General features: G+C 31.1%; 127 protein-coding genes, 1 tRNA gene and 1 pseudogene (1 of these 129 running past the window's edge). 14 read left to right on the forward strand and 115 right to left on the reverse strand.

The annotated features are described in order from the left end of the window. Window positions 1-89: 89 nt before the first annotated feature. From DYE58_RS00005 to cysK, 3 genes are all read right to left on the reverse strand, one after another. Window positions 90-689 (reverse strand): radical SAM protein, encoded by a 600-nt coding sequence (locus tag DYE58_RS00005; protein WP_115311886.1) that lies wholly within the window; start codon window positions 687-689, stop codon window positions 90-92. Window positions 690-1,558: 869 nt separating this feature from the next. Then, window positions 1,559-2,080 (reverse strand): serine O-acetyltransferase EpsC, encoded by a 522-nt coding sequence (gene epsC / locus DYE58_RS00010; RefSeq protein ID WP_004822294.1) that lies wholly within the window; start codon window positions 2,078-2,080, stop codon window positions 1,559-1,561. Then, window positions 2,073-2,963 (reverse strand): cysteine synthase A, encoded by an 891-nt coding sequence (gene cysK / locus DYE58_RS00015; protein WP_004822296.1) that lies wholly within the window; start codon window positions 2,961-2,963, stop codon window positions 2,073-2,075. The genes epsC and cysK overlap by 8 nt, the downstream gene beginning before the upstream one ends. 267 nt (window positions 2,964-3,230) lie before the next feature. On the opposite strand from cysK, the pseudogene DYE58_RS00020 reads away from it, so the two are divergent. Continuing rightward, a pseudogene (locus DYE58_RS00020) lies at window positions 3,231-4,391 on the forward strand (ISL3 family transposase). Window positions 4,392-4,671: 280 nt separating this feature from the next. Here DYE58_RS00020 and DYE58_RS00030 read toward each other — a convergent pair. The 13 genes from DYE58_RS00030 to DYE58_RS00090 all read right to left on the reverse strand — a co-directional run bounded on the left by DYE58_RS00030 (window position 4,672) and on the right by DYE58_RS00090 (window position 21,792). Beyond that, window positions 4,672-5,526: a copper amine oxidase N-terminal domain-containing protein gene (locus tag DYE58_RS00030; protein ID WP_004822301.1), complete on the reverse strand. Its 855-nt coding sequence runs from the start codon at window positions 5,524-5,526 to the stop codon at window positions 4,672-4,674. Between the two features lie 96 nt (window positions 5,527-5,622). Then, window positions 5,623-10,509: an S-layer homology domain-containing protein gene (locus DYE58_RS00035; RefSeq protein WP_245946020.1), complete on the reverse strand. Its 4,887-nt coding sequence runs from the start codon at window positions 10,507-10,509 to the stop codon at window positions 5,623-5,625. A gap of 44 nt (window positions 10,510-10,553) precedes the next feature. Next, window positions 10,554-11,192: a hypothetical protein gene (locus tag DYE58_RS00040; protein ID WP_115311888.1), complete on the reverse strand. Its 639-nt coding sequence runs from the start codon at window positions 11,190-11,192 to the stop codon at window positions 10,554-10,556. 299 nt (window positions 11,193-11,491) lie between these two features. Beyond that, window positions 11,492-12,010: a flavodoxin family protein gene (locus tag DYE58_RS00045; RefSeq protein WP_115311889.1), complete on the reverse strand. Its 519-nt coding sequence runs from the start codon at window positions 12,008-12,010 to the stop codon at window positions 11,492-11,494. Further along, the gene (locus DYE58_RS00050) at window positions 12,011-12,775 is read right to left on the reverse strand and encodes an ABC transporter ATP-binding protein (RefSeq protein WP_040552856.1); all 765 of its coding nucleotides are present in this window, start codon (window positions 12,773-12,775) and stop codon (window positions 12,011-12,013) included. Then, a complete protein-coding gene (locus tag DYE58_RS00055; RefSeq protein WP_040552857.1) occupies window positions 12,765-13,754 on the reverse strand; it encodes a FecCD family ABC transporter permease in 990 nt (329 codons plus the stop codon). Before DYE58_RS00055 ends, DYE58_RS00050 begins: the two co-directional genes overlap by 11 nt. Further along, the gene (isdE, locus tag DYE58_RS00060; protein WP_004822315.1) at window positions 13,741-14,613 is read right to left on the reverse strand and encodes a heme ABC transporter substrate-binding protein IsdE; all 873 of its coding nucleotides are present in this window, start codon (window positions 14,611-14,613) and stop codon (window positions 13,741-13,743) included. Before isdE ends, DYE58_RS00055 begins: the two co-directional genes overlap by 14 nt. Continuing rightward, window positions 14,603-15,553: a heme-binding Shp domain-containing protein gene (locus tag DYE58_RS00065; protein ID WP_004822316.1), complete on the reverse strand. Its 951-nt coding sequence runs from the start codon at window positions 15,551-15,553 to the stop codon at window positions 14,603-14,605. Before DYE58_RS00065 ends, isdE begins: the two co-directional genes overlap by 11 nt. Next, window positions 15,543-16,988, reverse strand: coding sequence for an NEAT domain-containing protein (locus tag DYE58_RS00070; RefSeq protein ID WP_115311890.1), 1,446 nt, complete (start codon window positions 16,986-16,988; stop codon window positions 15,543-15,545). Before DYE58_RS00070 ends, DYE58_RS00065 begins: the two co-directional genes overlap by 11 nt. Before the next feature lie 233 nt (window positions 16,989-17,221). Then, on the reverse strand, window positions 17,222-18,055 hold the full coding sequence (locus tag DYE58_RS00075; protein ID WP_115311891.1) for a hypothetical protein: 834 nt from the start codon (window positions 18,053-18,055) through the stop codon (window positions 17,222-17,224). Window positions 18,056-18,064: 9 nt separating this feature from the next. Next, window positions 18,065-19,723: an ABC transporter ATP-binding protein gene (locus DYE58_RS00080; protein ID WP_115311892.1), complete on the reverse strand. Its 1,659-nt coding sequence runs from the start codon at window positions 19,721-19,723 to the stop codon at window positions 18,065-18,067. Continuing rightward, window positions 19,716-21,425, reverse strand: coding sequence for an ABC transporter ATP-binding protein/permease (locus DYE58_RS00085; RefSeq protein WP_115311893.1), 1,710 nt, complete (start codon window positions 21,423-21,425; stop codon window positions 19,716-19,718). Before DYE58_RS00085 ends, DYE58_RS00080 begins: the two co-directional genes overlap by 8 nt. After that, the gene (locus tag DYE58_RS00090; protein ID WP_115311894.1) at window positions 21,418-21,792 is read right to left on the reverse strand and encodes a YbaN family protein; all 375 of its coding nucleotides are present in this window, start codon (window positions 21,790-21,792) and stop codon (window positions 21,418-21,420) included. Before DYE58_RS00090 ends, DYE58_RS00085 begins: the two co-directional genes overlap by 8 nt. Window positions 21,793-22,273: 481 nt before the next feature. Here DYE58_RS00090 and DYE58_RS00095 point away from each other — a divergent pair, with 481 nt between their 5' ends. Beyond that, a complete protein-coding gene (locus DYE58_RS00095; protein WP_281269839.1) occupies window positions 22,274-22,957 on the forward strand; it encodes an ISL3 family transposase in 684 nt (227 codons plus the stop codon). Between the two features lie 203 nt (window positions 22,958-23,160). Here the strand turns inward: DYE58_RS00095 and DYE58_RS00100 are convergent, their stop codons facing one another. From DYE58_RS00100 to DYE58_RS00150, 11 genes are all read right to left on the reverse strand, one after another. Further along, entirely contained in the window at window positions 23,161-24,135 is a 975-nt protein-coding gene (locus tag DYE58_RS00100) for an ABC transporter ATP-binding protein (protein ID WP_004822322.1), read from the reverse strand. Continuing rightward, complete coding sequence (locus DYE58_RS00105) at window positions 24,128-25,126, reverse strand: ABC transporter ATP-binding protein (protein ID WP_004822324.1); 999 nt, start codon at window positions 25,124-25,126, stop codon at window positions 24,128-24,130. Before DYE58_RS00105 ends, DYE58_RS00100 begins: the two co-directional genes overlap by 8 nt. Window positions 25,127-25,134: 8 nt before the next feature. Further along, window positions 25,135-26,073 carry an ABC transporter permease gene (locus DYE58_RS00110; RefSeq protein ID WP_004822326.1) on the reverse strand — a complete coding sequence of 313 codons (939 nt, stop codon included), beginning with the start codon at window positions 26,071-26,073 and terminating at the stop codon, window positions 25,135-25,137. Further along, window positions 26,073-27,002, reverse strand: a complete 930-nt coding sequence (locus DYE58_RS00115) for an ABC transporter permease (RefSeq protein ID WP_004822329.1) — start codon at window positions 27,000-27,002, stop codon at window positions 26,073-26,075. Before DYE58_RS00115 ends, DYE58_RS00110 begins: the two co-directional genes overlap by 1 nt. Before the next feature lie 52 nt (window positions 27,003-27,054). Then, complete coding sequence (locus DYE58_RS00120; RefSeq protein WP_004822330.1) at window positions 27,055-28,851, reverse strand: peptide ABC transporter substrate-binding protein; 1,797 nt, start codon at window positions 28,849-28,851, stop codon at window positions 27,055-27,057. A 107-nt stretch (window positions 28,852-28,958) separates the two neighbouring features. Next, entirely contained in the window at window positions 28,959-30,668 is a 1,710-nt protein-coding gene (locus tag DYE58_RS00125) for an aryl-sulfate sulfotransferase (protein ID WP_004822332.1), read from the reverse strand. After that, complete coding sequence (locus DYE58_RS00130) at window positions 30,665-31,585, reverse strand: NAD(P)/FAD-dependent oxidoreductase (RefSeq protein WP_004822333.1); 921 nt, start codon at window positions 31,583-31,585, stop codon at window positions 30,665-30,667. Before DYE58_RS00130 ends, DYE58_RS00125 begins: the two co-directional genes overlap by 4 nt. Before the next feature lie 2 nt (window positions 31,586-31,587). Next, window positions 31,588-32,349, reverse strand: a complete 762-nt coding sequence (locus tag DYE58_RS00135; RefSeq protein WP_004822335.1) for a P-loop NTPase — start codon at window positions 32,347-32,349, stop codon at window positions 31,588-31,590. Window positions 32,350-32,411: 62 nt separating this feature from the next. After that, complete coding sequence (locus tag DYE58_RS00140) at window positions 32,412-33,017, reverse strand: histidine phosphatase family protein (protein ID WP_004822336.1); 606 nt, start codon at window positions 33,015-33,017, stop codon at window positions 32,412-32,414. Beyond that, entirely contained in the window at window positions 33,014-34,669 is a 1,656-nt protein-coding gene (locus tag DYE58_RS00145; protein WP_115311897.1) for a MutS-related protein, read from the reverse strand. The genes DYE58_RS00140 and DYE58_RS00145 overlap by 4 nt, the downstream gene beginning before the upstream one ends. Window positions 34,670-34,839: 170 nt before the next feature. Beyond that, a complete protein-coding gene (locus tag DYE58_RS00150; RefSeq protein ID WP_004822345.1) occupies window positions 34,840-35,781 on the reverse strand; it encodes a D-2-hydroxyacid dehydrogenase in 942 nt (313 codons plus the stop codon). Window positions 35,782-36,076: 295 nt separating this feature from the next. Between DYE58_RS00150 and DYE58_RS00155 the strand changes: the two genes are divergently transcribed. Beyond that, complete coding sequence (locus DYE58_RS00155) at window positions 36,077-37,393, forward strand: TraB/GumN family protein (RefSeq protein WP_004822347.1); 1,317 nt, start codon at window positions 36,077-36,079, stop codon at window positions 37,391-37,393. A gap of 72 nt (window positions 37,394-37,465) precedes the next feature. Here the strand turns inward: DYE58_RS00155 and DYE58_RS00160 are convergent, their stop codons facing one another. The 5 genes from DYE58_RS00160 to DYE58_RS00180 form a co-directional block, all read right to left on the reverse strand. Next, a complete protein-coding gene (locus tag DYE58_RS00160; protein WP_004822348.1) occupies window positions 37,466-38,659 on the reverse strand; it encodes an MFS transporter in 1,194 nt (397 codons plus the stop codon). A gap of 399 nt (window positions 38,660-39,058) precedes the next feature. Further along, window positions 39,059-39,364: a hypothetical protein gene (locus DYE58_RS00165; protein WP_040552865.1), complete on the reverse strand. Its 306-nt coding sequence runs from the start codon at window positions 39,362-39,364 to the stop codon at window positions 39,059-39,061. Next, a complete protein-coding gene (locus DYE58_RS00170) occupies window positions 39,361-40,053 on the reverse strand; it encodes a hypothetical protein (protein ID WP_004822352.1) in 693 nt (230 codons plus the stop codon). Before DYE58_RS00170 ends, DYE58_RS00165 begins: the two co-directional genes overlap by 4 nt. A gap of 244 nt (window positions 40,054-40,297) precedes the next feature. After that, window positions 40,298-41,653 carry a PFL family protein gene (locus DYE58_RS00175; RefSeq protein WP_004822355.1) on the reverse strand — a complete coding sequence of 452 codons (1,356 nt, stop codon included), beginning with the start codon at window positions 41,651-41,653 and terminating at the stop codon, window positions 40,298-40,300. Window positions 41,654-41,660: 7 nt separating this feature from the next. Beyond that, complete coding sequence (locus DYE58_RS00180; protein WP_004822357.1) at window positions 41,661-41,930, reverse strand: ACT domain-containing protein; 270 nt, start codon at window positions 41,928-41,930, stop codon at window positions 41,661-41,663. Window positions 41,931-42,045: 115 nt separating this feature from the next. On the opposite strand from DYE58_RS00180, the gene DYE58_RS00185 reads away from it, so the two are divergent. Beyond that, window positions 42,046-42,369: a hypothetical protein gene (locus DYE58_RS00185; protein WP_004822358.1), complete on the forward strand. Its 324-nt coding sequence runs from the start codon at window positions 42,046-42,048 to the stop codon at window positions 42,367-42,369. Between the two features lie 48 nt (window positions 42,370-42,417). Here DYE58_RS00185 and nadC read toward each other — a convergent pair whose 3' ends face one another. From nadC to DYE58_RS00235, 10 genes are all read right to left on the reverse strand, one after another. Continuing rightward, window positions 42,418-43,269, reverse strand: coding sequence for a carboxylating nicotinate-nucleotide diphosphorylase (nadC, locus tag DYE58_RS00190; RefSeq protein ID WP_004822359.1), 852 nt, complete (start codon window positions 43,267-43,269; stop codon window positions 42,418-42,420). Between the two features lie 29 nt (window positions 43,270-43,298). Next, window positions 43,299-44,798 (reverse strand): Na+/H+ antiporter NhaC family protein, encoded by a 1,500-nt coding sequence (locus tag DYE58_RS00195; RefSeq protein WP_004822361.1) that lies wholly within the window; start codon window positions 44,796-44,798, stop codon window positions 43,299-43,301. A gap of 68 nt (window positions 44,799-44,866) precedes the next feature. Then, window positions 44,867-46,717 carry an ATP-binding protein gene (locus DYE58_RS00200; RefSeq protein ID WP_004822363.1) on the reverse strand — a complete coding sequence of 617 codons (1,851 nt, stop codon included), beginning with the start codon at window positions 46,715-46,717 and terminating at the stop codon, window positions 44,867-44,869. Beyond that, window positions 46,714-47,646 (reverse strand): DNA double-strand break repair nuclease NurA, encoded by a 933-nt coding sequence (locus DYE58_RS00205; protein ID WP_040552869.1) that lies wholly within the window; start codon window positions 47,644-47,646, stop codon window positions 46,714-46,716. The genes DYE58_RS00200 and DYE58_RS00205 overlap by 4 nt, the downstream gene beginning before the upstream one ends. Next, a complete protein-coding gene (gene rsmI, locus DYE58_RS00210) occupies window positions 47,639-48,448 on the reverse strand; it encodes a 16S rRNA (cytidine(1402)-2'-O)-methyltransferase (protein ID WP_004822367.1) in 810 nt (269 codons plus the stop codon). Before rsmI ends, DYE58_RS00205 begins: the two co-directional genes overlap by 8 nt. After that, the gene (locus DYE58_RS00215) at window positions 48,445-49,140 is read right to left on the reverse strand and encodes a tRNA1(Val) (adenine(37)-N6)-methyltransferase (protein ID WP_115311898.1); all 696 of its coding nucleotides are present in this window, start codon (window positions 49,138-49,140) and stop codon (window positions 48,445-48,447) included. Before DYE58_RS00215 ends, rsmI begins: the two co-directional genes overlap by 4 nt. A 52-nt stretch (window positions 49,141-49,192) precedes the next feature. Continuing rightward, complete coding sequence (locus DYE58_RS00220) at window positions 49,193-49,702, reverse strand: acyl-CoA thioesterase (RefSeq protein ID WP_004822369.1); 510 nt, start codon at window positions 49,700-49,702, stop codon at window positions 49,193-49,195. Continuing rightward, entirely contained in the window at window positions 49,677-50,606 is a 930-nt protein-coding gene (locus DYE58_RS00225) for a pseudouridine-5'-phosphate glycosidase (RefSeq protein WP_004822371.1), read from the reverse strand. The genes DYE58_RS00220 and DYE58_RS00225 overlap by 26 nt, the downstream gene beginning before the upstream one ends. Further along, window positions 50,596-51,681 carry a carbohydrate kinase gene (locus DYE58_RS00230; protein WP_040552873.1) on the reverse strand — a complete coding sequence of 362 codons (1,086 nt, stop codon included), beginning with the start codon at window positions 51,679-51,681 and terminating at the stop codon, window positions 50,596-50,598. The genes DYE58_RS00225 and DYE58_RS00230 overlap by 11 nt, the downstream gene beginning before the upstream one ends. A gap of 28 nt (window positions 51,682-51,709) precedes the next feature. Further along, window positions 51,710-52,297 (reverse strand): thymidine kinase, encoded by a 588-nt coding sequence (locus DYE58_RS00235; RefSeq protein ID WP_004822374.1) that lies wholly within the window; start codon window positions 52,295-52,297, stop codon window positions 51,710-51,712. Between the two features lie 355 nt (window positions 52,298-52,652). Between DYE58_RS00235 and folE the strand changes: the two genes are divergently transcribed. Genes folE through folK form a run of 3 tightly spaced genes read left to right on the forward strand, consistent with a single transcriptional unit; the run spans window position 52,653 to window position 54,513 of the window. Further along, window positions 52,653-53,207, forward strand: a complete 555-nt coding sequence (folE, locus tag DYE58_RS00240) for a GTP cyclohydrolase I FolE (protein ID WP_115312317.1) — start codon at window positions 52,653-52,655, stop codon at window positions 53,205-53,207. After that, complete coding sequence (locus tag DYE58_RS00245) at window positions 53,207-53,680, forward strand: HD domain-containing protein (protein ID WP_004823225.1); 474 nt, start codon at window positions 53,207-53,209, stop codon at window positions 53,678-53,680. The genes folE and DYE58_RS00245 overlap by 1 nt, the downstream gene beginning before the upstream one ends. Window positions 53,681-53,688: 8 nt before the next feature. Beyond that, entirely contained in the window at window positions 53,689-54,513 is an 825-nt protein-coding gene (gene folK, locus DYE58_RS00250) for a 2-amino-4-hydroxy-6-hydroxymethyldihydropteridine diphosphokinase (protein ID WP_004823228.1), read from the forward strand. Between the two features lie 118 nt (window positions 54,514-54,631). On the opposite strand, the gene DYE58_RS00255 is transcribed toward folK, so the two are convergent. Both DYE58_RS00255 and DYE58_RS10975 read right to left on the reverse strand, forming a co-directional pair. Next, window positions 54,632-54,820, reverse strand: coding sequence for a hypothetical protein (locus DYE58_RS00255; RefSeq protein WP_115311899.1), 189 nt, complete (start codon window positions 54,818-54,820; stop codon window positions 54,632-54,634). Beyond that, window positions 54,820-54,996, reverse strand: coding sequence for a hypothetical protein (locus DYE58_RS10975; RefSeq protein ID WP_172463304.1), 177 nt, complete (start codon window positions 54,994-54,996; stop codon window positions 54,820-54,822). Before DYE58_RS10975 ends, DYE58_RS00255 begins: the two co-directional genes overlap by 1 nt. Before the next feature lie 94 nt (window positions 54,997-55,090). Between DYE58_RS10975 and DYE58_RS00260 the strand changes: the two genes are divergently transcribed. Beyond that, window positions 55,091-55,318 (forward strand): hypothetical protein, encoded by a 228-nt coding sequence (locus DYE58_RS00260; protein ID WP_115311900.1) that lies wholly within the window; start codon window positions 55,091-55,093, stop codon window positions 55,316-55,318. Window positions 55,319-55,456: 138 nt separating this feature from the next. Here the strand turns inward: DYE58_RS00260 and DYE58_RS00265 are convergent, their stop codons facing one another. The 16 genes from DYE58_RS00265 to DYE58_RS00345 all read right to left on the reverse strand — a co-directional run bounded on the left by DYE58_RS00265 (window position 55,457) and on the right by DYE58_RS00345 (window position 70,641). Further along, window positions 55,457-55,639 (reverse strand): IS3 family transposase, encoded by a 183-nt coding sequence (locus DYE58_RS00265; RefSeq protein WP_004822376.1) that lies wholly within the window; start codon window positions 55,637-55,639, stop codon window positions 55,457-55,459. A gap of 277 nt (window positions 55,640-55,916) precedes the next feature. Then, on the reverse strand, window positions 55,917-57,266 hold the full coding sequence (gene radA, locus DYE58_RS00275) for a DNA repair protein RadA (protein ID WP_004822379.1): 1,350 nt from the start codon (window positions 57,264-57,266) through the stop codon (window positions 55,917-55,919). Next, window positions 57,238-59,685 (reverse strand): ATP-dependent Clp protease ATP-binding subunit, encoded by a 2,448-nt coding sequence (locus tag DYE58_RS00280; RefSeq protein WP_004822382.1) that lies wholly within the window; start codon window positions 59,683-59,685, stop codon window positions 57,238-57,240. Before DYE58_RS00280 ends, radA begins: the two co-directional genes overlap by 29 nt. A 3-nt stretch (window positions 59,686-59,688) precedes the next feature. Beyond that, on the reverse strand, window positions 59,689-60,660 hold the full coding sequence (locus DYE58_RS00285; RefSeq protein WP_004822383.1) for an ATP--guanido phosphotransferase: 972 nt from the start codon (window positions 60,658-60,660) through the stop codon (window positions 59,689-59,691). Continuing rightward, on the reverse strand, window positions 60,657-61,157 hold the full coding sequence (locus tag DYE58_RS00290; protein WP_004822385.1) for a UvrB/UvrC motif-containing protein: 501 nt from the start codon (window positions 61,155-61,157) through the stop codon (window positions 60,657-60,659). The genes DYE58_RS00285 and DYE58_RS00290 overlap by 4 nt, the downstream gene beginning before the upstream one ends. Window positions 61,158-61,166: 9 nt before the next feature. Further along, window positions 61,167-61,622, reverse strand: coding sequence for a CtsR family transcriptional regulator (locus tag DYE58_RS00295; RefSeq protein ID WP_004822388.1), 456 nt, complete (start codon window positions 61,620-61,622; stop codon window positions 61,167-61,169). Between the two features lie 166 nt (window positions 61,623-61,788). Then, a complete protein-coding gene (locus DYE58_RS00300; protein ID WP_004822390.1) occupies window positions 61,789-62,832 on the reverse strand; it encodes an ABC transporter substrate-binding protein in 1,044 nt (347 codons plus the stop codon). Window positions 62,833-62,842: 10 nt separating this feature from the next. Next, complete coding sequence (locus tag DYE58_RS00305; RefSeq protein ID WP_004822391.1) at window positions 62,843-63,622, reverse strand: ABC transporter permease; 780 nt, start codon at window positions 63,620-63,622, stop codon at window positions 62,843-62,845. Then, window positions 63,619-64,446, reverse strand: a complete 828-nt coding sequence (locus tag DYE58_RS00310; protein ID WP_004822393.1) for an ABC transporter permease — start codon at window positions 64,444-64,446, stop codon at window positions 63,619-63,621. Before DYE58_RS00310 ends, DYE58_RS00305 begins: the two co-directional genes overlap by 4 nt. After that, complete coding sequence (locus DYE58_RS00315) at window positions 64,443-65,474, reverse strand: ABC transporter ATP-binding protein (protein ID WP_004822394.1); 1,032 nt, start codon at window positions 65,472-65,474, stop codon at window positions 64,443-64,445. The genes DYE58_RS00310 and DYE58_RS00315 overlap by 4 nt, the downstream gene beginning before the upstream one ends. Window positions 65,475-65,483: 9 nt before the next feature. Then, a complete protein-coding gene (locus tag DYE58_RS00320) occupies window positions 65,484-66,014 on the reverse strand; it encodes a helix-turn-helix domain-containing protein (RefSeq protein WP_004822395.1) in 531 nt (176 codons plus the stop codon). Window positions 66,015-66,204: 190 nt separating this feature from the next. Continuing rightward, window positions 66,205-66,882 carry a DNA alkylation repair protein gene (locus DYE58_RS00325; RefSeq protein ID WP_040552875.1) on the reverse strand — a complete coding sequence of 226 codons (678 nt, stop codon included), beginning with the start codon at window positions 66,880-66,882 and terminating at the stop codon, window positions 66,205-66,207. A gap of 72 nt (window positions 66,883-66,954) precedes the next feature. Then, window positions 66,955-67,755, reverse strand: coding sequence for a TPM domain-containing protein (locus DYE58_RS00330; RefSeq protein ID WP_004822399.1), 801 nt, complete (start codon window positions 67,753-67,755; stop codon window positions 66,955-66,957). 11 nt (window positions 67,756-67,766) lie between these two features. Then, window positions 67,767-68,321, reverse strand: a complete 555-nt coding sequence (locus DYE58_RS00335; RefSeq protein ID WP_004822400.1) for a LemA family protein — start codon at window positions 68,319-68,321, stop codon at window positions 67,767-67,769. A 4-nt stretch (window positions 68,322-68,325) separates the two neighbouring features. Continuing rightward, on the reverse strand, window positions 68,326-69,495 hold the full coding sequence (thiI, locus tag DYE58_RS00340) for a tRNA uracil 4-sulfurtransferase ThiI (protein WP_115311901.1): 1,170 nt from the start codon (window positions 69,493-69,495) through the stop codon (window positions 68,326-68,328). Further along, complete coding sequence (locus DYE58_RS00345; RefSeq protein ID WP_115311902.1) at window positions 69,496-70,641, reverse strand: cysteine desulfurase family protein; 1,146 nt, start codon at window positions 70,639-70,641, stop codon at window positions 69,496-69,498. Between the two features lie 72 nt (window positions 70,642-70,713). Here DYE58_RS00345 and DYE58_RS00350 point away from each other — a divergent pair, with 72 nt between their 5' ends. Then, the gene (locus tag DYE58_RS00350) at window positions 70,714-71,625 is read left to right on the forward strand and encodes a ribonuclease H-like domain-containing protein (RefSeq protein ID WP_172463305.1); all 912 of its coding nucleotides are present in this window, start codon (window positions 70,714-70,716) and stop codon (window positions 71,623-71,625) included. Here the strand turns inward: DYE58_RS00350 and DYE58_RS00355 are convergent. Beyond that, window positions 71,618-72,847, reverse strand: a complete 1,230-nt coding sequence (locus DYE58_RS00355; RefSeq protein WP_004822408.1) for an aminopeptidase — start codon at window positions 72,845-72,847, stop codon at window positions 71,618-71,620. The two genes, DYE58_RS00350 and DYE58_RS00355, sit on opposite strands and share 8 nt — an antisense overlap. A gap of 77 nt (window positions 72,848-72,924) precedes the next feature. Here DYE58_RS00355 and deoD point away from each other — a divergent pair, with 77 nt between their 5' ends. Together deoD and DYE58_RS00365 are read left to right on the forward strand one after the other, a co-directional pair. Then, window positions 72,925-73,620, forward strand: coding sequence for a purine-nucleoside phosphorylase (deoD, locus tag DYE58_RS00360; protein ID WP_004822409.1), 696 nt, complete (start codon window positions 72,925-72,927; stop codon window positions 73,618-73,620). 8 nt (window positions 73,621-73,628) lie between these two features. Then, window positions 73,629-74,216 carry a helix-hairpin-helix domain-containing protein gene (locus DYE58_RS00365; protein ID WP_004822410.1) on the forward strand — a complete coding sequence of 196 codons (588 nt, stop codon included), beginning with the start codon at window positions 73,629-73,631 and terminating at the stop codon, window positions 74,214-74,216. A 161-nt stretch (window positions 74,217-74,377) separates the two neighbouring features. Here the strand turns inward: DYE58_RS00365 and DYE58_RS00370 are convergent. From DYE58_RS00370 to DYE58_RS00380, 3 genes are all read right to left on the reverse strand, one after another. Next, window positions 74,378-74,454: transfer RNA gene (locus DYE58_RS00370), tRNA-His, on the reverse strand. A 153-nt stretch (window positions 74,455-74,607) separates the two neighbouring features. Further along, window positions 74,608-75,123, reverse strand: coding sequence for a GNAT family N-acetyltransferase (locus DYE58_RS00375; RefSeq protein ID WP_004822411.1), 516 nt, complete (start codon window positions 75,121-75,123; stop codon window positions 74,608-74,610). A 124-nt stretch (window positions 75,124-75,247) separates the two neighbouring features. Beyond that, window positions 75,248-76,123 (reverse strand): LysR family transcriptional regulator, encoded by an 876-nt coding sequence (locus tag DYE58_RS00380; protein ID WP_004822413.1) that lies wholly within the window; start codon window positions 76,121-76,123, stop codon window positions 75,248-75,250. Between the two features lie 121 nt (window positions 76,124-76,244). Between DYE58_RS00380 and DYE58_RS00385 the strand changes: the two genes are divergently transcribed. Further along, the gene (locus DYE58_RS00385; protein WP_115311904.1) at window positions 76,245-77,249 is read left to right on the forward strand and encodes a YeiH family protein; all 1,005 of its coding nucleotides are present in this window, start codon (window positions 76,245-76,247) and stop codon (window positions 77,247-77,249) included. A gap of 73 nt (window positions 77,250-77,322) precedes the next feature. Further along, window positions 77,323-78,123, forward strand: a complete 801-nt coding sequence (locus tag DYE58_RS00390; protein ID WP_115311905.1) for a bifunctional 5,10-methylenetetrahydrofolate dehydrogenase/5,10-methenyltetrahydrofolate cyclohydrolase — start codon at window positions 77,323-77,325, stop codon at window positions 78,121-78,123. 26 nt (window positions 78,124-78,149) lie between these two features. Here the strand turns inward: DYE58_RS00390 and DYE58_RS00395 are convergent, their stop codons facing one another. From DYE58_RS00395 to DYE58_RS00430, 8 genes are all read right to left on the reverse strand, one after another. After that, complete coding sequence (locus DYE58_RS00395; protein ID WP_040552879.1) at window positions 78,150-79,754, reverse strand: potassium/proton antiporter; 1,605 nt, start codon at window positions 79,752-79,754, stop codon at window positions 78,150-78,152. Continuing rightward, a complete protein-coding gene (locus tag DYE58_RS00400) occupies window positions 79,750-80,493 on the reverse strand; it encodes a metallophosphoesterase (protein WP_115311906.1) in 744 nt (247 codons plus the stop codon). Before DYE58_RS00400 ends, DYE58_RS00395 begins: the two co-directional genes overlap by 5 nt. 40 nt (window positions 80,494-80,533) lie before the next feature. Beyond that, window positions 80,534-81,271 (reverse strand): prolipoprotein diacylglyceryl transferase, encoded by a 738-nt coding sequence (gene lgt / locus DYE58_RS00405; protein ID WP_115311907.1) that lies wholly within the window; start codon window positions 81,269-81,271, stop codon window positions 80,534-80,536. Beyond that, entirely contained in the window at window positions 81,261-81,920 is a 660-nt protein-coding gene (deoC, locus tag DYE58_RS00410; protein ID WP_040552881.1) for a deoxyribose-phosphate aldolase, read from the reverse strand. The genes lgt and deoC overlap by 11 nt, the downstream gene beginning before the upstream one ends. A 145-nt stretch (window positions 81,921-82,065) precedes the next feature. Beyond that, window positions 82,066-82,800 (reverse strand): YebC/PmpR family DNA-binding transcriptional regulator, encoded by a 735-nt coding sequence (locus DYE58_RS00415; RefSeq protein WP_115311908.1) that lies wholly within the window; start codon window positions 82,798-82,800, stop codon window positions 82,066-82,068. A gap of 139 nt (window positions 82,801-82,939) precedes the next feature. Beyond that, entirely contained in the window at window positions 82,940-83,119 is a 180-nt protein-coding gene (gene rpmF / locus DYE58_RS00420) for a 50S ribosomal protein L32 (protein WP_004822430.1), read from the reverse strand. Between the two features lie 2 nt (window positions 83,120-83,121). Continuing rightward, complete coding sequence (locus DYE58_RS00425; protein ID WP_004822431.1) at window positions 83,122-83,637, reverse strand: YceD family protein; 516 nt, start codon at window positions 83,635-83,637, stop codon at window positions 83,122-83,124. A 135-nt stretch (window positions 83,638-83,772) separates the two neighbouring features. Further along, entirely contained in the window at window positions 83,773-84,975 is a 1,203-nt protein-coding gene (locus DYE58_RS00430) for an acetate/propionate family kinase (RefSeq protein WP_004822433.1), read from the reverse strand. 99 nt (window positions 84,976-85,074) lie between these two features. Between DYE58_RS00430 and DYE58_RS00435 the strand changes: the two genes are divergently transcribed. Continuing rightward, complete coding sequence (locus tag DYE58_RS00435) at window positions 85,075-86,232, forward strand: tRNA(Met) cytidine acetate ligase (RefSeq protein ID WP_115311909.1); 1,158 nt, start codon at window positions 85,075-85,077, stop codon at window positions 86,230-86,232. A gap of 48 nt (window positions 86,233-86,280) precedes the next feature. Here DYE58_RS00435 and gloA read toward each other — a convergent pair whose 3' ends face one another. From gloA to DYE58_RS00640, 43 genes are all read right to left on the reverse strand, one after another. Then, the gene (gloA, locus tag DYE58_RS00440; RefSeq protein ID WP_004822436.1) at window positions 86,281-86,652 is read right to left on the reverse strand and encodes a lactoylglutathione lyase; all 372 of its coding nucleotides are present in this window, start codon (window positions 86,650-86,652) and stop codon (window positions 86,281-86,283) included. Window positions 86,653-86,666: 14 nt separating this feature from the next. Next, window positions 86,667-87,302: a 7-carboxy-7-deazaguanine synthase QueE gene (locus tag DYE58_RS00445; RefSeq protein WP_172463306.1), complete on the reverse strand. Its 636-nt coding sequence runs from the start codon at window positions 87,300-87,302 to the stop codon at window positions 86,667-86,669. Beyond that, complete coding sequence (gene queD / locus DYE58_RS00450) at window positions 87,292-87,687, reverse strand: 6-carboxytetrahydropterin synthase QueD (protein ID WP_004822439.1); 396 nt, start codon at window positions 87,685-87,687, stop codon at window positions 87,292-87,294. Before queD ends, DYE58_RS00445 begins: the two co-directional genes overlap by 11 nt. Before the next feature lie 308 nt (window positions 87,688-87,995). Beyond that, a complete protein-coding gene (locus DYE58_RS00455; RefSeq protein WP_004822440.1) occupies window positions 87,996-88,430 on the reverse strand; it encodes a protein-export chaperone SecB in 435 nt (144 codons plus the stop codon). Next, window positions 88,431-88,763 (reverse strand): hypothetical protein, encoded by a 333-nt coding sequence (locus tag DYE58_RS00460; RefSeq protein ID WP_004822442.1) that lies wholly within the window; start codon window positions 88,761-88,763, stop codon window positions 88,431-88,433. Continuing rightward, window positions 88,764-89,315: a hypothetical protein gene (locus tag DYE58_RS00465; protein WP_004822444.1), complete on the reverse strand. Its 552-nt coding sequence runs from the start codon at window positions 89,313-89,315 to the stop codon at window positions 88,764-88,766. It lies immediately after the preceding gene. Window positions 89,316-89,503: 188 nt separating this feature from the next. After that, a complete protein-coding gene (locus tag DYE58_RS00470; RefSeq protein WP_245946022.1) occupies window positions 89,504-89,857 on the reverse strand; it encodes a phage holin, LLH family in 354 nt (117 codons plus the stop codon). A gap of 118 nt (window positions 89,858-89,975) precedes the next feature. Further along, complete coding sequence (locus DYE58_RS00475; RefSeq protein WP_218563697.1) at window positions 89,976-90,275, reverse strand: hypothetical protein; 300 nt, start codon at window positions 90,273-90,275, stop codon at window positions 89,976-89,978. Beyond that, window positions 90,242-91,048 carry an NlpC/P60 family protein gene (locus DYE58_RS00480; RefSeq protein WP_004822449.1) on the reverse strand — a complete coding sequence of 269 codons (807 nt, stop codon included), beginning with the start codon at window positions 91,046-91,048 and terminating at the stop codon, window positions 90,242-90,244. The genes DYE58_RS00475 and DYE58_RS00480 overlap by 34 nt, the downstream gene beginning before the upstream one ends. Window positions 91,049-91,057: 9 nt before the next feature. Then, the gene (locus tag DYE58_RS00485; RefSeq protein WP_004822450.1) at window positions 91,058-91,312 is read right to left on the reverse strand and encodes a hemolysin XhlA family protein; all 255 of its coding nucleotides are present in this window, start codon (window positions 91,310-91,312) and stop codon (window positions 91,058-91,060) included. Between the two features lie 55 nt (window positions 91,313-91,367). Next, entirely contained in the window at window positions 91,368-91,643 is a 276-nt protein-coding gene (locus tag DYE58_RS00490) for a type II toxin-antitoxin system YafQ family toxin (RefSeq protein ID WP_004822452.1), read from the reverse strand. After that, on the reverse strand, window positions 91,640-91,861 hold the full coding sequence (locus tag DYE58_RS00495; RefSeq protein WP_004822454.1) for a type II toxin-antitoxin system RelB/DinJ family antitoxin: 222 nt from the start codon (window positions 91,859-91,861) through the stop codon (window positions 91,640-91,642). The genes DYE58_RS00490 and DYE58_RS00495 overlap by 4 nt, the downstream gene beginning before the upstream one ends. Window positions 91,862-91,989: 128 nt before the next feature. Then, the gene (locus tag DYE58_RS00500; RefSeq protein WP_004822457.1) at window positions 91,990-93,648 is read right to left on the reverse strand and encodes a hyaluronate lyase N-terminal domain-containing protein; all 1,659 of its coding nucleotides are present in this window, start codon (window positions 93,646-93,648) and stop codon (window positions 91,990-91,992) included. Then, entirely contained in the window at window positions 93,649-93,792 is a 144-nt protein-coding gene (locus tag DYE58_RS10980; protein WP_169311344.1) for a hypothetical protein, read from the reverse strand. It lies immediately after the preceding gene. Continuing rightward, window positions 93,785-93,949 (reverse strand): hypothetical protein, encoded by a 165-nt coding sequence (locus tag DYE58_RS10985; RefSeq protein ID WP_004822458.1) that lies wholly within the window; start codon window positions 93,947-93,949, stop codon window positions 93,785-93,787. The genes DYE58_RS10980 and DYE58_RS10985 overlap by 8 nt, the downstream gene beginning before the upstream one ends. Then, the gene (locus DYE58_RS00505; RefSeq protein ID WP_040552883.1) at window positions 93,942-94,178 is read right to left on the reverse strand and encodes a hypothetical protein; all 237 of its coding nucleotides are present in this window, start codon (window positions 94,176-94,178) and stop codon (window positions 93,942-93,944) included. The genes DYE58_RS10985 and DYE58_RS00505 overlap by 8 nt, the downstream gene beginning before the upstream one ends. After that, window positions 94,175-95,845, reverse strand: coding sequence for a phage tail protein (locus tag DYE58_RS00510; RefSeq protein WP_004822460.1), 1,671 nt, complete (start codon window positions 95,843-95,845; stop codon window positions 94,175-94,177). The genes DYE58_RS00505 and DYE58_RS00510 overlap by 4 nt, the downstream gene beginning before the upstream one ends. Next, window positions 95,845-96,951, reverse strand: coding sequence for a radical SAM/SPASM domain-containing protein (locus DYE58_RS00515; RefSeq protein WP_004822462.1), 1,107 nt, complete (start codon window positions 96,949-96,951; stop codon window positions 95,845-95,847). Before DYE58_RS00515 ends, DYE58_RS00510 begins: the two co-directional genes overlap by 1 nt. Further along, on the reverse strand, window positions 96,951-97,424 hold the full coding sequence (locus DYE58_RS00520; protein WP_004822465.1) for a hypothetical protein: 474 nt from the start codon (window positions 97,422-97,424) through the stop codon (window positions 96,951-96,953). Before DYE58_RS00520 ends, DYE58_RS00515 begins: the two co-directional genes overlap by 1 nt. Then, on the reverse strand, window positions 97,417-97,761 hold the full coding sequence (locus tag DYE58_RS00525; RefSeq protein WP_004822466.1) for a hypothetical protein: 345 nt from the start codon (window positions 97,759-97,761) through the stop codon (window positions 97,417-97,419). Before DYE58_RS00525 ends, DYE58_RS00520 begins: the two co-directional genes overlap by 8 nt. Continuing rightward, entirely contained in the window at window positions 97,751-98,578 is an 828-nt protein-coding gene (locus DYE58_RS00530) for a putative phage tail protein (RefSeq protein ID WP_004822469.1), read from the reverse strand. Before DYE58_RS00530 ends, DYE58_RS00525 begins: the two co-directional genes overlap by 11 nt. Then, window positions 98,571-99,668, reverse strand: a complete 1,098-nt coding sequence (locus DYE58_RS00535; RefSeq protein ID WP_040552886.1) for a baseplate J/gp47 family protein — start codon at window positions 99,666-99,668, stop codon at window positions 98,571-98,573. Before DYE58_RS00535 ends, DYE58_RS00530 begins: the two co-directional genes overlap by 8 nt. 15 nt (window positions 99,669-99,683) lie before the next feature. Beyond that, window positions 99,684-100,115, reverse strand: a complete 432-nt coding sequence (locus DYE58_RS00540) for a DUF2634 domain-containing protein (RefSeq protein ID WP_040552887.1) — start codon at window positions 100,113-100,115, stop codon at window positions 99,684-99,686. Continuing rightward, window positions 100,112-100,567: a hypothetical protein gene (locus DYE58_RS00545; protein ID WP_040552889.1), complete on the reverse strand. Its 456-nt coding sequence runs from the start codon at window positions 100,565-100,567 to the stop codon at window positions 100,112-100,114. Before DYE58_RS00545 ends, DYE58_RS00540 begins: the two co-directional genes overlap by 4 nt. Before the next feature lies 1 nt (window position 100,568). Next, window positions 100,569-101,987: a C40 family peptidase gene (locus tag DYE58_RS00550; RefSeq protein ID WP_004822475.1), complete on the reverse strand. Its 1,419-nt coding sequence runs from the start codon at window positions 101,985-101,987 to the stop codon at window positions 100,569-100,571. After that, a complete protein-coding gene (locus tag DYE58_RS00555) occupies window positions 101,984-102,571 on the reverse strand; it encodes a hypothetical protein (RefSeq protein WP_115311912.1) in 588 nt (195 codons plus the stop codon). The genes DYE58_RS00550 and DYE58_RS00555 overlap by 4 nt, the downstream gene beginning before the upstream one ends. Next, entirely contained in the window at window positions 102,564-104,642 is a 2,079-nt protein-coding gene (locus DYE58_RS00560) for a tape measure protein (protein WP_040552891.1), read from the reverse strand. The genes DYE58_RS00555 and DYE58_RS00560 overlap by 8 nt, the downstream gene beginning before the upstream one ends. A gap of 160 nt (window positions 104,643-104,802) precedes the next feature. Continuing rightward, a complete protein-coding gene (locus tag DYE58_RS00565; RefSeq protein WP_004822484.1) occupies window positions 104,803-105,210 on the reverse strand; it encodes a phage tail assembly chaperone in 408 nt (135 codons plus the stop codon). A gap of 1 nt (window position 105,211) precedes the next feature. Then, the gene (locus DYE58_RS00570) at window positions 105,212-105,694 is read right to left on the reverse strand and encodes a phage tail tube protein (protein ID WP_004822486.1); all 483 of its coding nucleotides are present in this window, start codon (window positions 105,692-105,694) and stop codon (window positions 105,212-105,214) included. A 13-nt stretch (window positions 105,695-105,707) separates the two neighbouring features. Further along, window positions 105,708-107,048 carry a phage tail sheath subtilisin-like domain-containing protein gene (locus tag DYE58_RS00575; RefSeq protein WP_004822488.1) on the reverse strand — a complete coding sequence of 447 codons (1,341 nt, stop codon included), beginning with the start codon at window positions 107,046-107,048 and terminating at the stop codon, window positions 105,708-105,710. Then, entirely contained in the window at window positions 107,048-107,239 is a 192-nt protein-coding gene (locus DYE58_RS00580; RefSeq protein ID WP_004822489.1) for a hypothetical protein, read from the reverse strand. The genes DYE58_RS00575 and DYE58_RS00580 overlap by 1 nt, the downstream gene beginning before the upstream one ends. Next, window positions 107,226-107,810, reverse strand: a complete 585-nt coding sequence (locus tag DYE58_RS00585) for a phage tail terminator family protein (protein ID WP_004822491.1) — start codon at window positions 107,808-107,810, stop codon at window positions 107,226-107,228. The genes DYE58_RS00580 and DYE58_RS00585 overlap by 14 nt, the downstream gene beginning before the upstream one ends. Next, complete coding sequence (locus DYE58_RS00590; RefSeq protein WP_004822492.1) at window positions 107,807-108,280, reverse strand: HK97 gp10 family phage protein; 474 nt, start codon at window positions 108,278-108,280, stop codon at window positions 107,807-107,809. Before DYE58_RS00590 ends, DYE58_RS00585 begins: the two co-directional genes overlap by 4 nt. A 1-nt stretch (window position 108,281) precedes the next feature. Beyond that, the gene (locus DYE58_RS00595) at window positions 108,282-108,653 is read right to left on the reverse strand and encodes a hypothetical protein (protein WP_004822495.1); all 372 of its coding nucleotides are present in this window, start codon (window positions 108,651-108,653) and stop codon (window positions 108,282-108,284) included. Further along, on the reverse strand, window positions 108,632-109,066 hold the full coding sequence (locus DYE58_RS00600) for a hypothetical protein (protein ID WP_004822497.1): 435 nt from the start codon (window positions 109,064-109,066) through the stop codon (window positions 108,632-108,634). Before DYE58_RS00600 ends, DYE58_RS00595 begins: the two co-directional genes overlap by 22 nt. Further along, on the reverse strand, window positions 109,067-109,318 hold the full coding sequence (locus DYE58_RS00605; protein WP_040552892.1) for a hypothetical protein: 252 nt from the start codon (window positions 109,316-109,318) through the stop codon (window positions 109,067-109,069). It lies immediately after the preceding gene. Window positions 109,319-109,332: 14 nt separating this feature from the next. Beyond that, complete coding sequence (locus tag DYE58_RS00610) at window positions 109,333-110,250, reverse strand: hypothetical protein (protein WP_004822499.1); 918 nt, start codon at window positions 110,248-110,250, stop codon at window positions 109,333-109,335. 16 nt (window positions 110,251-110,266) lie between these two features. Beyond that, complete coding sequence (locus DYE58_RS00615) at window positions 110,267-110,809, reverse strand: phage scaffolding protein (protein WP_004822501.1); 543 nt, start codon at window positions 110,807-110,809, stop codon at window positions 110,267-110,269. Window positions 110,810-110,962: 153 nt separating this feature from the next. Further along, window positions 110,963-111,313, reverse strand: a complete 351-nt coding sequence (locus DYE58_RS00620) for a type II toxin-antitoxin system PemK/MazF family toxin (protein ID WP_115311914.1) — start codon at window positions 111,311-111,313, stop codon at window positions 110,963-110,965. 187 nt (window positions 111,314-111,500) lie between these two features. Beyond that, window positions 111,501-111,941, reverse strand: a complete 441-nt coding sequence (locus tag DYE58_RS00625; RefSeq protein ID WP_115311915.1) for a hypothetical protein — start codon at window positions 111,939-111,941, stop codon at window positions 111,501-111,503. Further along, window positions 111,934-113,574 carry a minor capsid protein gene (locus tag DYE58_RS00630; RefSeq protein ID WP_004822503.1) on the reverse strand — a complete coding sequence of 547 codons (1,641 nt, stop codon included), beginning with the start codon at window positions 113,572-113,574 and terminating at the stop codon, window positions 111,934-111,936. The genes DYE58_RS00625 and DYE58_RS00630 overlap by 8 nt, the downstream gene beginning before the upstream one ends. Next, on the reverse strand, window positions 113,543-114,946 hold the full coding sequence (locus tag DYE58_RS00635) for a phage portal protein (RefSeq protein ID WP_004822505.1): 1,404 nt from the start codon (window positions 114,944-114,946) through the stop codon (window positions 113,543-113,545). The genes DYE58_RS00630 and DYE58_RS00635 overlap by 32 nt, the downstream gene beginning before the upstream one ends. An 11-nt stretch (window positions 114,947-114,957) precedes the next feature. Further along, window positions 114,958-115,343: the final stretch of a PBSX family phage terminase large subunit gene (locus DYE58_RS00640; protein WP_004822506.1), read on the reverse strand. 868 nt of this gene lie beyond the right edge of the window; 386 of the gene's 1,254 nt are visible here — the last part of the coding sequence; the start codon falls outside the window, past its right edge; the stop codon is at window positions 114,958-114,960.

Genomic DNA, 115,343 nt, shown 5'->3' on the forward strand with positions numbered 1-115,343 from the left:
AAAGTCATTATCCGATTCAAATCCCTCTACAGAAGAGAAAATGTAATCATTACCAACTCTCTGTAATTCAGAACAAAGCTTCTCATCAATCAATGAACCATTAGAGAGAAAATATTAAAATAACATTCAGAATGTTCTTCTGCAAGTCTAATTATATCGTCTTTCCTAATGAGAGGCTCCCCTCCTGTCATCATATAGAAATATATTCCAAGTTCTTTTCCTTGAGTTACTATCTTATTCATTATGTCATAAGTTAAATTTAATTTATGTCCGTATTTAGCAGCCCAACATCCTATACATTTTTTATTACAATCTGAAGTTGGATCAAACAGTATTGTCCATGGAATTTGAGTACCAAATTCCAACTTCTTATTTGGTAAATCTTTATTTTCAATAATCATAGATTGAAAGCCTAAATTCATAATTATCTGCTTTCTGACATTTGGATGTGTATTTTTTAGTGTACTAATTATGAGTTTTGTCCATTTATTTTCCGGATTCTTTAACATCTCTCTTGCTGAATCAAAAGCTTTTTCCGAACCCTCAAACTTATCTCCTATATTCCTTTGAGTAAAATCTATTATCTTTAAAATAGTCGATGTGTCAAGTTCATCTCTATCTACTTGACTAAGAAACTTATCAATCAATAGACCAAATGCTTGCCTTTCTACAGTTGTTTTAATTTTCATAATATCCCCTTAGTTAAAATCGACTAAACAATATATAAATTGCTACGAAAATTGAAATTAATAAGCCTATAAATGAAAGTGTTTTTGAAAGTATAGCCCATATCTAAAACCAACTATATTTCCAACAGTTGCAATTAAAATTGAGATTAAAAGAAATATATAAAATACTTTATTCGTAATAAACACATCCAAAAAAGCCATGGATAATCCCAAAATAAAGCAATTGAAATTGTTATTATACCTGTTATCACCAAAGATTTTATAGGTAGCTTATCTATTCTGCTTCATACCTATTTTTTAGCTTAAAATGCTATATAGAATATATAATCCTACAACAATGAATAAACGCTTGAAACTATATGTAATAAATTTGTCAAAGAAACCTCTCCAGTGAAAAAAGTTCTCGACAAAATATATTACCGAAGTGCAGAGAATTTGTCTGCCCAATTGCAAATATAAAACCTACAACAACTAACTTCCATAAATCTTTTTCTACAACTGAGATGCAGCTGCCATTGTTGATATTATAAGATCAATTGAGAGTATAACACTAACTATTACTATATATAAAAACTATTCATTATATCACTTCCTCTTATATTTTATATTTATTATAGTTTAAATTTTCTTAGGTCAAATATTCAAATTTCATAATTTATTGCCTTATATACTACAAAAAGTTAAATATGTAGTTTTATAAAAACAAATACAAAAACTTGTATTATAAAACAAACAATAACAGACTAATGAGCCTCCTCAATATTTGACATAGAGCCACAAACGCAAAAATCCCTTCAATAATTATATTTCATATTATCAAAAGGATTTTTTAATTAATTTTTTATTAACTATATACTTTTTAAATTTGTTTAATCTAAAACTTTGGCTGGTAACCCAACTGCTGTCTTTCCAGCTGGAACATCTATCAGAACTATTGCTCCTGCTCCTATCTTAGCACCATCCCCAATTGTAACCGGACCTAAAACTGTGGCGCCGGTTCCTATAGTTACGTTGTTCCCCACTGTAGGATGTCTCTTTTCTTCTTTTTCATTCCCAGTTCCACCTAAAGTGATGTTGTGGTAAAAGTGGCAATTATCTCCTACAACCGCTGTCTCTCCTATTACTACTGCCATTGCATGGTCTATAAATAAATTTTTGCCTATCTTAGCTCCAGGATGTATCTCTATTCCAGTTTTCTTTCTACTCCTTTGAGAAATCCATCTTGCTATTAAAGTATTTCCATTATTATAAAAGCGATGTGCAATTCTATGGTATACCATAGCTTTTACTATTGGATACATAAATATCGCTTCAAATCTACTTTTACAAGCAGGGTCTTCTTTTAATATGAAGTCCCCATGTTCTATTAATGTTTTAAAAAATTTACTCATATTCAAATAACTCTGTAGATATATATCTTTCTCCAGTATCAGGTAGTACTGTGACAATAGGCCCCTCTAATTTTTCTAACATTTTCAAAGCACCTACAACATTTGCACCTGATGAAATGCCTACTAAAAGTCCCTCTTCTTTTGCCAATTTCCTTGCCATTTCCATTGCTTCAGAGCCTTTTACAGTAACTACGTCATCTAAGATTTCTCTATCCAAAACTTTTGGCACAAAGTTTGCCCCAATTCCTTGAATCTTATGAATTCCTGCAACATTTTTAGTCAACAATGGAGATTCTTCCGGTTCAAGTCCCCAAATTTTGATATTTTCATCTTTAGATTTTAAATATCTTCCTACTCCTGTTACAGTCCCTCCAGTCCCTATACCTGCAATAAAACCTTTGACTTCTGGTATTTCAGAATATATCTCAGGACCTGTTGTCTTTTCGTGAGCAACTGCATTGTATTTATTTTCAAATTGATTAGGCATAAAATACTCTCCTGTAGTTTCAAGCTCTTTCGCTCTATCTACAGCAGCTTGCATTCCACCTTCACCAGTTAAAATTAGTTCCGCTCCATATGATGCCATGAGCTTTCTTCTTTCGATTGACATAGAAGCCGGCATTACTATTGTAACGTCATACCCTAAGTTCTTACCTATCATTGCGATTGCTATTCCAGTATTTCCACTTGTAGGTTCTACAATTTTCATACCTTGTTTTAAATTTCCATCTGCAATTGCTCCCTTTATCATTTCATAAGCTGGCCTATCTTTAATTGAGCCTGCAGGATTTTGTTTTTCAACTTTTACATATATATTTCCGTTACCTATATTATTTAGCCTTATTAAATTCGTGTTTCCTATTGTATCTAAAATATTTTTCATCTCAATACCTCCACAAGTTACTATAGTCTTAGAACTATGTTATCTTCATATACCCGAATTTTTTTATAAATAACTATTCATCTTTTTTATATATTTGATGATTTTGTTTTTTTGATGTATTAAAAAGGCTCTATAATATCCGTTGGGGAGTAAATCTCTAACAGATATTTTTGTATAAAAAATTTGCACTTATACGCATTTAGTCCTAAACTTAAAATAAGTAAAACCAAATTTAGGAGGTGCATATAAGTGCAAAATAATAATATCATGAATTTGTTTGGTTTTAAAGATGTAGTTTTTGATAGTTTTAATGAGGATAATGAATTTGTCCATGTTCATGCTCATGTTTCTAAGATGTCTATCTGTCCTCATTGTGGTTCTAAAAGGATTTGGGTTCATGATCATAGAGTTCAAATGATTAGGGATACTCATATTTGTGGTAAGAAGTCTTTGATTCATTTAAAGAAAACTAGATATGATTGTAAGTCTTGTGGTTGTCGTTTTGAAAGGAAGCTTGATTTTATCGCTAAAGGTCATACTATGACTAAGAGGCTTGTTTGTTCTATTATTTCTGAATTTGATGAAGTTTATTCTATTTCTTCTATTGCTAATAGGTATAATGTTTCTTCTAATACTGTTCTTCGCATTTTAAATTGTTTAAGTGTTTCTAGGGATAATTTGTCTGAGGTTTTATGTATTGATGAATTTAAGGGTGATAGTGGTAATAACAAGTATCAGACTTCTCTTCTTAATGGGGATACTCATAATATTATTGATGTTTTGCCTTCTAGGAGTAAAGTTTCTTTGTTTGAGTATTTTAAAAAGATTCCTTCTAAAGAGATGATGAATGTTAGATTTTTTGTAAGTGATATGTCTAATATTTTTAAATCTGTTAAGGAAAGATTCTTTAAGTTGTCTGTACATATTATTGATAGATATCATTTTATACGACAGGTTTTATGGGCTTTGGAGAATGTTAGAAAGAGAATTCAAAAGGATGTTTCTTCTAAGTTTAGAAGGTATTTTAAGAGGAGTAGAAGTCTAATTACAAAGCCTTCTTCTAGGCTTACTTCTGATGAGGCTAATGAGGTTTGTCTAATGCTTGAGTTAAGTAGGGATTTAAAATTGGCGTATGGGTTAAAAGAGTTGTTCTATCAATATGTTCTTATTCAGCCTACTAAAAAGAGGGCTGAAAAGTGTTTAAATGAATGGATAAGAAGGGCTGAATAATCCGGTTTAAAGGAATTTAGTTCTTGTATTACTGCTTTTAATAATTGGTTTGATGAGATATGTAATTCTTTTGATTATCCTTGGTCTAATGGTCCTCTTGAAGGGACACATACTAAGATAAAGACTTTAAAGAGAAATTGTTTTGGTATGAAAAATTTTAATTTTTTTAGAAAGCGAATTATGCTTTCTTGTAAATAATTGGTAAAAAAATATGAAAATTTTTGAAAACTCCTAGGAGTTTTGTTTGCTATGCTTATTTTTAGTGGTTTTTGGTTTATTTTGGTTTAGGATTTATTTTAGCTGCTATGTGTTGATTTTCACATAATAAGAGAGACTCGAATTAATGAGCCTCCACAATATTTGACATAGAGCCTTAAATTTTAGTATGAAAAAAATATTGTTGCATCGCTAAAGATTTTTTATAAATCCAAAAAGAGGCACAAATCAATGAGCCTCTAATATTTGACATAGTACCAAATTATTTGTTTATTTCTACAGTTCTAGTACTTGCTTTCCAATCTACTTTTGCCCCTAGTATTTCAGATATTGCTCTTAAAGGTACAAAAGTTCTAGAATCTTTAATTACTGCTGGAGAATCTATTTGTATAGTCTTATCTTTCGATTTAATTTCCTTAGAATCAATTATAAGATTAGCCTTATCATCTCCAATGATAACAGTTCTAGTATCTGCTTTCCATTCAACCTTTTCTCCTAGTGCTTCAGATATAAATCTTAAAGGCACCATTGTTCTTCCGCTTTCAATATAAGCGGGAGTTTCAGGTTTTATTTCTTTACCATTTACAACAATTTTAATTTCATTTGATTGTTTTTCTGTCTTTGGTTCTGAGTTTTCAGCACTAGATTCTAAAGGCTTTACATTTGCCCAGTCAAACATTAAGTATGCCTTTTGTTCTCCGGAACCCTTTCCACCACCTGATATTGCGTCCATGGCATCTACCCAAACTGCCACAAGAATTTTATCTTCCTTTGGAGTAGTCCTCTCAAACTCATGAGTTTTATTATATTCCCCTTCAATGGCTGTTTGTTTTGTTTCTACTCTATTTGAATCTTTGTCAGCTTCGTAAATAAATAGATTTGTAAGTTCGCCTTCCATATTCATAAATTCCATTTTCTTTAAATATAATTTATAAATATATTTCCCATCTTTTTCTTCTACTTCTGCCATTTGTTTAAGTGATGGATTACCCATCGATTCTTTGCCTGGTTCTCCAAATTTTTCTAATTTTACTGGTACTTCATACTTATTCGCTGCAAATATTGTATTTGGAATTATGACCAATACCAATAATAGTGATAGAATTAATTTTTTCATTTCAACAACTCCTCATTTTTATATTATACAGACAACCCTACTTATGCAGGGCAGCCTGAAAACCATGGACAGTCCACGAGGGGACTGTCCCCATTATTAATTATGATCAATATTGTAAAGAACTTGTGCAACCTGTCCTCTAGTAAATGAAGTTTTTGGTGCAAAGTTTCCATCATCCATACCCTTTACAACACCAAGCCTTGCCATTTCCTTTACAGAATCTTTGGCCCAGGATGCAATAGAATCCTGATCCTTAAATCCACTTGTACCTCCTTTGGCATTTAGATTTTTACCTGATACTTTTAAGAATCTTGTCATCATTACTGCCATTTCTTCTCTTGTAAGTGCCTTGTCTGGAGCAAAGTTATTATTACCAACTCCATTGACTACTCCCATCTTGTTTGCCCAAGAAATATATGGACTGTAATATTCATCAGACTTAACATCATTAAATTTTTGTGTCTTATAATCATTTGTATTTACATTTAACATTCTTCCAAGCACAGTTACAAACTGTCCTCTTGTAATTGATTCATTAGGTCCAAATTGCGTTTCTGAAAGGCCCTTGAAATAACCCTTATTTACTACATAGTCAATTGCAGTTTTTGCCCAGTGCCCATTAGCGTCAGTGAATTTAGATGAACTTGTAGTAGACTGGCTGTTGCTTGTGTTTTGCTGATTTTGCTGATTTTGTTTATTTTGTTGATTTTGCTGGTTTTGTTGGTTTTGATTATTATTTCCGCCGACTCTTCCAACTTCTTTCGCTCTAGACCAATCAAAGGATATTATAGCATTTTGCTCTCCACCGCCAGGTCCTTTGCCCATTATTTGATCCATAGCATCAACCCATACGGCTATATTTACCTTGTCATACTTTCCATTCATTACCCATGACCATACATTCCCAGAAGATTGTGATGCTTGATATTTATTTCCATCATAAATAAATAAATTAGTTAAGTTTCCTGTTAAAGTCTTACCGCCAAAGTCCCTTTGCATAGGCACAAATTGAACACTATATCTAAACTGACCATTTCTCTCCTCTACTCTAGCAGTATGATTAATAGCATTATTTGCCATAGAATATCCGGATTGATGTGCGTGCAATATTTCTACTGGCACTTCATATTGAATAGTAACTGGTCCATTATTTTGGTTATTGTTTTGATTTCCCCAGGAAGAATTATTCCCCCATGAGGAGTTGTTGTTATTACCCCAGTTATTATTCCAACCAGAGTTATTATTACCCCAGTTATTGTTATTTCCCCAGTTATTACCAATTCCACTATTATTAGAACCTTTAACAAGGCCAGATGCCGCAGTTTTTAAATTATCTATAGCCGATTTAATCTCATTTTCAGTAACATTACTTCTAGATAATAATGCCATAGCAGAATTATAGGCATTTACATATTCCATATTACTTTTATAAGTGTAATGAGGTCCGCCTAAATTAGAGTAACTTCTTAAAGCATCTATTAACTTAGTCTTACTACCTAAATCAGGTGTAGGACTTGGAGTTGGAGTTGGTGGTGTTGGGGTATCTCCGCCGGGAGTAATATCTGTAGCACCTGATTTATCTAAAACAAGTCTAGCCTTTTGTTCTCCGCCACCAGGGCCTTTACCAGCTATTCCATCCATAGCATCTACCCATACTTTTACATAAAGGGTATTATTTTCTAGTGCATCATACTCAGCCTTAGTTAAAGTAATTCTAAATACTCTAGGGAATTCTTTGCCCCCTGATTTTTCGTCGATTACCTTTTCTATAACTTCTGCTTCTATTGCACGTCCACGATCATTGTTATTTTCATAGCTAAATAAATTAGTTAAATGTCCATAAAGAACTTGCTCACCTAATGGTACTTCAATACCTTTAAATGTTAAATCTATTTCTACAGTATCGCCTTTTATACTTACCTTAGCCGGTCCATCTATAGCCTTTGCTCCCATTGATTCCTTATTAGGATATGCAAATTGCATTAAACTTACTGGAACATTGTAGACTTTATCTTTATTCTCTGGCTCTGTAGCTTTATCTGCACTTTCATTAAATACCTTTACTGCATTATTTAAATTAGTTAAAGCCGTATCCAATTGACTTTGTTCATTAGCAGAATTAAGAATACTTTTCGCCGATTCAATAGCTGCCTTTAAAGTTTCAAAAGCAACATCGGTTTTCTTACCCTGTTCTACTTTTTCAGCTTCTGCTATAGCTTTAGTTAAGGCTTCTTTTTTTAGCTCTGGTTTAGGTTCAATCTTATCAGCACTAGTTTTAAAAGTTTCAATAGCTTTATCTAAATCTTCTACAGCTTTATCTAGTGCATCTTGTTCAGTAGCATTAGCTAAAACTTTTTCCGCCTCTATAATTGCTGTTCTTAGGGCATTAAGTGCTTCATCTGTCTTTTTGCCTTGTTCTACTGACTTTGCTTCTAATATTTTATCTTCTAATGGTTTTTTATTTAGTTCTTGTGGTTTTTCTAATTTAGTTAGATTAGTTTTATCTATAACTATCTTAGCTTTTTGTTCTCCGCCACCAGGGCCTTTACCAGCTATTCCATCCATAGCATCTACCCAAACTTTACACCATAGGAAGTCTGAATTTTCAAACAGATCTCTATCTATAGTAAAGCTAAATAATTGTGGGAATTCATGTTGCTTTCCATCTAATCCCATGTCCATAGTTTTCTTTTCTACTTTAGTTTCTATTGCTTTTCCGCCTTCTTTTGGCAGTTTATTGTTTTCAAAGTAGAATAGGTTAGTTAAGTGTCCTTTCGTTCCCATAAGGTGTAGACCTTTAAACTCTAATTCTACTTTTACCTTATCACCACTATAAATTAGCTTTGCAGGAGATACTATAGCTCCATTTGCCATAGAAGTTTCTCCTTTATTGTATGCGTGCATTATTTTTACTGGTGCAGTGTATTCTCCATCTTCTACTGGAGCTTTTATATCAAGACTTTTATTAAATACTTTAACTGCATTATCTAATGTTGTTACTGCTTCATCTAATTTAGATTGTTCTGTAGCGCTAGCTAAAACTTGTTCAGCTGCTGCTATTGCGTCTTGAAGGGCTACAAAGGCTTCTTTAGATTTATTGCCTTGTTTAATTTTTTTAGCTTCTTTGATTTTTTCTTCTAACGGTTTTTTATTTAATTCATCCTCATATTTTTCAACTAAAACTTTTTTCCTTAAATCGACATTCCATATTTTAAACATATTTTTAGTAATATCTTCATTTTCAGATGGACTCATGGATATAGTTGTATTATTACTTTTTTTAATACAATGGATTAATCTTGCATTTTCAAGATTTATATATTGATCTATATCTCCTTCTTCTGCTAAAGGTATATTTTTTAATTTAATTTTTGTAATTCTATTACCAAATTTTTCTTTTGCTTCGTTTATAGTAAAATATTTTTCTTCTAAAACTTCTACTTCATGGAATTTTTTATCTGCTCCCTTATATTTTATTGGCTTATCTTTTTCTATTCTTACAAGACCAAATTCTTTTAAATTTTCTTTATCATAAACTTGCTCTACAAAAGAAACTGTAAGGTCTCCTTTTCCATCTTTAAATTCAAATGTATAATAAGGATTGACACCAGTTTTCGTATTCAATTTTGTGTTAGCTTTTTCATTTTTATCATGTAACCTATTTAGATAAGCATTTTCATCTTCTATAAAATTATTATCTTTCCATAATTTATCAAAAACTTTTTTATCACTATTAAACCTTTCTTGAGTACTATTAAATAGCTGTAAAGCTCTATATTTTCCAGGAGTAGAGTTTATTTTTTCACGCTCCATCTCCTGCCATCTCATAAGCATATTAAAATCTGGATTGCTTCCCATGGCGTCTACTCGGACATTAAACATTTTTACTGCTTCATAATTAGGCTGTCCATTCGAATATTCCAGTGGAATTTCATAGGTTTCCGGATAATTAAAATTATCTCTTGTATATGTTGATTTTAAATACTTTGGATCATTTAAGTAGACTTTATAGTCTGAATAATAAGTTTCATTGCTATAATATTTGCTATATTCATCTAAAGAATTGAAGACCCATAAATCTGTTAAGTGTCCCTCGATTACCTTATCATTTTCTTTCGTATATTTGGGGTCAGCTAAACTCATAGGTTTAAAAGTGAATCTTAACTTCATTTTTCCGTCTTCTGTTACAATTAATTTTCCATTATCTTCAACAGCACCAGATGCCATAGAATACATTCCAGGTCTACTTGCATACCTTATTGATAGGGGAATCTTATATTCTCCTGGCAATAAATTTTTAGGGATAGGGTCAGCCCACCCTTGAAATACATATACTCTAAATTTATCTTTTGTTGTATATGTATGATTTTTAAATTTAGAACCAAATCCTGCATTAGCTATATATGATCTTCCATCTTTATTTTTGTTAAAATCACGTATTAAAAAAAATGAATCTGTTTCAAATCGGTTCCCTTTATATCCGTCTGCTTCCTCAAGGCGCATAAATCTTTTACAATGTTTTGGTTCTGCAAATTTATTTGTTTCTTCATCAAATCTCGAAACATACATTTGAAATTGTTCGGGCCAAATCCAGTAAGTATCTTCATCTTTAATATGCTTACTTTCAATATTTATATTTCCATATTGTGCACAATCGGTTTCGTTTTTAGCTTCAATTTCATAACAAAACCATTGTGCTTCATGACTTCTAAAGGATTCCGCTTCTTTTTCATGTTTTTTTATAAATGCCGCAAAATCTTGGTCATCCTTCTTTATTTCTCTAAGTTTTACCGAGAATTTTTTTGGATCAAAATTTCCTTTTTCCCACCTCATGTAAGGTTCAGGGTTAATTTGGAAACTAACAAAATTATTGCCTTTAATATAAACTTTATCATCCATTCTTATATTTTCTGCAAAAACATATGATGGAATTAATAAAAAAATAGCTATTAATAGAAATAATTTATTTATTTTTTTTAACAATTTTATCCTCCTAATAAAAAATAAGTAGAGGAATACTTATTTTTTTATTTCACATATAATCTTGCGTTACGATTCATCATCTTATCGCCAATTACTCCTAACGCTCCTGAATCTTCTAAATTAGTTTCGAATTTGATTCTGTAAAAGTGTGGAAAACCATAATCTTCATCTTCTTCTACTTCTAAATAATCTTTAGAAATAGTAATTTCAAAACCATATGGTACTAATTTATCGCTATTAATAGCCTTTTTCTTTGTTTTTCCATCTACTTCTAATTCTTTTACTGTGTATTCAGCTTCTTTTTCTCCAGTTGGAGTCATAAATTTAATTTCGGTACAATCCGCTTCATAATATTTGAATGGATACCATTTTTTAACAGGTTGTAAATAAAATATAAAAGTATAGGAATCCCCATTATCTATTACTTTAGATTTGCTCTTATCAAAAGCGTCATCAGCCATTGAAAGCTTTGGATCTTTTCTGTGATATACAGCAAAATCTTCTGGACTTCCTGCTGATCTCAAACTATATTCTGTACCATATAGTTCCCTATCTGAAAAGTCTATTGTTGCTTTTATTTCATCTTCAATAGCTTTCATATCATATTCTTTTGCCATTGCAAAGGATGGTAGTAATATCAATAATACAAGTAATAATAAACTTAATTTTTTTATTGTTTTCATAATTATCTCCTTTTTTATTTTATTCAAATTTACAAATTATAATCCTACAATATTTTATATTCCTCTACTTATAAACATAGTCTTATAAAACAAATACTTGTTTTATGATTACATTCTTACTTTTTAGAAATAATAAGCGTTTCTCTTTAAATTAAATATTTTCTTCTTATCTCTTGTCCATCTCTCCTCCTTAAACTTACTAAATACTATTTTTAATTATTTAAGTATTTAGTATTTATATAATTATTAAATAGTTATAATTTACTATCCTAATCCCACCCACACACCCACTAATATTTTTATATTTTGTTTAATTTTTCATAGAAGTAGTCTGCTGCTTCTTGTAATTCTTCTTCTGTTGCATGTCTTGATTCGATGCTTGTTTGTATCATTTTTTCTTTTATTTTTTTCGGCACAATCGCTCCTGTAAATCCACGCATTTTTTCTATTAATTTTTTATCTACCAAGCCGGGGCATTTGTAATATCCGAGTGAATTTCTATTTTTAAGTAAGTCTTCTAAATTTTTGGATACATCCATGCCATGTGGTGAGTCTGGCATTGCTCCCATGGTTACAAATATGCCGAGGTTTTGTTGTTTTGTATTTTCTATTATATTTTTTGCTTCTTTATTAGGTTTTCCTTTATCAATCCATGCACCTACTAGTGCAAAGTCATATTCTTCTAGTTTTGGATCTTTCTTTATTTCTTTTATGTCTTTTATCTCGACATCACATATTTTTTTTAGTTCGAGATAGATATGTTCTGCCATCTTCTTTGTGTTTCCTGTCTTTGATGAATATGCAATTATTCCCCTCATTTAATTCTCCCTTGCTAATACTATTGTTTCTCCTTCAAGTTGTGCTAATTTTAATTTTGTATCAAATATTTTTGATATATTTTCTTCTGTAAGTGTTTCTTTAGGCTTTCCGTTAAATACTATTTTGCCTTTATACATCCCTACGATTTCATCTGCATACTTTATGGACTGATTTATATCGTGAAGAACCATTATTATTGTCTTGTTAAGATTTTTGTTTAGTCTTTTTACTAAGTTCAATATTTCTATCTGATATTTTATGTCGAGATAGGTTGTTGGTTCATCCAAAAAAAGTATGTCGCTATCTTGTGCTATTGCCATTGCTATCCAAACTCTTTGTGTCTGCCCACCTGATAATAGATTTACTTTTTTATCTCTTATTTCTTCGAGTCCGCATAGTTTTATTGCTTCATCTATTTTTTGATAATCTTTTTCTGTCAATCTTGCCATAAATGGAAGGTAGGGATTTCTGCCATAACTTACTAATTCTTCTACTTTTATGTCTGAATCTAATCTATTTTTTTGTTTTACTATTGCGACTTTTTTTGCGAAGTCTTTTCTATTTATGTCGCTTATGTTTTTCCCATCAAGTCTTATCGTCCCCATCTTTGGTTTTAGATTTCTCGTACATAATTTGAAAAGTGTCGATTTTCCACAACCATTTGAGCCGAGTAGTATTGTTATCTTTCCTTGTTTAAAGTTAAGCGATAAGTCTTTTATTATGTTTTCTTTTGTGTATGCGAAGAACAAGTGCTTAATTTCCATATTCTCGTCCTCCTGTTTTTAAAAGTATTATGAAGAATATTCCTCCGAACACAGACATTAATACTTGTGTTTTTATTTCGTAAGGATATGCTATTATTCTTCCTAATGTGTCTGATAGTAAAAGAACTATGCTTCCTAAAATCATAGAGAATGGCAAGAGGTGTTTGTGATTTGCACCTACTATCATTCTTCCTATATGTGGTACTATTAGTCCTAAAAAGCTTATTGCTCCTATTTGTACTGTTGCAACGCTTGAGAGCATTATTGCTACTAGTGCTACTAGAAATCTATCTCTATTTACATTTACGCCGATTGATTTTGCGGTTTCGTCTTCTAATGATAAGAGGTTACAAGATCTTATAGTTATGAGTGAAAGTACAAGTCCTATTATTCCGTAAATTGTCATTATTCTTACGTCTGCCCAAGTTTTTTGTGCTACATTTCCTTCTATTATTGACTGAACATTTGTAAGGTTGCCGCCTGTCATCGCTTTTATGGCTTCTGATATTCCTATAAAGACCATATTTAGGGCAATCCCCACTAATATGAGTTTAATTGGGTTTGAACCGCCCTTCCATGCTATGGAATATATTAATAGGTAGGCAATTATTCCACCAAGTATTGATAGTGCTGGTACGAGATAGAAAATTCCCGGTGCAAGTAATAGGACGATTGTTCCTGTAAGTGATGCGGCTGATGATATGCCTATGATGCCCGGATCTACGAGTGGGTTTTGCATTACTGCTTGAAGCATCACTCCGCTTGTTCCTATTGCCGCTCCTGCTATTATTGCTATTATTATTCTCGGAAATCTCAAGTCATATATTGTAGCTACTTCGCTGTCAAATTCTACAAAAAGACCTCTTATAAGTTTTGAGAAAGTCATTTCTATTGAGCCTGTTTTTGCTGAAAATAGGGTTAATATTAGAAGGATTATCACAGATATTGAAAATACTAAAATCATTTTAGTTTTTTTCATATAAAATTTCCTCCAAATCATTTAATGCTTCTTTATAGTTAAATTTTGCACTCATGCCGAATTTTTTGTAGTCCAGATCATAGACTTTTTCTTCTTTTACGGCTCTAAAGTGTTTCCAAATGTCATTTGTTGCAAAGTCTTTTTTAAACATTTCCATTACTTCATCAGGAAGTGCATGTGCTGTTCTTAATATTATGTCGGGATCTTTTTTAAGCATATCTTCTGTGTTTATTGTTATAAATTGTTGGTCTGTTCCTGCATAGACATTTTCTGCTCCGGCTAATTGTACAAGGCTACCGACATATGAGTTCTCTGTCGCCACTACATATGAACCGGGAAGTCCCATTAGTATTAATACTTTTGGTGTTTTTTTGTCTTTGTGTTTTTCTTTGTATTCGTTTATAAATTTATGGTAGTCGTCTACGAGTTTTTTTGCTTCTTTTTTTCTATCTAAGAGTTCTCCCAAATCTTCTATTGATTTATACATTCCCTCTATATTGCTAAGGTTTAAAAATCCATAGTCTATTTCTGCCGCCTTATATTTTGGCAATAAGTCTGATATAAGTGAAACTGGCGAAAATACATAATCTGGTGAAATCATCTTTAATTTTTCTATATCAGGGGTCATTGCCATACCAACTTTGGGGACATCTTTATACCTTTTGGGCATAGGGTCTATTTTTGAGTCCGGTACTGCGACTAAATCTACGTCTAGCTTTTCCATTATATAGACTGTAGCCATTGATGTTGCTGCTATTTTTAGCTGTCCACCTGTTTGTTTTTTGTTTTGTTTTTGATTTACGCAAGATGTACATAATAGTAGGGACAATGCTATTGTTAGGAGTTTTTTAATCTTCATATGTTTCACTCCTTAATTTGTTTAATTTTTCTTCCACATTATTTTTATAGAAATAAGATAGTAGTGCCAATATTATTGCTAATGATGTAATTATTACTACTAACCCTATAAGTGAATAGATAAATGCCATAGTTACTTTCCCTAGTCTTGTCTTTTCTTTTACTTCATCTTCTTCATTTTCGTCTGAGTAATATATTTTTTTTATTACTTCTGAGTCTTTGGTGAGTAACCCATGGGAATATCCTAAATCGCCAGCTGAAAATTTAGAGTTTACTATTTTTTGTTCTACTTTTCCTCCCTGTGCTTGTGGAGCTAGTATTTGCCCTACTTGCACATTGTTTTCTACTGGTTTTAAACCTTCTGTATTTTGTAGTGAATTTTGTTGTGGAAGTGTTTGTTGTATTTCTTGTGTATTTTCAGTTTGTTCTTGTTGCAGACTTTGATTTTGTTCTAAAGATGCAAAATCTGTATTTCCTGGTACGAGATCCGATATTGTGTAGTAGAATATTACATCTCTTCCCATTGGTCCTACGAAAAATGTCGCTCTTACTATTACATTTTTACTTGGTATTTCAATTCTATAATCCCTTGTTTCTTCTCCTTGTCCAGTTACTTCTGCTGCTACTGAATAAAATCCTTCTTCGCCGTAATTTTGAACTGCAAAGGTTTCATTTTTTATATAGTTTGCAAGACTGTATCTTACGGATAAGAATATTCTTCCGTCATCTGTTGTTTCTACAAGTGCTTGAGGGTTTAATACATTTTCGGTCATCCCCTGCCCTATACCCGGGTTATTGCCAGGGTCTTCTATAACTCCTGTTACAGGGTGTTGATAGTAAGGTGTTGCCTTTGCTATTTCTTGTGTATAGGCATTTACATTTGTTTTTAGTGTAAATATTATTAGTAGTAGGACTATGCTTAGTATTTTTTTATTCTTCATCTTTTTTTAGCCCTCCTATAAATAGTATTTCTTCTTTCATATTTTTAATTTCGCCTAGGTTCTTTTTGATAATTATTATCGCTGCTGTATTAAAAAAAATAAAAGTTAATAATATTAGCGTTATTATTCCTTTAGACTCTTTTTCTTTTATATTTTCTTCTATGCTTTCTTTTGCGTATTCTATATTTTCGTTTTTGCCTTTCTCACCATTTACTACATCTAATTGCTTTTGTAACGAACTTTGTACTGGTTGTTTTGACATTTGTGTTTGATTTATCTGTGGTGTTGTAGACCCGTTAACAGCTGATTTATTCACTGGTTTTACTACAGGTTTTTTTACACTTTTTGTAAAGGCCTTTTCTCTTTGTTCTTTGGTAGTTTTATTAGGAGTTTTATTTTCTTGTTTTCCTTCAGAAGTTGCAACAGGGTTTGAGCCTGATTTTACTAGTAGATAAACTCCTGGATTTTTCACTTTTGCCTTTATATGTTCGTCAGTATAGGTAAAGTCTATTTTTTGTTTTTCTCCTTCTGTGCAGTCGTATAATGCTAAATTATCTTCTTTTGTAAATTTAAGAAGTGGCAAACTTAATTCAAATTCTTTTTCTGGCTTTAGCTTCTTTCTTGTTGCTTGTATGCTATCTTCTTTGCCAGTTATTTTTTCTAATGGTCCTAAAAATTCGATTTTAAATACATTTACTTGATCAAGTGGATCGAAATCTTTTGAATATTCTTCAGCATCCTTGCCGGATAATTTATTCCCATAAAAGGAAAACGCTTCTGTAAATGTATCTGGTCCATAGGATACAAAAAGATTTTTATTTTCTACTTCCCCTGAATCTTCTTTAGAATATTCTGCTTTTTTTGCACCATTTTTAAATTTATTTATAAGTACTGATTCATCTTCGGATATTTTTTCTACTTTTGTAAAGTCAAGCTTTACTCTTGCCCTTATGGGTTCATCGCCCATCGGTTCGACCTTTGGATCTACATAAACTTTTGGCATATTGTCCATATTTACTAGTTTAGTTCTAAAAACTATAGGTCGCTTTTCCTTTTCTTTTGGTATTTCCATTTCAAATGCGCCAGGCTCTGCTGGATAATAATTTCCATCTTCTTTTTGGAAATAGATGTTTATAAGAGATGCGGTTATACTCATATACTTCATTTTATCTGAGCCTATGTACAAGAAGCCTTCCTTATCTTTTACTTCTAGCTCTCCTATTTGATTCATCGCCTGGTTCCCCATAGATTCCTTATCTTCTATTGCGTGCCATAGGGCTATGGGAATTTTATAATATCCATCTTCTAAATTTATTTCTACTTTCTCTGGGACTTCATCTTTTTGATTTTCTGCTCCATATATATTTACAGAAAATATTATAGTTAAAATTAAAATTAACAAGGTTGTTATTTTAATTTTCAAGATATTTTTCACGATTATATCACTCCCCCTTTGTAATTGATAATCGTTATCATACAGCTTTATTTTAATATGTTTTTAACATTATTGCTAGTAGTTTATTTATGACGACTAGTTGCCTATGGTTTACTTTTTCTATGAATTTTATTTGTTTCTTGTGTTTTATGAATGTTTTTTTTAATAAATCGGTTTGAAATACAAGTTTATAATGGATTTTTCTTATATGCTATGACAATTTGTTTTTATTTTTAAATTAAACCTAAGTTTACAGAAAATAAGAAATTTGCTTCTTTTATATGAAGATTCATTCCAATTTGTGATTTTATAATTAGCATAAGACCTGCTTGTAGTATTACCTCTCCTGTGTTATTCCAGTAGTCAATGATGTCTAGTGGGATCTTAAACTCTCTTTCGTTTGAATTAATTTCATATTTTTTGTTATCTTTGTAGTAGAAAACTTTAGTAGCTATTCCTTTTTTCTTATAGCCTTCTTTCGGTTTTTCTATTATTTTAGATTTTAGGCTTATATAAGGATTGTCGTCAATAATTAAATGTGCATCTTCTTCAAATCCCATAGATGCCATGGATTTTTCTATAAATGAATCTGCTTTATCTTCGTGATTTTTATAGATACAAAAATTTATTTTATGCTTTCCTCTTCCTAAGAGTTCTATTAATTTTTCTTTTTCTACTTTAGCTGAGAGTTTTTCTATTTGTTCTATTTTTTCTGCTCTTTCATCTATGCTACTATAGAATTCTTCCATCCCCCTTCCCATAATTTCAAATGATAATTCCTCTGCTATATTTTTTTCTATTTTGAATATTTTTTGTAAAACCAGAATAATGTTTTTACGTTTTTTATCATAACAATTTGCAAGTTTATCTCCGATTTTTGTTGGATTATATTCATGACCATCTTTATAAAGTACTCCAAGTGTTACCATTCTATCTAAAATTTTCTTTGAATTCGTTTTTGAGCAGTTGAAGCAAATTGATGTGGATGTTATTGTCTTGTTGTTTTTTTTGCTTTTTATATATAAAAGATATTGTATTTGAATTTTGGTCAAGTCTAGTTTAATCATTTTTATCACCTACGACTCTATTTCTCTATTCATTTTTACTATATTATTACATATTCTAAGACTAGATTTTCTATGAGAAGATATTATTATTGTCTTATCTTCTTTTTCCTTGTATAGGGATTTTAGTATTATACCTTCATTTAGTGCGTCTATATTTGCTGTTGGCTCGTCTAATATATATAGTTTTGATTTTCTTAGGAACATTCTAGCTAGGGCAAGTCTTTGTATTTGTCCTGTGGAAAGAAGTTTATTTTCTTTTACTATTTCTGTATCAAAGCCTTTTTCTAAACTTGCTATAAATTCATAAATATTGGCTTTTTTTGTGGCTATTATTAATTCTTCTTCTGTTGCATCTTCTTTTGCTATTTTTAGATTATCTCTTATTGTTCCTTTAAACAGATGAGTTTCTTGAGATGTATATGAGATGTTCTCTCTTAAATTAGAAGTTTTTATTGTTTTTAAATTTTCGTTATTTAAATATATTTTTCCTTTATTAGTATCATAAAATCTCATTATAAGTTTTATTACAGTTGACTTGCCGCAACCACTTTTACCAGATAGACCTATTACTTGATTTAGATTTGCTTTTAAATTAAAGTTTTCTATAAGGCTAGTATTATCGTAAGAAAAGTCCACTTTATTAAGCTCCAAATTGTTATAAATAATCTCCTTTCCCATAATATTTTCTTCTACTTCTGCTTCTTCGTCTAATAGTCCTAGTACCCTCTTAGCACATGCAAAGGTCAGTATTAGATTATTAGCAAGGTTAGATAATGCTGAAGTCGGGCCAAAAGATGAAATAAATATAGTCAGTGGAAATATTAACCCTAGTATATCTACTTTATTTTTAATATATAGATTTGCCCCCACTATTACAAATATTAGGTTTGCAATAATAATTATTGCAGACGATAGGGCAAAGTTTTCTCCAGATTTTTTAGACAGTATTTTAGTGGATTTATTTAGCTTTCTAGTTAGATTATTTATTTCCTTTAACAGTGTTTTTTCGTAATTAAAGTTAATAATTTCTTTTAGCCCTTTAAATGCCTCTAAAATTTTAGAGTTTAGTGCTGATAAATCTTCCCTTTGTACTGCACCTATATCTCTTGCTGATTTTTCCGTTACTATAGGTACAATGATTGCTAAGATTAAATGAGATATTAGTAGAACTAAGGCATATAATGGACTAAAGCTATATAATATTATTAAAAATACTAATGTATGAATTATAGCTATGCATATAGGAGAAATAGTATGGGCATAAAATACTTCTAAAAGCTCTATATCTGCCGTTATTATGGAAATTAATTTACCCTTGTTTTTCTCTTCCATTTTAGCAGGCCCTAACTCTCTTAATTTTTTAAATACTTTATCTCTAATTATGGCTAGAGTTTTAAATGCAACATAGTGGTTAAATAGCTGCTCTATATATTTAAATACTGCTCTTAAAATTGCTAGAATAAATATAATTCCTACTATAGTTTTTAAATTTATATCTTTATCAAGTATTAATTTTGCTAAACTATATCCTCCTAGCCCAGGTATTAGTGTGGCAAATATATGTCCCATTGCTCCAAAGAAAACTGCACAAATCATCTGAATTTTTAAGTCTTTTACTATTCGCAAAAGTTTTTTTATTAGATTTATATATTGTTTTATTTTATTCATTTAAACCCCACTTTTCTAAAGATATTTGATAATTATAGATAGTAGAGAATAGTTTTTCTTTTAATATTTCTTTAAACTTTCCTTCTTCTTTAATTTTTCCATCTTCCATATAGTAAATATAATCTGCATTTTCTGCATTTCTTAGTCTATGAGTTATTAGTATTATGTTCATAGATTTTTTCATTTCTTGTAGAAGTGTAAGTATTAACTGTTCTGATTCTATATCTATATTTGAAATAGATTCATCTAGTATTAAAAGTTTTGGAGATTTTAATACTGCCCTAGCTAGAGATAATCTTTGTTTTTGTCCTCCAGATAAATTACCTCCATCTGAATTTAACAAAGTATCTAAGCCTTCTTTGTTTAAAAAGTAATTTTTAAGTCCTACTTTTTCTAAAACTTGTATAAGTTCTTCATCTTTTGCATCTTCATTTGCCATCTTGAGATTGTACCTTAGGCTTCCGTTGAATATATATGGATTATTATCTATTAAGGCAATATTTTCTACTAGTGAATCGGAATTTATATCACTCACTCCGTTAAAATATATTTTACCTTTGTAGGATTTTAAACTACCTGATAAAACTTTTGCCAAAGTTGATTTTCCACAGCCACTTTTACCTACTATTGCAGTTATGCTATTGTTTTCAAATTCTATGTTTAGGTTATTTAGTACTAATTTATCTGTATATGAAAAATTTAAGTTTTCAATTTTTATATTTAGTCCTCTATCTTCTATAGTGTTTTTATAATCCTCCTCAGTTTCTATTTCTAATACATCAAAAAGACTTTTGGCAGCAGAAATTCCATTCATAGCTACATGAAATAAAGAACCGAGTCTTCTTAGAGGATTAAAAAATTCTTGAGATAAAAGTATAAAGTAAAATGCCCCAAATATGGAAATTTTTCCAACTTTATAAGCATTTAAACTTAACATTATTCCAAGTGCAGCTCCACAGTATGAAACTAAATCCATAACTGTAATATTGTTCAACTGCACCATTAGAAGTTTCATAGTTTTTGCTCTAAAATCCTCTGCCAGATCATTTAACCTTACATTTTGTCTTTCGTCTACATTAAATACTTTTAACGTTGTAAGCCCGTATAAAAAATCTATAAATATATCGGCTAAATTAGTGTAGGAATGCCAATAACTCTTTACAACTTTATTTGCAAGTTTTTGTACCATTACTATAGCTAGTGGTATAACTGGTACTAGAACGAGCATAATTAGTGCGATTTTTAAATTTATAAAACATAATATTATAAATAAAATTAAAGGTCCTATTAGGGAAAAAAGTAGTTGAGGTAACATCTCCGAATAGAAGATATTAAGTTGTTCAATTCCTTCTACTCCAAGGTTTATAATTTCTGAAATTTTAATTTTTTCTCCAAATTCCATTTTAAAAGAGTAAACTTTCTTTATAAGTCTTTCTCTAAGAGTTTTCTTTACTTCTATTGAAACTCTATATCCAATATTTGAATAGAGTTTTGTCGTTGCTATTCTAATAATGGCTATTATCAATATTGTCATTATTAGTTTTATATAATTTTCCTCTCCTTTAATCAGAGTATCTATAAATTTGCCTATAGTAAAAATCACAGATATATTTAAAATCATCTCTATGGTTTTTATTAATACTAAAATAACAATGTACTTTCTCTCATCTTTTAATTCTATATACAGCCTTTTGTCAAACATTGTTCTCCTCCTTAATAGTCTTTATCTTTAAGAAAAAGTACAAGTAGTGAAATATTAACACTAAAATAAGGCATATTCTTGCATGAAGATTATCTATAAGGAAAAACGAAATTCCTATAAAAACAGTTATAGTAAGTAAAATTTTAATTTTTCTATTTATGGTCATGCCTTTTTTTGACTTTATTGGCTCTATATTATTTTTATACAATTTTGTAGAAATAAAGTATCTATTGAATTTTTCCGAACCTTTTGCAAAGAAATAACTTGCTAAAATTAGAAATGGAGTTGCAGGAAGAAGTGGTAAATAAATACCAATAACGCCTATTCCTAAAAAAATTAAACCTAAAATTAAATAAATTATCTTCAAAATTTGCTCCTTTCTTTAATGTAGTTCTGTTAAATGAATTTATGCTAGGGATTATTTCCTTTTTATTTTCATGATCTTTGATTTAGTTAATGTTATCAAAAATAAGTTATTTGTCCAAGAAATTTTGATAAATTTTATCAGTTGTTTTTTTATTTTTATTTTTTAAAATTCTATGAAATAAAGCTTTTATCAGTATTACAAGGAAGTTATCCCCGGTTTATAAAATAGATTTACAGCATCATTTAATTTTGTACTTTAAAAGTTTTTTTAATCAACTATATTATCATAGGATTTTACTTTTTATCTTTAGAGCGACAAGATATGCCCCTATCTACACGCAAACAGTAATTACATAGCTCATTAAGTCGCATAAAAACATATTGCTTATTGAGTTGTCTTTGTTATGATTTATCATAAATTTGTTCTGCTTTTTTGAATTGTCTGTACTTGAAAAGTTATCTTTATCAAAAAAAAAGAATTAATAAAAAATGGAGATACTCATAATATTATTGATGTTTTGCCTTATAGGAGTAAGGTTTCTTTGTTTGAGTATTTTAAAAAGATTCCTTCTAAAGAGATGATGAATGTTAGATTTTTTGTAAGTGATATGTCTAATATTTTTAAATCTGTTAAGGAAAGATTCTTTAAGTTGTCTGTACATATTATTGATAGATATCATTTTATACGACAGGTTTTATGGGCTTTGGAGAATGTTAGAAAGAGAATTCAAAAGGATGTTTCTTCTAAGTTTAGAAGGTATTTTAAGAGGAGTAGAAGTCTAATTACAAAGCCTTCTTCTAGGCTTACTTCTGATGAGGCTAATGAGGTTTGTCTAATGCTTGAGTTAAGTAGGGATTTAAAATTGGCGTATGGGTTAAAAGAGTTGTTCTATCAATATGTTCTTATTCAACCTACTAAAAAGAGGGCTGAAAAGTGTTTAAATGAATGGATAAGAAGGGCTGAAGAATCCGGTTTAAAGGAATTTAGTTCTTGGATTACTGCTTTTAATAATTGGTTTGATGAGATATGTAATTCTTTTGATTATCCTTGGTCTAATGGTCCTCTTGAAGGGACACATACTAAGATAAAGACTTTAAAGAGAAATTGTTTTGGTATGAAAAATTTTAATTTGTTTAGAAAGCGAATTATGCTTTCTTGTAAATAATTGGTAAAAAAATATGAAAATTTTTGAAAACTCCTAGGAGTTTTGTTTGCTATGCTTATTTTTAGTGGTTTTTGGTTTATTTTGGTTTAGGATTTATTTTAGCTGCTATGTGTTGATTTTTACATAATAAGAGAGGCTCGAATTAATGAGCCTCCCCAATATTTGACATAGAGCCCAAAAAAAGTGAGTCTTAAAACTCACTTTTATACTAAATGACATGCTACAAAATGTCCCGGATTTCTCTCTGTCAGCTCCGGCTTAGACTTTCTACAAACCTCCTGTGCCTTCGGACATCTATCCACAAATGGGCAGCAATTTGGTGGGTCTATAGGACTTGGAACTTCTCCTTCAAGCATAATTCTCTGTCTTGTTCTTTGAATATTTGGGTCTGCCAAAGGTATTGCAGACATAAGAGCTATTGTATAAGGGTGTATAGGATTTGAATACAACTCATCTGAAGTTGCAACTTCCATCATATTTCCAAGATACATTACTCCAACTCTATCTGAAATATACCTTACCATTGAAAGGTCATGTGCTATGAATAAATAAGTTAAATTCATTTTCTTTTGTAAGTCAATAAGTATATTTATTACTTGAGCTTGTATAGAAACGTCAAGAGCTGAAATAGGTTCATCACAAACTATAAACTTAGGCCTTACTGCAAGTGCTCTTGCAATACCAACACGTTGTCTCTGTCCACCTGAGAACTCATGCGGGAAACGTGAAGCATGTTCTTCTGATAATCCTACAAGATTTAGTAATTCGATAACTTTATCATGTCTTTCTTTTTCATTTTTATAAAGTCCGTTTATCAACATTGGTTCTTCTACCAATGATTCAACTGTCATTCTTGGATTTAGCGAAGCATACGGGTCTTGAAAGATAAATTGGAAATCACGTCTTTTCTTTCTCAACTTTGACTCTGATAATTTAAATAAGTCTTCTCCATCAAAGAACATTCCCCCCCCAGTTGGGTTTAAAAGTCTTGTTATAGTTCTACCTGTTGTAGATTTACCGCATCCACTTTCCCCAACAAGACCAAATGTCTCTCCGGGATATATATCAAAACTTACATTGTCAACAGCTTTCAATATTCCTTTTTTTACTTTGAAATATTTCTTTACTCCCCTTGCACTTATTAGAGGACTTACATCTTTATTTTTATTTTCAGTCATTATTTTCCCCCTTTAAGTACTCTTCACTATATAACCAACAACTACATCTGTGTCCTTCTCCATGTTCTGTTGTAGGAGGCATATTATCTTCGCATATTACCATTGCCTCGTCACATCTATCAAAAAATGGACATCCCTTAGGTGGTATATATAAATCCGGTGGCGAACCATGTATTGCATGAAGCTTTTCTTCCTTACTCATATCAAGTCTTGGAACTGATAATAAAAGTTTTTTAGTGTATGGGTGTTTTGTGTTATAGAAAATATCATCTGTTGAGCCCTCTTCCATAATTTGGCCTGCATACATTACTTCAACTCTATTACTCATATCTGCTACAACACCTAAGTCATGAGTAATCAATATTATACTCATTTCAAATTCTTCTTGAAGCTCTTTCATAAGTTCTAATATTTGTGCTTGAACTGTTACATCAAGTGCTGTTGTAGGCTCATCTGCAATCATAAGTTTTGGATTCATTACAAGCGCTATAGCAAGCATAACACGTTGTCTCATACCACCTGAAAACTCATGAGGATATTGATTAATTCTTGTTTCAGGTTCAGGAACACTTACCATATCAAGAATTCTTATAGCTTTTTTAAGAGCATCTGCCTTTGATATTTTTTCGTGTTTCATCAAACCTTCTATTATTTGGTCTCCAACCTTCATAGTTGGGTTTAGAGATGTCATAGGGTCTTGGAATACCATAGAAATTTTATTTCCTCTAATTTCTTGCATTTCTTTTTCAGACTTTACTATTATCTCTTCACCATCAAATAGTATTGAACCACCTTTATAAAAAGCTGGTGGATTTGGTAAAAGCTTCATAATAGAATTAGCCGTTACACTCTTTCCACATCCACTCTCACCTACAATTGCAACTGTTTCTTTTTTATTTACATCAAAAGATATCCCTCTAACCGCTTCAACTTCACCAAAGAAAGTTTTGAATGATATCTTTAAATCTTTTACTTCTAGTAATTTATCCATTCCATCTCCTACTTTCTAAGTCTTGGGTCTAAAGCGTCTCTTAATCCATCTCCCAATACGTTAAATCCAAACATAATAAGCGAAATCATAAGTGCGGGAACTACCATTTGATAAGTAAGTCCTATAGCAAGAACTTCAAGTCCTCCGTTCGCCAAGTTACCAAGTGATGGAAGTGGGTCTTGTAAACCTAATGAAACGAAAGATAATGTCGCTTCAGAAAAAATTGCTCTTGGAATTATAAGTGTTAAGTTTACAAGTATAGGACCAAGTGTGTTTGGAATTATATGTTTAAATAAAACCCAAGCATCATTTGCACCCATTGAACGAGCTGCCATAACATATTCTGACTGTTTTAAAGATAGAACTTGACCTCTAACTAAAATAGCTGTAGGTATCCAACCAGATAATGTCATCGCAAATACCATAACCGCAAAAGAAGTTCCTGACCCTTTTTCAGCAAATACAACTGACAATAGTATTACTATTAGTAAGTATGGTATTGAATAAATTATTTCCGCTATACGCATTAATAAGGCATCAACTTTACCAGAACTCATACCTGCTATACCACCGTATAGTACACCAACAGTTATGTTTATAAATGCAGCTAAAAATCCAATTAAAAGTGAGAATCTTGCACCATAAGTCGCACGTGTAAATAAATCACGTCCTAATGAGTCAGTACCAAACCAAAAATCAGCAGAAGGTCTATGATTAGTATTTAGCATATCAATTTGATAATAAGTATATCCACTAATCATAGGCCCAATAATTGCAAATATAACCATAAATATTATTATTATTAAACCGAACATTGCAAGTTTATTATTTTTCAGTCTTCTCCAAACATCAGCCCAATATTTTATAGTAGGTCTTTTGATTCTCTCTGCATGCTCTGCATTTCTATCAACTTTTTTAAATAATTCAGGAGAAAATTTTCTTTCCATTATGCTTTTCCCCCTCCTTCAAACTTAATTCTTGGATCTATAATAACGTAAGCTATATCCACAAGTAAAATCATAAGTACTAATACTATTCCATAAAATACTGTAGTTCCCATAATAAGAGTGTAGTCACGGTCAGTTATGGCTTTTATAAAGAATCTACCTAGCCCTGGAATGCCGAATATTTTTTCTACCACAAATGATCCCATTAATAAATCAGCTGTAAGAGTACCTAAAATTGATACTATCGGTAATATTGAGTTTCTAACAGCATGTTTTAAAATGACTGCCGAGCCTGAAATGCCTTTACTCTTCGCAGTTTTGATATAATCTTGCCCTAGTACTTCGAGCATAGAAGATCTCATTAGTCTTGCTATTTGTGCTGTAGGCATCATACAAAGTGCAATAGAAGGCATAATTGTGTGCGCGAAAGAACCCCATCCACTAAGTGGAAGTCCAAGATTCCTCCCAACCACTTGTATTAAAAGAGTTCCCATTATAAATGAAGGTACTGAAATCCCTATAATTGCTATTAACATTGCAATATAATCAGGAAATCTATTTTGATATAATGCAGCTAATGAACCTAAAACAGGCCCAAATATTAATGACCAAATAAGAGCTTGTAGTCCAAGTCTCAAAGATACAGGAAAACCTCTCTTTATCATTTGGTTTACTGTTTCAGTATTAGACTTCATACTTTCACCAAAGTCTAATTTTACTATATTTTTTAAGTATCTTCTATACTGCTCAGACACAGGCTTATCAAGGCCATATTTTATCTCTAAATTTCTATAAACCGTAGCCGGTATCTTTCCTTCTTGTTGTAGAGGATTTCCAGGCACAGCATGCATTAGAAAAAATGTAAGAGTTATTATGAAGAATATTGTCAAAAACGACATAACAAATCTTTTTCCTATAAATTTTAACATCTTTATTCCTTTCTAAAAAGCAGAGCCCCACAAATGGGGCCCATTTTATTTTTTATTGAAATTCTGCATAAGTTAAAATTGGATATTGAAGAAGTGGCTTATAAACACCCTTTATATTTTCTTGTACTAGATAAGGTTGAGTATAGAAGTATACAGGTACTATCGGCATATCTTCCATCAATATCTTTTCCGCTTTTCTCATGTTTTCCATTCTAACTGTTTGGTCTGCGCTATTTTTTGCTTCTTTTATAAGAGCATCAAACTCAGGATTTGAGTAATTAGAATAGTTTTGCTCTCCACCTGTCACAAATAAATCTAACATAGTCATAGGGTCATAATAATCTCCAACCCAACCCCCACGACTTAGATCAAAGTCATGAGCATTTTCACGAGCTAGTTTAACGTTGAAGTCAGCATTTTCAAGACCTACTGTTACTCCAAGATTTTGATTCCACATTTGTTGAACAGCTTGAGCTATTTTCTTGTGTGATTCACTTGTATTGTAAAGAAGAACTTGTTTATTGATATCTTCGATAGTAATTCCAGATTCTTGCATTCCTTCTTCTAATAATTTCTTAGCTTCTGCTGCATCTTCTTTAATTAAATTACCGTTGATGTCTCTCCACTCTTTGTTATTTTCGTCAATTAAACCAAATGGTACCATACCTTCAGCGGCAATTTGACCACCCTTAGTTATATTTTCTACTATTGACTTACGATCAAGAGCCATTGAGAAGGCTTTTCTAATTTTAGCATTTTCAAATGGATTCTTTCCATCTTCACTCTTAGTCATATTTAAACTGTAATAATAAGTTCCTATTTGTTTTCCAATAGTTACTACCGGCGATTTATCAGCAATTTTTTGTGCCAAAACTTCCGTTGGGACATCAGTTAATATACCATATTTACCAGCATCGAAGTTTTGATATGCAGTGTTGCTATCTTCAAGAATTTCCCAAGTTATTCCACCAAGTTTAACTTCAGATGCATCAAACCAGTTTTCATCCTTAGTTGTTTCAACTTTTGAGTTGTGTTCCCAATTAATTAACTTGAATGCACCATTTGATACAAATGTAGAAGCGTCTTTTGCCCAATCAGGATTTTCTTCAACAACTTTTTGATTTACTGGGTACAATGTGTAGAATGCTGTTAAGTCTGTGAAATATGGTGTCGGTTTTTCTAAAGTAACTTCTAAAGTTGTATCATCAATTGCTTTTACTCCAACTTCAGCTCTTTTAGCTTCTAACCATTTTTCATAAACTGCATCGGCAATTTCATCTTCGTTCTTGCCATTAAGATCAAGCCCTGCTTTATCAGCATCACTTATAACAACTTCATGGTCAACTTCGTTAGTATCATTTCCATCAGCATCTTTTACATAGTATACGCCAGGTCTTTCAACTGTGTTATAAGCTTCTCCTCCTTTTAAATAGTAAAGTTGGAATGCATAAAGTGAAGCTGTGTTAGGGTCTAGAGCTCTTAGCCATGCAAATTCAAAGTCTTTTGCGGTAACAGGATCTCCATTTGACCACTTGACATCATCTTTAAGTTTAAATGTATAAGTCAAACCATCTTCTGATACTGTTGGCATTTCTTTTGCCATACCAGGAGCTAAATTTCCATCTTTATCATATCTTAAAAGTCCTGTAAATAAGTGATTTAACAAATATGATTCATGAGTACCTTGCGCAAGTGCAGGATCTAAAGACCCCGGTTCACTAGTATTGTTTACGATAAGAATTTGTCCTTCCGCTCCATCTGTGCTTGCAGTTTTATTTCCACCACATGCTGTCAAAAATACTGCTGTCAAGATTAACAAGGCCACTAAACCTTTAAATCTTTTGTTCATTAAAATTACCTCCTCAATATTAATTTAATTAATTAATTTTACCATATTTTACAGTACTTAACAATCGTTTTGAAGTTATATTATCCCAAAGTGTTATAAGCTATAGTCTATAATAGATATTCCTCTATCTTCAGTGCCATATCATCATAGGTAACTTCTCCTACAAATCTATGAACTTCTACACTATTTTTATACATAACTGTTAATGGTACATTATCTATCTTTTTAGTTCTTCTAACAGACTTATTTTCATCTATGTCCAAGTAAAATGCAGCTATCTCGCCAAACTCTTCTTCAATCAATTCAATAACTATTTCTCTAACACTCTTACAGTGTACACAACTCTTACCACCAAATATTACAATTGATGTTGGATTTTCAGCTATTCTCTTATCAAAATTTTCAGTTGATATGAACTTAACTTTTGAAGACTCCATACTTATTATCTCTCTTTGAAGAGCTATTTCATCTTCATTTTCCATAGCCATGGTCATGAAATCTATATCGTTTTGTATTACAACACCTTCCACAAAAGTTTCTTTAACTCTTGTTCCCGTATTTTCCTCTCTAATTTCATTTTGATCTACCGAAATTTCTATAGGTTTTTCTCTATTTAAATAGTTGTATGGATATCTAAATCCTTGATATATATAGTTTTTAATTGCAAAATTCTGTTCTGCATTAACTCTGTATGGACAAACCCATCTCCAAACTACTTCATGGTCTTCTGTTATCTCATACATAATTCCTGCCGAACCCATAGAAACTAAAGTGTTTCCATTTTCAAGTCTTTGTAAACTTCCCCCATATGGGGAATAAAACTTATATCCATTTAAATATGTTGAATATCCTAAATCTCTAGGTGTTATCTTCCATTTTATATCATACGTTATCGGGTTAAATTCCAAAACTCTTGAATATGCTCTTCTATAATTGTTTATTCCAGTACTTGAGTTTAAATTTGGAACTCCATATCCTGACTCTGCTCCACTTTCAAAAAGTAAAATATTCCCTGCTCCATTCAACCCCTTTTTAATCATCTGTATATGAGTAGGACCTATTATCCCATGAAGTTTCCTAAATAAACTATCTTCTTTAGGACCTATTTGCCAAACAATTTTTCTCTTTTGTTTATCAATTATCCCAATAAAGTTTGATTGTCTTGAAGCAAATATTATATTGTCAGGAGCAAATCTCCTATCTCCTTGGTCATACCACTTGTTTTCTCCCAAGACTCCAAAAGAAGTTATGTGTAGATAGTCTCCTATCTCCAAGTTTGAAATTAAGTTAGGATTTCTATAAATTACATTTTTTTGCACTTCGGTATAACCAATTTCATTAAAATGATTTGAAAAAGAGAACTTCCAAACTACATTGCCATTTAAATCTACTTCATATATGACTTCGTCTAAAAGTTTTTTGTCAGATACTTCTGTGTTTACAATAGTATCATGACCTAAAATTAAGGTGTTTCCATTTTCAAGTCTATGGTAATCTCCATGAGCTCTGGCACTCCATATAGATTCTTTTTCAAGAAATCTAAATTTATTATATGACCAAACCACATTACCATCTTGTTCTATTTCTATTAAGCTTTCTCCATCTTGTGAAGAAAAATCAGATTTTCTAAATTTTGTAGTACCAATTATATTCCCATTCTCTAACATCTTTGCAGGCATAGCATTCATCTTAAAATGTTTTATTTCATTTCCATTCATATCGAACAATAAAACACCTGAACTAGGAGTTGCAACTAAATTATAACCACTGCAACACTTTTCTTTTTTATAAACTGTCGTGCCTGTTGGTAATATCATCGGTATTCCTCCCTCAAGTATCTATCTGCATAGACAGCTGCTATCGCTCCATCTGAAGCTGCTACAACAGCTTGTCTTAAGACTGTATCTGTGCAATCTCCAACAGCAAATAGACCTGGAATATTAGTCATCTTTTTTTCATTTACTTTAATAAACTTATTTTCATTTAGTATACCTAAATTGGAAACAATTTCTGTCTGAGGTTCCATCCCAACAAACATAAATATTCCATCTGTTTCTAAACTAGTTTCTTTACCTAATTTAGACAAAGTTATTGAATTTACATATTCTTCACCTTGGATTTTTATCAAATATGAATTGTATATTATTTCTATTTTAGGATTTCTTAAAACCTGTTTAAAAATATCTTTATCAGCATCAACTATGCCATCTGGATGTATTGAAATTATACTGACTTTATTTGCAAACTTAGAAATATATTCAGCCTCTTCAAGGGCAACGTTACCACTTCCAAGTATGTGGACATCTTTGTCTTTTACAAATTCTGCATCACAAGTTGCACAATAGCTTACTCCCTTTCCTGCAAACTCTGTTTCGCCTTCTATTCCTAAAACTTTTTCTCTTGTACCAAGTGCAAGAATTACTGCTTTTGCTTCAAAAGTTCCTCTTCTTTTAGTATGTACTTTAAATATATTTCCATCTTTTTCGACACCCGTTACAGTGCTTTTTATTCTCTCTACATTTTCTATGCCAAGAGCATGGTTCCTAAACATATCAGAAAGTTCTATTCCACTGGTTTGTATAATTCCAGGGTAGTTTTTCACCATTTCAGTGTCTTTTATTCTTCCACCAAAACTCTTTTTTTCTATTATGAGAGTATTTAATAATCCTCTCCCTGCGTATACACAAGCGGAGAGCCCAGCAGGGCCTCCACCTATTATTATCAAATCATACATAATTAAATACCTAATGATTTTGCAAAATCATCCATTCCTTCAATTTTTAAGCTCTCTACCAGACCTTCATCAACCATTCTTGAAAAATTAGGGTCTATAGGTAATGTTAATGTGCTCTTTATATCATGCTTTTTAGCTTCAGATTCAATCTTACTTTCACCATATATATAAGTTATTTCATTACAATGAGAGCATTTAAAGTAAGACATATTTTCTACCAAGCCAAGTATCTTTACATTCATCATCTGCGCCATCTTAACTGCTTTTTCTACTATCATTTGAACTAAATCTTGAGGTGTAGAAACTATTACAACGCCATCAAGTGGTATTGATTGATACACAGTAAGCTGGACATCACTTGTTCCAGGAGGCATATCCACTAAAAGATAATCCAATTCTCCCCAATTTACATTTTGATAGAATTGAGAAATTGCAGAGCCTACAACCGGTGCACGCCACAATACTGGGTCTGTGCTATTAGGTAGTATTAAATTAACACTGACTAATTTTATCCCCGTACTTGTTATTGCCGGATTTATATTCTTTCCGTCACTTAATACTTTTTCAGAAATTCCAAATGCACTTGGAACAGAAGGCCCTGTTATATCAGCATCAAGTATTCCAACTTTGTACCCTTGTCTACTTAGCTCAGTGGCCAAACTTTGACAAACAAAGCTCTTTCCTACTCCACCTTTACCGCTCACCACACCTATTGTGTGTTTTACATTTGAATTTTCATTTAAACTAAATTTTTGAATTGCCATTTATTTCTCCTATACTTATTATAATATTTTATATATGATTAATCAATCATTCATTCTCTGTTTTAAATTGTAGCTACTGGATTTTTCGGAGCTTTTTTTAATACTTTGAATTCTCCGTCAGAATACTCAATTATGTTAAAAGTAGCATTTCTAAGAACTCTATTTTCCCAAAAATCAGATATATCTATTTTTTCTACATAATTTAATATCGCAACAATAGTTACTCCATGACTAACTATCAAGACATTCTTATCTTTTGAATTTAAGATATAACCTTCAAAAAACTTCTTTACTCTATCCATCACTTCGTAGAGAGATTCTCCATCTTCTCTTTTATATTTGTGTGGTTCATTAAAATAAGTGGTATATAACTCTCTGTCTTCTTCTTTAAGTGTATTAAAATATCTTCCACTCCAATTCCCAACATCTATTTCTCTAAGATATGGTGTAGATATAATTTCATTGTCGGGTGCAACTATTTTTGCAGTATCTTCTGCCCTTTTTAAATCTGATGAGTAAACTTTATCAAATTTAATATTTTTAGATGACTCTCTTAATAACTCCGCCATTTCTATTCCTTCTTGAGTTAATGGAGAGTCCATTATACCTTGAACTCTATCCGCTCTATTCCACTCCGTCTGTCCGTGTCTTGTCAAATATATTTTCAAATACTCTTCTTATCCTCCAAATCTTTAGCCAATTTATATGAGCCTTCAATTATCTCATTTGGATAACCCATTAAATTTAAAATAGCTATTGCATTTCTTGATTCAGCTCTACCTAATTTTAATTTGTAGTCAAATTTTATGTCATCTTCTTCTATTTGTTCTTCAAAATGATAATTTGTATATTCACTCAAAAGTTCTGTCAATTCAATATCATGTGTAGCTGCCACTACAGTTGCGTCTTTTGCAATATATTTTAGAGTATTATACGCTGCAGCAATCCTATCTATTGTATTTGTACCCTTAAATATTTCATCCAATATCAATAGTTTTTTTACATCAATATCACCTATCATTCTCTTAATAGCTTTAGTTTCTGCCATAAAATAGCTCATTTTTTCTTCTAATGAATCTGAAATATCTATAGCTGACTCAACTTTAAAAAATGAAGTTTTCAAGCTATTTGAATGTGTAAGGCCAAAAGCATTGGCAAATATTACATTGATTCCAAGATTTCTTAAGAATGTAGACTTTCCTGAAGCATTAGAACCTGTTATTAAAACATCTATATTTGAAAATTCAAAATCTTGAGAAGTCTGTTCAACTCCTAGCAAAGGATGTTTAAGCCCCTTTGCTTCCAATATAAAATCGTCATCTACAAATTCTACAAATTTTAAATTTTCAGCTATTTTGTAAGAAACTATAGCTGTTATCGCATTTATATCACCGAGTGCAATGTATAATTTTAAAATATCTTCCTTACACTTATTTATCTCATCTGCAATAGAATAAAACCTGTTAGCTTCAATTAAAAATAATAAATCAAATATTTTTCTTATTCCCTCTGACTCATCAAAGTTTTTAAAATATCTTATTCCCTTTGCCTTATTGCGAATCTTCTTGAGTTTATTATTAAACTCTTTTATTTCTAATAATTCATTATATATTGAATCTATTTCATAATTTTCGATTTTTAAACCAAGTCCAAATATGGAAGATAAATTCCCTATATCTAATATAATTCCAGCTGTTGCCTTATTTAATTCCCTATAAATATAAAAATTAGCGAGCAGTAAAAAAAATAAAATACAAAAAGCAAGAAATTTATCAATAATTGCAACTAATATAAAAAAAATAAATCCAAATCTCAGAATTCGAGTAGGAATTTTTAAATTTTTAAACTTTTCATAATCTACACCATACTTTAATAAATCTACAATTGATTTTTTAAAATATCCAACTTTAGCAAATTCAAATTTAATCTCTTTGGTTAAATCAGATTTTTCTTCAAATTCTATTATCTTTCTCTTAAAATCTTCTTGATATGTTTTAGAATAGTTTTGTTTTCTAAGCATATTGTATAAGGATTGAGCCCCCATAATTGAATCGGTATGATTTATTTTTTTGTAAAGTTTATATAATTCTAAATCTTTAAAAGTTATATCATCTACATTTAATGGATTTTCTTGATACGTTTGAGATAAAATCTCTTCTGAAATTTTAACGTCTATTTCTTCTTTGCCAAATCTATTGTATGTAACTTCTTTAAGTCCTTTTAAATAATTATTCTTCATAATTTGTCCGTATATAAATACAAACCCATATATCGCAATTATGATTATAAAAATATAGAGTCCACTTCCGTATTCTTCCATAAATTCACCTCTATATAAATTTTACCATAGAAACCAATTTTTTATTCAATAAAAGCTTCTTACGCAAAAAATAGTTCAAATATAGAAATTAATTCTTTCTTACACTATTTATAGTAATAAAAAGAGCCGGCTAAGCCAGCTCAAATTTTTAATTATTACTTGAATTTTAATTATAAATTGAAGTGAGTTTTTAAGTTGTTTATTACAACAGCTCCAATATCATCTTGTGCGTCAATTGTAGAACCACCGATATGTGGAGTTACATATACTCTATCAAGTTCGAATAGTGGAGATTCAACTGGAACGTCCATAGTGTCAAGTCCGCCACTTCCTAATTCGTTAGAAATAGTATCTAAGTTAGCTCCGCCTAATTTACCATTCTTGATATATTTGTAAAGAGCTTCTTCATTTACGATTCCACCACGTGCAGCATTGATTATTATAGCTCCATCTTTCATTCTTGCCATAGATTCTTCATTGAACATATCTTTTGTATCTGGAGTTAGTGGCACGTGTAAAGTAACTACGTCTGAATTTTCAATAACTTCATCTAATGTAGTAAGTTTTACATATTCTTGTTTGATGTCTTCCGGTTTTAAGAATGGATCATAAGCGATAACATCCATATGGAAAACATTAGCAAATTCAGCAACACGTCTACCAATTGCGCCAAATCCTATAATCCCCATAGTTTTGTTTCTCATTTCACGACCAATCCATCTATATTTATTCCAGATTCCACCCTTAACTTCATTTTGAGCTTGAACTGTATTTCTATAAAGATCAAGGACTTTTGCAATTACAAGTTCTGCTACTGCGTTTGCATTTAATCCCGGTGAGTTATAAACCGGAATATTTTTTTCCTTAGCATATTCTTTATCAATGTGGTTAGTTCCTGTTGATCCTACAAAAATAGCCTTAAGATTTGTTGCAGCATCTAAAACTTCTTTGTTTATAAATGGGTCAACTCTCATGATAAGAATATCATAAGGAGCGATAATACTTGCAAGTTTTTCGCTTGTAGGAAGCATTTCCTTATCTAATTCTATACCTAAATCCCTTAAACCTTCATCAATTACTTCTGACATATAGTCAACCATTAATGCTTTCATTTTTCTCTCTCCTTTTTATTACTATGTACGATCATTCAATTTTATTGTAACATACCTTTTTTTTAATTCAACTCTTTTACCTATCTTTCGAAAACAATTTCACAAGCTATCTTTCATTCATTTTTCCTATCATTAATTTTTATATAAAGACAGTTTTGAAATATATGTTATAATTTTTACTTAATATGAAATATTTAATTTAAATTTATTATTGCCACTTATACAACTCATAATTTTTAATAAGTTCAACAATTTGGGTATAATAATAAAATAATTACTTACTTTGGAGGTAAAAATGAAAATAATAAAAAAATTAACCGTTACACTTGGACTTACACTAACCCTTTCAACTAATGCTTTCGCAGCTCAAGTGCAACAACCTACTATAAGCCCTTGGGCTATTAAAATAGTTAACAACGCTCAAATGCAAGGAATAGTTCCAATATCTCTTGAACAACAAGGAAAAGACTTCACTGTTAAATTAAATAAACAAGACTTGGATGCTTTAAATACTGCAACCCAACAAAAACTTGAACAATATAAACTAAAGAAAAATACTAAATTTAAATCTGAAAATTCAAAAAATGACTTCACAAAAGAAGATGTAATAATCAACATCTATAACATAGTTGGTAAATATTCTGACGATTCAGAAAAAAATGCCGTTGAATATTTTAAAAAAAATAAATTAATCGAAGGCGATGGAGTTGAACTTGGTTTAAATCAACCAGCCACTCTTGAACAAGCCATAGCACTATATACTCGTGCTATTACAGATGTTGTAAATGACCAAAATATGGGTGCAAAAGGTGTTTTCTATAAAGCTGAAGCAAATGGAAACACTGTTTATATGCTTGGTTCAATCCACGTTGGAGATTCAACAATGTATCCTATAGATTCAGATATAATAGACGCTTATAATTCTTCTAGTGAATTATTTGTAGAAGCTGATATAACTAATGCCGAAAAAGTTTTGGCAGCACAGTCTTCTTTGATTAGCAAGACTCCTTTAAACCAAAAACTTTCTCCTGAGTTATACTCTCGCTTTAAAGCCATTATGGACAAATATAAAATTCCAGAAGAAAATTATAAGAATTTAAAAGTATCTGCAGCCTACACAAATCTATCATCCATCCCTATGGTAACTGAAATGCCTCTAGCTAGTGCAAAGGGAATTGACCAATACTTTTTAATAAATTCAAAATTAGATAACAAAAAAATTGGAGAAATAGAATCTATAGCTTTCCAACTTGACATGCTAGATAAATTTGGAGATCAAAAATATGTTAAATTAATTGAAGAATTAATTCCTCAAATAGAAAAAGATAATGCTAAAAAATTAGTTGAACAAACTAAATCTATGCAAAAGTTTTGGACTGAAGGAAATGAAAAAGGATTTTCTAAAATGTTCAATACCGGTGATGAATTTACAAAACATTTAGTTGTAGACAGAGACCCTAAAATGGCAGATAAAATTGATGAAATGTTAAAATCAAAAGATAAAAAAACATATTTTGTAGTTGTTGGAAGCGGACACTACACTTCTGAAAAATCTGTCATCAACTACCTTGAGGAAAAAGGATATAAGGTAGAAAATTTAACTGGAAAATAATTATTATACAAAATTTTATTTAATACTATAAATAAAATAAAATTAAATAATCACAAAGGCTAGCCATAATTTTTAGTGGCTAGCCTTTTTAACTTTTGCTATCTTTATTACACAAAATGCTATTAATGCAAATATCGAACATATTGCCCAAGAAATTTGTATCGGCATCTGATTAGACTCTAAATTAATATAACTTTTTGAAATTATTCCCGTAATTATTAAACCCATACACATTCCAAATTGGAAAAATGATGATAATAACGACAACAGTGTAGCTCTATATTCATTAGGTATTCTCTTATTTATAAATATTTGAGATGTAACTGGATACATTCCTCTTCCAATTTCATATAATATAAACATTGGTAATATAAAATAGAATTTATTTGACAATGAAGATAGCATTAAAAAGCAGAATAAAATAAAACATGTTATAGAAACACCATAATAATCTTCTCTATTTTTACTAATAATTTTAGCTATATAGATTCCTAATATCATTGCTACAGAAAACAATACTTTTAGTATTCCCATTATCCAAATTGGATAGTTGCTAGTTCCCAAAAATCTTGGTTGTTGAAATACATTAGCTGCTGAGTTTGAAAGTGCTATAAATAATGCTACAATAAAAATCATAAAAATTTCTCTGTTGTTTTTTACTATACTTAAAGAATCCATAGATATTGATTTAATTGTTTGTTTTTTATCCCCACTCATATATCTAAAATTATCTGATACAAAAAATATCATAAAAATTAATAATACTATACTAATTACAAAACTAAATATCCATGGATATACTAAATTTTTAGATGCCAATATTGCACCTAATATTCCTGCTACAATTCCTGCTACATTTCTAATAATATTGTTGTTTGAAAAAATTTCTTCTATTTGTCTATCTGTATTTTCCACAACCCATGCTTCTAAACTTCCTGAAATAAAACAAGTATATAATCCTGAAAATATTGAAGCAAATAATAGAATATAATACCCTTGTTTCTCTATAAATGTATATAAATATATCAAATGCAATATTAAGCCTATAATTATAGAAGCTTTCCTGCCATATTTATCTGCCACTAAACCTGTAGGTATCTCCCCTATCCACACAATAAAAAATCCAAATGCTAATAAAAAATTTACTTCTTTTAAAGATAAATCCTTGTACAATAAAAATATTATCAAAGAGGTACCTACTATTTCCTCCATTAAAAATTGCAAAAAACTTATTATATAAAATTTTATATGTGTTTTACTTTTCATATTATTAACTCTCCAAAGCTATTTTAATTTTACTTGAAAATATTAAATAATTTAAAATCTATCATAATAAAAGTGCAAATAAATACTTCACGTTAATTAATATAAGTACAGAAAGATAAATTACAATAACTGTAGCTATATTCTTAGGACATTTCTTAATATAGTCCTTAAAAATTTACAAGCTTCTCGTACTACCCTTTTATTATGTTATTTAATTTTATAAAATTGAAATTCCCTAAATAACTTTAACAAAGTGTTTTTAAGCTAAAACTCATCTTAGAAAATATTTTTCTCTGTTCCTCTAAATTATTTATTGGAATCAGTTCTTAAATTTTATTATTAATATTTAATTCTTATACTCAAATTTAAATCTTTTTATAACTACAATTAAAAATTACATTACATCAACAATATTCCTATTAATATTAACATTATCAACATCCCAATTTCATTACCCAAGCTTCCATACATTGAATTTAATTGATAGGTAAGTAAAATAGAAAAGCCTAAACTTACTTGAATGTATTTTTTCCACTTATAATTACTAGGTTTTATAAAAATTTTCTTTTTTATCAAAATATAATTTAAAACTTGCCATACTAATAAAGCTATTAATGAGCAAACTATATTATGCCCTTGTATAATTTTTGACATAATCAGATAATAGACAGTTAAATTTGAAATAATTGTAAAAAATCTTTTCAATTACTAGCCCCTCCTGTCCAACTATAATTATATTTATCTATTAGCCCTGTATAATTAGATACTCGATATGCAGTTATTTCTCTTTGCCACTCATAAATTCCCCTTTGCCTATCTTGACACTGTCTATTACAAATTTCATAATATACATCACCAGGTCCTGCTGACACTACAAACCCTACAACTGATGTAACTATGCTTGCAACAATCGGAACTCCCAAAACACTAGCTGTTATAGAGGCAACCAATGCAGCTTCTGCTTTATAATAATTAGCGCTAGTTCTTGTGCAATACCACGAATTCCAATTACCCCATGAATAAAAACTTATATTATTATCTGTCTCATGATTTTGCAGTACAAGTTCTTCATCCACTATGGTTATGTAATTTTCTTTTATTACTAATTGATTGTTTTTCCTCTCTACAGTAGTCAAGTTGTCATCACTATGTATTTTAATAAAGCTATCATCTCCATTTAAATACTGCTCTACTATATCAACTTTTCCTGTTATGGTATCAAGGTAACTAGCTTTTATATAACCATCTCTTTCCTCAATTATTTGTACTATATAGCCATTACTTACTCCATTTAATTGTCCTATAGCATTTACAGTAGAAATACTTGATATAATGATAATAAACGCTAAAAATATAGCTTTAACACTCTTTGATTGTATGGTTTTCGATTTCATTTTATTCGCTCCTTTAATAAATAATTGTTTCTACCCTACTTTAAAAAACATCGAAACCACCCCTTTTTCATTATACTACCCTTTATATTACATTTGAAATATTTATTAACCTTTTATAAAGTTAAATTTTTAATAGTTAACAATTATTCATACTAGAAAATCATAATTTAATTGATGTCTTCTTATTAAATTCAAATTAAAAACAGCATGAAAACTTATCTCATGCTGTACTTATAAAATATATTTAATTTTTAAAACTGTGAACTGGAGCAGGAATTCTTCCTCCTCTATTTATAAAGTCTTTTGCGGAATTATTTCCTATATCCATTATCGGTGCATATCCTAACAATCCACCAAACTCAGCAAATTCTCCAACACCTTTTCCTACAACTGGTATAACTCTAACTGCTGTAGTCTTGCCATTTATTACGCCAATTGCCGCTTCGTCTGCTATCATTGCAGAAATTGTTTCAGCTTCAGTATCTCCAGGTATTGCTATCATATCAAGACCTACTGAGCACACCGCTGTCATGGCTTCTAATTTATCAAAAGTTAAATGCCCTGATTCTGCTGCTTTTATCATACCTTCATCTTCAGATACAGGTATGAATGCTCCGGATAACCCTCCAACACTTGATGATGCCATTATTCCACCTTTTTTAACTGCATCATTTAACATTGCAAGAGCTGCTGTAGTTCCATGTCCTCCAACAGTTTCAATACCAATCTCTTCAAGAATTCTTCCTACAGAATCTCCTACTGCCGGTGTAGGAGCAAGTGATAAATCTATTATTCCAAAGTTTTTATTCAGCCTTTGTGAAACTTCTCTACCTACAAGCTCCCCCATTCTTGTTATTTTAAATGCAGTCTTTTTAATCGTTTCATATACTTCATCAATAGGTGCACCTTTTAATTTATCTATTGCAACTTTGACTACTCCGGGGCCCGAAACTCCAACGTTAATAACTGTATCTGATTCTGTTATTCCGTGGAAAGCTCCTGCCATAAAAGGATTGTCTTCAACAGCATTTGCAAATGCAACAAATTTAGCACATCCAATAGAATCTGCTTCTTTAGTCAACTCAGCAAGTTCTTTTATCTTATACCCAAGTAACCCTATAGCATCTAAATTCATGCCTGCTTTTGTAGATGCAACATTTACACTTGAGCAAACATAAGTTGTTTCTGCCAATGCTCTTGGAATTGAATTTATAAGGTTCAAATCTCCAGGGCCCATTCCCTTTTGTACCATTGCTGAAAATCCACCAATGAAATCTACTCCTACTTCCTTAGCAACTTTATCAAGCACTTTTGCATAAGGCGTATAGTCCTTTAATTCCGATGCTGCTGCTATAAGAGCTATAGGTGTTACAGAAATTCTATTATTTATTATTGGAACTCCATACATCTTTTCAATCGCACTTGTAGTATTCAAAAAATTTTCAGTTTCTCTCATCATCTTTTCATAAATTCTTTGAGTTGCCTTTTTTGAATCTGAGTCTATACAATCTAAAAGAGAGATTCCCATTGTAACAGTTCTTATATCTAAATGCTCATCTTCAAGCATTTTTATAGTTTCTAATATATTTCTTTTATCCATGTGTCACCTAAATTCTATGCATTTTGTTAAAAATATCTTCGTTTTGAATTTTTATGTAAACTCCGATTTCTTCTCCTAATTTATCAAAACCTTCTACCACTTCTGTAAAAGTCGTGTTTGCATTAGTCAAATCAACCATCATCATTGCCGTAAATTTATCATCCATTATTGTTTGGTTTATATCCAAGATATTGATGTTATATTTAACTAATAGTTCTGAAGTTCTATAAACTATTCCTGTAAAGTCTTTTCCTATAATTGTAAGTATCGCTTTCAATCTTCTTCTCCTAAATATATTATTTTTTTATATTATATCATACAATAAAATTTTATCACTTATATGTTTAAAAAACACCTAAAATTGGTAAGTAATTAATAATTAGGAGGTACTTATGAAAGTTATTTTTCATATTTTAGAATTAAACAAATGGCAAACTAATGTACAAAATATTAGAGATTTAATTTCAAGTGATCCTGAAGCCGAAGTTGAAGTTATCGTTGGTAGTGATGCAGCTAGCCTTTTTGGTAAATACAGTGGTATCGACTTTGATGATTTATTACGTAACCCAAAAGTTAACATCACTATTTCAAAATTTGGGCTTGAAAATAACAACCTTGACTCAAACTTCTTACCTTCTGGTGTTCAAGTTGATGACTTGATAATAACTAAACTTGTAAAATTACAAGAAAGTGGTTTTGCCTACATAAGATTATAGTTTATAGCATACAAAAAGAGCCTTTTTTGACAAGGCTCTTTTAAAATTTTATTCTTCTATTTTTAAATTTTTCATAGATAAATCTAAAATTTTTGCAGAGTGTGTTATTGAGCCGCTTGATATAAAGTCAGCTCCCAAACCTCTATATTTATCTACATTTTCAAGACTAACATTTCCCGAAAGTTCTATATATGCTGTTCCATTTATTATTTCTATTGCTTTCTTTATGGTTTCTACATCCATATTATCAAGCATTATAATATCCGCTCCTGCGTCTACAGCTTCAGAAACCATCTCTAAATTTTCAACTTCAACTTCTATCTTTGTAACAAAAGAAGCATAATTTCTTGCCATATTTACAGCTTCAAAAACTGAACCGGCAGCCGCTATATGATTATCTTTTAAAAGTATTGCATCTGAAAGATTGTATCTGTGGTTTTTAGCTCCACCAACTTTTGCCGCATACTTTTCAAAAATCCTCATATTTGGAGTAGTTTTTCTAGTATCTACAATTTGAGTTTTTGGGTCGTTTAATGCTTTAACTAGCTTGTTTGCATAAGTTGCAACACCACTCATTCGTTGCATATAATTAAGCGCTGTTCTCTCTCCTGTTAAAAGAGTTCTAACATCTCCAAATACCTTGGCTATTAAGTCTCCCTTTTTGACTTCAGCTCCATCTTCTTTATAGATTTCAAATTCAACATCAGAATCAATAAGCTGGAATACTCTTTTGAAAACATCTATTCCAGCTATAACTCCTTCATCTTTAGATAAAAGTTCAACTGACGCTCTCTTTTTAGATGTATATATAGCATTTGTAGTCACATCTTCATGAGTTACATCTTCTTTTAGTGCCATTTTTAAATAGTCATCTATTTGAAAATTTTCAAGTTTTTGCATTTTTATCCTCTATTCCTAGTCTTTTAAATTTACTTAACTCCAAGTTTTGCTATAGTTCTTCTCTTCATAATAGCTATTAAAACAAATAAACTAACTAATGCTACAGGAAGCGCAACCATTTGACTTTGCATTATTCCAGCTACGAAGAATCCTGTGATTGATGCGATTGCACAGATTATAGCATAAGTCATCTGACTTGATACGTGAACTATATGGTCACAGCCCGCTCCTGCTGAAGATAAAATTGTTGTATCAGAAATTGGTGAACAGTGGTCTCCAAATACTGAACCTGAAAATATAGCTGCAAGTACTATGCTAAGATAGTGCATATGGTTTGATTGAACAAGTATTGGAACTAATATAGGAATTAATATACCAAATGTTCCCCATGCCGTACCTGTTGAGAATGCAAGGAAACTTGCCACTATGAATATTATAGTTGGTAAAATCCACATAGGCATATTAGAACTTTGTATTAAACCTGATATATATCCACCTGTATTTAGATAGTCTGTACTTGTTATTCCACCTATTGTCCAAGCAAGTGTAAGTATTACTATAGCCGCAATCATTGACTTCATACCATCTACTATTCCGTCCATAAACATTCTAAAGCTAACTAATTTTCTTGGTATGTACATTAAGAACGCACATACTATAGCTAGAACAGAACCTATTACTAATGATAGATTTACATTGGCATTTCCGAAAGCTTCTGCAGCTGTTGCAGAACCATCAAAGAAACCGCCTGTTCTCATCATCATTAGAATTGTAACACTTATAAGCACAACTATGGGCAGAATTAAATCTATTACTCTTCCCTTATCTGAATGAGTGTATCCTACTTCTTCTTTTGTAACAATTCTTGATGTATCATCTCTTTCATATGATTCCATTGAGCCTATTTCATATTTTGAGAAAGAGAAATAAACTACAGTTAAAATTGTAAGTAATGCATACAAATTCAAAGGTATTGTACTTAAAAATACATTCATTGGATTTTTTACTCCAGTATCACCAATTATAGCAACTACTGAAGCTGCCCAGCTTGATACTGGTGCTAAAATACAAATTGGCGCTGCTGTTGAATCTATAATGTTAGCAAGCTTTGCCCTTGAAACATTGTTCTCATCTATGATAGGTTTCATTACAGCTCCAACTGTAAGACAGTTAAAATAATCGTCAATAAATATTAAAATACCTAAAATTGCCGTTGCAAGTTTTGCACTTTTTTTGTTGCTTATCTTTTTGCTTGCCCATTTCCCATAAGCAAATGAACCACCAGCCATGTTCATTACCATTACCAATGAACCCAAAAGAGCAAGAAATATTACCATAAGTGCATTATCTCCAACTTTTGTTCCCATTAAAGTAAAAACTTTTTCAAATGCAAGTACTATATCTCCACCTGTTAGAATCAATCCACCCGCTACTATTCCAAGTAAGAGAGATGTGATCACTTCTTTTGTTATAAGTGCCAAAAATATTGCAACTATAGGTGGAACTACAGATAAAATCCCAAATTCCATTTAATCACCTTTTTCTTAATTTTAAATTTTATTATATCGTAGAACTTAGTATTTTACAATAATAAGCACTACTTATTAGCCATGTATTGTTCTCCTAAAAAACTGCTTTCAACTTTTAAATATCCACTTCTCACAAGTTCATCTAATTTTAATTTCAATTGGTCAACTGTCAAATCTGTTCCTTTATTTTTTAAATGTCTTAAAACTTCTATCGAAGCTACAGAAGTTGCTATTGGTAAAACTTCTTTTATCTTTTCATAAAATTCTTCGTGTTCTTTTGCACGAAGAGTTTGCAATTCATCAAAAGGATTTTCTTTATGCGGAGATTCCGTATCTGCATATCTTATTCTCACATAAGAAGTTCTTCCTAATTTTGAAGAAGATATAAACACATCCCCAGTTTGCAAATATGGTAATCTCTTTGCCTCTTCTGTTGAGATATCCGTTTCTTCTCGTATTGTATCAATATCAGAAGCTCTTACAGTTCTAAATATCAATTTTGTATTTAACTGAGCTGTTATAGTGTCATCTAATAGAGTCGGTCTTTGAGTAGCCAATACTAAAAACACTCCATACTTACGACCTTCTTGGGCTATTTCTCTCAATATATGTTTTGTTGGAGAGTCCACTCCTTTTGGTGCAAAATTATGTGCTTCATCAGTTATGACTATAAAAGGTGGGAAAAAATCATGTGCATGACCTGCATATTTCCATTCTCTATAGTCTCTTCTCATATTGTATAGTTTATTTACAAGGTAGGTCGCAAACACTTGAATCATTCTTGTTGAGCCTTGTATTACTTCAACTTTTCCGGACATTATACCGTCTACAATAGGTGTTATATCTTTATCGAGAACACCTTCATTTTTAAGCCTTTGAAGTCTCCACAATATACCCCTTACAGTTGCTTGATTAGTTGAATTACCGTATTTTTCATAAGTTGCTCTTACGTTTCTAAATTTTTCACTTTCAACACTATCTCCCATAGCATCAACTTCTTCTATCTTTCTATTTATCTTATCATTGCTTCCATATTCAAAAGCAACCAACAATTCATTCAGACGATTAGAAAAAGTGTAATAATTTTCACCGCGTTTAAACATAATATCTATGGTATTTCTCATGGCATCAGATATACTTCCTGAAGTATCTAATAGATTTTTTAAATCTCCAGTACTCAAATCTTCAAATTTTATACCGATGTCTATGCCTATTTGTCTGCAATTATATTTATCTTCATAATCTACATCAGACTTTGAATTTGCAAAACTCATTTCAAAATGAGGGTCCATTACAATAGTTGGTATTCCATTTTTCATAATTTCTTCAAGTAAAACTCTTATACCAAAACTCTTTCCTGACCCGGAGCCACCAAAAACTCCAATGTGTGGATATTCGTGCATGCTCTTATAATCTAAAATATATGGCACATCTTTTTGCGGAATTCTAATTCCATTTTCAAAAGTTGTAAAAAGATTTTTGTAATTATCGTCCATATTTAAAGTTAAACTATCAGTGTTTCTTATGGCACCAAGTACAAGTCCTGTTTCAGGTTCAGATGATATCAAAAGATTTTTTACTTCATCAAATTCAGGAACTCTTATCTTACTTCCCGACATTACAGGAAACTGAGCTTCTCTTAAAAGTCTTAGTTTTGCAATATAAATGGTTTCTTCATTTACATTCCACCCTATTGCTTGTAGAGAACTTATCACTGATTGGTCGACAAAATCTCCGCCTTTTGACATTGGAATATATCTGTTAAAAGTATTTGCTTCAACAACTTCTGAAATAAGTTGTCCTTGTTCATCTTCTACTATTAAAAATTCATTTATTCTGAAATTTCTCTTTCTATTTGCTGCATAAACTTCTCTAGAAGATGTAAGCCCAACAACGGTCATTTTTTCAGTTTCTATCATAAAGTTCTCCCATCTCTTTCAGATACAAAAAATCTTCTATATATACCTCTATCCATGTACTCTTCTAATAATGTCCTAACTAATGCATCTGTTATTTTAACTTCTGAATCCACAATATCTAACCACAATGGAACTCCCCTTGAATGTTCAGGTGTTAGTGTATAGACTAAGTTTGCCGCCATTTCTAATTCGTCTCTGTACTCTTTTAGAATATCCAAACCTATAATCATAGAGTCCAAACTACATCTTAAAAAAGCTGAGACAAGATTTGCCTCTTCAAACTTCTTGTTGCATTCATCGTTTATGATTAAAAGTTCTCCTCTATTAAGCCTTCCATAGATAAGTTCTCTGTCATAGTAAGCATTCTTTCCAATTGCCCTTGATATTACATCTGTCTTTAAGTCCTTAATAACTCCCATCAGAATTACATCATTTTCAATGCAAACTTCTACGAGTTCTTCAAATTTTTTGGAGTCATTTATCTTATATCTTATAAGACCTCCGTCCATCATTATAATACTCGGATTTAACTCTTTAACACTTTTTATTGCAACTTCCATCTCAACTCCAGATAGAAATACTTCTCTTTTTAAACTCTCTTTATCTTCACTAGTATACATAATAGGAGTACATATTTTAGTGGAATATATATCCTCTCCCTTAGTTGGTTTGGCTAAAGCTTGATATATTTCAACATAGTGCGGATCTGCTCCACCCACTTTCATAACTGAACCGTCAACTCCAACCAACACTCCCAATTCATTTAGAAAATTAGTATCGAGTTTTGTCATCTTTTTTATCTGTCCAACTTTTGAAAGAATGTCTCTTCTGAAAACTTCATTGTCCATAGAAAAAAATTCATTATACTTTTCTTTTAATTGACGATTTAGTTCTTGGACTTGAGCCTTCATTTCATCTATATTAGGCATCTCCATTCTCCTTTAATTCAAGGCTCACCTTATAAACTTCATTTTTATTTATTCCAGTTTCTGCACTAACTTTTTTTACTGCTTGAGATGGTTTTACTCCATTAGAAATTTTTTCGATTAAAAGTGCTCTTACATCAAATTCTTCTTCCTTTGTATTACCCTCAACTACTATTACAAATTCTCCCTTTTCGTGGATACTTTCTATAACTTCCGAAATCTTTCCTCTGTAAGTAGTTTCATACATCTTTGTAAGTTCTCTTGAAACAGATACATTTCTATCTCCAAATACTGTTTTCATATCTTCCAAGACCTTTAAAATTCTGTGAGGAGCTTCGTAAAATATCATAGTGTACGGAAAACTCTTAAGTGTGTCTAATTCCTTCAACCTCGCAGATGATTTAGAATTTAAAAACCCATAAAATAGAAAATGGTCTGTGTTTAATCCTGAATTTATAAGAGCAACTGTCGCTGCATTTGCTCCCGGAAGAACGTTGAATTCAACTCCACTTTTTATCAACTCAGTAGCTAAAACGGCGCCTGGGTCTGAAATTCCCGGCATACCTGCGTCTGAAACCAGAGCAATATCTTTTTCTTTTGAAAGTTCTATTAGTTCTTCGGCTTTTTCTCTTTCATTAAACTTATGATAGGCAATTAATTGCTTTTTTATATTAAAATGACTTAACAACTTCATTGTAACTCTTGTATCTTCACAAGCTATTAAATCTACTTTTTCAAAAACTTCTAAAGTTCGCATTGTTATATCCGATAAATTCCCTATCGGAGTTGGGCAAAAATAAATCATCCTATCCTCTCATTCCTATATATTTTTTTAAATTCTTCAGTAGTTTCACCATCATTATATAAATTAATTTCTGAAATTTTCATTCCTTTAGGTTTTTCTTTTATTCCTTCAATCAAAAATCTATTACTTTCTGTACTACAGTTCTTTTTTATAAGTAGTATTCTTCTTGGCTCAATATGGTTTTCTTTCAAGCCAACTATAGTATCTACCATCCTATCAACTGGTAAAACGGCATAAAATCTTCCTGAATTTTTTAAAACATAATCTGCCGCTCTGAAAAAATCTATTAAATCACTTGAATGTCTCGCCAAATCTTTACTCTTATTTTTCGGTTTTAGCCCTGAACCAAAGTACGGAGGATTTGTAATTACTACATCTGCTATTTGCCTATTCAAAACACTGCCAATATTTTTCACATCAATATTATAATTTTCTATTTTCTCATCAATTTCATTTTCTTCTGCTGATAGTTTCAAAAGATTTAAAGCTTTTTCATTTATTTCAAAGTTTATTATTTTATCAACTCGATTTATAACTCTAAATCCTATTATTCCAAACCCAGCTCCTAAATCAACACATACTCCTTTTGCTTTTGCAAAACTTGTCAATGCTAGTGAATCAAAAGTATATTTAAAATTTTCATCGTCTTGATAAATTATGTATTCTGTTCCTGGTACTATATCTCTTTTCATACCTATAATTTTAACATATTGATGAAATAAAAAAATAGCTCGGTTACCCAAGCTATAATTTTATTATTTCTGTCAATGCCTTATTTCGTTCTATTTTTTCTCTTATTATCTTTTTTCTTTCTTCATAGCCTTGCATTATCGAAAGCTCTTCATCTGTTTCGCCTATAATCTTAGGTACTTTTTCGCCGGGCTTTAATTTTTTAGCAGCATAAGTAACGAATCCAAATGCAGCCAAATATTTTTCTCCGGTAACAGATTTTTCTCCAACAAATTTTAAAAATATCTCCATTGAAGCATCCCCTGTTCCAGAAATAAAAGCTTCTCCAAAAATAAAATCTCCAAGCTGTATAGGATTTACAAAATTAAATTGATCAAATGAAGCAGTTGTAACTGAACCTCTTCTGTGTTTTATAGATACCAATCCAGATAAATTATCTGCCCATTCTAAAAGTCTTGCTCCATAGACACTCCCGCCTTCATTTAAATCATACGGCACTGTAGCGTGTGAAAAAAAGCATTTACTATCCGATGTCTTTTTAGTTGTTGTAAAGTTCTCTTGCAATTTGAGCCCCTATCTTAGCATTGTTCTTTACAAGAGCTATATTTGATTCAAGAGAATTTCCACCTGTTGCTGTCAAAACTCTACCAAGTAAGAAAGGTGTTGTTTCTTTTCCGTGTATTCCCTCTTTCTTTGCATCTATAAGAGCTAATTCAATAGCTTTATTGATTACATTAGCATCCATTTCATCTTCTTCAGGAATTGGATTTGCAACTACAACTCCACCATTTAAACCTAAATCCCATTTTGTGTTAATAGCATTAGCTATTTCAGATGTTTCATCCATCTTATAATCTAAATTAAATCCTGAACTTCTTGTGTAGAAAGCTGGCATTTCTTTAGTTTGATATCCAAATACAGGTACACCAAATGTTTCAAGATATTCAAGAGTAAGACCTATATCCAAAATAGATTTAGCTCCTGCACATACTACAGCAACGTTATTTGACGCTATCTCTTGTAAGTCACGAGAAATATCAAATGTTTCTTCAGCGCCTCTGTGCACTCCACCAATTCCTCCAGTTACAAGAAGTTTTATTCCAGCTAATGAAGCTGTAATAATAGAAGTTGCAACTGTTGTAGCTCCATTTAAGCCATTTGCCACAACATAAGCATAGTCCCTTCTTGAGCATTTTATAATATCTTTAGAAGTTGCCATAAACTCTAATTCTTCTTCTGAAAGACCAACTCTGATTTTTCCATCTATGATTGCAGTAGTAGCCGGAACACAACCATTTTCTCTGACTATTTCTTCACAAGCTTTTGCAGTTTCTAAATTTTGTGGATATGGCATACCATGTGAGATTATAGTTGATTCTAAAGCAACTATAGGCTTTCCACTATCCATTGCCTCTTGAACTTCATCACTTATAACCATATATTTCTTCATTAACTCTTTACTCAACATTTTCCATTTCCTCCTCTATTGATCCAATCGCAACTGTTTCAATCGTAGTAGACTTTGATTTTAATGCCACTCTGCTACAAGCTGTTGCATATTTAAGCTTACTTATTAAATCCATTTTTGTATAATCACCATATACATATCCTGCCATAAAAGCATCTCCTGCTCCCGAAGCATTTTCAATTTTCATAGGTTTTGATTTTATATACAATGAATTATTTCTATCCTTATAAACTAATCCCAATTCACCTATGGTTATTACCACAGATTTTATTCCTTTTTCAAAAAGAATTTCAGATGCTATTTGAGCATCTTCTACAGAATTGATTTCTATTCCACTTAAAAATTGAGCTTCATATTTATTTGCTTTTAAGAAATAAATTTTGTCCAAACATTCCACCAACTTTTCTGCTTTTTTAACAGAAACACAATCGATATAAAATTTTTGTTTTACATCCTTTAAAAGATATTTGATAGTGCTTTCAGGCAAATTTGTATCCATTACTACACAATTTGCATTTTCTATCTTCTTCTTTTTCTTAAATAGCATATCTGGAGTTAATTTTTCAACTATACTCATATCATTTATCGCAAACTCCATATCCCTATCTTCATTCAAAATAGCTAGATAAGTTGAAGTTGGCGTGTCTTGAAAAATAAATACATCATCTGTATTTACCCCTATTTCCTTTAAGCCATTTATAAGCATATCTCCATTGCTATCCTCTCCAAAAGCGCCTATAAAAGACACTGGAGCACTAAGTTTTGCCAGATTCTCACAAATATTTCTACCAACTCCACCACCTGACTTTACTATAGTCCCTGGATTAGAATCTTTTTTTATTATTGTGGAATCCGGATAACCAATCACATCTACATTGGCGCCTCCTATTACTGTAATTAAAGGTGATTCCCTAAAAATATAACGTCTACCTAATATATAGCCTTGCTTCGACAAATTATTGATATGAACCGCCACTGACGAACGTTTAATATTCAATATATCTGCTATTTCCTGTTGAGATATTGTTGGCGTTTTTTTAATAAGCTCCATAATCTCTGATTCACGTGGTGTCATAATACATTCTCCTTTATTTATGTTTAAATTATAAACTTTTATTTGCGTTTGTGTCAAGTAGTTCATTGTAACAATTTCTGCATAGAGGCTCATATTCATCGCTTGCCCCTATAACAATTCTATTGGTATCTTTTGACTTTCTATGCGATACCCAAGCATCAGCACCACACACAGTACACACAGCGTGATGTTTATATAGATAATCTGCTCTTGCCATTAATTCTTTTACTAAATCAAATGGGTTTGCTTCAAAATCCATATCCAACCCTGCCACAACCACTGTCTTTTTCTTTCTTAAGAATTCATCTATTTGATCTAAAATTCGTTGAATATCTCCTTCTAAAAATTGAACTTCATCAATCCCTATTACGTCAACTTTATTATTTTCTATATATTCAGCAATAGTATCTATATTATCACACATCACAGCATTTAAATGTGTATTATCATGAGTTGATATTCTCTGTTCTTCTCCCCTTGTATCCAATTTAGGTTTAAACGCTACAGTTTTATATCCTGCAATTTGAAACCTCTTGATCTCTCTTTCTAAGCTGGAAGTTTTTCCACTAAACATAGAACCTGTGTGTACAATTAACCTACCCCTATATTGATGCATAATTCCTCCCAAATTTATATACTTACTTTTAATTTTTTATTGTTCAATCTTAAAAATAGTATACTATAAATTTGCTAACTTTTATTTAATAAATTTGAAAAATGTAATTTAGACTATTGGATTTCATTAACTTAGATACTATTTTTCTTATTTAGATTATCGCTAAAAATAGACATAAATAAATTTGTTCGACACTACATTTTTGCCTATAAATACTACAAAAATCGCATAAAAAGTAATATAATATACAGTGTCAAATAATTTGTAAATCATTTGACTTAAGTAGGGTTTATTGTTAGAATATGCCGGAATAAAGGTATATATAAATGTAAATAAAAATATAAAAGAGGTTATTATGGATAAAAATAAAATTGAAACAGCTGTCACTATGATTCTTGAAGCTATAGGGGAAGACCCTACAAGAGAAGGATTAGTTGAAACCCCTCAACGTGTAGCTAGAATGTATGAAGAAATTTTTGGAGGAATTAATCAAACTGCTGAAAAACATCTTTCAAAAACTTTTGAATTAGTTGACAAAAATATGGTTATAGAAAAAGATATCCCTTTCTATTCTATGTGCGAACACCACTTACTTCCTTTTTGGGGTAAAGCTCATATTGCATATATTCCAAATGGAAGAGTTGCTGGACTCTCAAAGCTTGCAAGAACTGTTGAACTATATGCAAAAAAACCTCAACTTCAAGAAAGACTTACTATGGAAATAGCTGATGCCCTAATGGAATTTTTAAGTTCTGAAGGAGCTCTTGTAGTTATAGAAGCTGAGCATATGTGTATGAATATGCGTGGAGTTAAAAAACCGGGAACTTCTACTATGACTTCTGTTGCTCGTGGTAAATTTGAAACAGACTTAAATTTAAAAAATGAAGCTTATAGATTAATGGGGCTATAATGGAAAATTCAAATATTATATTTAATCTTGATTTTATTCAAGACTTGTTAAAAGATTTGAAGACTTTGGAAGATGACAGAATTTATTGCCGGCACAATCTAACTCATTTTTTAGATGTCGCGCGTATTTGTTATATTCTGTGTCTTGAAAACAATATTTACATTTCCAAGGATGTTATTTACAGTGCAGCTCTACTTCATGATTTAGGTAGAGCTTATGAATATAAAAATGGCACACCACATGATTTAGCATCTATTGATATAGCAAAAAAAGCTCTTTTCTCAACAAACTTTACAAATGATGAAAAAGATTTAATATTATCTGCTATTAAACATCATAGAAAAAAAAGTGATTTTTTAAATTTTGAATCACTTTTCTATAAAGCAGATAAACTTTCAAGAGATTGTTACAATTGCAAAGCTGAAGGTTGTAAATGGGGCAATCATAAAAAGAATTTAGAAATCAAATATTAGGAGTTTTTATGGATTATATTAAAATTTCAAATTTAATTGTTTTTGCAAATCACGGTGTTTTTAAAGAGGAAAAAACTCTTGGTCAAAAATTTGTAATTGATATATCTCTTGGTCTTGAAATTCAAGAAGCTGCCTTGACAAATGATTTAGATAAATCTGTTCACTATGGATTTTTATCCGAAGAAGTTCAAAAATTATTTAAATCTAAATCAAATAACTTAATCGAAACTTGCGCTGAAGAGATAGCTCAGTTTATTTTGAAAAAATACACTATGGTTAATGAAGTTACAGTTAGTGTAAAAAAACCATGGGCTCCTATCCATCTGCCATTAGATGAAGTTTTAGTCCAAATCACAAGAAAAAGAATGCGCTGTTTCTTGGGACTTGGTTCAAATTTAGGAGATTCTACTGAGTTGTTAAACAATGCATATTCAAAAATTGAAAATACTTATACAAAAATAATAAATAAATCAAGTATATACACAACTCCTGCTTGGGGTTTAGAAGATCAACCTGATTTTAAAAATTCTGTAGTTGAAATTTCAACAACATATTCTCTGCAGATGTTATTAAAACATATCCAAAAAATTGAACTTGATTTAGGAAGAGAAAGAAAAATTCATTGGGGACCTAGAACTATTGATATAGATATTTTATTTGTTGAAAACCAACAAATTTATCAAGATAATCTGATAGTCCCTCATCCATATATTTCAGAAAGAGAATTTGTGTTGGAACCTCTTTGCGAAATAGCTCCCCATTTCATTCATCCTACTTTTAACAAATCGATTAGACATATTTATGAAGAATTTAAAAAAAGCACTGTCAAATAGGCAGTGCTAAGAGTTTATACTAACGTTGGATAATTATAAAAGTTATTTGTTAAAATCTCCTCCTATTATATTAAAAGCCCAACGAAAATTTTCATTGGGCTTTTAATATCTGTGATTTTTATCTATACGCACCTGATATAGCATCTATTTCTATATCATCTCCTGTTTTTTGTTTAATAAAATTTTTAAATTCCCACCAAGTTTCTCTTATTATTCTAATTTTTTCTTTTATAGAAACATACGGAGTGTTTAATTTTTTTATAATATATTCTTTTACAATTGGTTCATATCTATAAATGATATTCATTATATCATAAAAAATATAGGGGCTGACGTAGGTTCAATATTTTCTCCATTGTTATTTATTATATTATAACTACTTAAATATTTAGGAGAATCCAAACTAGTATCTTCCTCTGCAAAAACTGGCGTAAAAGAACTGACTACTAGCAAAAAACTTAAACTTACAATACATTTTTTCATATAAATTCCTCCTTTATTAAGATTATATCTCAAAAAAAACAAGTCTTTTTTTAGAATAATAAATTGATAAAATATAATAAAAGGAGTGATTATTATGAATGAAAAATTTGAAATTTTATCAATTATTATACTGGTGATTTCTCCTATCTTTATGCACCTAATTTTTAAACAAGAATATAAAAATAATCTAAGAAAAAATTTTATGAATTTTCTTAAATGGACTATTTTAAAATTGTTGAAGACATTGGAATTTTTGTCAGTATACAGTACAGACTTAACTAGTACACTAGAAAAAGATTTAAATAATAAAAACAAAAAATAAAGGCTAAACTTAATAAAAAATTAAGGTTACCACAAAAAGTGGGGCTTTACACCAGAGACATTAAAAAATATTTGTCTCTGGTTTTTTGTCCCCAACATTTCCTCTAAGGTAAATAGCAACTAATCTGTATTTAATTTTCTATACAATTTTTAAGCTCGTTAAAAGACCTAAATGTTTACCATAGTAAATTTCTTGCTTTAATATTCCAAAGAAATTCTCCATTTGAATGAGTCTTTGAAATTTCTTCTTATTTACTAGCAGTCCGATTCGTTTAAGCATGGTCTGTATTCTTCTATAGCCATAGTTTAAATTATTTTGCATATGGACTTAATACGTTCTTGTAAATACTCTTCTTTATTTTTTCTATAGAATCTTTTTTGCCAATACATGTATGTTAATTTTGGAAAATTTAGTTTCTTAATCAAGCCTTTTAATTTAAATTTTTCTCTTAATGAATGAATTATAATAGTCATTCTCTCCTTTTTTACCTTCATCTCAAGTAAAATTTTACTATATTTTGACATGAAAAATTGATCTTTAAAAGTTGAATTTTTAAATCTCACTTCTTGGGTTCAGTTCAAATAGGTATTACTTTAAATTATTTTTGTAACTTATTAATGACTTCTGAAATTGTCTTACATTCAATTATTTGAAGTTTACTCTTTTTATATTTACCGGGAGATGTAAAAACTCTTTTAAATCCCATCCTCTCAGCTTCTTTAATTCTTTCATCAATTGATGGAACGCCTTTAAGCTCTCCAGTCAGTCCCACATCAGCAATAAAAATAGTTTGAGTATCTATAGATATATTTTTTAATGACGAAAATATACTCATCATTACTGCCAAGTTTGAAGCTGTTTCTTTTAATTTTATTCCGCCTGTAGTCTTTATAACTACATTCTTATCCATTAATTTCATATTGGCTCTCTGCTCTAAAATTGAAATTAAAGTATTTAAGTGTTCTCTCCTCATACACTCTGAAATTCTTGAAGGGTATGGCAAAAAGCTACTTGAAGCTAAAGCTTCTATCTCAAGTATTATAGGTCTAGTCCCTTCTCTCACTACAGAAAGTGCTGAACCAGGCAATTCTTCTCCTTGTTTTCTCTCTGTCATAAAATATTCTGACGGATTATCTAATGAGACAAGTCCTTTTTCGTCCATTATGAAAAATCCCATCTCTCCTGTAGAACCATATCTGTTTTTGGTAGCCACTAAAGAGCGTAATTGTTCATTATTTTCACTCTCTAACAAAATTACTGTGTCAACAAGATGTTCTAATGCACGAACTCCTGCTAACTCATCTTCCTTTGTCATCTGACCAACTAAAAATACCATCCTTGGTCGTTTACCTTTTGCAACTTCTACCATTCTATGAGCACATTCCATTACTTGAGTGGGAGCGCCAGGCCTTGATTGTATCTCTCTTAAAATAAATGTCTGTATAGAATCTATTATTATAAAATCCGGGTCTATTCTATCTATTTCTTCTAGACAATAATCCATAACATTAGTTGAATAGACAAACAAATTTTGGGATATATTGGCTAAAATTCTATCGGCTCTGCTTCTTATTTGAGATTCTGATTCTTCTCCTGAAGCGTATAATATTTTAAATCCCTTAGTTGCTAAATCATTTGCAACTTGAAGTAATAATGTAGATTTACCTGCACCCGGTTTTGCCGTTATTATTGAGATGGAATCTCTTACGATCCCACCTCCCATAACTCTATTAAATTCTTCTATTTCAGTTTGTACTCTTTCAGAGTCTCTTACTTTAACCTCCCCAAGAGGACGTGCATTTTCCTTATTTTCTAATAACTTAGATGATTTTGGACTTTCATCAACTTCTATTAGAGTATTCCATTCTCCACACCCTGGACACTTTCCAAAAAATCCATTTGAAGTATAGCCACAATTACTACACTTGTAAGATGTCTTTTTCTTCATCTCTCTTTGCCTCTTTAAGTTTTTTAAAAGTTACTTTCCTATTGTAATCAACTTTTATTGAATCTCCCTTAGCAAATTCTCCTTGAAGCAATTTTTCTGCAAAAATATCTTCTACGCTGCTTCTGATAGCTCTTTCAAGAGGACGAGCTCCAAACTCTGGATCATATCCTTCTTTTGCAATATGAGTTGCAAGTTTATTAGTAAATTCTGCCTTTATATCCATTTCAGAAAATCTTTGTTTTAACTTATCAAGCATTGTCTTTACAATTTCTGTAATTTGTTTTAAATCTAATTCTCTAAATACGATGACTTCATCTAACCTATTTAAAAACTCAGGTTTAAAAGTTTGCTTCATTGCTTCTTTTACAATTTTAACCATATTTTCGTATTCTTCTTTAGATTTATCTCCTGTGGAGAATCCCATTGAACTCTTATTTCTAAGTCTTGATGCTCCAACATTTGAAGTCATTATGATAACTGTATCTTTAAAACTTACAGTCCTTCCCTTAGAATCCGTTAGACGACCCTCATCAAGAATTTGTAACAGTATGTTAAATACATCTGGATGAGCTTTTTCAATTTCATCAAACAACACTACAGTATATGGGTTGCTTCTAACTGCGTTTGTTAATTGTCCACCTTCATCATACCCAACATACCCCGGAGGTGAACCCACTAGCTTGGCAACAGTATGCTTTTCCATATACTCAGACATATCTATTCTCAAAAGATTATCTTCTGAGCCAAACAATTCATTAGACAAACTCTTCGCAAGATATGTTTTCCCAACTCCAGTAGGACCAACGAAGATAAAACTTCCTATAGGTTTATTTGGATCTTTCAAGCCAATTCTGGCTCTCTTTATAGCTTTCGATACTGAATTTATAGCTTCATCTTGTCCCTTTACTCTAGATTTTAAATTAGCATCTAAATCTATTAATTTTTTATTTTCTTCTTGCGTCATCTCAGTAACTGGCACTTTACTCCATTCAGAGACTATTATGGCAATATCTTCTTTACTTATTTCAAGTTTGTTTTCAGATTTTTTCTCTTCACTCTTTCTATTTTCAAACTCTTTTCTAAGCTGTCTTTCTTCATCTCTCAATTGAGCTGCCAGCTCAAATTTCTGTTCTTCTACTGCTCTATTCTTTTCAATATCCAAATCTTTTAGTTTATCTTCAAATTCTTTTACATATTTTGGAGTCTTGTATGATTGAATTTTAAGTTTAGAAGCAGCTTCATCTATTAAGTCAATTGCCTTATCAGGTAAAAATCTGTCAGTTAAATATCTATTTGATAACTTAACTGCACTCTCTATTACCTCGTCCGGTATAGTTACATTGTGATGTTCTTCATATTTTTCTTTAAGTCCAATTATTATGTCGATTGAGTCTTCTACTGAAGGTTCTTTTACGCTGATTGGCATAAGTCTTCTTTCAAAAGCTGTATCTTTTTCAATATGCTTTCTATATTCATTTATAGTAGTAGCTCCAATTATTTGTAGCTCTCCTTTAGTCAACATAGGCTTTAAAATGTTTGACGCATCCATAGCTCCTTCAGCAGCTCCGGCCCCTATTATTACGTGTAGCTCATCAATAAACAAAATGGTATTTTTATCTTCTATAGCTTCATCAATTACATTTTTTAAACGTTCTTCAAAGTCTCCTCTATATTTTGCACCCGCTATAAGACCGGAAACATCCAAAGTTCTTATAACTTTATTTGCCATTATTTCAGGAACTTCTCCATCATTTATCTTTTGAGCAAGCCCTTCAGCTATTGCTGTTTTACCGACGCCGGGTTCTCCAATTAAAACCGGATTGTTTTTCTTTCTTCTAGATAAAACTTGAATAACTCTTCTAATCTCTGTTTCTCTACCTATGACCGGATCAATCTTTCCCTCTGCTGATTTTTTATTTAAATTGGTAGTATACTTTTCCAATGTTGTTTCAGATTCTGAGGTCCCATCTAAATCTTCATCCTCTATTTCTGTATTCAATATACTTTCTTCCAAAACTTTAGCGTCAATCCCAAGTCTTCTAAGAACTAATACAGCTATTCCTTGACCCTCTCTTAAAATTCCAAGTAAAATGTGTTCAGTTCCAATAGTTTCTAAATCATCTTCTTTTGCCGCTTCATAAGACAATTCAAATATCTTTTTAGTTCTTGGTGTATATATTAAATTCCCGTTGACAACTTCATTGCCCTTTGTAACTATCTCATACGTTGCCAATTTTACACTTTCATAGGTCAAGCCCAAACTCTTTAGGATTCTCGCCCCTGTGCCTGTTCCTTCTTTAATTATTCCAAGCATAAGGTGCTCAGAACCAACATAATTTAATCTCGCATCTCTAGCTTCATTTTGTGCAAACAATATGGCCTTTTGACTTTTTTCTGTGAATTTCCCAAATATATTCATCTTTTAAAAGACCTCCTTCATCATCTTTCTTACTTCTTTCGCCCTGAGTACATCTCTTGACTTCATATCTAAGAGTGAACCCGTTTGAATTTGTAATCTCCCATTTTTAAACTTTGAAATTGTATCAGCTAAATTCAAATTTATCTTTGGCTTAAAAACAGATAGTTCTATTCCCATAAATAAATCTGACAGCTTTTCTATTACTTCATTTTCACTTATCATTCTACAACAAGATAGTGTACCTAAAGCTCTGTTGGCTATGTCCTCTAATTCAATAGAATGATCTAGATACAAGTTCTTTCTATTTTGTTCTTCCATGTCCACTATCTCTTTAGTTATATTATTGAGTTTATTTATATACTCTTTTTCTGTAATTCCTATTGTTCTATCTGGAGATAATTTTAGTATAGAGTCTATTGAACCTCTTTCACTGTTTAATCTATCAACACGATATCCCAATCTCTTTAAACTTCCTATCAAAGAATCATTCCCAAAATAAGAGGTAGCTGGTAAATGTAGTAAGACACTTGCGCTCATTCCATTCCCACATAGATTAGGATTGGATGTTAAAAAACCAAATTTTTCAGAATATGCAAATTTAACTTTCTCAGCTATAAAATCATCTAATTTATCTGCATTATCATATATTTTCTCCAATTCCAAACCGTCTGACATGCTTTGAATAACAATATGGTCTGAATCATTTAAAAATACATTTGGCTTTTGTGAGCTCGTGTATATTCCTGAAATAAGCTCATTTTTAAAAATATCTCCCGTTGCATTGTAAGATTCATATAGCTTAAGTTTATCTAAAGAATTCATTTCCTTAGTTTTTCTCAACTCATAACCTAAAGGAAATAGTGTTTCAGTAACTTTATTCTCTATTTCTTCTGCTGATTTTATATCTATTTTATCTACAAAATTAAATCCACTTATATTTCTAAAAATTTTAACTTCAGTTTTTAGAACTATCATTTACTCTCCCTTATTTCTTTTATTCTATCCCTAATAATCGCAGCCTTTTCATATTCTTCACTTTCAATAGCTTGTCTTAAACTCGCCTCAAGCTCTTCCTCTTCTCTTCTCATAGATATAGCTATGTCTGCTGATTGTGGAATTTTACCCTTGTGCTTTGAAGCATACTTCAAGTTATTTAACATACTTGAAAGTTCTGAGCTGAAAGTTTCATAACAACTTTCACAACCCAAATGATTTTTCTCAAACTCATCAAATGTAGTCCCACAATTTGGACAAGATTTCTTTATTATTTCTTTATCGAAATTTCCAGTCAACTTAAATAATTCTTTTAAAAAAGAATCTACTTGGCTACTTATAGCTTGATTAAACGTTAAATCCTCTTTCATTTTCTTTTCAGCGCAAGTAGCACATAAATGAACTTCTTCAACATTATTCCCAGACATTTTGGTATATGAAATTATAGCTTCATTTTCTTTACAACTATCACAAAGCATAGCTACCTCCTAACTGAATACTACAAGTATTATATTTTTTAAAATACTTGCTCTAACCTCATTTTTAAAATCTCCACTCATACCAAGAGACCTGTCGCTTATACTTACTTTAATGATTTCATACTCTCTTCTATTGATGTACTCTCTTTTCAAAAGCTCGTCAATTAACTGATCTGCTTTATCTTTTGTGATGGAATTCCCAATTTCATCAATAAAAATTTGTAGTGTTGACTTTTCATTTTCAACCTGAACTCTTACAATCCTTATATATCCTCCTCCACCACGTCTTGACTCAACATAGTATCCCTTATAGGGAGTGAATCTTGTAGTTAAGACATAATTAATTTGTGAAGGCGCACAGTTAAACCTATCCGCAATTAAAGCTCTTTGAATTTCTAAAGTTCCATCTCCATCTTCTAATAATGTATTTATAAATTCTTCAATTGAATTTGATAGTTTTGCCATTTCATCATCCTCTGACCATCTTTGTCTTTTTGATTAAAAAAATTTTTCCCTATTTTTTTTAATTGTTTTAATATCATAGCACTAAACTATGAATTTGTAAAGTTTCGCACTATAATTGTAAGTTTAAATAAAAAGCCAGCTCTCTTGGAAAGCTGACTTTTAATTTTTATTTACTCATTGTAGCTGAAACTTCCGTCCAAACTCTGTCGTAAAGGTCAACATTTTCTCCTAAATCTCTAAATGTTTCTAATTTAGGAAGCTTTGTATAATCTGGATAAGCAACTTCAGATTTTGAAAGTTCTTCCGGTAAAAATTCTTTAACTCCATCAATTGGAGATGTAAAGCCTACTAAATATTCTGCATTTTTAGCTGATATTTCTGGTTTTGACATAAAGTCTATAAATTTTTCAGCAGCTTCTTTATGTTGCGTTCCCTTAGGAATTACAAATGCATCTACCCAAAGATTAGAACCCTCATCTGGAACAACATAATCTAAATCCGGGTTTTCGCTTATCATAAGCGCAGCATCTCCTGAGTACATAACTGCCATAGCTGCTTCACCTTGTACAACAACATCTCTGGCATTATCTGTTAAATATGCTGAAACAAGAGGTTTTTGATCTATTAGAGCTTTTTTAGCTGCTTGTAATTCTTCAGGATTAGTCGAATTTAGAGAATATCCCAATTTTGCAAGTGCAACTGCTATAGAATCTCTTTGTGAATCATACATAATTATTTGACCCTTGTTTGTCACATCCCAAAGATCTGCCCAAGAAGTGATTGGCTTAGCCACCATAGTCTTGTTATAAACTATTCCTAAAGTCCCTGAGAAATAAGGAATGCTATATTCATTTGTAGGATCATATTCAGGATTTTTAAATCGAGCATTTATTTTTTCCGAATTAGATATCTTTGAAAAATCTAATTTTTCAAGTCTATCTTCTTTTATTAGACGTTCTATCATATAATCAGATGGTACTACTACATCATATTGGTCTGCTCCTTGTGTAAGCTTTACATATAAATCTTCATTTGATGCAAATGTATCATACACAACTTTTATACCCGTTTCATTTTCGAACATCTTTATGGTTTCAGGGTCTATATATTCTCCTGCATTGTAAACATTGATGGATTCCTTAGTCCCACCACCACATGCCACTAACATCAGCATAGTCATAATTGAAAGCAATACTAAAACTTTTTTCATTTAACACTCCTTAAAAATTAATATTTTCCCTATTCCCGGGATTCCTATTTATTATTAACAACAATATCAACAATGCGATAAACATTATAGTTGACATTGCATTAATAGACGGATTTATACCTTTTCTCGCCATAGCATATATTGTTATTGATAGATTTGATACACCATGTCCTGTATTAAAATAACTTACTACAAAATCATCAAGTGATAATGTAAATGCCATCAAAGCTCCTGTAACAATTCCCGGTCTTATCTGAGGAATTATAACTTTTGTTATAACTTGTGAGGGCGTAGCTCCCAAGTCAAGTGCAGCTTCTACGGTATTCTTATCCATTTGACCAAGCTTAGGTAAAACAGACAAAATCACATACGGAGTACAAAACACAATATGTGAGATAGTCATTGTTAAAAGACCAAATCTCAAATGTAGAAAACCAAAAAGTCCCATAAGAGAAACCGCTGTTACAATGTCAGGATTCAAAACTGGCAAGTAGTTAACATCTAATAACATACTTTTTTTAAATCCTCTTAACTCATTTATTCCTATTGCGGCAATAGTTCCCAATACAGTTGCGACTACTGTTGCTATTAAAGCTACTATCAAAGTATTTTTTAAAGCTTCTAAGATAGTTGGATCGGTAAATAAATTTTTATACCATCTCAGAGTAAACCCTGCCCACTTACCTTTTAGCTTGGAGTCATTAAAAGAAAATACCATCAATGTAACTATTGGTGCGTATAAAAATATAAAAATTAGAACGAGATAAAACTTATCTATTATTTTTCTCAAAATATATTACCTCCTTCATGATTTTTATCAAATATTTTATTAACTCCCATAATTATCAGAAGTATAAATATCAATATCATTGAAACCGCTGAACCAAATCCCCAATTTCCTGTAAATGAGAATTGTTGGTCAATCAAGTTTCCTATTAGATAAATATTGTGTCCACCAAGTAAGTTTGAAATTACAAATGTTGAAATAGCTGGTATAAATACCATTGTAATTCCCGTATAAACTCCCGGCAAAGACAAAGGCAATATTACCTTTGTGAAAACTTTAAATTTATTTGCCCCTAAGTCACTTGCTGCGTCTAAAAGATTTTTATCTATTTTTAGAAGTATAGTATATATAGGAAGTACCATAAAAGGTAAGAAATTATAAATCATACCTATCATAACAGCATTCATATTGTACATTAAATCAAACGGTCCCAAACCTATTAATGCAAATGCTTTATTTAAAAGTCCATTATTCCCCAAAATAGTAAGCCACGCATAAGTTCTCAACAAAAAGTTCATCCACATTGGAATTATGAATAAAAGTATTACATTCTGTCTTATACTTGGTTTTAAATTAGCTATTATATAAGCTACCGGATAGCCTATCAATAGACAAACTACTGTAGATAAAAGAGCAACTCCTACTGATATTCCCAAAATTTTTAAATACAACGGCTCAAAAAAACTTTTATAATTTGCCAATGAAAATTCAAAATTTTCAAATCCCATTGAAGAACTGCCGTTGAAAGAATACATAAATATAAGAATTATTGGAAAAACTATAAATATTGCAGCCCAGAGTGCATAAACATACGAATATTTTTTCATTTCTCACCCATTACATGTATCAAATCAGGGTCTACACTTATTCCAACATTTGACCCTATCTCTCTACTATCTGTAGATTGAACCAACATTATATAATCCCCAACTTGAACTTCTATATCATAGTGCACACCTTTGAATACTTCTGAAATAACTGTACCATAAATCATACCAGTTTCCGCAAGGTCTATATCTTCAGGTCGAACCACAACTTCAACTTCTTGATTTTTAGAAAATCCAGTGTCGACACAATCAAATACATGTCCTAAGAATTCAACCTTGTAATCTTCTTTCATAACAGCAGAAATAATATTACTTTCTCCGATAAAATCTGCAACAAAAGCGTTCTTTGGCTCATTATATATATCTATAGGAGTTCCGTATTGCTCAATACGTCCTTCATTCATTACCACTATCTTATCTGACATAGAAAGAGCTTCTTCTTGGTCATGAGTTACATATATAAAAGTGATTGCAACTTCTTGTTGAATCTTTTTAAGTTCAACTTGCATTTCTTGTCTTAACTTTAAGTCCAATGCTCCCAAAGGCTCATCTAACAATATTACCTCCGGTTCGTTTACCAATGCTCTTGCAATTGCGATTCTCTGTTGTTGCCCACCACTAAGAGAAGTTATTTTTCTCTTAGAGAAATTAGCTAAGTTCACAATTTTTAATGTCTTTTCCACTTTTTCTTTTATTTCGCTCTCTGGCAACTTTTTAATTCTAAGACCAAAAGCTACATTGTCGAAAACATTTAAATGTGGGAATAATGCATAATTTTGAAATACTGTGTTTATATTTCTTTGATATGGTTCAAGATTAGTTATATCTTTTCCCTCAAATATAACTTGTCCTGATTCAGGAGTTTCAAATCCTCCAATAATTCTAAGAGTGGTTGTCTTTCCACATCCGCTTGGGCCAAGCAATGTCAAAAACTCTCCCTTTACAACTTGCAAATTAAAATCTTTTAAAATTTGCACATCGCCATAACTCTTATTTATATTTTTTAAATTAATTACATATTCGCTCATGAATCCTCCTTAAAAATGTGGCGGAGAGCTCACCATCAATACCTTCGCTAAAGTTTCTCCATTTTCAATATAAAATTCACTATCTGCCTTGAAATAAAAAGTATCTCCTCTCTTTAGTTTGTACTTTTTATCACCAAATATTAATTTTACTTTACCTTTCTCCACATATCCAAATACCTCTCCTTCAAACGGAGGATTCTTTTTGGATACTGCACCTTTTTCTAACTCTATAACAACCGGCTCCATCAAATTTTTCTGTGCATTTGGCACAACCCAGTTAATAACATAATCTTCCTTCTCACTCACAAATTGATCATCAGCCGTAAATACAATTTTTTCTTCCTTATCAGACGAAAAAAATTCAATCGGCGTCGTTCCCAGTGCTTCAAGGATATCAATTAATGTGGCTACTGAGGGAGAAGTTAAGTTTCTCTCAAGTTGAGAAATAAATCCCTTTGTAAGTTCAGACCTGTCTGCAAGTTCTTCTTGAGTCAGCTCTTGTTGAACTCTTAAATTCTTTATCTTACTTCCTATATCCATGTACACCACCACTAAACTTTTTACTTATTTTATTAAATTCATACAATCTTGATTATAATTAATACTGATTTTAAAGTCAATGCAATTTAAAAAATTAATTAAAGAGTTTTATAAATTAAACTTTTAAAAAATTTTTACTCATATTCTATATCGTTTAATTTATTACCTAAGAAATTTCAATCCATATTTATTATTTAATTTTTAATAGTCTTAAATAGTCTTTCTGCTCTTTTGTTATCCTTAAACTCTCACAAGCTTTTTGTATAGTTTTGTTATGCACCCAGCTATCCAATTTTTTATCTTCAATATATACGATTGTCTCATCCCATCTTTTTGCCAATGCAGTTGCAAAAAACCACGCTATCATCATATTCACATAGTACTCTTCAGAATGAATTCTACTTATAATTTCTAAATACTCCACTTCAAAATCTTCATCTAAATAATGTGACATCAACATACCTATTCCAAATCTACAAGTGTATGTATCATCTGAAGCTGCCCACAATTTTATTTTTTCGATTAAGCTCATTTTATTTTTCTTAAAATTTTTCGGAGATAAAATATCACACACAGCCCAATTATCTATATGTTTTAAAAACTTTTCTATTAATTCTACACACATTTCATAATCTTTTAACTCAGATAATATTAGGCTATGTAACATATTTTCATCATAGTACTTATGTGGCAAATCATCTAAAAAATCTAAATATGTATTTTTCTTTACCAATTCTTTAGCAAATTTACGAAGCTCTGGAACTCTAACCCCTATAAAAAGTTCTCGTTCTACTGTCGGCACCAATTTACTTTGAAACTCAGCATACTTTAAATCTTGCAATTTAAATAATTCATTTACTATATTCATAGCTTTCTCCTTTTTGTCATCATTCAAAAAGACAGTAAGATTTTTCTCACTGTCTTTTGTTTCAATTCAATTTTACCAGCTTCCACTGGAGCCTCCGCCGCCTGAAGAGCCTCCGCCACCTCTGAATCCTCCGAATCCACCAGATGAGCTTCCGCCTCCAAAACCACCAAAACCTCCTGAACCGCCAAACGGTCCAAAATATGGTGGGAAGAAAATATCTATATCTCTTCTGCGTCGTCTGCCATTTCTTCCGCCACCTGAGAACATTGATGTTATAACCATCACTATTATAATTATTCTTATAATATCTTCTATGTTAATACCATCTTCTTGAACTCTCTGTTGTGGTCTATTGGCACTTGAAATTTTAACGTTATATTCTTGTTCATAGTAAGCTATTAATTGATTAAACCCTTCTATAAGCCCACTCTCATAGCCACCTTTTGATTTCATTAGCTCTATAATTTGTCTTGCATATATATCAGGTACAAATCCTTCCGAGCCATATCCCGTTTCTATTCTAACTTTTTTGTCTTTTACTGCCAATAACATCAAAGTGCCATTCTTCTTATCTTTGTCTCCTATTTTAAGTTGACTAAATAACTCTACTGCATACTCTTCAATGTCATTATCACCAAGACTATTTACTATTACCACAGGTATTTGACCACCTGTTTTTTCTTGTAAATCTTGATTGATATAGTTTATATATCTTATATTGTCTTCACTTAAAACTCCAACTTCATCATACACATACCCATTAAACTGACTGGCTTTAGGTATTTCACTACGTGCAATTACATTATCTGTAAATACACCAATAGCCAAGAAAAGAATAAAGAGTAAAACTTTCACTCCAACTTTTCTTTTCACTTGCTCACCTCTTAAAATGAAACTTCAGGAGCGTTTTGTTCTGCAGGTGCTGCTTCAAAATAATCTTTTTGAGAGAATCCCAACATTCCTGCAAACAAATTCATTGGGAATTGTCTAACTGTTAAGTTAAATTCTTTTACAGCTCCATTGTATCTTTGTCTTTCCACTGCAATTCTGTTTTCTGTTCCTTCTAATTGTGCTTGAAGATTTAAAAAGTTTTTATCTGCTTTTAGTTCAGGATAAGCTTCAACAACCACATTTATATCTCCTATCGCTGAAGTTAAATTTTGTTCTGCTTTAGAAAGTTCGGCTGGTGTACGAGCTTCATTAACTGTGTTTCTTGCTTGAATTACTTTTTCAAAAGTTTCTTGCTCGTGTTTTGCATATCCCTTAACTGTATTTACTAAATTAGGTATTAAGTCAGCCCTTCTCTTTACTACAACTTGAACTTGAGAAAATGCCGAGTCAACATCATTATCAAGTTTAACTAATTTGTTATATTTAGGTATTGCCATTGCTGCTATTACAACTACTAACAAAATTAATATTCCAACTATTTTTTTCATCTAATCAGTCCTCCTGTTTTATCGTGATTATTTCTAATTCACTCATCGCTTCTTGAACAAGTTCTTCAATTTGAAGCTTTGATTCTGATTTTTCTATTCCTTTGCGTGTAGGTCTTAGCTTAGGATGTTTTGGTAAAAACACACTACAACAGTCTTCAAATGGCATTATGGACGTTTCATAAGTTCCTATGCTTTCAGATATTTCTATTATATCTACCTTGTCCATTCCTATAAGAGGTCTGAAGACAACTCTATCCGGTATAGCATTTGTAACGTTTAATCCACCTATTGTCTGAGATGCAACTTGTCCTAAATTTTCTCCTGTTATTATGGAATCATACTCATACTTTTTAGAAATTTCTTCAGCAATTCTCATCATAAATCTACGTGATAAGATTGTCATCTCATCTTCAGGACAATTTTTATTTATTGCCTTTTGTATATTTAAAAGATTACATGAATACATTCTAATAGTTCCAGTATATTGTCCCAATATTTTAGCAAGTTTTTGAACTTTTTCTTCTGCTCTTTCTGATGTGAAAGGATATGAATGGAAATGAACTGCGTCCACACAAACTCCTCTCTTTGCCATCATATATCCTGCAACTGGAGAATCTATACCCCCTGACAACAATAGTAGTCCTCTTCCATTTGTTCCAATTGGCAGTCCACCTGTCCCCTTATATCTGTGTGAATATAAATATATTGACTCTTTTACATCACAATATATATAAAAGTCCGGATTGTGAACATCAACTTTGTAATCTGTGTTCTTTAAAACTATTCCACCTATCATTAAATTTAAATCTGCCGATTTAGTTTCAAATCTCTTATCAGACCTTTTAGCTTTGGCTTTAAAAGTCTTATACCCTTTTTCAGCTTGGTCATTCGCAACAGCTAAAACAGCTTTTTCAAAGTCTTCCATATTTCTGTCTATCTTCCAAGTTGGTGTTATATAGACTATACCAAAGATATTTTTTACTTTTTTTATTATCTCATCTATGTCTTCTTCATTACAATTTATATATATCTTTCCAAAATCTCTATACACAGACACGTTTTGAAAATTCTTAGTTAGCTTCTTTACCTGACCTATTATTTTATTTATAAAAGTCTTTCTATTATCTCCCTTTAGCATAACTTCGCCCAAGGACAAGCTTATCAATTTTTCCATTTATCTCACCATTATTTCTCTTAATTCATTTACATACTCTTTAAACTTTTCAAAAAATTCATCTATTTCTTCCAATGTATTATCTTTTGAAAAACATATTCTAACCGTTCCTTCAATATATTTAGGCTCCAATTTTATAGCTTCTAATACATGACTTCTCCCAGTACCGTTTGAAGTACACGCTGAAGCTACTGAAATATATATTTGATCTCTTTCTAAAGAATGTAGGAGAACTTCCCCTCTTGTATTCAAAACTGATACAGACAATATGTTATTTACGCCTTTGTCTGTTGAGTTTATCTTTACATCTTCAATTTCATTCAGTCTATCTATAAGTCTATCTCTACAAGCTTTTATAGACTCTTGCTCTCTTTTGAAATTCTTTACAACCATTTCAGCCGCAACGCCAAATCCCAATATGCCTGGTACATTTTCCGTACCACTTCTCATACCACTTTCTTGTCCACCGCCTATTACCATAGGGTCAATCTTAATGCCATTTTTCAAATAAAGTGCACCTATTCCCTTTGGACCATAGATTTTATGTGCAGAGATTGAATAGCTATCACAACCTATATCGTGAAGATTTACTTCTAACTTTCCAACCGCTTGAACTCCATCAACGTGAACAAAAATTTGTCTATTTATTTTTTTAATTTTAGAAATCAATTCTTTTACAGGATTAACAGAGCCAATCTCATTATTTACATGAAATAAACTGACTAAAAAAGTATCTTCATCAATAGCATTTAACAGTTCAGTTTCATCTACTATTCCATTTACATCAACGCCAACTTCAACAAGCTCAATTCCCAACTCTTTCATCTTTCTAAGTTGAAACAAAACTGAAGAGTGTTCAAGTTTCGTAGTGATGACTTTTTTATGTCTTTTTATATTCTTTTTTATAAAACCTTGTATAGCTATATTGCTACTTTCAGTCCCGCCTGATGTAAAGTAAATTTCATTTTCATCTGCTCCGAATGAATCCGCAATTTTCTTTCTGGCCGTACTTATTTCTTTTTCAATTTTTAATCCAAAACTATGAAGGCTTGAAGGGTTTGCATATCCCTCTCTAAGCGCGCTGACCATTGTCTCTATTACTTCATCTCTTGGCTTTGTAGTAGCACAGTTGTCTAAATATATCATAAATACACTTCCTATAAATTTTATCTTATATTATTATATTCTATAAAGAAAGTAATTAAAAGGATGGGACTAATGAATAGTTATAGTGAAACAATTAAAATTTCAGATTTTACAAAAAAATATTTTAAAGACTACACTCTTTTAAAAATTGAAACTACAGGCTTATCTAAATTTACAGATTCTGTCTTTATGGTGGCAACTTTAGATGTAAACTCAGGCTTATTAAATATAAACTACATTTCTAATTTAAAAGATGAAATTGAATTAATAAATAATATTTCTACTAAAAATTTAATAACATTTAGTGGAAACAGTTTTGATTTGGCATTTATCGAAGAAAAGCTTAAATTTTATAAGATGAGCTTTGCTCCAGAAAATAATTTTGATTTACATGAGTATCTAAAAAATTTCAATTTTATTTTAAATCTCAACTCTCTAAAACAAAAAGAAATAGAAAAATATTTGGGATTAGTGCGTCCAAAGTATATATCCGGTTTTAAAATTGCAAACTCAATTAAACAATATTTAATTTCTCAAGACTCTGATAAATTATCCGAAGTAATTCAACACGCAAAAGATAGCTTAATCTATCTTGAAAAATCTCTAACTATTGTTGAACAGATAGAAGATAATATAAATTTCAAAATTCAAGATTATGATTTTAGAATTGAAACACTAGAGTTTAAAAACAATTTTTTAACTATCTTAGGTCAAACTAGTTTTAAAAAAGATTTAGAAATAAATTCTTTCTATCATTCTATAAAAGTTTCAAAAAATAATTTCAAGCTGACTATTGAAGTTAAGGACGGCAAATATTCAGATGATGAACTTGTTTTTTATGTGCTAAATAAAAATGATGAGCTAACAAATCTTTCAAAGATTTTAAGCCCACCACAAATTCATTTGCTATATTATAAAACACCACTTTGGGAAAATATATTGTCTTTAGCCAAATACTATCTAAACTCTCTACTAGCTATATGACAAAATTTCCATCCTTGAAGATTTGAACTACTTCATCTCCCTTATGAGCTGTTATATCAGTAGTCGCATCTCCTATCATAAAATCTACGTGTACTAGAGAATCATTTGCGCCCGCATTTATAAGTTCATCATCGCTCATGATGTCCCCATCCTTTATGCTAGTTGGATAAGCCTTACCAAGAGCTAAATGGCATGCTGCATTTTCATCATATAAAGTCTCAAAGAATAATATTCCTGAATTTGAAATTGGAGAATCATAAGGAACGAGTGCAACCTCACCAATTCTTGAAGCCCCTTCATCTGTTTCCAAAAGATTCTTCAAAGTTTCATATCCCTCTTTAGCGTCAAAGTCTATTACTTTTCCATTTTCAAATTTTAAATAAAACTCATCAATTAAGTTTCCATTGTAATTTAAAGGTTTTGTAGAATAAACTATTCCATCAACACCTTCTCTGTGAGGTAGAGAAAAAACTTCTTCTGTAGGTATATTAGCTACAAATTCTTCGCCTGTTTTCGCATACTCACTTGCTCCTGCAAAAATATATCCCTTTGGAAGTTTAACTTTTAAATCAGTACCTTTTTCAGATTTAAAATGTAACATCTCAAATTCATTTTCATTTAAGAAGTTTGACCACTTTTTCAAATTATTAATATGCTCTTCCCAGGCTTTTTCAGGCTCTTCCAAATCAACTCTTGTAGTTTTGAAAATAGCATCCCACAATTTTTCAACAGCTTCATCATCACTCAATTCAGGATATACAGACTTAGCCCATTCAACAGTTGGTGCCCCAACTACAATCCAAGAAGTTTCGCTATTCATCATTCTCTTGTCGACTTCTTTTAAAGCTTTTGACCTTGCCATAATAGCTTTTTGTAGTTTGTCGGAATCAACACCCTTTAATCCATTTGGGTCAGAGCCTATAACTTTTACATACTTAGCCTTGTTGTCCAACAAATATAATTGCTCATCTATTACATAATCCGGTACAGTTGTCAAAACTTCTAAAGGAGATTTTTGATATTTTAATTTTGTAAATTTTTGGTCATTATAGTGAATTTTTACATCCGTTGCTCCAGCTGCATAAGCTTCCTCAGCTATATGTCTTAAAAATTCATAATTAACAACCTCTCCCGAAATTGAAACCATGTCACCTTGTTTAACTTTTATCCCCATATTTATTATTAACTTTGCATATTTTTCCAAATTTTTTTCGAATGTCATTAAATCACCTCATATTGATTATATCATATTGCCTCTACTACTTTAATATTATAAAATACCTCTAAGGAGATGATTTTATGACACCACATATAAACGCAAAAGAAAATGCATTCGCAAAAACTGTATTAATGCCCGGAGACCCTTTAAGAGCAAAATTCATAGCTGAAAACTATTTGGAAAACGTATCTCTAGTTACTGATGTAAGAAATATGTTTGGATATACCGGAGAATATAAGGGAAATAAAATTTCTGTAATGGGTAGTGGAATGGGAATTCCATCTATCGGTATATATGCTTATGAACTATTTAAATTTTATGGTGTTGAAAACATTGTAAGAGTTGGTTCTTGTGGAGCTTATTCAAAAGACTTAAATTTGTACGATATAATTCTTGCACAAGGAGCCTGTACTAATTCTGCCTTCCAAGAAAATTATAAACTTCCTGGAACTTTTAGTGCTATAGCAGATTTTGATTTACTACTATCAGCTTACAACAATGCTAAAAATTTAGGAATTACAGTTCACGTTGGAAATGTACTTTCATCAGATGTATTCTATCAAGATGATGTAGATGCGTGGAAAAAATGGCAATCAATGAAAGTTTTGGCAGTTGAGATGGAATCCTACGCACTTTATGCAATAGCTGCCAACTTAGGTAAAAAAACTCTTACAATTCTAACAGTTTCTGACTCATTAATTACTCACGAAGAGACAACTGCTGAAGAAAGACAAACCTCTTTTACAAAGATGATGGAAATCGCACTTAACCTATAGGTGTTGAAATGGACTTTAAAAAAAATAAAATTTTAATTGGTTTGCTTGTCGTTGTAGCAATGTTTGCAGCTAAAATATATGTTGATGTAAATTCAGACTTTAAATATCACCCTAATCTTTTAGTAGATAATTCTGACGAAATTTCTGATGAAGAATCTGAGCCTATACAAGAAGAAATACCTAATGAAGAAATTTATGTACACGTTGCAGGCCGTGTTAAAAGTCCAGGTCTTGTAAAACTTCCTCCAGAATCAAGAGTTATTGACGCAGTTAACGCTTGTGGTGGAATGTTTGATGATGCAGATATAAATAATATTAATTTAGCAAAAAAAGTATCTGATGAAGATAGAATTTATATTCCATATATTGGTGAAGTAGAAGAATCAAGCTCAAGTAGCAGTGGTCTTGGAAAGATAAATATAAACACAGCTTCTAAAGAAGATTTAATTAAATTGCCAAATGTCGGTGAAAAAACAGCTCAGAGTATTATAAAGTATCGTGAAAAAAATCAATTCAAAAAAATTGAGGACATTATGAACGTTCCAGGTATTGGAGAAAAAACTTTTGAATCGCTACAAGATTCTATTTCTGTTTAATATTAGGGCTCTTTAAATTATGGAGTCCTAATTCAATATATATATTATCTCCTAAAAGTTTTATTATTAAAAAAGATATATAAATATAATTGGAATTTTAAGCAAAAAAATAATGACTCAAATAAGCCATTCAAAAACATTTTAAACTGTTTTAAATTTTATGGGGTGGATAGTGGGATTCGAACCCACGATCTCAAGTGCCACAAACTCGCGCCCTAACCAACTAGGCCATATCCACCAAAACCGATAACAATATAATAACAAAATTTAATAAAGATGTCAAATGTTTTTTATTCAAATTAACACTTACCTTTTATTCATAGTTTGAATGGAAGATTGAATAATCCCACACAAATGAATAATATTATCTTTCTTTATTCATTTGTTGAGCTTAAATCATTATATCTTCATTTTTGTAAATAAACATAACTTCTCTTAATTCTTTTCCTCCAATATTATCAACCATATAATTGTCTGTTTCTATAAACCCATTTCTTTTATAAAACTTTTTTGCCAAATAATTATCCTCTAAAACCCAAAGTAACAATTTACTATATCCTAGTTTGTATAACTCTTTGGTTACATACTTTAGTATTTTATTACCATAACCTTTCCCTATATATTCCGGAAGTATATAAAAAGAAATAATTTCCCCATAAGAGAAGTACTCCCGAAATCTCGACTTAGAAAAACTCATAGTCCCAATATATTTACCATCTTCAATACATACAACAGTGCTCCAATCAGGGAAATCAAATATTGGTATCCACTTACCTTTTTCAATTGAATCAAGAAATTCTTGAGGAATTATATTTTTATATGCATATCTCCAACTTTTCTCATATATTTCACTGATTTCCATTTTATTGTCAGATTCATTTATATATCTAATTTCCAAATATTTCACTCCTCCATATAAAAAATTATGTATAATTATTTAATATTCTTCAATCATCCAAATATTAATTTATTTTATAATTTACTATTAACTTATGGACTATCTAATTTTAAAATAGTTTATATAGGTTTTGCTACTCTCCTTTTAATATTTCAAATAAATTTTCGTAATAATCAGAATAAAAACTTCCCTCTTTCCATAAAAATGTAAAGTCATGCTCTGCTCTAAAATCTGTTAAAAGTATTTCTCTCAAATTTCCATTTTTTATTTCTTTTTCTACTACAGACTCATATAAAAATGAAATACCCAAACCATTTTCAACTAATGCTTTAATTGTATTCAAGTTCCCAATTTCTGATATGTTTTTGAAATCATCTATTGAGTAGTTCATTCCTCTGAGCGTTCTATCTAATACCTCTCTTGTTCCCGAACCTTCTTCTCTTATAAAAAGCCAATTATCAAATATCTCTTTAACTTCAACATTATCTTTATCCATATAATTTTTAGAGCAAACTGGTATCAATCTATCTTTTTTAAATACCTTACTTTGATAGGAGTTTATTTTAAAATAGCCTTCGATTATTGCAAAATCAATTTTTCCAGTGTCCAACAATTCTAAAAGTTTTTGAGTGTTTTCTACTACCATTCTAAGTGACAATTCAGACTCTTTCGAAATTATTTTTGTAAGTATTGGAGACATTACATATTCTCCAATAGAGAGTGTTGTCCCAAAGTTAAGTCTAATCTTACTTCTATTGTGACTTAAATAGTCTTTAAAATGCTCTATATCATTGGTCATAGAGCTAATTAAATTCAAGAGTAGTCTTCCTTCTTCTGTTAAAATTACTTTCTTACCTTGAAACCTAAATAAATCAATTCCATATTCTTCTTCTATGGCCTTTATATGATTTGAAACAGCAGGTTGTGTTATGTTTAACTCTTTTGATGCTTGAGTAAAATTCAAAGTCTTACAAACTGCCATAAACGTGTTCATTTTATAATCTATCATTGTGCACCTATATACCTTCAATAAATTTTTCTTATGCAAGTATAACATATTATAATTTTATTTTTAATAGTATTATTTGTATAATAAATTTGAATTTATTTTTAGATAGGAGTTGGAAAAAATGAAAAAATTTCCAGGTATTTTTTTATGTTTTATAATAGCGCTCGTTTGTACTTTTTTAGGCGGAAAATATCCGCTTATAGGTGGCGCAGTGTTTGCAATCTTAGTTGGTATGTTAATCAGTTTGTTTTATAAAGAAAAAAATTCTACTCAACTAGGTATCAAATTTACTTCAAAGTACATATTACAATTGGCAGTCGTATTTTTAGGTTTTGGAATGAATTTATCTGATGTAATTAAAGTTGGAGCTACTTCTCTACCAATAATTATATCTACTATCCTAACTTCTTTAATAGTAGCTTATATATTACAAAAAGTTTTAAGAATTCAATCTAATACCGCAATTTTAGTTGGTGTTGGTTCATCAATTTGTGGTGGTTCTGCAATTGCTGCTACTGCTCCAGTTATTGAAGCTGAAGATGAAGAAATAGCAAAGGCAATCTCTGTAATATTTTTATTCAATATACTTGCAGCACTTATCTTCCCAAGCTTTGGAGAATACTTAGGTCTATCCAACAATGGCTTTGGACTTTTTGCAGGTACTGCAATCAATGACACTTCATCTGTAACTGCCGCGGCAACTGTTTGGGACGGAATACACGCAGGTGCCAACACTCTTGAAACTGCCACAATAGTTAAACTTACAAGAACTTTAGCTATCATACCAATAGTTTTAACTCTTGCTTTTATCAGATTAAAAAAAGAAAAGAACTCTAACAGTTCTGTAAGTATAAAAAAGATTTTCCCATACTTCGTATTATTCTTTATTCTTGCTAGTATAGTAACTACAGTTTCAATACAAATGGGAGCTTCACATGCATTTTTTAAACCGCTAAAGACTTTATCTAAGTTTTTTATCACTATGGCTATGGCGGGCATTGGTCTTAGCACTGACATTGTGAATATTATAAAAACCGGTGGTAAAGCTATAATCCTCGGCTTCTGTTGTTGGTCGGCTATTACAACAGTTAGTTTATTAATTCAAAACTTAATGCACTTGGTTTAATCCTTCTCAATTGAAGGATTTTTTTATTGACATAACGCTTATGCTTTGGAACAATATTATATAGAGGTGACCAATGACCAAAATATTATACTCAAAACCTCTATATGAGGAAAAACTTAAAACTTTAAAAAAATATTCTACTTCAAATAGTAAGCTTGCAATTCTTAGATTAGAAGAAAATTTTGGAAACAACGCTTATTTAAAGGGTATTAAATCTACAGCTTCCAAAGTAAATTTAGATGTCGTTGTCGTAGATACTACTCCTGAAAAAGCTTATTCTGATCTTGAAAAACTAAATGATGATTCATCTGTTACTGGTATTTTGATTTTTAGACCTATACCAACTTCAGTTGATGAAGATAAGTTAGACCGCTTAATCGCACCTGAAAAAGATGTAGATTGTATGAATCCAATTAATAAAGCTAAATTATATTCAGGTGATACATCAGGTTTTATTCCACTTGCGCCTAAGGCTTCAATTGAACTCATTGACTACTATGGAATAGATGTCGAGTCCAAAAATTGTTTGATAATTAACCATTCAAATGTAGTTGGAAAACCACTTGCAATGTTACTTTTAAATAGGTTTGCTACTGTTGAGATAGCTCATATAAAAACAAAGAATCTAAAAGAGCATACCTTAAAAGCGGATATAATATTCACTGCTGTTGGTAAAAGTGAATTCTTAGATTCAACCTACTTTAGAGAAGATGCAATAGTAATTGACATTGCAATAACAAAAAATGCTGATGGCAGATTTACTGGAGATTTAAACTCCACTGATGTCCAAGACAAGATTCAAGCTTATAGTCCTGTACCAAATGGTGTTGGTGGGCTTACAAACTTACTCTTAATAGAAAGTGTAATTAAATAATTTTCATTAACAAAAAAGGGCCCAAATTATTTTTTAATTTGAGCCTTTTTCTTATTTTGCTTTAAAATTACAACTTTATCTCCTTCTAAAAGATAAGTTTCTCCATTCGGTACTATTATTTTGTTACCTGAAGTTTGTAACATTACTATTAACTGCTTTTCCTTAAATTCTAATTCTTTAATCTTCTTTCCAACCCACTTATGTCCTTTAGATAAAGTCATTTCTATAAGATTAGAACCTGTCCTATCAAAATAACTTTTTCCGCCTAAAACTATAATGTCCCCTTCTTTTATTAAAGTCTCTCCGTTTGGAACTATAGTTTTTCCTTCTCTTTCTATCTTTGCAACTATCACATTAAAAGTTAAGTTGAAATCTTTAAGTGGAATATTATTCCATTTTGATCCCTTTTCTATCTTAGTTTGTATAAAACCTATATCCGACTTGTCTTGATAAAAATTAAAATTTTTAAGTACTGTATCAGTATATTCAAGCATCTTTAATTTTTTAGATACTAACGGCATCAATGAACCCTGTATAAAAGATGACAAAAGACATATTACAAAAACTATGTGAAATATATCTATGGAAATCTTCACTTTGCTATTTACAACCATTATTGCAAATGCAATTGCTGCTGCTCCTCTAAGACCTGCAATTGAAATTATACTTATCTGATTATTCTTCAAATTAAAAGGTTTCATAAGTGCAAATACACTTGCCGGTCTTGCAACAAATGTTATGAACAACATTATAATCAAAGCTACTGGAAAAACTGAAATTAAATGTCTCACATTACATAAAAGACCTAACAAAAAGAAGAGTCCTATTTGAACTAAACCTCCAAGCCCGTCATAGAAAAATACAACATCTCTCTTTTTAAGAAATTGTTGATTGCCTAAATATATTCCATATAAATAAATAGCTAAGTATCCATTTCCTCCAATTAAAACCGCCACAGAATAAGTCGCTATCATAGTTGCTGCTATAAATACTGTAAACAATCCGTCTTCATCAAAATGTATTCTATCTATTAAATTTTTTACAACTACTCCAAAACCAAAACCTACTAAAATTCCAAAGCCTACTTGTTTTAAAACTATAATTGGAACTGCAATTTGTTGCCCTGCTATTAATGAAATATAAACAAATGTCATTGTATAAGCTGTAGGGTCATTAGAGCCGCTTTCAAGTTCTAAAAGTGGTGCTGTAGAGTATTTAAAATTTAAGTTTTTTGATACCAATATAGATGAAACGCTGGCGTAGTCTGTAGAAGCTATAACAGAGCCTAAGAGCATTGCCTCTAACATTTTAAACTTCAGTATATAGTGACAAAAAAGCCCCGTAAATATCGCCGTTAAAAAGACTCCAATTGTACTTAAAACAGCACTCTCTTTCCAAACAGGCTTGCCCATATTCCAATTTGTACTAAACCCACCATAGAACATTATAATCATAAGCGACAATGTGGCTATATTATTTGAAATTTCAAAATTGTTAAATTTAAATCCCATTAAATTAAATGCTATTCCCAGAAAAATGAACAGCAACAACGATGGAACGCCTGAAAAATTAGATATTCTAACTGCGAACAGTGCAAGTAATAAAACTACCGCTACTAATAAAAGATTAATACATATCTCCTCCTATAGTTCCTTGAGTATAAGATACTCTATCTAAAATTCTAAGGTATATACTTTGTCCAAGGCCTGAATCTATATATAAAATAGTTTCTCCTATCTTATATAAACCCATTGAATATTTTGGAAAAAGTTTGGGCCCATGGTCTAATACTTGACCTAAAAAAGGTAATCTCACTTGTCCACCATGTTTATGACCACTTAATACCAAATCGTATGGTCTTACCTTTTCTAAAAATTGTTTTGGACTATGTACCAATAATATATTATAGTCCTCATAATCTTTATCTAAGTTATTTCCTCTAAACTCTTCTCCAAATATTTTAATTTTTTTCTCTCCACTCATTAGTAAATATGAACTGTTTTTTAAATTTAAAATCCCATAATTTGCTAACAAATTGTCTATACTGACTAGATTATTTTCAAATTCATGATTCCCCGATACAAAAAAGCATTTATACTTTGAAACAATTTCAAATAATTTTTCAATTCTATGAGTATTTTTTGTATTTCTTGAAATTATATCTCCCGTTAGAAATATAACTTCAGGATTGAACTCACAAATACTTTTTTCTAATTTCTTTAAATCAATCAGTTTATTATCATGAAAATCTGAAATTTGTACAAACTTAAAATTATTTATTTTTTCACTCTTTACATTTATCTCTTTTATTTTTATTTTTGCCACTTGAAAATATAGATAAATAAATATTAATAAAATTAAAATTTTCATGTTTATATTATACCATCTTTGAATTGAAAAAAGAGAAAGGTCATTTAGCCTTTCTCTTTGAATAAACAATAAATAAAATTGATGTAGCAACTATTAACAAGCTCACTATTTGTGAAACTCTCATTCCCATAAAATACAGAGAGTCTGTTCTCATTCCCTCTATTACAAATCTGCCAAGCCCATAGATGATTCCGTACGTTGCAAAAATTTGACCGTCAAATTTCTTTTTGTTATATAGGAAAAAATATAAAAATATAAAAATTCCCACATCTAATATGGACTCATATAGAAAAGTTGGGTGTACTTTAACTCCATCAATCATAATTCCCCATGGAACATCTGTTGGTGCACCATGAGCTTCTTGATTTACAAAATTCCCCCATCTTCCAATACCTTGTGCAAGAGCTAATCCAGGGGCTATAACATCTGCCAATTTAAAAAACTTTACACCCTTTATTTTGCTATAAAATATTCCAACTACTATTCCGGTAATTATACCACCGTAAATTGCAAGTCCACCATTTCTTATAGCTATAATTTCTGAAGGGTTTTGTAAATAATAGTCTAAATTAAAAATTACGTAGTACGCTCTAGCTCCTATGATTCCAAGTAATAGAGCAGACATAGCATAGTCATATATTATGTCGTCTTTAAAGCCCTCTCTCTTACCCAGTTTATTAGCTATGGTTATGGCAAGTAAAGCACCAGTCGCTATTAATATGCCATACCACATTACATCTATTCCGAAGATATTAAAAGCTACAGGGTTAATTTGCATTTCTTGCCCTATATTCTTCTATAATTTGAATACCAGCGCTTACGCCCAATCTATCTGCTCCAGCTTCTATCATTTTCAATGCTGTATCTAAATCTCTTATACCTCCTGAAGCTTTAACGTACATCTCTCCAACCGTTTCTTTCATAAGTTTAACATCTTCAACAGTTGCTCCGCCTGAATTAAATCCTGTAGAAGTTTTTACGAAATCTGCCCCAGCTTCTTTGGCTAATTGACAAACTTTTACAATTTCTTCTTTCGTTAAAAGACAAGTTTCAATAATTACTTTTACAGTTTTCCCATTAGCAGCTTTTACGACTTCTGCTATATCTTCTTTAACTAAATCATATTCTTTTGATTTTAAGAAACCTACATTTATTACCATGTCAACTTCATCTGCACCATTTTTCACTGCATCTGCTGTTTCAAATACCTTTGAAGCTGTTGTAGTGGCTCCTAGATCAAAACCTATTACAGTACAAACTTTTACATCAGTATTTTCAAGTTCTTTAGCTGCTAAAGATACCCAAGCTGGATTTATACATACTGAGCAAAAATCATATTGCTTAGCTTCTTCAATTAACTTTAAAACTGCTTCTTTTGGAGCCTCTGGCTTTAACAATGTGTGGTCAATATACTTATTTAGATTCATAAATTCATCTCCATTCATTCTTTAAACAAAATTCTTAACTACCTAATCTAATATTTTTAAAACTTATTACAAACTATGCAATAAGCTTTTTATTATAAAAGTACTGCCTTTAAACAAGTACCCAATAATTACAAAATAAATCTAATTATTCTTCTTCAGGTCTATTCCAGTTAGTATAGACTTCTTGAACATCATCATTATCTTCTAATACATCTATCATCTTTTCCATATTTTTTATATCATCTGGATTTGTAAGTGTACTATAATTTTGAGGAATATAAGTTATGTCCGATTGAACAAAATCATATCCCGCCTCTTCAAGAGCACTTCTAACCTTATGATAATCTTCAACTGCAGTTATTATTTCATAAGCATCTTCTTCTTCAACAACATCTTCTGCACCAGCATCAATTGCCACCATCATCAACTCATCACCATCTATATTATCCGATAAGACAACTATCTGTCCCTTTTTATCAAACATAAATGATACACTACCAGGAGTTCCTAAATTTCCACCATACTTATCAAAAGCATGTCTAATATCTGGAGCTGTTCTATTTCTATTATCAGTTAAGCAGTTTACTAATACTGCAATTCCACTTGGACCATAACCTTCGTAAGTAATTTCTTCAAAGCTTTCAGCACTATCCTCTCCAGAACCTTTTTTAATTGCTCTTTCAATATTATCATTAGGCATATTCTCAGCTTTCGCTTTATCAATAGCAACTTTTAACTGTGGATTATAGTCAGGATCCGGACCGCCCTCCTTAACTGCTACCATTATATATTTCCCAAGTTTAGTAAATATTCTACCTCTCTTGGCATCTTCTTTACCTTTTTTTTGCTTTATATTATGCCATTTAGAATGTCCTGACATCTTTACCCTCCTTAATTTACTATTCTAATTTTACCACATATTATTAAAGGTTTTAATATAAACTATACTATGTGTCATAAGTTAATATTTTATAAACAAAAAACTCCCCTGTACAGGGAAGTTTTCTTTATCATGATTATTACTCTGTTACAAGCACTTCTTTTCCATCATAATATCCACAGCTTGGACAAACTCTGTGCGGCATCATTGCCTCGTGACAGTTTGGACATTCTACTATAGTTACTTTATTTAATCTATAAGAAGATGCTCTTCTCTTGTTTCTTCTTTGCTTTGAAGTTTTTCTCTTAGGTACTGCCATTTTTACACCTCCTCATCATTAAATAAATTTAGCAGTTTTTCAAATCGTAAATCTATTTGCTCATCTTGTGAACAATCACATTCATGAACGTTTAAATCAACTCCACACTTTGGACAAAGTCCCTTGCAATCATCTTTACAAAGACTCTTCAAAGGAATCGACGTTATCACTTGAGAGATAACTAATTCATCCAAATATATTTCATCATTTTCAACTTGAAAAAACTGTGAATCAGATTCGTCTGTAAAGTCTTCTTCAAATGAATAAGCTTCAAGACTTGAATCTACAATTTCTTTCATTGGTTTTAGGCATCTGTCACAATTGGTGTCAAATGAATAATTTACCGTTAAGTCTAACTTAAAATTATCACCTAACTTAGTTACAACTCCACTATACTTTACAGGAAAGTTTATATTTAACCCATCTATGACATATTCTGTTTCGTTTTTTTCTATTTGCCCTTCAAAGTTTAAATTTTGATCCGGACTTTTGAGAAAATCTTTTAAATTAAGCCTCATAAATCACCTCAAAATTTCATACAGGTAATTATATCTTGAAATCTCGATTTAGTCAAGTCTAATTTAAACCAAATCATTGATAATTACACATAAATTCTAAATAAATACTATTAAATTTTATACACTTAAAAACAATTATTTTACAAGTAATTCAGTATCTCTTGCTATCATAAGCTCTTCATTTGTAGGTATTACCATTACTTTTATTTTAGAATTTGAAGTAGATATGATTTTTTCTTCTCCTCTAATTTTATTTTCAGCTTTGTCTATTTCGATACCAAAAGCTTTAAGTTTTTCACAAACGTGTTCTCTAGTTTCTGGAGAATTTTCTCCAAGTCCTGCTGTAAACACTATTCCATCAATACTTTCAAGAGAATCAAAGTGACTCATATAGCTTGCTACAAATTTAGCTACACTTGTTTCATATACATCAAGTGCTAATTTAGCTCTTTCATTTCCAGAATCAGCAGCTTCTTCTATATCTCTAAAGTCAGAAGAAACTCCGCTAATTCCAAGAACACCTGATTCTTTATTTATGATTTTATCTACTTCTTCAGCTGAAATATTCTTCTTAGACATTAAAAAAGTAACTATTGCCGGGTCGATATTTCCACTTCTTGTTCCCATTGGAAGTCCTTCAAGTGGTGTGAATCCCATAGTTGTATCATAACTTTTTCCACCTTTTACAGTTGTTATACTAGCTCCATTTCCAAGATGGCAAGTGATAAGATTAATTTCATCAACACTCTTTCCTAATATTTCTGCAGCTCTTTGAGTTACATATTTATGAGATGTTCCATGGAAACCATATCTTCTAATTTTATATGATTCATATTCTTCATAAGGAATAGCATATATATAGTTCTTAGCCGGCATTGTTTGATGGAATGCAGTATCAAATACAGCTACTTGCTTAACATTTGGAAGTAGTGCAGATACAGCTTCAATTCCCATTATATTAGGAGGATTATGAAGAGGAGCTACCTCAACATTAGCTTCTATAGCTTTCATAACTTCTTCTGTAATTACTACAGACTCAGCAAAGTCTTCTCCACCATGTACTACTCTGTGCCCAACTGCACCTATTTCATCTAATGAACTTAATGCACCATAGTTTTTGTTAACAATTGACTCCATAACAATTTTAAGAGCATCTTTGTGATCTTTTAATGGTTGTTCTATAACTTCTTTATCTTTACCTATTGTCTCGTGTTTAACTTTTGAACCTTCTATACCAATTCTTTCAACAAGACCTTTTGCCATTAATTTTTCTCCGTCCATATCAATTAATTGATATTTCAAAGAAGAAGATCCACAGTTTATTACTAAGATTTTCATTTTTTCCTCCTAAATATAATATCTTTGTACATTTGACTTATTTTATTATATCATAGATTAAAATATTGTGAAAAAACTAATTAAAGAAAGGTCTAAAAAATGTCTATAAAAGCAATAATAGCTGAATATAACCCATTCCACAATGGACACTTACATCAAATAAAATTAATTAACTCAGATTATACAATAGTTATAATGTCATCTTCATTCACTCAAAGAGGAACTCCGGCAATATTAGATAAATTTACAAGAGCCAGATTGGCTATTGAAAACGGAGCTGATTTAGTCCTAGAATTACCTACAATATATTGTACATCCAATGCACAAATATTTTCTGAAGGAGCTATATCAATTTTAAATAGTTTAGATATCGTAGATACACTATGCTTTGGCTCTGAAAATTCACTTTCAGAAATAATAGATGTAGTTTATAAAACTGAAAATATAGATAACAAATCATTGGCAATTAATTTATCAAAAGGTTATTCATTTATAAAAGCTAAACAACTCTCCTATAAAAATCTTTCTGATATAGAATTTGAAATAATGAATAAACCTAATAATATTTTAGGTATAGAATATGTAAAAGCTCTTAAAAAATTTAACTCTAAAATAATTCCTTTTTCTATACCAAGAAAAAATGTAGGACATTCTTCAGAAATAATAGTAGATGGATTCGCTTCTGCTTCAACTATAAGAAATATATCCAACAACAAAAATTTTTCTAAATTAAAAAATTTAGTCCCTGAAAATACTTATGTAGCTCTACAAGAAAAAGGAACTGATATTTCACAAAACTTTTTCCAGCTATTTAAATATAAATTATTCAGTGGCAATATAAGTTTTTCGGACTATATGGACTATGAGTTAGGGCTTGAAAATAGACTATATAGCTATTTAGATACACTTGATTATAATGAATATATAAATTTAGTATCTACTAAAAGATATACTAAATCACGAATAAGAAGACTCATATGTCAAATAGTCTTTGATTTAAAAAGAGAATTTATTTTAGAGTCAATTAATCACCCTTATGTAAGAGTTTTAGGTATAAATAATAATGGAACAGACTTACTTAACAAACTAAAAGAAAAAGAAATAAATTACATTACAAAATTTTCAGATAAAAATATTTTTTCAAGCCATATAAAGAAAATTATTAAAAAAGAAATTTTAGTATCAAATACTTATAATATGTTACAAAACAACCCCTTAAATCAAGACTACAAAAACAATCCATATATACAACCTTAAATAAAAGAAGGATAGATGCATATTAATTTATCCTTCTTTTTAAACATATTATTTTTTTATAATCTCAATTTTATAACCATCAGGGTCCTTCACAAAGAAATAATTAGCTGAGTTGTCTGAAAGACCTTTTAAATCAGTTACATCATATCCTTCTCTTTTTAAACGTTCATGAAATTGAATAAAATCTTCACATTCTAAAGCTATATGACCATATCCATCACCTAAATAATAATCTCCATGATCATAGTTATATGTCAGTTCAAGTTCTTGTTCATCTCCTGGCAAACTTAAATACACAAGTGTAAATTTAGCTTCAGGAAAGTCTTTAACCCTACTTACTTTATATCCTAGTGCTGATTTATAAAATTCCAATGACTTATCTAAATCTTTTACTCTAATCATTGTATGCAAAGTTTTCATAATTCCACTCCTCGCTATACCCCTCTCATTTCAGAGTCCCATATGTACTTATGAATTTGTAATTGAAGTCTTGCATTTATTCTGTAGTTTTTCATATACTCAACCAACTTATCTATATCAGTTCCATAAACTGGAGATAAAAATATTTGTGCATCCGTTGGATACAATTTCATAACTTCTACAATAAAATTCATATCAAATTCATCAGCCACAACAAACTTTACTACATCATTTCCTCTTAGTAATTTTAGATTTTCATATAAATTAAAATCTTCCATTTTAGATGTAGGCGTTTTTATATCTAATATTATATTCACATTATTCAGCAAATATTTTGAAACGTCTTTACTCCCATTTGTCTCTATGTCAATTTCATATCCAAGCTTTAAAAGGCCACTTATAAGTTCTTCTAAATCTTGTGCCAAAGGTTCCCCACCAGTTATTGTAACACTCTTTATTTTATATGACTCAACTTCATCAATAATTTCATTAACAGTCATAAAATTATAAACTCTTTTAAAAGCATACTCTGTATCACAATAAGAACACCTTAAATTACAATAATTAAGCCTAATAAATACACTTAATTTACCACTATTAGGCCCTTCTCCATCTATGCTATAAAAAATTTCATTTACATCATACTTCATAGATTGCAACATTTCCTTCACTTTCTTGAACCTCTACCATATAACATTTTTCCCCGATTTCATCGGCAATCCACTTAGCTATATTTTCTGCTGTAGGATTGTACGGAATCACATCATTTAAATAAGTGTGGTCCAATCTTTTATGAATTTTATTCTTTATATGTGTAAAATCATACACCATTCCATTTTCATCTAAATTTTTCGATTTACAATATATATTTACAATCCAATTATGTCCATGTAAATTTTGACACTTACTTTCATAATTTAAGCTCAATTTATGAGCAGCACTTATTTCCAAAGTCTTCTTTATTTTAAACATAACTTTTACCTCAAAATTTATAAATAATTGATTTAATAATACCCATACTATTTCAAATTCCATAATTAAAAAACCTCTGCAAATAATTCACAGAGGTTATAATACTGGTGCGCCTTAGAGGATTCGAACCCCTGACCTTCTGGTCCGTAGCTAAGGCCTGCTTCTCTGTATTTAAACCTTTTTAGCGGTTTTTGTAATCTACAATTGTGATACACCAAAAATTTTTCTGGCACTTTTCAGTATTTCAAATTAAATTATTTTTATTATTAGAAAATTATACAATACTTTTTATCATATATATACATTTTTCTTTTCTTATTTACAACAAAAAAAGAGTGGAATTAAACCACTCTCTTTAGTATTAATTATTCTCAAAAATCTTCTAAATGTTCTCCCTTATCCTTAGAATCTTCTAAATATTGAATAGTATTTATTGTAGGTAAATTTAATGGAGCTATATTTGCTACAGCAGTATATGTTGAAACTATACTTCTAATATAAGGAAATAATATGGCTAGTGCATTTGGTAGAAATTTTTCAAAATCTACATTGCTATCTTTTGTAGTAAATAATCCTTCTATTATAACTTTTATCTCAAATGGAAAATTTTGTTTTTCTGCATTTTCAAAAACTTTAACTCCATATTGAACTAACATTTGGTCATCCGAGATTTGATATCCATGACCTAAATCAAATTTAATATTTATAGCATCTTCAGGATAAAATTCTTTGTTTAATTTGTATGAAACCTCTAAAACTCTATAATCTTCAAAATTAATAATTCCGTCTATATTTTTTTTCTCCATTTAAGCTACCATCCATAATTGTTCACTATTTGTATAAAAGTTATTCTTTAATTCTAAATCTTCTTTACCTTTATAAGTATTGTTTAAAGAATTAATTTCATAATCTTTTAAATTATTATAATTTATTTCATTATATTTAAGTTCTTTGTCTATGGGGTAGTTACCTACCAATTCAAAACGAGAACGAAAATCATCATTGTAAGTTAAACTATTCTCACCTAGAAAATCATCAATTTTTTTAGATAATTCCTTCCTTTTGGTCTCGTCTTTATAAATATTTCTGAAAAACTCTTCTGCTTCTTTTAAAATAGCAAGAGATTCATTTTTATTCATTTAACCCACCTTCTTTTCTACTTTTAAAATTGCTCTATCATCAATCACATTATATATAGCTTTTGGTTCTGGTGATAGATGAGGACAACTTATATCTCTAAATTTGTAAAGCTTTGTATTTACTCTATTATAAATCCCATATCCTTTTATTACATGATATGCAGATAACCTTTCTGGATATTCATTTAAAAGAAAATTTATCTTAATCCCTAAAGGTGCTTTTCTTATGGCTGGATTGGACAAATAAACTTGTTCAAAAATTTTTTCAAAATATTTTCTAATATCACTATCTGTAAAGTCTAAAAGATAATCTAAATTCACACTAAGCTCACATATAGAATAAATATCGTTTCCACATTTTCTTTCTTTATCTTTTTTCCAATACTTAGCATTTGATAAATTATCCCAAAGGTAAATGCCATCTCCTAGCCAATATTTATCACCCTTTGACTTCATTAAGTTATAAGATTTTTCAGCTATTACTTTAGATATAATTCTATCTAAATTGCAATGATATAAATTTAATTTAGAGTTACACATATTTCCAACCATTTTCTATAATTTTATGCCTATTCATTATATCAAATACGTTTAAAAAATACTGTGGATAAGATAAAATACTTATCAACAACTTTTGTTTTGTCAAGTACTATTTTTTATTTTTATACCCATTTCTAATATTTTTTCTGCAATAAAAAAGAGAGTAGAAACTTTTAAATCTCTACTCTCTGAAAACTATACTATTCACTTTTACTCACAACATTGATAATAGGCTGTGCTTCAACTTCTTTTTTCCACTTGTTTAACTCTAATACACAAGCTTCAATCATGGCATCAAGTTCATCATCTTTTATTTTAATACCTTTGTCTTTTAAATATTGAATAACATATTCTTTCTTTAAATCCCCTTGGCCACGTTTATTATAAATTTGTTCGGCAGCATTGACTGCAATCTTAACAACCTCTAATGCGTTATTGATTTTTTCTTTACCATACTTCTGTTTCAAAAGCGGAATTATGATTTTTACAATCAAAATGCTCAAACAACTTAAAATAACATAAAAAATATTTGTTATCGTCAAAACGTCTTTCATTTTACACTCTCCTAATAAAATACACCTCATATAATCAAATATAAGGCTTTTAAAAATTTAATTAATATATTTCCTTGTCTTAAATCTAAAAATTAAAATATAAGGCTAATATTGCTTATTAACCCCATTCTCCATAATTTGTGTTGTCAGTATTGTTATTTCTGACAATTTTTTCTTCATTTTTAAGTTTTTTCACTTTTATTCTTGCTAGTTGCCATAATTCAACTGTAGAGAATGAAAACCAAGCTGTAATTAACGTACTTGGTTCTCCTCCTGTATTATTAAATAGATAAATTATAGCCACTACAAAAATAACATTAAGCATAATTATAGTTGAAACCCAAAACTTACTGTAATTTGACTTTCTTTTCTTTCGTCTGTGTCTTACATAATGATTTGAACTTTGTTTTCTCTCCATTCTACTTTTGCCCCCATACTTTCAAAAGATTGTCTAACGGCCTTTTCTTTTCCATTTACAACCATATAAGTTGTACCATCTATAATGTAACCTTTTTTAATCACATTACCGTTTAAAACTATAGGTATGTTCTCAATTGGTTTATCATTTATAAGATCAACATACGCACCAGATACAAAAGCCTTTCCACCTTTATATTCAATTTCAAACCAACTATCAGCTTTACCTATTATATTTATTTTTTGAGCTTTCTTAAGTTGTCCTAATTTATCTGAATTGACTGTATTAGAAGAACGAACATTTAATATTGCAGCTCTAACAACACCTGTAGCATTAAATGTAGTAACTTCTGGTCTTGCATTATTTTTCGTCTCAAGTGCAACAACTCTATATGCACGTTGCCATCTTATTCTACTTAATGGATACGTTGAAATTCCAGCATAGATAGCTTCAAAAACTTTATTGTTGCCTAAATAAATTCCAACATGGCCAAAGTATTTACCGTTCTTATCATTTCTATACCATACAAGATCCCCACGTTCTAACTCTGACATATCAATTCTTCTAAATCTGCTATCTCCCTCTACACCCATTCTATGTGTAGTAACAGAAACACCTGGACGTGTATTCCATCCAAGTGTATTAAGCGGTTTTTGTATTAATGATGAACAATCGGAGAATCCTTTTTGAAGTCTTTTAGGTTGAGAATATCTATCGCCATCATATTTAAGCGCTTCTTTTATAAAGATTTCTGCTTTTTTCCTGTCTAACATTTTTACCTCCTATTTAAATATCCCGTGTTGAACTGCATAAAAAAAGAAGCCTACAAAGCTTCCTACTGCTAGTCCCATTCCCCAACGTAAAGTTGTTATAAGACTATCCATTTTATCTATTAAATTTTCTATCTTAATGTCAGTTCTACTGTTGTGTTGCTCTATTACATCAATCCTTTTTGAGTGGTCGTTTATTCTTATTTCATTCCTATTAACTCTTTCTAACAGATGCTGTCTATATATTTCACATTGTTTTTCATCCATAATTCACCCCGTTTTTAAGCACTAAAAAAGACAACCCCTAAGGATTGCCTATTCTCTAAAATAATTCACTATGTGAACCGGTTCTATTTAAAATTAATATTAAACTATCTTCTACCTTTTCATAAATCAACAACCAATCAGGTCCGATATGGCACTCTCTGCACCCTGTATAATTGCCTATCAATTTATGGTCTTTATATTTTCCATCTAAAACTATATCATTTGCCAAACATTCCACAACAAAATATAGTTTTTCTATATCTAGCCCAGACTTTTTTATCTTTTTTAAATCTTTTTTAAAGCTAGACCTAATTTGAATCTTTCTTTTCATAAACTATCCACAAAATTTTTAAAATCATCCATATTGTCAAACTCTGCAACTATAGGATTTGTTTCTTTTATCTCAAAAGGAATTTTTCTATCATTAACAACAGCCTTAGCAAATACATTAAATGCAGTTGACATACTCATCCCCATAGAATCACAAACCCTTGAAAATTCATTTTTTAAATTTTCTTCCAGTCTAATATTTAAATTTACATTTGCCATATAATCATCCCCTTAAGATAATTATATCATTTTACACGCATTTGTAAATAAATAATAGCTTAATTATAGGCTCCTTAAATATATTTTTCATTTAGCTAATTCCTTAGTTGAAGTAATTTAAATCTTAATTAGCGAATTACATAAGTAGCTACAGCCTGAACGAGTCTATACGCATCTGGTGGGCCAAAAACAACTACCTCTCCAGAGGTTCTTACCGCAATGTCACTTCCAGAGCATTGAACAGTAACTAGATCCATAGGCTTATAATTATCTCCTAGATAACAAAGTCTTGCACCACCCTGCTCGAATCTTACCTCTTTATTAATATATAAAGAAATAACCTTGCCATATTTATAAATTGTAACTCCACTTGTTATATTTTCTTGCTCTACTTCATCACTATTTCCACCAATAACCTTCCAACTAGACCATGTACTATTATATTTTTTCCTTAAAAATATTTTAGATTCATTTGTATCTTCTGATATAGCGATTTGTTGTGCATAACTTCCACTAAAACTTGTAGTATTAGTTACTATTAAAGCTATATAACTATTACTTGTAGGAGGCTTATTTGCTGTTGGATTTGAAATATAATAACAACCTGGTTTAGTTATGTTATTTAAATCTTTATCCCCCTCTGACAGATCAAAAAAATTACTTGGAAGTTCATTTATTTTCTTTTTGTCAGTTGAACTCATCAGTCCACTTTTACTCATTGTAGCTTCTGAATAAGTTGTATCTTGATTCGGTTTAGTATCTATAAGTCTCTTCAGTTCCTTACCTTGTTCCGCACTAAGAGCCTTATCAGTTCCGCCAGTAGTTAAATTATCGACAATACTTGCCTTATTATTTTTTAACTCTCTTGTACGTTTATCAAAATCTCCAATCCAATCCTCTAAATCACGAGTTTTATCCACAGATTCCCATGGTGTTGCAGAATTATACCCATCTGTTTTGCAACGCTCTACACTTAGTCCCTTTAAATTATTGATTTCAACTTTATTGTCCGTACCGATTATTATCGTGTCACTTGCTAATAGCTTATCTTGCTTGTTATTCCAATTAAATTTTTCAGTATTTGTAACAAGTTTGTGTGTGTCATCATCTGCTAATTCTGATAATTTAGTTTTTATATCAGTTTTATCAGCTTTATTAGCTAGCTGTTTAGTAATATCATCAAAAATTTGATTTAAAAAATTTAAATCAGTTTTTTTGATAGTTACAATAGTACCATCATTAAACTCAATCTTAGTATCACCATTATCATCAACATTTGTTCTAACTATTTTTGAAGCTTCACCGGTTTTGCCTGTCTCTCCTCTATCGCCCTTAAAGCCTTGCGGGCCAATAGGACCTCTCTCCCCAGTCTGCCCTTTTTCTCCACGTGGTCCTGCTTTGCCTTGCTCTCCCTTATCTCCTTTAGGTCCTTGAATTCTACCTACATTAGTAAATTTACCTTTGTACGCAACGTGTAAATTCCCCCCTATCATATAAGCATCCCCATCTTCGGGATTAGATGGCAATCCACTTTCATTCTCCAAAGTGCCTTTTATAGTAAGAGAGTTTCCTACATCTCCTTTATCTCCCTTTAAACCTTTGTCTCCCTTAGGACCTTGATTTAAATATGGTAAGTCGGAGTATGGTGTTTCTCCATCTCCGACTTTCATAAGTTGCGTATCTTGTTCAAAAGCTATTTCACCCTTTAAAAGCACCAGCCCAGAACTATCAAGCTCTGCTTTACTTCCGTTATTAAAAATAAATCTTCCCTCTTGAATGATTTTCATTTACGCTTGCAACTCCTTTAATACTTCTTCTACAGCAGCCTTAATGTCAAAAACTGTAGGCACTTGTTCAACTCTGTAAACACCAGCCATAATCATAGTGACCCAAGCCTTTACTATCATACTATCTCTATTAAACTTAAGCATCTATTTCCCCTCCTTCCTCTTTTAAACTGTTTAAAACATCTTGTACACATTCTTTAAGATTCCAAAGTTTTGGAACATCATCTAATGTCTTTTCATTAGCTACTATTAAATTAACCCAAGCCTTTACTACCATACTTTCATTAGTAAACTTAAACATTTGTCATACCTCCCGCCATCATAGATGTTAACTCGGCAATAGCTTGAGCACTTGCAAGTTGCATTTCTTGCACCATCATAGTCATCTCAACACCAACCTTATTTAAATCATGTGTCTTGCTCTCTACAACACTGCCCAAATAAGAAACCTGTTCTTTTAAATCCCCTTTTTCCTCAAGCTTTCTTTGTGCTTGAATTTCACTTACAGCCTTGTGATTAAACTCTATCATTCAACACTACCTCCTATCGTTGTAATATAACTTCGCTGAACTGCTTTACCTTTTTCAATAGTAAGCCTTATATTCACACCAAATTTACTTGACGAGGCTCTTTTATTTACAAAATTAAAAGCTCTCCCCTCATTAGTTACAACAGTCGCGTCTTCCCAAGTAGGAGAATAATCAAAAGCATTGTTACAAACTTCAACTTTTGAAATTGCTCCCGGCGCGACAAACCAACCCGGAATAACCAAAACTTTCTTTGCAAGTACATCAGTAATACGAGGCTCTTTTAATTGCATTACAAGTTTTTTAGCAGTTCTTGTAAAAGAAACAATCCTTTGAGAAGATAAACCATTACTATCAGTAGCAACGATTTTTATAGTCCTTTTCCCATAAGGTATTTTTAAAAACTCAAAACCTTTTACCTCATATGTGTATTGCTTTTTATTTGTAGCCTTAAATTCTTTTACAACTAATTTATTATCAAGATAAACTTTTACATTCACTTCATCATTTTCTTGGTCTGTGATTGAATACTTGTAAGATATCTCTGTATCTCTATTTCCCAAATCTAAATCACTTCCAGAAATCACGGGAGCAAAATTACTTCTCCTAAAAATGAAACGTCTATAACTTACTGCATTGTTAGAATCTTTAGCTTCAATCTCAATAGTATTTGTTTGATTAATTTCAAGTCCTTGTAACTGTTCAGTACTAATTGTTATAAATTGCTTATCCTTCCCTATGTTGCTTACATTTCTAAGTACTTTCCCATTTAACCTTTCAATTACATCAACCTTATCTCCGTTTTCATCAACAACGGTATAATTTACAGTAAAAGCTGAATTCTTATTCCCCAAATTTTTATCAATCCCCGAAATCACGGGAGCTGTATTTGTTTTTGTGAATGTGAAAGTTCTAGTAGTTGTAAGCCCTTCTTTATCTTTTGCAGTTACTTTTATATCATGTCTGCCAAGCTCATATTCATTAATTTTTATTCTTATCTCTTTAGAAATCCCAAGAGTTGTGGGAACATCTTTTTGTAAAACTTTATCATCCACTTGAATAGTAACAGTTACTGAGTCTGCATCATCCACATCAGTAATCATATAATTTACAGTAAAATCAGATTGCTTACTTCCTAAATCTAAATCACTTCCAGAAATCACGGGAGCTGTATTATTTACAACACTTAACATCTCGCCATAAATAGAAGAAGATTGTGCCCCATAAATATCTACTGCCTTTACCCTATATCTAACAGATACAGTTCCTTTTGGTACAGTGTCTGATGTTCGAGTGTTTTTTGCCCTAGATTCTATCGTTGTATAAATGCCATTGTTTAAAGACCTCTCAACTACATAATGACTTAAATTACTTTCAGAATCGCTACCATTATTCCAGCTAATTTGTATAATTTCTCCGCCTCTTATTGGTATAGGAGAAACTCTAATCCCCCCACTTAGTCTAGGAGGTGTATTTTTTTGATAATCAGATTGGCACCCTTTTTCACAAGTGGTCTGACAACTATTTTCACAAGTAGATTCACAAGACTCACATCTTTCACAATATCCACACCCGCTACTTTCATAGCAGTTTTGACCGCTCATACATACGCAATCATCACCTATACCAGTTTCAGCAGCACTACCGCAATTTCTTCCACCACAACCCATTATTTTACCTCCTCTATTCTTAAAAATCCTTTAAGGCATTGCTCTTTATAAAAACAATATGCCCTATCAGCAACATTCAAATTTTTATACTTAAAATAGTTGTTAATAGCACAACCCCCATCACACACTTGATTTAACATACACTTTTCACATCTTCCGTCTTCACTTGACTTAACTTTGTGATGATGAAATTTAGAAGCTATCTCAAGCCTTTTTTTGTCATCAACTCCAGTGTAGATATTTCCAATAATAAAATCTTTACATTCTTTGTTTTCTGTCATCTCTTGACAACTATACAAATCTCCCGTGGCTCCAACAGAGCCATACCCAGTGCAGCCAATCCCACAATTCCCGCAACCTACTATGTCAGCTTTCTTACTTCTATAATAATTCGGATCTTTAATAAGATTCGCTTGTTCTTTCATATTGTCCATTTCAGAATATTTGACATAAAATTCATTATTTTTCTTTTTTTCAACAATATAATCAACAATTTTATTTAGTTCATTTTCCAAAACCTTAAGCTCATCATCTGTCCAATCTTCAAACACATTGACAATCCCCGTCATTTGCCTATAACCCATTTGTTCGGCCCATAAATAATTTTCAAATAAATACGCAACACTTCGTGGGTCAATTGTTGGTCTAAAAGCTCCGTTTGGAAAATATTTCAAAAATAATTTATGGTCTATATCATCATAACTTCCTTTTCCTGAATGATAAGGTCGCATTAAGTTGTGACTTTCTCTATTACCATCACAAGACATAAGCACACCAACATTATTGTCTTTAAAAAACTTCAAATTTTCTTCAGTTAATAGAGTTCCATTAGTTGTAATTCCAATATCATAATCTCCATAGGTTTTTCTGATATATTCTGTTATAGGCTTTATAATTTCTTTATACTTTAACATCGGTTCTCCACCGAAAAAATTTATACTTGGCACTTTCAAAGCTTCTAAAGCATTTTTGGCATAAAAATCTACCGCATCTTTTGCAGTCTTATAATCCATTTCAAGTGGTCTTTGTACCACAAAACAATATTTACATTTCAAATTGCATTTTTGAGTTAGATTTAAAAACCCTCCAATGATTTTGGGAAACATCAAATAACACCCCTACCATTAACTTCATCATACCAACCCTCAAGAATTATAATATCGGTATTTATGTTTGCGGCACTTGCGACAAACCCGTTATAACTCATATTATTTGAAGATTGTCCTAGGAGAGTTGCAACCTGTATATCTAATCTATTTACTATCTCTGCTAAATGTTTTACATTAACAAAATTGATAATATCGTTCCATTCCATTCTCCCAAGATTTTCAGCATTGACAAAAGTACCCTGTTGAAAAACATTGCCATCAAATCTTTCATGTCTTACAAGTTGTGTGCCATCTTTATTGTTTGCAACAATTGTTTCTTTCTTCACATCTCCAAATTCAGCTATGTTGTCGTACCAAAAAACAAGTTTTAATTCTTCACCTAAAAACTGTTGCCTGTTCTTGTCAAGAAATTTATTGTTTTCCTCATCTTTTTTAAGTGCATAATACGACCTCAAGTTAAAATTATTCATTTACATTCTCCTTTACTAAATCAAAAATATTTATAGGGTCGTCAACTTCTACCTCTTGTAATCGAATATAAAAAGCAACAACCAACCCGTATCCAGTTGTCTTTAAAATACTGTCAGGCTTAGAAATTAAAATTTGCTTTTTTTCATCTAAAATATTAATGTCTGAAACATGACCTTTACCAGAACTTGCATTTAAAAAAACTTTAAGCATATTTCCCTTAACTTCCGTCTTTAAAATCTCCATCGATTCTTTCTTTTGGTCTATTATCATTTCAGCACTATCAATTCTGGACTCAATATATTTAGTTATGTCTTCAATAAATTTTTCACTTAACATCTTTACCTCCCTCAAAGCTAAACACTCTATCATCATCTAAATTACTTTGATAGATTATTCCGGTTATCTCTCCTTCGACATCTCCGCTTTTTATCTTGTTAACTGTAGGATAATAGTTTTTAGAAATATTAACTCCTACTTGAACTTTCAAATCAGAAGATACTCTTTGTGCTTCTGCATAAGTATAAGGAATATCTCCACAAGGATGTTCTCCACATAAAAAAGACACATAATTATATGTGCCATACTGAGATACAATTTGAACTTCTGCAGAAAAAGCATAACTAATTTTAATCCATAAATTAGCTGGGACAATCATTCTTAAATTTCTAAGTATACTTGCTTCATCAACTATTCCACTTTTAACAAACAATTGAAAATTAATTCCATATTCATTATATGCAAGTTCAAGAGTATAATTTTTCTTCCCGAACCATTCATTTAGCCAAGATACTAATGTCCTGTGTGTCCATTTTATTTTCCTGTTCCATAACAAATAAACCCTCTTTCTTCGCTCATTTAAACCTTCTTCCCTCTCCGGTTCAATTCTAAGCATTTTTTCATATCTTGATATCCCATACTCACTAGCCTGTAAAATAAACCTATCAGCATAAGTTTTAAGTACTCTTCTAGCTAAAAAATCAAACTCAAGGTCTTCGCTGTCTGTCCAATCCACCCAATCAGGAGATTTCGCAATAGTTTCATAATCATTATAATAAGCTAAATCAACTTTTCTTTTTAACTCAAGTGCCCTGCCTGAAAAATCCTCCTCAGTATCAAAATACCAAAGTTTTTCAATCTTTCTTTTATCATTCATTAACTACCACCGCACTTAAAAAAGCAATTTCATTTTCCTCTAAAACTCCATTTCGTTCAAACCCTTCAAGCTTTGTATTAAAAATATCAACAACCCCTTCAATATCAAGGATTAAAGACTCTAATTTAGAAATTCTGATAACTGTGGACTTTTCTTTTTCCCATTCCTTTCTCATCTGTAAAAAATAAGGTTCTAATAAATTTTTAATCTTTTCATCTAGCCCATCTTTTGAACCTCCACTTTGTAAAGTCACATTCAAAGAAATTTTAATTTCTCTCTTTTTAACCCCTTCGACAGTAACCAGATGTCCAATTGGAGCAAGCCCATATCCCTTTTGTTGATTAGCAACAGGATCTAAAACCTCTTGTACCTTACCAATCAATTCTTTAGAAGGAACATTAAACTTAGAATCACTAAAAACTATTTTTACAGTTCCGCCTCCGTTCCAAACAGGATACACCTTAACTCCACCTACACCCTCAATAGCATGGCACCAATCAAGATACTGATCAATATTCCCACCATACGCATTAGTATGGATATGCCTAAAATATCTTTCTCTAAAATCTTCAGTGTCTTCCTCCTCTTCCCCTGGTCTAATTACTCCTACTATAAAAGCATGCTTTAAATTTCTTATGCTGTCTATAGGAATCAATTTCCCATGAGGCACATTCCCTACCTCTCCATACTCTTCACATATAAGCTCATAATAATAGTAGTCCTTTTTATACTCTAAAAATTTAGTAACCATAAAATTAAGATTATCAAAATTAAACCTGGCATTAATAGGAATCTCTATATTAAACTCCCCCTTAACTATTGCCTGATTTGCCGGAAAAGGAGTTAACGCTCTATCCTTAGCTATCGCAATAAGACCTGTTCTATCTGCAGTATCTCCAAAAGTATTTTTTAATATCCAATCTAAAGTCATATAAACCAAAGAAAGCTCAACAGAAGCCGGAGCCATAGCATCATAGATAATAGAACCTTCCCTCTTATCCCTAAACTCATCAATTCTTGATAACATTCTCTCCAATAAAAAATCAGCTGAGAATTCATCAAACTGTGGTTTATATTCTCTTTGAGCCATAACACACCCCCTCACTTAAATATTGTCATAATCAAACTTCCACGTATTTTCAATTTCAATTTCTCCATAGACAGAATTAACAGTAAAAGAAATACTTAATTCATCTCTTAAAGATTTATCTTTTAAATACTTAAAATTAATAACAGAATTTACCCTGTCATCTTTTATTAAGCACTCCTCAATCCTTCTTATAAGCTCTACATAGACAAAGTTTTTCGGCTTTCCAAATAAATCTTGTAAAGGCATCCCAAAAGTAGGATAAATTAAGTGCACCCCATACTCAGTATTTAAATTTTTATAAATCATCTGTTTTAGAGCCTCTTTACCATCTATGTTGCCATATATTCTTTCTGAATTAATATGCATTCTATAAGTCTTAGCAGGAGAAACTTTTTCTTCCAAACCCAATTGCATAGCTAAATTAATATCATTTTGTTCAGGTATCATTTTTTAATCCCCTTATCATGCTTAATTTCAATAATCTCTCCCTCAAAAAGTTCAATTGTTCCCTCAGTAACTAAAGTAGTAGAACCATCAGAACAATTGCCCTTTAAATTACACTTAACCCTACCTTTTAACTTATGTGTCCCATCAAAATAATAATCCACTCCATTTGAGCCTTGAGGGCTTGAAGCCTCATAAAGATAGTACCAAACTTGCCCCTCCTGATTAGACTGAAACACAAAAGAATGGCCAATCTCTTCCTCAGTAAACTTCCTATACTTTGGAACAACCAACCACTCTTCCTTCAATTCAACATCATCATCCCTTTTAAAAGTCAGAGGAACTAATTTTTCAAGCTTAGCATGAACTATACTTGAAAATGTAAGAGATGATACATAATCGGCAGCTATATTAGAAATAACGTCCTTTAATTTATTCGCATCAAATTCGCTCATATTATCCTCCAACATACCTAAAAGCACGAGTAAAGTTTTTATTTCTATTCCAAGCTGTTTGAATTACAGTCTTACCCTTAGTTTGTGAAGCTTCAATTACATTCTTACCATCATACATAATAGCAACATGTCCCTTGTTCCACATCACATCCCCAGGGCTTGCCTGTTTTAAAGGTATTTCAACAAATCCATATCTCTTAGGATTACAACTCAAACTACGTGAAGTCATTCTATCAGGAAACTTAACTCCATTAGCCTTATAAGCTTGCATTACAAGACCACTACAATCAACAGCACTAGAACTTGCTGCACCCCAAACATAAGGCTTACCCAAATAAGAATTTGCAGCTTTAACTACTCCATTAGAGCCATCATAATTCCCGAGTACTTTTGTACTTCCATCAAATGAACTTTTTTGTTTTTGTTCAAGCTTTTGAGGTGCAATCTCCGGACTAATATCCTTATTAAACACTTCAATATCCATAAAATGATGTTCCTCAGAAAACTTGTGAGTAACATAATCAACCATCATCAAAGAATTAATATCAATATCTCCAATCCCCAACATTTGAACAGGCACTAAAGAGCCTCCCCTTACATCAGGCCTACCAACTATATTTTTAAGCCTTAATCTTCTATGTTTTCTATTGAAAATTTTCAATAATTCTTTTGCTTTAGCCTCAATATCAACTTCCTCATTATTAGTCATATCAGAATAAGAAAGTAAACCCCACTTAGCTATAGATTCTTTATCCTCAGCAGTTGCAGACTTTATTTCCTTTTTATTGTCATCTAAAAGCTTTAAGTGGACTCTATTGTAACTGTTAGAATTAATAGAAGTATCATAAATAAAATCCTCAGTACAATCATAATCAATGACATCTTTAATCTTCATGTTTTCAATGTTTTTAAGATAAATCTTTCCACCCTTATCAAACAAAACATAGATTTTACCGGTACTTGCAGTAGTCATATCACTTGCAAACTTTAAAATCTCCCAAAACTCTTTATCCACTTCAATTCTTCCTGGAATCTTAAATTTTGTGTCATCAATTTCCCCCACTTGAAGATTTCTATCAGCACAAATATTTTTAAGTAACTCCCCATAAGTCCAATCCTTATACTGATAAGTTGATTTATTCTTTAAATACCTAAGTTGATCATAACAAGTAGTACTTATTACCTGCTCACCTGCTCTCGACTTAGAAAAAACATAACCATAAAAGAAAACCTCTCCATCCACATAAAAAGCTATAGGATTACCCTCTTGATAATCCAAATTTTCATCCTTAACAATATTACAAGTCATCTTACCGGGAGCACCATTTCTTGACCAAGTAACTTGGATTATGCCCTCTATTAATACCTCTTGAACCTTTCCTTGATTGTCAACAATCACTTTAAATCTATCTTTTTTCATTTCTTTACGCCCATAACAGTATCTAAAAATTTAGACACATTCTCTTTAATCCCATGAATAACATTAGATGCCAAACTATTATCAAGCCTTCTGGCTTTCATCGGAACATTTCCTTCTCCCGCTTCCAACTTTGAATTATTATCAGCATTTACATTTATTATCTTTGTTTTTAATGGAATATACTGCTTTAAAAAAATAGAAATAATTAAATCCATGCCATTTTCAGCATCTTCTAAAATTTCATAATCTTCCAACGTTACAGATTTATTAATAGAATCATTGAGATTATTTTGATACTTACTCCTCAAAATCTTAAATTGAAAAGTTTTTTTATTAACCTTTAAATCCTGTAGTTTATTAAGTACACTTTGAGGACTTACAAAAGCTTTAACACTCGGAAACTCATCAGAAGGAACTCTAAATTCAAAATTAAACTCTGTTAATCCCGGCTTTTTTAAAAGATTTAATTCTTCGCCGTTTAACAGAGTTACAACTTTATTTTTATTCTTTATCTTCGTATTAATCTTTGCAGGTGTTATAGGAAGTAGTAAGTCATCAATATAAAAATCATATCCTTTATTCATAAGCCGCAATACCTCCCATAGTTGTAGAAACTGCTTCTCCTAATTTATCAGTTAAATCAGAAACCCAACCATCTAAATCCACAGTCTCGTGAACATCACCAAAAGTATTGTTCGCAATAACTTCAATCTTATCAAAAGAAAAGTTTTGTATGGTCCTTCTCTCTGCTAAATCTCTTAAATATTTTATATCCTCATTCTTAACTTCAATACCATCTTTTAGAGCCTTAGTGTTTTTCTCAGTACCCTTAGCTGCATTTTTAATTTCTAAAAGCTCAGAAGCACTTGGTATATTAGAAAGAAAATCAGGCTTAGAACTGGCCATATTTGAACCATCAGAAGCTTTTTCCCTTTCATTTGATTTTTTCTCCTTTAAATCCAAAATATCTTTATTTCTCTGAGCTTGATTAGCTTTGTTCTTAGCTTCCAAAGCTTGAATTTCAGCTTGATTTTTAATCTTTATATTTTCGTACTGTTTATTTAACTCTTCTAACTTACTATCTCTTTCAGCTTTTTTTGCTGCCTCTTGAGTAGCCGCATCGGCTTGAAAACTTACATGCTCAACAGTTTCAATAGCTATCCCCGGAATATTATTGGCAAAATTTATTAAACGGTTCACTCCGTCTATAGCTCCATTTAAAAATGAATCTATAATTCCTAAACCTTGAACCTTTAAATATCCCAAGCCATTTAAAATACTATTAACAAGTCGAGTTGTTGTTACAGAAATATATATTCTAGACTCTTCAAAGTGATTTTGAACCATCAACAAACCTATTTGAATAGCCTCATAAGTAGAAAGTAACTTATCCTTTAATATCAAGTGTGCAACTTGAACACCGCCAACAGACCTAACCCAACGAGCTAAAAACATAATAATAATTCCAATCCCGGCAGCAAACCAAAAAATTGGATTAGCTAAAATTGCCATATTTAATCCATTTTGAGCAACAGTTTGAATCGTTGTAGCGACAGTCCAAGCACCATAAGCGACCGCAATCCCATATAAAATAGATTCAATAAAACCCCAATTGTCAGATATAGTATTAGCAAGTAGAATAGATTTCTCTATAATCCATCCCAATCCATTTAAAACAATCCCTAAATTTTCCATTGCATTTTGTCTAAATATCATAAAATCTTCACTATTGGCAAACTCATTTAAACGAACAAGCACCGGCTCAAGCTTTGATACAGCCTCGTTTTTCATCTCGGTAAAAATTCTTCCCCAGGTCTTTGGAGTATTTTCAAAAGCTGAGTTGATTTCATCATAATTTGCAAAAATTGCATTCTTAACAACATCTGCAGAGAGTTTACCCTCACTTGCAAGCTCTCTAATCTTCCCGATAGGAACTCCTAAATACTCAGCAATGTATCTTATCAATTGAGGAGATTGTTCAAAAATGGAGTTGAGTTCATCACCACGAAGAACCCCTGAAGAGAGAGCTTGAGTCAATTGTATAGAAGCATTTTTAGCCTCGTTCACACCGGTTCCGGCAGTTGCAAAAATCATATTAATAGACTCTTGAAATTTAATTACTTCCTCTAAACTACCAAAAGCCTCCTTAGCTTGCCCACCTAGCTTAGCCACTGTATTTAGTTGGTCAATATATATAGACCCCGTCTTTTGAGCCGACTCATAAATCAATTTTTGAGCTTTTATAAATTCTTCTTCAGACTCAACCAAAGCACTAAGCCTTCCCTTAGCAGAAACTAACTCATCAGACAATCCACCTAATAACTTCATTCCTGCCATAGATACATAAGTCGCAACAACTGTCTTAATAGCCCCCGATAATTTATTAGCTCCCTTTACACCGACATTAATTGATTTATTATACTCATCCTGTGCATTCTTTGCTCTATTAGTATTATTTTCAATATCTCTTAATTGAAATTCTGCATCATCAAGAGCTTTTTTTGCAGATCTTAAATCCTCAACATTGAACATATTGTCCGTTGCATTTTCAATTTTATTTGCACTTGCAATAACAATATTCATTGAATTAATAACATTGTTTAAAACAGGAGTCATTCTGTTTTGTAAAGCAATTGTAGACTCAATTAAACCCATTAACTCTCACCTCTTTTCGTATCTTCAGCATACTTCTCAAGCATAGCAACATACATGGCCTGCTCCGCCTTACTCATTTTTATAAATTCAGTTGGTCTTATTTTATATTCTGTAGCCACAAAAACATAATAAGAAAGGGAGGTTTCCAAATCCTCCCTAATTAGTTTTTTACCTCATCCTTTAAATCTTCAAAAGTTTTATCTAAGCCATTTATCTTGTTACATTCAGTTTGAAGTCTTTGAAACTCCTCAGCATTTAACATAGCATTTAAAAGAGAGTACGAATCCATTACTCCATAAGAATCTTGTAACTCAGCATTATTTAAATCAGGATAAACAACACTGTTTATAACTATCCCTAAAAAATATTGAGAAGATTTAAACTCTGCAGTTCTTCCCCTAGTTACAACAGCATTATCAGAAGCCTCTAAAATCTGACTTGCTTTCATTGGTTTAATAGTCCACTTTAGAACCTCTCCATTTTCATCTTTAAACCTATCACTGACAACAATTTGTTTTTCATTAAATGCAGAAACAACATTTTCTTTAAAAAAACCGGTTAAACTCATCTTATATCATCCCTTCTAAAACATTAAACTCTTCAGGCATATCACAATCTTCAAACGTTCCTGAAATCTTTTCCTCTAAAGTATCAGCAGTTATATCAAGTTTGGCCATAACTGCTCCGTCAATATTACAATCCCTAAAAATAGCAGTATGTCTGCCCGCGTTAGAATTAGGGTCGTCATTCGTGATTTGAATATCAAAATAAATATCCCTTCCGGTTTTAGCATACACCATTATAAGTTTTCTAAAAACATCAGTATTGTAATATAAATCAGCAGACCATTTACCCGATAAAGTATTTGACCTGTTACCCTTCTTTCTGGTACCAAGCCTTGGTATTTCACTCTTGCCTTTTTCCCAATTGCCCTCAAAATTCTTAAGCTGGAAAAGTAAATATCTGCTACCTTCTATAGTTGCATAAGCAGCACCTTCAGCCCCGTGAAGCGGCTCTCTTGCGTGCATAATTGGTTGATTAATATTTGACATCTATATCTCCTTTCTATCTCACGTGAATTGTTTGATAAAGTTTTTGCATAGCCATTACAGGAAGTAAATAATCATGTACAACAACAGCATCCTTTTCATGACCTTTCTCAACAGTTGTATCAGAAGACTCATAATTTTCGATAGCACCTAATTCAGTTAAAGTCTCTGCGTGCTTAACAAGTTCATTCCAATAACCAATTCTGCCGTCTTCATTGTTCTGAACCTTACCCAAGAATTGCTTGTTAAAAATCTTAGCACCATCTATAGCCCTTTGATCTAACACCCTAATAACTTGATTCTTAGAAAAATCAACATTTTGTGCCAAAGTAAACTCAGTAAACGAATTGACATCCTCAAGAACTCTAACTTCTTTATTTCTTTCATAAAATACAAAATAGCCGTCCTTTACAGCCTGTTCAAGTTCGCGCTTTTTAAGCTTAGTATCAATTTTATATTCTCCTGAATATAATTTATTAGTAATTGAAGCATTCACATTACATCCCGATTCATTGCCGACAACCCAATAAACTGCTGCAGCCTCATTATCCTCATCTAAAACCCTATTAAACACATTTATAAGCCCTTTATAATTAGATTTAGTTTTATTGTTTTTATAAACAACACACTGGAATTTTATCCCTTCATCCTCTCTCATTCTTCTTGTAAATTCTTTATATAGAAGCTTTACATCATCATCAGTCCCGGCATAACCAATTACATTAAAATCATACTTTTCTATCTCTTCTAAATACCTGGAATGAGACTTGCCAACAACCTTGCCATTTTCACCGCCGGTCAATTTAGTCCCTGAAGTAATTTCCAAAGATTCTCCATCAAAACTAAAATCAACTACAGAATTTCCTTCTATATTTTTTAAGTCCTTAACAAGTTGTTCAGCAACAGTTGCATCGCCCATCTTAGTAGTAATTACAAAAGCATTCTTTGTATCAACATCCTTTTCAATGATTATCATGATGTCATTACCTCGAATTCCATTGTGCTTAGCAGTAACCTTTAATTGTCCAATAGTTGCAGTTGCTTTTGCTCCCCCCTCATCATTTAGTCTATAAAGATATAAAGTTTTAGCCCCACTCATTAAGTCTCTTAAAGGTTTCATCTTCTCATGCACATAAGAATATCCCAAAATCTCAAGAGAATCATTTTGTAAATCTTGAGGCTCAATAGTGATAATTTCCCCGGTCTTTCCCCAATCAAGTTCCAGACCAATAGTTGCATACCCTCTGTCTGAAAAAGTGTTAGAAGCTCTTGCAACCGAAACATAATTTATATATGCTCCTGGTAATATCTTGTTTTGTACTAAAAAAGTACCTCCCCCTAATGCTCCATAAGCCATTATTCTACCTCCCTACTATTAAACTCTTTGACTAATGTTTCAACTTCATCAAGAGTATATTCTTTATCGTCATCTAAAATGACTTTTAATAAATCTTTGTTCCAATCTAACCTTTCCGCCCTTAAAATTGAATCTTTAGAATACTTGGCATCTTCCAATTCTAATTTAGGAACATTTTTAGTCCTTGACATATAAATTAATCTCCTTCTTAAACATCAAATCTTCTTCATCTAATTTGCCATTATTCCTTATATTTTTCTCCGGAATAACTCCTCTACTCTCTTTAGGTAAATCACTTTCCCACATGCCGGGGTTATCTTTTTGAGTAGCCTCTTTATATGGCTTTTCATCTGCATAATGAATAATATTTTCTATCCTCATCATATACGGGTCTTTTTCAACAAATTCCTTAGTGTTGTACCTATAATTGATTGTAAAATTCACCTCAAAATCAGTATTTTTAACAGAAGCATCAAATCCATAAACACCACCAGTTTCAAGTCTAATATTCCTCATTCCATAAATAAGCCTCTGCCCAACTTCCTCTTTGATATAAGCAGTAGCATTTTGATTTAAATAAACAATATTTATAAGACTATCCACCCTATACCTTCTTTGAAACTCCAAACTAATATCCGTATTTACAATCTGCACAAAAAAGCAAGGCTCAATCAAACCTTGCTCTGTGTCCTTAATATATATATTTGTTTCAGGAAATAGCTCATCTAGTCTATTCACAACCGCTTGTAATAACTTAATCATCCAAGCACCTTCCTTAATTCATTCTCAACAAACTTATCAATTTGCTTTTCAATCTTCTGTTCAGAAATCTTTAGCATAAAAACACCGGGAACCCAACCTACGGTTTTCCCATCTCTCTTTATCCTATGTCCATTTTCAACATACGGAGCATACTCAACATTATTAACAACCTTTATAGTGTAATAACCTCCGGAATTAGTATAGCCATCAATAAACCACCCACGTCTTAAAGTTCCGCCAAGCTTACCTGTATGAGGAGTAAAACTAACCAAAGTTTCCTTGTCCGTTCCTTTATATGCAATAAAAGATACCGGTTTATCACACTGTCCAACAGGAGTATTTAACTTAACAGTTCTTAAAAGTCTTGCAGCAATACCCTTAATAACCCTCTCAAGTATCACATCTTGATTATCCCTTATAGAAACTAACTTGTCCCTATAAGCCACTAATTCCTTAATATCAAAACTCATTCTATGCCCACCTCACAAACTCTACACAAGAATACTCATTGTGCGTAGAATAAGACTTCAATCTTGCATTCATAAGACTATAAGTATATCCGTTTTGAATAACAGTTATCTTAGAATTTATTGGAATATCTATTTCCGGAGCTATAAAAAGAGTAAAGCCGCTTTCACTCTCAGTGACAAACTCTCCTTTATTATTCTTAGCAGAAGAAAAAGACAATCTACAAGCAATATTCTCATAAACTGTCTTCTCTTTAAACTCAGTAACCTTAGTTGTAGGATTCTTAACAGATTCTCTCACAACAACACTTGCCACTCCAGTGTATAAGTTTTCTATAGCTTTTCTATACCTTTTTACCAACTTATCTTTCTGCATATTATCGCCTCTTTCTTCCATCTACCCCTTAAAAGTCCAATCCAGTACATAAGTTTTTGCTCACTCATATCATTAATATTTGTTGACCCCTTAAGCTCAACAGAAGTATCTCCAAGTTGCACCCTTCCAACTAAACTATCAATATCAAACTCATCAGGAAGTTTCCCCAAAACATACATATTTTCTAAAAAACTCCCTAAAATCATTTCATACAACAGATAATATAACCTTTCAGGCACATACTCAGTATTACAGAAATTCTTAAGTCTCATAACTTCATTAGAAGCAATAATATTTATACCAGAGTCAATACTTTCAAATCCAGTTTTCTTTAAAGTATCAAGGATTTGACTTGCATATATACTCTCAAAAAAAGGATCCATAGGTTTTAGAGTTTCAAACAACCCAATCACCTACCCTAAAAGAGCTATTAAATCAGCCTTTTTGGTAACACCACTTCTATCAATGCCCTTTTCATCAATAAGAGCCTCTAACTCAGAAACAGTTAAATTTTTCAAATTAGAATTCTCTTCTATAACAGTTCCATTAACAACCTTAGCCGCCTTTGAATCATCTTCAATAACTACAGCCCCTAAACTTTCAAGCTGTTCTATTTTCCCTACATCTGTAGTTGTATAAATTAAATTATCTAATCTAAGTTTCATCATCTTCCCCCTTATTATTCAGCGGTACAAACAAAAATTTGGTTTTCTTTATGTTTCTTAATCCATAAATCATGATACTTTCTAAAATCAATCTTCCATGCATCCGCCTTTTGGTTCACATCAGGAGTAAACACTCTTAGCTTATCAGTCTTATTTATTGCAATAGGAACATTTTGAGGAGTTATAATCCAGTTTATATCTTTAGCTTCACTATTAGGCTTTAATCCACCTGCCTCTTGTCCTCCTGTTTTACCGTCATTAACATCATATAATGTTTTTAATCTTGCCGATGGTACAACCCTTATAACATGCTCATCAATAGTCTTTACCTTAAAATTCAACCCACCTTGCTTAAAATCAGCAACATTAATAGACTTACTCACTTTAGGAGAATCCTCAATAAGAGCAAGAATTGAAGATGGCATTGTCAAAATAAGTTTACTATCAATCCCTATAACATCTTGAATTGCTCTTATATGCTCTCTAATCTTTGAAATTGCGTTATCAGCTGTTATAGTTATTTCCTCCGTTTTACTAGCTTTTTTAGCAATAGTTGCAATTTTAGAATATCTATAAGCATCAATTTCCGGAATTACATGCTCAGCTTGAAATATTTTAATTAAATTAGCACTTGTCGCAACAAATCCTGATTCATCTACATCCATAGCATCAAGTTGGAATGTTCTCCCTCTATCTTGAGTCATTTTATAAGTATCCCACTTAAGAGTTACTCCACCTTGAACAAATCCATTGTCCCTATCATAATTTCCAAGACCAACAGTAGACATATTTGGAATCTTAACTTCATCCCCACCATTATAAATAACTTGGCCCGCATTAGCTTCCATCCATCCACTTGTAAGCCCCTGTACCACTTGTTGATCTAATTGTTTCATCATCAATTTTGAATACTCAATTGTGTTAATTGCCATAATTTACTCTCCTTTTTTAATTACTAAATATACTTGCTATCGTAGATTCCATAGCACTAGCTCCGCCACCCTCAGGAGTTGGAGGCTCATGTGCATTAAATCTATTATCACTACCATTATTACTATCGTCTTTGAAAAGATAAGGCTTAGATTCTTTTAAAGCTTCAACCTGCTCCTTAAGTCCACTTATACCATCATCATTGAACTTTATATTTTCTTTGTTGATTAACTTCATCAACACATCATCATCCAAAGACCCATAAGTTCTTATAGCCTCTTTTAAAGCAGTATCATTCTTTAAATTAGTAAGTGCCTTTTCATGCTCCTTAGCAGTAGCCTTCCAAGTTTCAACAGACTTTTGTATATCCTCTATATTCATATCTTTATAAGATTTAATCTCTTTATTTGCAACACTAATCTGTTCTTGAAGAGTTTTAATCTCTTCATCCTTGGCTATAGCTTTTGCCTTTTCAGCGTTAATGTCATTACCATTTTCTGCCATAATCTTATCAATTGCATCTTTATCTAAACCTAATCCCTCTAAAAACTCTCTCTTCATTAACTTCCTCCTTACGTTTTTTTACGAGTGTTACAGTCTCACAGGTTGGCTAAGTTTTACGTCATTCCAAGACAATATAAAAGTGGTCACAAACTATTAATTTACAACCACTAAAAAAGAGAGGTTTCCCTCTCTTAAAAAACTTATTAAATTTTAATCTATATAAAATATATTTTTAATTGACTCTTTCAATTTATATATATCTTCTTGCGATAAAGAATATATTTTCTTTCCATATATCCTATTTACAGACACTTCCCTTAACTTATTAACCCTTACAAATGCTTTTTCATAACTAGGATTTGACTGATAATCTTTACAATTTATAGTAAATCCCTTTCTATATTTTTTGCCACTCTTTTTACTTGTCATAGGTGCTACTAAAATAGTATTATCGGGTTTGGTTAAATCTCCTACAATTACGGCATAGTGTTTACCTGATAATTCTCCACCTAAATTCTGTTTAAAATCAATTAAATATACACCATATATTTCATACTTCATAATTTTCTCCATAAAATTAGGCACACTTTTCGGTGTGCCTGCAACATCCTTAACTAATAAGGCTTTTTCCTCTTAAGAGTTCCTTATCCTTAACTAATAAGGCTTTCGGTACTTACATTATACCATTTTCATTTTTTATTGCAATACCGTTAGCCTCTTAACTATCTATTAATATCTACACATCAAACTATTTATTATAAAACTCCTCTTTAGTAGATTTTTCTTGCATTCTATGCAATTCTGCATGTTCATCCATAGAGTCCGCTGGTGTCCCCTCTATAAATCTTTGATATTTCTCAAAACATTCTTTAGCCGATCTAACAGAAAAATCTCTCATCTTTGTTTTTTTATTATAATGGAATCTTCTTTCAACATATTCACAATATTCATTAAAACTATATTCTCTTGGTGTATAATATTTAAGAGGCTCAAATCTTTCTATCTTAACCTCTATTCCTTTTAATAAATCTCTAAAGTCTCCTATAGGGGCATAGTATCCATAATCTTCATAAAATATTTTATTTAATTCTATATCATGAGCATTTAACAATTTATTTGGACTATATTTTTTAAAAAAATTACTTGCCTCTAAATACTTTTTAAAGTCTTTTTCATCAAACTTAAACATTTTTAACCTCCATAATAAGCAATGGCATAGTTCTATTATTCACTATAAGCCCCGTTTCTTTTACATCAAGTATTTTAAATTCTAAATCTCTTTTTAATAAGAATTCATATTCATCAAAATGATTACTAAAACTACTAATCATAGCTCCAATACCTTTTCCTTTTGGAATATATATCTCAAACATAGCTTCTTTTTTATAGAAAGCTTTTTCTAAAAGTAACGAAGTGCTTACATATCCTTTGTCTATATAACTTTTACCTACAAAATCTTGTATATTGTTAGTATCAAACTTTTTATATAAGAAATCTAAGTCGCTTCCTCTATACACTGATATTTTATCCGGTAAATCAAAGTTGGATATTACATTATCTATATTTTTTATGTGTCTTTCAATTTCACCTTTTATCTTTGCACTTCTCAAAATGGAATTTATTGTTTTGTCCCCTCTATGCGAGTAATAAGCAATACTTTCAGCTTCTTCAGCATTAACTGACCATTCAAATTCATCAAGTTTATCTTGACCATAAAATTCTACAAACTCTGAATATTTTTTAAATATAGTTGTTTTAAAATCATTGTCGAACGTTTGTTTGTTATTAGTATACTCTTTTTCACTGCTTACATCAACATATTTTTCATACCATTCGCCATAGCTAAGCTTTTCTATTCTTTCAGATTTTCCAGTTTCAGGATTTCTAATCATCCTAGTTTCATCATCTATATCATCAAAATAAGGAACAGTAGTTGTTCTGCAATTAGGGTGAAAAGGTGGAGCAGTTATGCCTATTTTATAATCTTTATACTCAAATACTCTGCCATCCATATCTCTACAAATTTGACTTGTTTTTAAATCTAAAGTTGCTATTATTTCATATTTTTCAACACCTAACTTTTTATATGAATCTTGAACAGCTTTTGAATTAATGGCAGCAGTTTCAGTCATCACAAGCCTAGCGGCACTATATTTAGAAGTTTCAAACTCTTTGGCAATATTTTTTATTGATTCATCCGGAGATGTTCCTCTTATGATATCTCTTGTTAAATTATCTTTTAAAGAATTAACAAGCTTATTGCCCCTTTCCCAAATTCTATTTGAAAATTCATTCCCATCACTTGTCCATGGTGTTTTTAGTATAGTTTTTAGAGTACCTTTATCAATACTTTGAAAATTTGAATAACCAACTATCCTATGAAGCTCATACAATTCATTATAATATCTCTTCTCGTAAGTCTTTCCTAAATGATTAAATAATCCTTTATCTTCCTTGGACATTAGATTTGCAACAGTCTTCTTAAGCTCTAACTCCATAGCTTGAAGCCTTGATATCCTCACTCTGTGAGAAATGATATCTAGCTCTCTTTCTATTTCAGGAGTTATACTTCCCTTAGACTTTTTCATAAACTCATCCATGTCCATTTTAAATAAACTCAACTCTTTGTCATTTAGCATTTTTTTAGCTTCGAATAAAGAAATACCACCTGCTTCAGCTTGTAGCTTAGTCAAGTGGTTATAAATTTTATCCTGTATTTTATTTACTTCAAAATCATAAATCTTTCGTATTCCTTTAACATATTCTTCAGACTCTCTAAACACATTCTCGTTAAGCTTTTCTATTCTTTTCTCCCAATCCATTCGCACGTGCTTCACCACCTAAGTCAGGATAATCATCATAAAGTTTAATTTTCTCATCTCTTTCTTTTTTTATTCGTTCCAACTCTTCATCCTTATCAGTTACAAAAGGATGATTAGAAACTAAAGTTTCATTTGATATAATTCCAATACTATTTTTAATCATCTCAACAGTAGACTCATCATTTACCATTATGTTTCGCTTGAATTTAATGTCTACTCCTTTAAAATTAACATTCTTAACTATACCTATAAATTCAAACATATAATCAAAACTTGCTGTAAACTCTAACTCTAGTTTGTTAGCATCCAGCTCCATATCAGAATACATAGCCTTAATATTTAAAGTATTTGGGGCATTATACGACCTTTCATTGTCTAGATATAGACTTCTGGCATTATGTGCAATAGCTTTCTTTATAAGCTCAATGATAACTTTATAATTCTCTGAATTAACCGTAACTTCAAGAGTATCTACTCCGCCTTGACTTCCATCTGCCGTTCTAACTTTAACAGCTCTATACTGTGCTAAATTCTCTCTAAATTCCCCTAAATCTTCACCCTCATAATTTTTAAGAATTAAGATAGTATTCATAGGATTTTCAAACATATTATCAGCATAGTTGCTAAGCAGTAAATTCAATGCATCCTGTAAACACTTAACTTTTTTAATTAAAGCTAACTCATTAGGCTGCTTAAAATACACAAAAGGTAGTTTCTTGTAACTATAACTTAATCCGTTCTTTTCCAAATACGGCTCATCCGTTAAATACTCTAAATGTCCATTTTCAAAAGAATATACTCTTATCTTATCTTGAGTGTAGAAATAAACATACTCTTTCTTCTTTATTGTATTACCGTTAAATTCCTCTTTTGATACAAACAAAATGACAGCCTCTAAGCTGTCATGATTATCATCTTTCCACACAGGAATTACACTCAATGGATCTAATCTTTTAAATTTAACATCTTGTCCATCAGTAAATAAATATAGCCAACCTATTCCTGTATTAAATGAATCAGCTGCTAAATTATTCATAGTTCTCATAAACCTATTATCAATAAACTCATTTATAAAATTTACCACTGTCTCATCATCTGAATCAATGTTTGGCTTGTCTGATAATAGATAATTGATTTTTTGGTCTACCGCACGTGCATACTGATTATCTTTTATAATAGTATTTGGTAGAGCTTTAATTCTTACTAACCTTCCGTCTTTACCTATTGTAGCCCTTATCTTTTCATCAATAGCTTGGCCATAATTGTAATAATCTATCCCTATTTGCATTTCTTGTTTTATAATATCATGAGCTAATATATTAATCTCTACAAACTTTTTAATCTGTTCCTCTGTTAATTTACTTAAATCCAAATTCTCACCACCTAAAATCCTACTAAGTTGCCCCTCATATCTTCTGTAAGTGCATATCTGCAACTGTCAATTGAATGGTTATCTTTATCTTCCAGTTTATTTTTTGTGTTACCATCTTTATCTACTTGGTAATCTATATTTTCAAATTCTCTTGCAGTATTAGGACATCTTACAGGATCTATTATTATCTCCTCTAAATCATCAAGCCACTTTTCACCAAATTCAACTGAACCCGGCCCCTTAGAAGCTCCGTACACTTTTAACCCATATTCCCACATCTCATCTATTGACTTTGGCTCAACACTATCAGCAAATATTTTTGTATCATTCCAACCATTTTCTTTTATCTTAATAGCTGCATTTCTATTAGAGAGTTTAACCTCGTGTATCTCCCCAA

The organism is Peptoniphilus indolicus (assembly GCF_900454665.1).
GTDB classification, from domain to species: Bacteria; Bacillota; Clostridia; order Tissierellales; family Peptoniphilaceae; genus Peptoniphilus; species Peptoniphilus indolicus.

Bases quoted from the DNA above. Each gene is read 5' to 3' on its own strand.
- DYE58_RS00630 (WP_004822503.1), bottom strand. From the start codon at position 113,574: ATGGATTGGGAGAAAAGAATAGAAAAGCTTAACGAGAATGTGTTTAGA.
- DYE58_RS00125 (WP_004822332.1), bottom strand. From the start codon at position 30,668: ATGATATTACCAACAGGCACGACAGTTTATAAAAAAGAAAAGTGTTGC.
- DYE58_RS00460 (WP_004822442.1), bottom strand. From the start codon at position 88,763: ATGAATAAAAATGAATCTCTTGCTATTTTAAAAGAAGCAGAAGAGTTT.
- DYE58_RS00295 (WP_004822388.1), bottom strand. From the start codon at position 61,622: ATGGCAAAACTATCAAATTCAATTGAAGAATTTATAAATACATTATTA.
- DYE58_RS00245 (WP_004823225.1), top strand. From the start codon at position 53,207: ATGGAAAATTCAAATATTATATTTAATCTTGATTTTATTCAAGACTTG.
- DYE58_RS00195 (WP_004822361.1), bottom strand. From the start codon at position 44,798: ATGGAATTTGGGATTTTATCTGTAGTTCCACCTATAGTTGCAATATTT.
- DYE58_RS00590 (WP_004822492.1), bottom strand. From the start codon at position 108,280: ATGAGTTTTGATATTAAGGAATTAGTGGCTTATAGGGACAAGTTAGTT.
- DYE58_RS00610 (WP_004822499.1), bottom strand. From the start codon at position 110,250: ATGGCAATTAACACAATTGAGTATTCAAAATTGATGATGAAACAATTA.
- DYE58_RS00175 (WP_004822355.1), bottom strand. From the start codon at position 41,653: ATGGATAAAAGAAATATATTAGAAACTATAAAAATGCTTGAAGATGAG.
- DYE58_RS00435 (WP_115311909.1), top strand. From the start codon at position 85,075: ATGTCTATAAAAGCAATAATAGCTGAATATAACCCATTCCACAATGGA.
- DYE58_RS00365 (WP_004822410.1), top strand. From the start codon at position 73,629: ATGGACTTTAAAAAAAATAAAATTTTAATTGGTTTGCTTGTCGTTGTA.
- DYE58_RS00515 (WP_004822462.1), bottom strand. From the start codon at position 96,951: ATGTTTCCCAAAATCATTGGAGGGTTTTTAAATCTAACTCAAAAATGC.
- DYE58_RS00205 (WP_040552869.1), bottom strand. From the start codon at position 47,646: ATGCCTAATATAGATGAAATGAAGGCTCAAGTCCAAGAACTAAATCGT.
- DYE58_RS00585 (WP_004822491.1), bottom strand. From the start codon at position 107,810: ATGATTAAGTTATTACAAGCGGTTGTGAATAGACTAGATGAGCTATTT.
- DYE58_RS00235 (WP_004822374.1), bottom strand. From the start codon at position 52,297: ATGCATCAATATAGGGGTAGGTTAATTGTACACACAGGTTCTATGTTT.
- DYE58_RS00550 (WP_004822475.1), bottom strand. From the start codon at position 101,987: ATGAAAAAAGATAGATTTAAAGTGATTGTTGACAATCAAGGAAAGGTT.
- DYE58_RS00335 (WP_004822400.1), bottom strand. From the start codon at position 68,321: ATGAAAAAAATAGTTGGAATATTAATTTTGTTAGTAGTTGTAATAGCA.
- DYE58_RS00105 (WP_004822324.1), bottom strand. From the start codon at position 25,126: ATGGATAAATTACTAGAAGTAAAAGATTTAAAGATATCATTCAAAACT.
- DYE58_RS00545 (WP_040552889.1), bottom strand. From the start codon at position 100,567: ATGAGCGAATTTGATGCGAATAAATTAAAGGACGTTATTTCTAATATA.
- DYE58_RS00480 (WP_004822449.1), bottom strand. From the start codon at position 91,048: ATGTTAGACAGGAAAAAAGCAGAAATCTTTATAAAAGAAGCGCTTAAA.
- DYE58_RS00005 (WP_115311886.1), bottom strand. From the start codon at position 689: ATGAAAATTAAAACAACTGTAGAAAGGCAAGCATTTGGTCTATTGATT.
- DYE58_RS00560 (WP_040552891.1), bottom strand. From the start codon at position 104,642: ATGGGTTTAATTGAGTCTACAATTGCTTTACAAAACAGAATGACTCCT.
- DYE58_RS00400 (WP_115311906.1), bottom strand. From the start codon at position 80,493: ATGAAAATTTTAATTTTATTAATATTTATTTATCTATATTTTCAAGTG.
- DYE58_RS00215 (WP_115311898.1), bottom strand. From the start codon at position 49,140: ATGAAAAGAGATATAGTACCAGGAACAGAATACATAATTTATCAAGAC.
- lgt (WP_115311907.1), bottom strand. From the start codon at position 81,271: ATGCAAATTAACCCTGTAGCTTTTAATATCTTCGGAATAGATGTAATG.
- DYE58_RS00535 (WP_040552886.1), bottom strand. From the start codon at position 99,668: ATGGCTCAAAGAGAATATAAACCACAGTTTGATGAATTCTCAGCTGAT.
- DYE58_RS10985 (WP_004822458.1), bottom strand. From the start codon at position 93,949: ATGTTTAAGTTTACTAATGAAAGTATGGTAGTAAAGGCTTGGGTTAAT.
- DYE58_RS00310 (WP_004822393.1), bottom strand. From the start codon at position 64,446: ATGAAAAAATATTCGTATGTTTATGCACTCTGGGCTGCAATATTTATA.
- deoD (WP_004822409.1), top strand. From the start codon at position 72,925: ATGACACCACATATAAACGCAAAAGAAAATGCATTCGCAAAAACTGTA.
- DYE58_RS00265 (WP_004822376.1), bottom strand. From the start codon at position 55,639: ATGCAAAATAATTTAAACTATGGCTATAGAAGAATACAGACCATGCTT.
- DYE58_RS00160 (WP_004822348.1), bottom strand. From the start codon at position 38,659: ATGAAAAGTAAAACACATATAAAATTTTATATAATAAGTTTTTTGCAA.
- DYE58_RS00625 (WP_115311915.1), bottom strand. From the start codon at position 111,941: ATGTTTAAGTTTGATGAAAAAGACTTTAAAAAGTATTTAGAGGCAAGT.
- DYE58_RS00530 (WP_004822469.1), bottom strand. From the start codon at position 98,578: ATGAATGATAAAAGAAAGATTGAAAAACTTTGGTATTTTGATACTGAG.
- DYE58_RS00355 (WP_004822408.1), bottom strand. From the start codon at position 72,847: ATGACATTCGAAAAAAATTTGGAAAAATATGCAAAGTTAATAATAAAT.
- DYE58_RS00100 (WP_004822322.1), bottom strand. From the start codon at position 24,135: ATGACTGAAAATAAAAATAAAGATGTAAGTCCTCTAATAAGTGCAAGG.
- DYE58_RS00130 (WP_004822333.1), bottom strand. From the start codon at position 31,585: ATGTATGATTTGATAATAATAGGTGGAGGCCCTGCTGGGCTCTCCGCT.
- epsC (WP_004822294.1), bottom strand. From the start codon at position 2,080: ATGAGTAAATTTTTTAAAACATTAATAGAACATGGGGACTTCATATTA.
- DYE58_RS00595 (WP_004822495.1), bottom strand. From the start codon at position 108,653: ATGCAGAAAGATAAGTTGGTAAAAAGGTATAGAAAAGCTATAGAAAAC.
- DYE58_RS00475 (WP_218563697.1), bottom strand. From the start codon at position 90,275: ATGGAGAGAAAACAAAGTTCAAATCATTATGTAAGACACAGACGAAAG.
- DYE58_RS10975 (WP_172463304.1), bottom strand. From the start codon at position 54,996: ATGAAAAAATGTATTGTAAGTTTAAGTTTTTTGCTAGTAGTCAGTTCT.
- DYE58_RS00350 (WP_172463305.1), top strand. From the start codon at position 70,714: ATGAATAGTTATAGTGAAACAATTAAAATTTCAGATTTTACAAAAAAA.
- nadC (WP_004822359.1), bottom strand. From the start codon at position 43,269: ATGCAAAAACTTGAAAATTTTCAAATAGATGACTATTTAAAAATGGCA.
- deoC (WP_040552881.1), bottom strand. From the start codon at position 81,920: ATGAATCTAAATAAGTATATTGACCACACATTGTTAAAGCCAGAGGCT.
- DYE58_RS00415 (WP_115311908.1), bottom strand. From the start codon at position 82,800: ATGTCAGGACATTCTAAATGGCATAATATAAAGCAAAAAAAAGGTAAA.
- DYE58_RS00485 (WP_004822450.1), bottom strand. From the start codon at position 91,312: ATGGATGAAAAACAATGTGAAATATATAGACAGCATCTGTTAGAAAGA.
- DYE58_RS00325 (WP_040552875.1), bottom strand. From the start codon at position 66,882: ATGAATATAGTAAATGAATTATTTAAATTGCAAGATTTAAAGTATGCT.
- DYE58_RS00445 (WP_172463306.1), bottom strand. From the start codon at position 87,302: ATGAAGTATGATGTAAATGAAATTTTTTATAGCATAGATGGAGAAGGG.
- DYE58_RS00145 (WP_115311897.1), bottom strand. From the start codon at position 34,669: ATGGAAGAATACGGAAGTGGACTCTATATTTTTATAATCATAATTGCG.
- DYE58_RS00300 (WP_004822390.1), bottom strand. From the start codon at position 62,832: ATGAAAAAAGTTTTAGTATTGCTTTCAATTATGACTATGCTGATGTTA.
- DYE58_RS00510 (WP_004822460.1), bottom strand. From the start codon at position 95,845: ATGGGTTGTGGTGGAAGAAATTGCGGTAGTGCTGCTGAAACTGGTATA.
- DYE58_RS00185 (WP_004822358.1), top strand. From the start codon at position 42,046: ATGAAAGTTATTTTTCATATTTTAGAATTAAACAAATGGCAAACTAAT.
- DYE58_RS00390 (WP_115311905.1), top strand. From the start codon at position 77,323: ATGACCAAAATATTATACTCAAAACCTCTATATGAGGAAAAACTTAAA.
- DYE58_RS00470 (WP_245946022.1), bottom strand. From the start codon at position 89,857: ATGAAAGACGTTTTGACGATAACAAATATTTTTTATGTTATTTTAAGT.
- folK (WP_004823228.1), top strand. From the start codon at position 53,689: ATGGATTATATTAAAATTTCAAATTTAATTGTTTTTGCAAATCACGGT.
- DYE58_RS00570 (WP_004822486.1), bottom strand. From the start codon at position 105,694: ATGTCAAATATTAATCAACCAATTATGCACGCAAGAGAGCCGCTTCAC.
- DYE58_RS00315 (WP_004822394.1), bottom strand. From the start codon at position 65,474: ATGAGCGAATATGTAATTAATTTAAAAAATATAAATAAGAGTTATGGC.
- DYE58_RS00620 (WP_115311914.1), bottom strand. From the start codon at position 111,313: ATGAAGTATGAAATATATGGTGTATATTTAATTGATTTTAAACAGAAT.
- DYE58_RS00495 (WP_004822454.1), bottom strand. From the start codon at position 91,861: ATGGCAAATGTAAATTTAAATATTAGACTGGAAGAAAATTTAAAAAAT.
- DYE58_RS00555 (WP_115311912.1), bottom strand. From the start codon at position 102,571: ATGAATAAAGGATATGATTTTTATATTGATGACTTACTACTTCCTATA.
- DYE58_RS00580 (WP_004822489.1), bottom strand. From the start codon at position 107,239: ATGTCAAGGACTAAAAATGTTCCTAAATTAGAATTGGAAGATGCCAAG.
- DYE58_RS00260 (WP_115311900.1), top strand. From the start codon at position 55,091: ATGAATGAAAAATTTGAAATTTTATCAATTATTATACTGGTGATTTCT.
- DYE58_RS00385 (WP_115311904.1), top strand. From the start codon at position 76,245: ATGAAAAAATTTCCAGGTATTTTTTTATGTTTTATAATAGCGCTCGTT.
- DYE58_RS00320 (WP_004822395.1), bottom strand. From the start codon at position 66,014: ATGGATATAGGAAGTAAGATAAAGAATTTAAGAGTTCAACAAGAGCTG.
- DYE58_RS00605 (WP_040552892.1), bottom strand. From the start codon at position 109,318: ATGAAACTTAGATTAGATAATTTAATTTATACAACTACAGATGTAGGG.
- radA (WP_004822379.1), bottom strand. From the start codon at position 57,266: ATGAAGAAAAAGACATCTTACAAGTGTAGTAATTGTGGCTATACTTCA.
- thiI (WP_115311901.1), bottom strand. From the start codon at position 69,495: ATGGAAAAATTGATAAGCTTGTCCTTGGGCGAAGTTATGCTAAAGGGA.
- DYE58_RS00055 (WP_040552857.1), bottom strand. From the start codon at position 13,754: ATGAAAAAAACTAAAATGATTTTAGTATTTTCAATATCTGTGATAATC.
- DYE58_RS00255 (WP_115311899.1), bottom strand. From the start codon at position 54,820: ATGAATATCATTTATAGATATGAACCAATTGTAAAAGAATATATTATA.
- DYE58_RS00615 (WP_004822501.1), bottom strand. From the start codon at position 110,809: ATGAAGAGAGAGTTTTTAGAGGGATTAGGTTTAGATAAAGATGCAATT.
- DYE58_RS00290 (WP_004822385.1), bottom strand. From the start codon at position 61,157: ATGCTTTGTGATAGTTGTAAAGAAAATGAAGCTATAATTTCATATACC.
- DYE58_RS00135 (WP_004822335.1), bottom strand. From the start codon at position 32,349: ATGGCAATTCAAAAATTTAGTTTAAATGAAAATTCAAATGTAAAACAC.
- DYE58_RS00345 (WP_115311902.1), bottom strand. From the start codon at position 70,641: ATGATATATTTAGACAACTGTGCTACTACAAAGCCAAGAGATGAAGTA.
- DYE58_RS00115 (WP_004822329.1), bottom strand. From the start codon at position 27,002: ATGTTAAAATTTATAGGAAAAAGATTTGTTATGTCGTTTTTGACAATA.
- DYE58_RS00380 (WP_004822413.1), bottom strand. From the start codon at position 76,123: ATGATAGATTATAAAATGAACACGTTTATGGCAGTTTGTAAGACTTTG.
- DYE58_RS00430 (WP_004822433.1), bottom strand. From the start codon at position 84,975: ATGAAAATCTTAGTAATAAACTGTGGATCTTCTTCTTTGAAATATCAA.
- DYE58_RS00285 (WP_004822383.1), bottom strand. From the start codon at position 60,660: ATGATAGTTCTAAAAACTGAAGTTAAAATTTTTAGAAATATAAGTGGA.
- DYE58_RS00170 (WP_004822352.1), bottom strand. From the start codon at position 40,053: ATGAAATCGAAAACCATACAATCAAAGAGTGTTAAAGCTATATTTTTA.
- DYE58_RS00085 (WP_115311893.1), bottom strand. From the start codon at position 21,425: ATGTTTGACAAAAGGCTGTATATAGAATTAAAAGATGAGAGAAAGTAC.
- DYE58_RS00280 (WP_004822382.1), bottom strand. From the start codon at position 59,685: ATGAATATATTTGGGAAATTCACAGAAAAAAGTCAAAAGGCCATATTG.
- DYE58_RS00030 (WP_004822301.1), bottom strand. From the start codon at position 5,526: ATGAAAAAATTAATTCTATCACTATTATTGGTATTGGTCATAATTCCA.
- DYE58_RS00080 (WP_115311892.1), bottom strand. From the start codon at position 19,723: ATGAATAAAATAAAACAATATATAAATCTAATAAAAAAACTTTTGCGA.
- DYE58_RS00110 (WP_004822326.1), bottom strand. From the start codon at position 26,073: ATGGAAAGAAAATTTTCTCCTGAATTATTTAAAAAAGTTGATAGAAAT.
- DYE58_RS00120 (WP_004822330.1), bottom strand. From the start codon at position 28,851: ATGAACAAAAGATTTAAAGGTTTAGTGGCCTTGTTAATCTTGACAGCA.
- rpmF (WP_004822430.1), bottom strand. From the start codon at position 83,119: ATGGCAGTACCTAAGAGAAAAACTTCAAAGCAAAGAAGAAACAAGAGA.
- DYE58_RS00225 (WP_004822371.1), bottom strand. From the start codon at position 50,606: ATGTTGAGTAAAGAGTTAATGAAGAAATATATGGTTATAAGTGATGAA.
- DYE58_RS00500 (WP_004822457.1), bottom strand. From the start codon at position 93,648: ATGAAAATCATTCAAGAGGGAAGATTTATTTTTAATAACGGAAGTAAA.
- DYE58_RS00230 (WP_040552873.1), bottom strand. From the start codon at position 51,681: ATGACACCACGTGAATCAGAGATTATGGAGCTTATTAAAAAAACGCCA.
- isdE (WP_004822315.1), bottom strand. From the start codon at position 14,613: ATGAAGATTAAAAAACTCCTAACAATAGCATTGTCCCTACTATTATGT.
- gloA (WP_004822436.1), bottom strand. From the start codon at position 86,652: ATGAAAACTTTGCATACAATGATTAGAGTAAAAGATTTAGATAAGTCA.
- DYE58_RS00050 (WP_040552856.1), bottom strand. From the start codon at position 12,775: ATGGAAATTAAGCACTTGTTCTTCGCATACACAAAAGAAAACATAATA.
- DYE58_RS00200 (WP_004822363.1), bottom strand. From the start codon at position 46,717: ATGATAGAAACTGAAAAAATGACCGTTGTTGGGCTTACATCTTCTAGA.
- DYE58_RS00490 (WP_004822452.1), bottom strand. From the start codon at position 91,643: ATGAAAAGAAAGATTCAAATTAGGTCTAGCTTTAAAAAAGATTTAAAA.
- DYE58_RS00155 (WP_004822347.1), top strand. From the start codon at position 36,077: ATGAAAATAATAAAAAAATTAACCGTTACACTTGGACTTACACTAACC.
- DYE58_RS00045 (WP_115311889.1), bottom strand. From the start codon at position 12,010: ATGAGGGGAATAATTGCATATTCATCAAAGACAGGAAACACAAAGAAG.
- DYE58_RS00040 (WP_115311888.1), bottom strand. From the start codon at position 11,192: ATGAAAACAATAAAAAAATTAAGTTTATTATTACTTGTATTATTGATA.
- DYE58_RS00505 (WP_040552883.1), bottom strand. From the start codon at position 94,178: ATGATAGAGTTTAATCACAAGGCTGTAAGTGAAATTCAAGCACAAAGA.
- DYE58_RS00565 (WP_004822484.1), bottom strand. From the start codon at position 105,210: ATGAGTTTAACCGGTTTTTTTAAAGAAAATGTTGTTTCTGCATTTAAT.
- DYE58_RS00465 (WP_004822444.1), bottom strand. From the start codon at position 89,315: ATGGTTGGAAATATGTGTAACTCTAAATTAAATTTATATCATTGCAAT.
- folE (WP_115312317.1), top strand. From the start codon at position 52,653: ATGGATAAAAATAAAATTGAAACAGCTGTCACTATGATTCTTGAAGCT.
- DYE58_RS00540 (WP_040552887.1), bottom strand. From the start codon at position 100,115: ATGATACCTGAACAAAATGATATTAATTTAGCTATGCAATTGGGTTTG.
- DYE58_RS10980 (WP_169311344.1), bottom strand. From the start codon at position 93,792: ATGCTTAAGTTTAATAGAGATAGTATGATAGTAAAGGCTTGGGTCACT.
- DYE58_RS00425 (WP_004822431.1), bottom strand. From the start codon at position 83,637: ATGAGGCTTAATTTAAAAGATTTTCTCAAAAGTCCGGATCAAAATTTA.
- DYE58_RS00575 (WP_004822488.1), bottom strand. From the start codon at position 107,048: ATGGCTTATGGAGCATTAGGGGGAGGTACTTTTTTAGTACAAAACAAG.
- DYE58_RS00525 (WP_004822466.1), bottom strand. From the start codon at position 97,761: ATGTTAAGTGAAAAATTTATTGAAGACATAACTAAATATATTGAGTCC.
- DYE58_RS00065 (WP_004822316.1), bottom strand. From the start codon at position 15,553: ATGAAGAATAAAAAAATACTAAGCATAGTCCTACTACTAATAATATTT.
- DYE58_RS00075 (WP_115311891.1), bottom strand. From the start codon at position 18,055: ATGATTAAACTAGACTTGACCAAAATTCAAATACAATATCTTTTATAT.
- DYE58_RS00455 (WP_004822440.1), bottom strand. From the start codon at position 88,430: ATGGAGAAAAAAAATATAGACGGAATTATTAATTTTGAAGATTATAGA.
- queD (WP_004822439.1), bottom strand. From the start codon at position 87,687: ATGGAATTTGAAATAGTATGGGTATTATTAAATCAATTATTTATAAAT.
- DYE58_RS00520 (WP_004822465.1), bottom strand. From the start codon at position 97,424: ATGAATAATTTTAACTTGAGGTCGTATTATGCACTTAAAAAAGATGAG.
- cysK (WP_004822296.1), bottom strand. From the start codon at position 2,963: ATGAAAAATATTTTAGATACAATAGGAAACACGAATTTAATAAGGCTA.
- DYE58_RS00150 (WP_004822345.1), bottom strand. From the start codon at position 35,781: ATGAAAGCATTAATGGTTGACTATATGTCAGAAGTAATTGATGAAGGT.
- rsmI (WP_004822367.1), bottom strand. From the start codon at position 48,448: ATGATTTATTTTTGCCCAACTCCGATAGGGAATTTATCGGATATAACA.